Origin of the sequence: Pigmentiphaga sp. GD03639 (assembly GCF_029845405.1) — a bacterium.
Classification (GTDB): Bacteria; Pseudomonadota; Gammaproteobacteria; order Burkholderiales; family Burkholderiaceae_B; genus Pigmentiphaga; species Pigmentiphaga daeguensis.
In genome coordinates this window covers 1-93,229 of sequence record NZ_JAOCLR010000024.1, presented here as the reverse complement: position 1 = coordinate 93,229, position 93,229 = coordinate 1, and the positions used below count along the sequence as shown (strand labels likewise).

General features: G+C 67.5%; 89 protein-coding genes and 1 pseudogene. 42 read left to right on the top strand and 48 right to left on the bottom strand.

All coding sequences use genetic code 11. The features are described from left to right. The 4 genes from flgJ to N5K27_RS21660 form a co-directional block, all read left to right on the top strand. The coding region (gene flgJ / locus N5K27_RS21675; protein WP_279818695.1) for a flagellar assembly peptidoglycan hydrolase FlgJ at window positions 1-469 on the top strand (469 nt) is incomplete at its 5' end. 126 nt (window positions 470-595) lie between these two features. Further along, window positions 596-2,497, top strand: coding sequence for a flagellar hook-associated protein FlgK (flgK, locus tag N5K27_RS21670; RefSeq protein WP_165963219.1), 1,902 nt, complete (start codon window positions 596-598; stop codon window positions 2,495-2,497). Between the two features lie 20 nt (window positions 2,498-2,517). Continuing rightward, the gene (gene flgL / locus N5K27_RS21665; RefSeq protein ID WP_279818692.1) at window positions 2,518-3,732 is read left to right on the top strand and encodes a flagellar hook-associated protein FlgL; all 1,215 of its coding nucleotides are present in this window, start codon (window positions 2,518-2,520) and stop codon (window positions 3,730-3,732) included. A gap of 72 nt (window positions 3,733-3,804) precedes the next feature. After that, a complete protein-coding gene (locus tag N5K27_RS21660; RefSeq protein ID WP_279818689.1) occupies window positions 3,805-4,704 on the top strand; it encodes a response regulator in 900 nt (299 codons plus the stop codon). A gap of 258 nt (window positions 4,705-4,962) precedes the next feature. Here the strand turns inward: N5K27_RS21660 and N5K27_RS21655 are convergent, their stop codons facing one another. Further along, the gene (locus N5K27_RS21655) at window positions 4,963-5,595 is read right to left on the bottom strand and encodes a response regulator transcription factor (protein WP_087841467.1); all 633 of its coding nucleotides are present in this window, start codon (window positions 5,593-5,595) and stop codon (window positions 4,963-4,965) included. After that, window positions 5,592-7,214 carry a response regulator gene (locus N5K27_RS21650; protein WP_087841466.1) on the bottom strand — a complete coding sequence of 541 codons (1,623 nt, stop codon included), beginning with the start codon at window positions 7,212-7,214 and terminating at the stop codon, window positions 5,592-5,594. Before N5K27_RS21650 ends, N5K27_RS21655 begins: the two co-directional genes overlap by 4 nt. A 74-nt stretch (window positions 7,215-7,288) precedes the next feature. On the opposite strand from N5K27_RS21650, the gene N5K27_RS21645 reads away from it, so the two are divergent. Both N5K27_RS21645 and N5K27_RS21640 read left to right on the top strand, forming a co-directional pair. Continuing rightward, window positions 7,289-8,167, top strand: a complete 879-nt coding sequence (locus tag N5K27_RS21645) for a protein-glutamate O-methyltransferase CheR (RefSeq protein WP_243724575.1) — start codon at window positions 7,289-7,291, stop codon at window positions 8,165-8,167. 77 nt (window positions 8,168-8,244) lie between these two features. Further along, window positions 8,245-8,832, top strand: a pseudogene (locus N5K27_RS21640) (CheB methylesterase domain-containing protein); the annotation flags it as partial. 182 nt (window positions 8,833-9,014) lie between these two features. Here the strand turns inward: N5K27_RS21640 and dapB are convergent. Both dapB and N5K27_RS21630 read right to left on the bottom strand, forming a co-directional pair. Continuing rightward, entirely contained in the window at window positions 9,015-9,824 is an 810-nt protein-coding gene (dapB, locus tag N5K27_RS21635) for a 4-hydroxy-tetrahydrodipicolinate reductase (RefSeq protein ID WP_279818706.1), read from the bottom strand. Between the two features lie 5 nt (window positions 9,825-9,829). Then, on the bottom strand, window positions 9,830-10,372 hold the full coding sequence (locus tag N5K27_RS21630) for an outer membrane protein assembly factor BamE (RefSeq protein ID WP_279818705.1): 543 nt from the start codon (window positions 10,370-10,372) through the stop codon (window positions 9,830-9,832). Between the two features lie 354 nt (window positions 10,373-10,726). On the opposite strand from N5K27_RS21630, the gene fur reads away from it, so the two are divergent. Next, window positions 10,727-11,146, top strand: coding sequence for a ferric iron uptake transcriptional regulator (gene fur / locus N5K27_RS21625; RefSeq protein ID WP_087841463.1), 420 nt, complete (start codon window positions 10,727-10,729; stop codon window positions 11,144-11,146). A gap of 30 nt (window positions 11,147-11,176) precedes the next feature. Here the strand turns inward: fur and recN are convergent, their stop codons facing one another. Further along, window positions 11,177-12,820 carry a DNA repair protein RecN gene (gene recN, locus N5K27_RS21620; protein WP_087841462.1) on the bottom strand — a complete coding sequence of 548 codons (1,644 nt, stop codon included), beginning with the start codon at window positions 12,818-12,820 and terminating at the stop codon, window positions 11,177-11,179. Between the two features lie 32 nt (window positions 12,821-12,852). Continuing rightward, window positions 12,853-13,749 (bottom strand): NAD kinase, encoded by an 897-nt coding sequence (locus N5K27_RS21615; protein ID WP_087841461.1) that lies wholly within the window; start codon window positions 13,747-13,749, stop codon window positions 12,853-12,855. Between the two features lie 230 nt (window positions 13,750-13,979). Between N5K27_RS21615 and hrcA the strand changes: the two genes are divergently transcribed. The 6 genes from hrcA to dnaJ all read left to right on the top strand — a co-directional run bounded on the left by hrcA (window position 13,980) and on the right by dnaJ (window position 20,840). Further along, the gene (hrcA, locus tag N5K27_RS21610) at window positions 13,980-14,984 is read left to right on the top strand and encodes a heat-inducible transcriptional repressor HrcA (RefSeq protein WP_087841460.1); all 1,005 of its coding nucleotides are present in this window, start codon (window positions 13,980-13,982) and stop codon (window positions 14,982-14,984) included. 83 nt (window positions 14,985-15,067) lie between these two features. After that, window positions 15,068-16,177, top strand: coding sequence for a ferrochelatase (hemH, locus tag N5K27_RS21605; protein WP_279818679.1), 1,110 nt, complete (start codon window positions 15,068-15,070; stop codon window positions 16,175-16,177). A gap of 4 nt (window positions 16,178-16,181) precedes the next feature. Further along, window positions 16,182-16,562: a S4 domain-containing protein gene (locus N5K27_RS21600; protein WP_087841458.1), complete on the top strand. Its 381-nt coding sequence runs from the start codon at window positions 16,182-16,184 to the stop codon at window positions 16,560-16,562. Window positions 16,563-16,900: 338 nt separating this feature from the next. After that, window positions 16,901-17,467 carry a nucleotide exchange factor GrpE gene (grpE, locus tag N5K27_RS21595; protein WP_087841457.1) on the top strand — a complete coding sequence of 189 codons (567 nt, stop codon included), beginning with the start codon at window positions 16,901-16,903 and terminating at the stop codon, window positions 17,465-17,467. A gap of 105 nt (window positions 17,468-17,572) precedes the next feature. After that, window positions 17,573-19,513: a molecular chaperone DnaK gene (dnaK, locus tag N5K27_RS21590; RefSeq protein WP_087841456.1), complete on the top strand. Its 1,941-nt coding sequence runs from the start codon at window positions 17,573-17,575 to the stop codon at window positions 19,511-19,513. Between the two features lie 205 nt (window positions 19,514-19,718). Beyond that, on the top strand, window positions 19,719-20,840 hold the full coding sequence (dnaJ, locus tag N5K27_RS21585; protein WP_279818674.1) for a molecular chaperone DnaJ: 1,122 nt from the start codon (window positions 19,719-19,721) through the stop codon (window positions 20,838-20,840). A gap of 23 nt (window positions 20,841-20,863) precedes the next feature. Here dnaJ and N5K27_RS21580 read toward each other — a convergent pair whose 3' ends face one another. The 3 genes from N5K27_RS21580 to N5K27_RS21570 form a co-directional block, all read right to left on the bottom strand. Then, window positions 20,864-21,829, bottom strand: a complete 966-nt coding sequence (locus N5K27_RS21580) for a D-2-hydroxyacid dehydrogenase (RefSeq protein WP_279818670.1) — start codon at window positions 21,827-21,829, stop codon at window positions 20,864-20,866. Window positions 21,830-21,833: 4 nt separating this feature from the next. Continuing rightward, entirely contained in the window at window positions 21,834-22,805 is a 972-nt protein-coding gene (locus tag N5K27_RS21575) for a tripartite tricarboxylate transporter substrate binding protein (RefSeq protein ID WP_279818668.1), read from the bottom strand. A 90-nt stretch (window positions 22,806-22,895) separates the two neighbouring features. Then, window positions 22,896-23,687, bottom strand: a complete 792-nt coding sequence (locus N5K27_RS21570) for a class II aldolase/adducin family protein (RefSeq protein ID WP_279818666.1) — start codon at window positions 23,685-23,687, stop codon at window positions 22,896-22,898. 121 nt (window positions 23,688-23,808) lie between these two features. On the opposite strand from N5K27_RS21570, the gene N5K27_RS21565 reads away from it, so the two are divergent. Beyond that, window positions 23,809-24,729, top strand: coding sequence for a LysR family transcriptional regulator (locus tag N5K27_RS21565; protein WP_087841451.1), 921 nt, complete (start codon window positions 23,809-23,811; stop codon window positions 24,727-24,729). A gap of 35 nt (window positions 24,730-24,764) precedes the next feature. Here the strand turns inward: N5K27_RS21565 and N5K27_RS21560 are convergent, their stop codons facing one another. After that, window positions 24,765-25,643, bottom strand: coding sequence for a LysR substrate-binding domain-containing protein (locus tag N5K27_RS21560; protein ID WP_087841450.1), 879 nt, complete (start codon window positions 25,641-25,643; stop codon window positions 24,765-24,767). A 164-nt stretch (window positions 25,644-25,807) separates the two neighbouring features. Here N5K27_RS21560 and N5K27_RS21555 point away from each other — a divergent pair, with 164 nt between their 5' ends. From N5K27_RS21555 to N5K27_RS21535, 5 genes are all read left to right on the top strand, one after another. Then, window positions 25,808-27,391: a rhodanese-like domain-containing protein gene (locus N5K27_RS21555; RefSeq protein ID WP_132980052.1), complete on the top strand. Its 1,584-nt coding sequence runs from the start codon at window positions 25,808-25,810 to the stop codon at window positions 27,389-27,391. Between the two features lie 17 nt (window positions 27,392-27,408). Further along, on the top strand, window positions 27,409-28,413 hold the full coding sequence (locus N5K27_RS21550; RefSeq protein ID WP_087841448.1) for a tripartite tricarboxylate transporter substrate binding protein: 1,005 nt from the start codon (window positions 27,409-27,411) through the stop codon (window positions 28,411-28,413). A 57-nt stretch (window positions 28,414-28,470) separates the two neighbouring features. After that, the gene (locus N5K27_RS21545; protein WP_279818661.1) at window positions 28,471-28,929 is read left to right on the top strand and encodes a tripartite tricarboxylate transporter TctB family protein; all 459 of its coding nucleotides are present in this window, start codon (window positions 28,471-28,473) and stop codon (window positions 28,927-28,929) included. A 10-nt stretch (window positions 28,930-28,939) separates the two neighbouring features. Next, window positions 28,940-30,451, top strand: a complete 1,512-nt coding sequence (locus N5K27_RS21540; protein WP_087841446.1) for a tripartite tricarboxylate transporter permease — start codon at window positions 28,940-28,942, stop codon at window positions 30,449-30,451. A gap of 90 nt (window positions 30,452-30,541) precedes the next feature. Next, the gene (locus N5K27_RS21535) at window positions 30,542-31,135 is read left to right on the top strand and encodes a DUF2889 domain-containing protein (RefSeq protein ID WP_087841445.1); all 594 of its coding nucleotides are present in this window, start codon (window positions 30,542-30,544) and stop codon (window positions 31,133-31,135) included. Here the strand turns inward: N5K27_RS21535 and N5K27_RS21530 are convergent. From N5K27_RS21530 to N5K27_RS21520, 3 genes are all read right to left on the bottom strand, one after another. Beyond that, window positions 31,125-33,908: a pitrilysin family protein gene (locus N5K27_RS21530; RefSeq protein WP_087841444.1), complete on the bottom strand. Its 2,784-nt coding sequence runs from the start codon at window positions 33,906-33,908 to the stop codon at window positions 31,125-31,127. The genes N5K27_RS21535 and N5K27_RS21530 overlap by 11 nt on opposite strands. 76 nt (window positions 33,909-33,984) lie before the next feature. Beyond that, a complete protein-coding gene (locus tag N5K27_RS21525; protein WP_087841443.1) occupies window positions 33,985-35,157 on the bottom strand; it encodes a VWA domain-containing protein in 1,173 nt (390 codons plus the stop codon). Window positions 35,158-35,343: 186 nt separating this feature from the next. After that, the gene (locus N5K27_RS21520) at window positions 35,344-36,219 is read right to left on the bottom strand and encodes a MoxR family ATPase (RefSeq protein ID WP_087841442.1); all 876 of its coding nucleotides are present in this window, start codon (window positions 36,217-36,219) and stop codon (window positions 35,344-35,346) included. Between the two features lie 288 nt (window positions 36,220-36,507). Between N5K27_RS21520 and N5K27_RS21515 the strand changes: the two genes are divergently transcribed. After that, on the top strand, window positions 36,508-36,867 hold the full coding sequence (locus tag N5K27_RS21515; RefSeq protein WP_087841441.1) for a cytochrome c: 360 nt from the start codon (window positions 36,508-36,510) through the stop codon (window positions 36,865-36,867). An 11-nt stretch (window positions 36,868-36,878) separates the two neighbouring features. After that, window positions 36,879-37,247 (top strand): c-type cytochrome, encoded by a 369-nt coding sequence (locus tag N5K27_RS21510; RefSeq protein WP_087841440.1) that lies wholly within the window; start codon window positions 36,879-36,881, stop codon window positions 37,245-37,247. Between the two features lie 188 nt (window positions 37,248-37,435). Here the strand turns inward: N5K27_RS21510 and N5K27_RS21505 are convergent, their stop codons facing one another. The 4 genes from N5K27_RS21505 to N5K27_RS21490 form a co-directional block, all read right to left on the bottom strand. Further along, on the bottom strand, window positions 37,436-38,416 hold the full coding sequence (locus tag N5K27_RS21505) for a tripartite tricarboxylate transporter substrate-binding protein (protein ID WP_087841439.1): 981 nt from the start codon (window positions 38,414-38,416) through the stop codon (window positions 37,436-37,438). A gap of 27 nt (window positions 38,417-38,443) precedes the next feature. Further along, window positions 38,444-40,000, bottom strand: a complete 1,557-nt coding sequence (locus tag N5K27_RS21500) for a sulfatase-like hydrolase/transferase (RefSeq protein WP_087841438.1) — start codon at window positions 39,998-40,000, stop codon at window positions 38,444-38,446. A gap of 111 nt (window positions 40,001-40,111) precedes the next feature. Next, window positions 40,112-40,999 (bottom strand): LysR family transcriptional regulator, encoded by an 888-nt coding sequence (locus N5K27_RS21495; RefSeq protein WP_087841437.1) that lies wholly within the window; start codon window positions 40,997-40,999, stop codon window positions 40,112-40,114. A gap of 46 nt (window positions 41,000-41,045) precedes the next feature. After that, on the bottom strand, window positions 41,046-41,471 hold the full coding sequence (locus tag N5K27_RS21490) for a DUF1841 family protein (protein ID WP_087841529.1): 426 nt from the start codon (window positions 41,469-41,471) through the stop codon (window positions 41,046-41,048). Between the two features lie 137 nt (window positions 41,472-41,608). Here N5K27_RS21490 and icd point away from each other — a divergent pair, with 137 nt between their 5' ends. Continuing rightward, entirely contained in the window at window positions 41,609-42,868 is a 1,260-nt protein-coding gene (gene icd, locus N5K27_RS21485; RefSeq protein ID WP_087841436.1) for an NADP-dependent isocitrate dehydrogenase, read from the top strand. Window positions 42,869-42,917: 49 nt separating this feature from the next. Here icd and N5K27_RS21480 read toward each other — a convergent pair whose 3' ends face one another. From N5K27_RS21480 to N5K27_RS21465, 4 genes are all read right to left on the bottom strand, one after another. Continuing rightward, window positions 42,918-44,054: a PepSY domain-containing protein gene (locus N5K27_RS21480; protein ID WP_087841435.1), complete on the bottom strand. Its 1,137-nt coding sequence runs from the start codon at window positions 44,052-44,054 to the stop codon at window positions 42,918-42,920. Window positions 44,055-44,113: 59 nt separating this feature from the next. Then, window positions 44,114-44,323, bottom strand: a complete 210-nt coding sequence (locus tag N5K27_RS21475; RefSeq protein ID WP_279818651.1) for a hypothetical protein — start codon at window positions 44,321-44,323, stop codon at window positions 44,114-44,116. 148 nt (window positions 44,324-44,471) lie between these two features. Continuing rightward, window positions 44,472-45,446, bottom strand: coding sequence for a tripartite tricarboxylate transporter substrate binding protein (locus N5K27_RS21470; protein WP_279818646.1), 975 nt, complete (start codon window positions 45,444-45,446; stop codon window positions 44,472-44,474). A 100-nt stretch (window positions 45,447-45,546) separates the two neighbouring features. Then, window positions 45,547-46,521, bottom strand: a complete 975-nt coding sequence (locus tag N5K27_RS21465; RefSeq protein ID WP_279818643.1) for a tripartite tricarboxylate transporter substrate binding protein — start codon at window positions 46,519-46,521, stop codon at window positions 45,547-45,549. Between the two features lie 286 nt (window positions 46,522-46,807). Here N5K27_RS21465 and N5K27_RS21460 point away from each other — a divergent pair, with 286 nt between their 5' ends. Genes N5K27_RS21460 through N5K27_RS21425 form a run of 8 tightly spaced genes read left to right on the top strand, consistent with a single transcriptional unit; the run spans window position 46,808 to window position 54,803 of the window. Continuing rightward, the gene (locus tag N5K27_RS21460; RefSeq protein ID WP_279818640.1) at window positions 46,808-48,004 is read left to right on the top strand and encodes an FAD-dependent monooxygenase; all 1,197 of its coding nucleotides are present in this window, start codon (window positions 46,808-46,810) and stop codon (window positions 48,002-48,004) included. Between the two features lie 16 nt (window positions 48,005-48,020). Further along, window positions 48,021-48,635, top strand: coding sequence for an isochorismatase family protein (locus N5K27_RS21455; RefSeq protein WP_087841430.1), 615 nt, complete (start codon window positions 48,021-48,023; stop codon window positions 48,633-48,635). A gap of 10 nt (window positions 48,636-48,645) precedes the next feature. Then, a complete protein-coding gene (locus tag N5K27_RS21450; protein WP_087841429.1) occupies window positions 48,646-49,386 on the top strand; it encodes an arylmalonate decarboxylase in 741 nt (246 codons plus the stop codon). 18 nt (window positions 49,387-49,404) lie between these two features. Then, entirely contained in the window at window positions 49,405-50,727 is a 1,323-nt protein-coding gene (gene hisD / locus N5K27_RS21445) for a histidinol dehydrogenase (protein WP_279818637.1), read from the top strand. Next, window positions 50,724-52,127 carry a 3-isopropylmalate dehydratase large subunit gene (gene leuC / locus N5K27_RS21440; RefSeq protein WP_279818634.1) on the top strand — a complete coding sequence of 468 codons (1,404 nt, stop codon included), beginning with the start codon at window positions 50,724-50,726 and terminating at the stop codon, window positions 52,125-52,127. The genes hisD and leuC overlap by 4 nt, the downstream gene beginning before the upstream one ends. Then, window positions 52,124-52,729 (top strand): 3-isopropylmalate dehydratase small subunit, encoded by a 606-nt coding sequence (gene leuD / locus N5K27_RS21435; RefSeq protein WP_087841426.1) that lies wholly within the window; start codon window positions 52,124-52,126, stop codon window positions 52,727-52,729. The genes leuC and leuD overlap by 4 nt, the downstream gene beginning before the upstream one ends. A 33-nt stretch (window positions 52,730-52,762) precedes the next feature. After that, the gene (locus N5K27_RS21430) at window positions 52,763-53,626 is read left to right on the top strand and encodes an isocitrate lyase/PEP mutase family protein (RefSeq protein WP_279818632.1); all 864 of its coding nucleotides are present in this window, start codon (window positions 52,763-52,765) and stop codon (window positions 53,624-53,626) included. A gap of 19 nt (window positions 53,627-53,645) precedes the next feature. Continuing rightward, window positions 53,646-54,803, top strand: a complete 1,158-nt coding sequence (locus N5K27_RS21425) for an iron-containing alcohol dehydrogenase (protein WP_279818629.1) — start codon at window positions 53,646-53,648, stop codon at window positions 54,801-54,803. Here the strand turns inward: N5K27_RS21425 and N5K27_RS21420 are convergent. The 9 genes from N5K27_RS21420 to N5K27_RS21380 all read right to left on the bottom strand — a co-directional run bounded on the left by N5K27_RS21420 (window position 54,785) and on the right by N5K27_RS21380 (window position 63,747). Further along, the gene (locus N5K27_RS21420) at window positions 54,785-55,531 is read right to left on the bottom strand and encodes a GntR family transcriptional regulator (protein WP_165963221.1); all 747 of its coding nucleotides are present in this window, start codon (window positions 55,529-55,531) and stop codon (window positions 54,785-54,787) included. The two genes, N5K27_RS21425 and N5K27_RS21420, sit on opposite strands and share 19 nt — an antisense overlap. A gap of 86 nt (window positions 55,532-55,617) precedes the next feature. Continuing rightward, window positions 55,618-56,220 carry a class I SAM-dependent methyltransferase gene (locus N5K27_RS21415; RefSeq protein ID WP_132980053.1) on the bottom strand — a complete coding sequence of 201 codons (603 nt, stop codon included), beginning with the start codon at window positions 56,218-56,220 and terminating at the stop codon, window positions 55,618-55,620. A 27-nt stretch (window positions 56,221-56,247) separates the two neighbouring features. Then, complete coding sequence (gene cydX / locus N5K27_RS21410) at window positions 56,248-56,343, bottom strand: cytochrome bd-I oxidase subunit CydX (protein WP_087841421.1); 96 nt, start codon at window positions 56,341-56,343, stop codon at window positions 56,248-56,250. Window positions 56,344-56,363: 20 nt separating this feature from the next. Then, entirely contained in the window at window positions 56,364-57,518 is a 1,155-nt protein-coding gene (cydB, locus tag N5K27_RS21405; RefSeq protein WP_087841420.1) for a cytochrome d ubiquinol oxidase subunit II, read from the bottom strand. Window positions 57,519-57,521: 3 nt separating this feature from the next. Beyond that, the gene (locus N5K27_RS21400) at window positions 57,522-59,111 is read right to left on the bottom strand and encodes a cytochrome ubiquinol oxidase subunit I (protein WP_279818625.1); all 1,590 of its coding nucleotides are present in this window, start codon (window positions 59,109-59,111) and stop codon (window positions 57,522-57,524) included. A gap of 16 nt (window positions 59,112-59,127) precedes the next feature. Further along, window positions 59,128-60,813, bottom strand: a complete 1,686-nt coding sequence (locus N5K27_RS21395; RefSeq protein WP_279818624.1) for an ATP-binding cassette domain-containing protein — start codon at window positions 60,811-60,813, stop codon at window positions 59,128-59,130. Continuing rightward, window positions 60,810-62,471, bottom strand: coding sequence for a thiol reductant ABC exporter subunit CydD (gene cydD / locus N5K27_RS21390; RefSeq protein WP_279818701.1), 1,662 nt, complete (start codon window positions 62,469-62,471; stop codon window positions 60,810-60,812). The genes N5K27_RS21395 and cydD overlap by 4 nt, the downstream gene beginning before the upstream one ends. A 214-nt stretch (window positions 62,472-62,685) precedes the next feature. After that, window positions 62,686-62,997, bottom strand: coding sequence for a hypothetical protein (locus N5K27_RS21385; RefSeq protein WP_087841416.1), 312 nt, complete (start codon window positions 62,995-62,997; stop codon window positions 62,686-62,688). Between the two features lie 138 nt (window positions 62,998-63,135). After that, on the bottom strand, window positions 63,136-63,747 hold the full coding sequence (locus tag N5K27_RS21380) for an NAD(P)-dependent oxidoreductase (RefSeq protein ID WP_087841415.1): 612 nt from the start codon (window positions 63,745-63,747) through the stop codon (window positions 63,136-63,138). A gap of 318 nt (window positions 63,748-64,065) precedes the next feature. Here N5K27_RS21380 and egtD point away from each other — a divergent pair, with 318 nt between their 5' ends. From egtD to N5K27_RS21365, 3 genes are read left to right on the top strand one after another with little or no spacing between them, the layout of a single operon-like run. Continuing rightward, window positions 64,066-65,061, top strand: coding sequence for an L-histidine N(alpha)-methyltransferase (gene egtD / locus N5K27_RS21375; RefSeq protein ID WP_279818622.1), 996 nt, complete (start codon window positions 64,066-64,068; stop codon window positions 65,059-65,061). Beyond that, a complete protein-coding gene (gene egtB / locus N5K27_RS21370; RefSeq protein WP_279818621.1) occupies window positions 65,058-66,329 on the top strand; it encodes an ergothioneine biosynthesis protein EgtB in 1,272 nt (423 codons plus the stop codon). Before egtD ends, egtB begins: the two co-directional genes overlap by 4 nt. Window positions 66,330-66,339: 10 nt before the next feature. After that, entirely contained in the window at window positions 66,340-66,570 is a 231-nt protein-coding gene (locus tag N5K27_RS21365) for a hypothetical protein (RefSeq protein WP_087841412.1), read from the top strand. A gap of 15 nt (window positions 66,571-66,585) precedes the next feature. On the opposite strand, the gene N5K27_RS21360 is transcribed toward N5K27_RS21365, so the two are convergent. Then, complete coding sequence (locus N5K27_RS21360; RefSeq protein WP_279818620.1) at window positions 66,586-68,535, bottom strand: AsmA family protein; 1,950 nt, start codon at window positions 68,533-68,535, stop codon at window positions 66,586-66,588. Window positions 68,536-68,584: 49 nt separating this feature from the next. Beyond that, a complete protein-coding gene (locus N5K27_RS21355) occupies window positions 68,585-70,027 on the bottom strand; it encodes an RNA polymerase factor sigma-54 (RefSeq protein WP_279818619.1) in 1,443 nt (480 codons plus the stop codon). Window positions 70,028-70,244: 217 nt separating this feature from the next. Between N5K27_RS21355 and cls the strand changes: the two genes are divergently transcribed. Beyond that, on the top strand, window positions 70,245-71,636 hold the full coding sequence (gene cls, locus N5K27_RS21350) for a cardiolipin synthase (RefSeq protein ID WP_279818617.1): 1,392 nt from the start codon (window positions 70,245-70,247) through the stop codon (window positions 71,634-71,636). 8 nt (window positions 71,637-71,644) lie between these two features. On the opposite strand, the gene N5K27_RS21345 is transcribed toward cls, so the two are convergent. After that, complete coding sequence (locus tag N5K27_RS21345; protein WP_243724576.1) at window positions 71,645-72,721, bottom strand: sigma-54 dependent transcriptional regulator; 1,077 nt, start codon at window positions 72,719-72,721, stop codon at window positions 71,645-71,647. A 286-nt stretch (window positions 72,722-73,007) separates the two neighbouring features. On the opposite strand from N5K27_RS21345, the gene N5K27_RS21340 reads away from it, so the two are divergent. Genes N5K27_RS21340 through N5K27_RS21320 form a run of 5 tightly spaced genes read left to right on the top strand, consistent with a single transcriptional unit; the run spans window position 73,008 to window position 75,857 of the window. After that, window positions 73,008-73,169 (top strand): DUF1328 domain-containing protein, encoded by a 162-nt coding sequence (locus N5K27_RS21340; protein WP_087781354.1) that lies wholly within the window; start codon window positions 73,008-73,010, stop codon window positions 73,167-73,169. A 32-nt stretch (window positions 73,170-73,201) separates the two neighbouring features. Then, window positions 73,202-73,522, top strand: a complete 321-nt coding sequence (locus N5K27_RS21335) for a DUF883 family protein (protein WP_087841408.1) — start codon at window positions 73,202-73,204, stop codon at window positions 73,520-73,522. Between the two features lie 54 nt (window positions 73,523-73,576). Then, complete coding sequence (locus N5K27_RS21330; RefSeq protein WP_087841407.1) at window positions 73,577-74,962, top strand: sigma-54 dependent transcriptional regulator; 1,386 nt, start codon at window positions 73,577-73,579, stop codon at window positions 74,960-74,962. A 49-nt stretch (window positions 74,963-75,011) separates the two neighbouring features. Further along, window positions 75,012-75,185: a hypothetical protein gene (locus tag N5K27_RS21325; RefSeq protein ID WP_165963223.1), complete on the top strand. Its 174-nt coding sequence runs from the start codon at window positions 75,012-75,014 to the stop codon at window positions 75,183-75,185. A gap of 54 nt (window positions 75,186-75,239) precedes the next feature. Continuing rightward, complete coding sequence (locus tag N5K27_RS21320) at window positions 75,240-75,857, top strand: hypothetical protein (RefSeq protein WP_279818613.1); 618 nt, start codon at window positions 75,240-75,242, stop codon at window positions 75,855-75,857. 21 nt (window positions 75,858-75,878) lie between these two features. Here the strand turns inward: N5K27_RS21320 and N5K27_RS21315 are convergent, their stop codons facing one another. The 6 genes from N5K27_RS21315 to fdxA all read right to left on the bottom strand — a co-directional run bounded on the left by N5K27_RS21315 (window position 75,879) and on the right by fdxA (window position 80,198). Then, complete coding sequence (locus N5K27_RS21315) at window positions 75,879-76,166, bottom strand: hypothetical protein (RefSeq protein ID WP_279818611.1); 288 nt, start codon at window positions 76,164-76,166, stop codon at window positions 75,879-75,881. A gap of 101 nt (window positions 76,167-76,267) precedes the next feature. Beyond that, window positions 76,268-76,909, bottom strand: coding sequence for an endonuclease III (gene nth, locus N5K27_RS21310; RefSeq protein WP_087841406.1), 642 nt, complete (start codon window positions 76,907-76,909; stop codon window positions 76,268-76,270). A gap of 40 nt (window positions 76,910-76,949) precedes the next feature. Beyond that, window positions 76,950-77,594, bottom strand: a complete 645-nt coding sequence (gene rsxB / locus N5K27_RS21305) for an electron transport complex subunit RsxB (RefSeq protein ID WP_087841405.1) — start codon at window positions 77,592-77,594, stop codon at window positions 76,950-76,952. A 13-nt stretch (window positions 77,595-77,607) separates the two neighbouring features. Further along, window positions 77,608-78,861 (bottom strand): polyhydroxyalkanoate depolymerase, encoded by a 1,254-nt coding sequence (gene phaZ / locus N5K27_RS21300; RefSeq protein ID WP_087841404.1) that lies wholly within the window; start codon window positions 78,859-78,861, stop codon window positions 77,608-77,610. A 97-nt stretch (window positions 78,862-78,958) separates the two neighbouring features. Next, window positions 78,959-79,765 (bottom strand): ferredoxin--NADP reductase, encoded by an 807-nt coding sequence (locus N5K27_RS21295; RefSeq protein ID WP_279818608.1) that lies wholly within the window; start codon window positions 79,763-79,765, stop codon window positions 78,959-78,961. Window positions 79,766-79,874: 109 nt separating this feature from the next. Continuing rightward, window positions 79,875-80,198, bottom strand: a complete 324-nt coding sequence (gene fdxA, locus N5K27_RS21290; protein ID WP_087841403.1) for a ferredoxin FdxA — start codon at window positions 80,196-80,198, stop codon at window positions 79,875-79,877. Between the two features lie 191 nt (window positions 80,199-80,389). Between fdxA and panB the strand changes: the two genes are divergently transcribed. Both panB and pncB read left to right on the top strand, forming a co-directional pair. Beyond that, on the top strand, window positions 80,390-81,241 hold the full coding sequence (panB, locus tag N5K27_RS21285; protein WP_087841402.1) for a 3-methyl-2-oxobutanoate hydroxymethyltransferase: 852 nt from the start codon (window positions 80,390-80,392) through the stop codon (window positions 81,239-81,241). 2 nt (window positions 81,242-81,243) lie between these two features. Further along, window positions 81,244-82,443, top strand: a complete 1,200-nt coding sequence (gene pncB / locus N5K27_RS21280) for a nicotinate phosphoribosyltransferase (RefSeq protein ID WP_132980054.1) — start codon at window positions 81,244-81,246, stop codon at window positions 82,441-82,443. A 21-nt stretch (window positions 82,444-82,464) separates the two neighbouring features. On the opposite strand, the gene N5K27_RS21275 is transcribed toward pncB, so the two are convergent. The 9 genes from N5K27_RS21275 to N5K27_RS21235 all read right to left on the bottom strand — a co-directional run bounded on the left by N5K27_RS21275 (window position 82,465) and on the right by N5K27_RS21235 (window position 92,069). Continuing rightward, window positions 82,465-83,175 carry an ABC transporter ATP-binding protein gene (locus N5K27_RS21275; RefSeq protein ID WP_132980055.1) on the bottom strand — a complete coding sequence of 237 codons (711 nt, stop codon included), beginning with the start codon at window positions 83,173-83,175 and terminating at the stop codon, window positions 82,465-82,467. Between the two features lie 28 nt (window positions 83,176-83,203). After that, complete coding sequence (locus N5K27_RS21270) at window positions 83,204-83,950, bottom strand: ABC transporter ATP-binding protein (RefSeq protein ID WP_132980056.1); 747 nt, start codon at window positions 83,948-83,950, stop codon at window positions 83,204-83,206. After that, entirely contained in the window at window positions 83,947-84,993 is a 1,047-nt protein-coding gene (locus N5K27_RS21265; protein ID WP_132980057.1) for a branched-chain amino acid ABC transporter permease, read from the bottom strand. The genes N5K27_RS21270 and N5K27_RS21265 overlap by 4 nt, the downstream gene beginning before the upstream one ends. Window positions 84,994-85,146: 153 nt before the next feature. Further along, on the bottom strand, window positions 85,147-86,016 hold the full coding sequence (locus N5K27_RS21260) for a branched-chain amino acid ABC transporter permease (RefSeq protein WP_087841397.1): 870 nt from the start codon (window positions 86,014-86,016) through the stop codon (window positions 85,147-85,149). A gap of 198 nt (window positions 86,017-86,214) precedes the next feature. Then, a complete protein-coding gene (locus N5K27_RS21255; protein ID WP_243724593.1) occupies window positions 86,215-87,354 on the bottom strand; it encodes an ABC transporter substrate-binding protein in 1,140 nt (379 codons plus the stop codon). A gap of 159 nt (window positions 87,355-87,513) precedes the next feature. Beyond that, complete coding sequence (locus N5K27_RS21250) at window positions 87,514-88,278, bottom strand: alpha/beta hydrolase (protein WP_279818697.1); 765 nt, start codon at window positions 88,276-88,278, stop codon at window positions 87,514-87,516. Window positions 88,279-88,361: 83 nt separating this feature from the next. Beyond that, window positions 88,362-89,951 (bottom strand): benzoate-CoA ligase family protein, encoded by a 1,590-nt coding sequence (locus N5K27_RS21245; protein WP_254914688.1) that lies wholly within the window; start codon window positions 89,949-89,951, stop codon window positions 88,362-88,364. Between the two features lie 79 nt (window positions 89,952-90,030). Then, window positions 90,031-91,608: a 3,4-dehydroadipyl-CoA semialdehyde dehydrogenase gene (locus N5K27_RS21240; protein WP_087841394.1), complete on the bottom strand. Its 1,578-nt coding sequence runs from the start codon at window positions 91,606-91,608 to the stop codon at window positions 90,031-90,033. Further along, entirely contained in the window at window positions 91,605-92,069 is a 465-nt protein-coding gene (locus N5K27_RS21235; RefSeq protein ID WP_279818602.1) for a DUF4863 family protein, read from the bottom strand. The genes N5K27_RS21240 and N5K27_RS21235 overlap by 4 nt, the downstream gene beginning before the upstream one ends. A gap of 171 nt (window positions 92,070-92,240) precedes the next feature. On the opposite strand from N5K27_RS21235, the gene N5K27_RS21230 reads away from it, so the two are divergent. Continuing rightward, window positions 92,241-93,170, top strand: coding sequence for a helix-turn-helix transcriptional regulator (locus tag N5K27_RS21230; RefSeq protein ID WP_087841392.1), 930 nt, complete (start codon window positions 92,241-92,243; stop codon window positions 93,168-93,170). Window positions 93,171-93,229: the final 59 nt, after the last annotated feature.

Here is a 93,229-nt window from a genome sequence, read left to right as displayed (position 1 = left end):
GGCGGAAGAGGTGCGCGCCGAGTTCCTGGGGAAGTTCCTGCCCGCGGCCAGACGCGCGGAAGCGGCGACGGGGATCCCCGCCGCCTACATCCTGGGCCAGGCCGCCCTGGAATCCGGCTGGGGACGGCGGGAGATCCGTGGCGCCCAGGGAGAGGCCAGCCATAACCTGTTCGGCATCAAGGCCACGGGCTGGGACGGCCGCACCGTGCGCACGCGCACGACCGAATACCGCAACGGCACGCCGGAGCGCGTGACGGCGGAGTTCCGCGCCTACGACTCCTACGAGCAGGCGTTCGAGGACTACGCGCGCCTGCTGGCGTCGAATCCCCGCTACGCCAAGGTGCTGCAATCGGCCGGCAGCGCGGAGCAGTTCGCGCAGGGCCTGCAGCGGGCCGGCTACGCGACCGACCCCAGGTATGCCGAAAAGCTGGGCAGCACCATCCGGCGGGCCATGCAGATCGTCGTCTAGCGGCGGATCCGTTCCCGACCGGGCAGAAGGCCGCCGGCATGCTCAAGCTTGGACGCCGGCGTCCGTTAAGAGAGACATCAGCCGTGCATGGCGCCGCCGCGCACGCCAGGCAGCCCGCATGAAACCATGACCACGAACATCGCCAACATCGCATTGACCGGATTGCGCGCCGCCCAGGCCGGGCTGGCCGTGACCGCCAACAACATCTCCAACCAGGGGACGCCCGGGTACTCGCGCCAGCAGGTGATGCTGCAGTCGGCCATGTCGAACTTCAGCGGCGCCGGCTATTTCGGGCAGGGAGTGGACGTCGTCACGGTCCAGCGCGCCTACAGCGATTTCCTGTCCAGCCAGGCCAGCCAGTCGGCATCGACGCTCAGCTATCTCTCCACCTATTCGGACCAGATGAGCGGCCTGATCAACCGGCTCGGGTCGGTGGACACCGGGATCAACCAGAGCCTGAACGCGCTGTATTCGGCCTTGGGCCGCTTCAGCCAGAATCCCGCCGAGACCGCGTCGCGGCAGGCCGCGCTGGCGGCGGCGCAGTCGACGGCGGCGCGTTTTCGCGCCATCAGCGAGGATCTCTCCACCCTGAGCCAGGGCATCGACAACCAGGCCAGCGCCACGGTGGGACAGATCAACCAGCTGGTGCAGAGCATTGCCGCCTACAACGCCAAGATCGGCGACGCCTATGGCACCGGCCAGGGCCAGGCGCCCAACGGCCTCCTGGACCAGCGCGACGTGCTGGTGCGCGAGCTGGGCAGGCTGACGGGCATCACCACCAGCACCCAGGGCACGAGCATCAACGTCTATCTGACCAACGGCCAGCCGCTGGTCATGGAGCAGGTGGCCGCGCAGTTGCGGATCGACACCCGCGACCCGGCGTCGCCCACGGGTACCAGCCTGTCGCTGACCGTCGGCAGCCACACCATGCAGCTCAAGCAGGACGACATCGACGGCGGCCAATTGGGCGCACTGCTGCAATTCCGCGACAACGAGCTGGCCCAGGCCCAGTCCGAACTGGGGCGCCTGGCCATTGCCATGGCGGCGGCCTACAACCAGCAACAGCAATTCGGCATGGACAGCAACGGCCAGCCGGGCCAGGCCCTGTTCCGCATCGGCAACCCCGTTGCCGTGGGACAGCGCGGCAACACCGGCGATGCGCGGCTGGCGGTGGGCATCGCCGACACGCGCTCGCTGACCGGCAGCGACTATCAGCTGACCCGGGTGGGTAGCGAGTACGTCGTGACCCGGCTCGACGACGGTACCGAACTGGGCCCGTTCTCGTCGCTGCCGCAGAACGTGGACGGCCTGAGCATCGGCCTGGCCGACGGCGGCCTGGCCGACGGGGACACCTTCACCATCAAGGTCGCCAGCCAGGCCGCGGCGGGCGTCGAAGTGACCCTGGCCGATCCCGGCAAGCTGGCCGCCGCCGCCCCCATGGGCCTGGTGACGGCGGACACCAATACCGGCACGGCGCAGGCGTCGCGCCTGCGCTCGGTCGAGTCGGGCAGCCCCGACTACGGCACTTCGGTCACCGTCCGCTTCACGTCCGCCACGGGCTACGAGCTGCTGGGCGAGGACGGCAGCGTCCTGTCGACGGGTTCCTTGCAGCCGCCGCAGCAGACCATTTCGTACAACGGCTGGGCCTTCGACGTGTCCGGCATCCCGGCCGCCGGGGACCGGATCACCGTCAAGGCCGACCCGGGGGCCCCCGCGGGCGACAACCGCAACGCGCTGGCCATGGCCGGGCTGGGGACCACCAAGATCGCCGGGGGCAGTACGCTGACCGATTCCTATGCCGGGCTCATCTCCAGCGTCGGCACGCGCGCGGCTTCGCTGAACATCAGCAAGGCCGCGCAGCAGACCGCCTTCGACCAGGCGGTGGCCAGCGAACAGTCGCTGTCGGGCGTGAACCTGGACGAAGAAGGAGCCAACCTGCTGCGCTACCAGCAGGCCTATGCCGCCGCCGGCAAGGTGCTCGGCATGTCTTCCGAGCTCTTCGACCAGTTGCTCGCCGCCATCCATTAACGATACGCCTACGGACCGCCATGAGAGTCAGCACCAACCAGTTCTACGACAACAGCATCCGGGCCATCACCAGCCAGCAGAGCGCACTGCTGCAGGTCTCGCAGCAGCTCTCCGCCCAGCGCAAGCTGCTCAGTCCGTCCGACGATCCGGTCGCGGCCGGCCGCGAAGTGGCGCTGGACGCCACGCTCAAGGCCAACGAACAGATGCTGAAGAACCAGGCGGACGCCAAGGGCCTGCTCGAGGGCACCGAGAACTATCTGGTGGAGGCGGGCGGCACCCTGCAACTGGCGCTGACCCGCGTCGTGCAGGCGGGCGGCGGCGGGCTGAACGAGGAAAACCGGCAATCCATCCTGGCCGATCTCAAAGAATTGCGCGACCAGCTGATGAGCGTGGCCAATACCCAGGACGAGAACGGCAACTACATCTTCGCCGGCTACAAGCGCGACAGCCAGCCTTTCGTGCGCAACGCCTCGGGCGTGGTCTACCAAGGCGATGCCGGCGTGCGCCAGAGCCAGATCGGCCCCAACCGCGTGATCGACGTCAGCTTCAGCGGCAATTACCTGTTCGGCGACATCCCCACCGGCCGCAACGGATTGGATGTCGGCGCCGGCAGCGGCAATACCGGCAGCGCGACGCTGACCGCCAGCACGGTCACCGACTGCCAGGCCTGGTCGGCCGCGGCGGCCTACGGTCCGTACACCATCGAGTTCGGCGCCGACGGCGCCTATACCGTTTCGGACAAGGACGGGGCCGAGGTGGGCACCGGCACCCTGGGCGAGGACGGCCAGGCGATAGATATCGCCGGTGTGCAGATCGGCATCAGCGGCCGGCCGGCCGAAGGCGACACGCTGAGCTTCGGCCCGTCGCGTTCGCAAAGCGTATTCGATACGCTGGACCAGGCCATCGCCGCCCTGAGCCAGCCGGCTTCCGCGACCGAATCCGTCTCGCGGGCCAACGCGCTGTACGAGGTCAACCTGAACCTGAACTCGGCCATGAACCGGCTGCTCGAGGCTCGCTCGTCCATCGGCAGCCGCCTGACCGAGATCGAGGCGGCCACCACCGCGGGCGAAACCCGCGGCGACCAGATCACCGGCGAGATCTCCCGCGTGGTGGGGTCCGACCTGGAGACCATGACGGAACTGACCGGCGAACTGGCCAAACGCACGTACACTGTGCAGGCCGCGCAGCAGACCTATACGCAGATCGCCCGGATGTCCATTTTCAATTTCCTGTAAGCAGGCAGGATCCGGCGGCGGATGGACGCGATGGCGCTGCCGGCGCGTTCACCTGGCCACACCGGATGCTTCATGTCGCAGGAACCGTTCAACATCCTCGTCGTCGACGACGAGCCGCTCAACCTGGAAATCATTTCCGAGCACCTGTCCGATCCTCGCTATCGGCTCCGGTGCGTGCAGGACGGCATCCAGGCCTGGGACGTGCTGCAGGATCCGGGCATCGACCATGACCTGATCGTGCTCGACCGGATGATGCCGGGACTGGACGGCATCGAGCTCCTGACCCGCATACGCGCGGACCGCCGCCTGGCCGATGTCCCGGTCATCATGCAGACCGCGGCCGCGCGCCCCGCCGACGTGCTCGAGGGTATACACCGGGGCGCCTACTACTACCTGACCAAGCCGTACGAGCACGACATGCTGATCGCGGTCGTCAGCGCGGCCATCGAGTTCCGCGCGCGGCAGAAGGGCCTGCGCCGGCGCCTGTCCGACGTGCACGATGTGTTCGCCCACATGCGGCAGGCCAGCTTCGGCTTCGTGTCCCTGGCCGAGGCCCGGCAACTGGCCTTCTTCCTGGCCAAGCTGTGTCCCGCGCCCGAAGTGGCGGTAATAGGCCTGGCCGAACTGATGGTCAATGCGGTCGAACACGGCAACCTGGAAATCGGCTTCGCCGACAAGGGGCGCCTGAGCATGGAAGGCCGCTGGGCGGCGGAGATCCAGCGGCGGCTGTCCCTGGCCCCGTACCGGGACCGCATCGCCAGCGTCAGCTTCGAACGCGAACCCGACCGCATCCGCTTCCGCGTCAGGGACCAGGGCCCCGGCTTCGACTGGCGAACCTACCTGGAAATCTCTCCCGACCGCGCCTTCGACATGCACGGCCGAGGCATCGCCATGGCCCGCGCCCTGACTTTCAAGGACCTGGCCTACACCGACGACGGCCGGGAGGCCATCGGAAGTATAGAGACCCCCTAGGGAAGCCCACCCCCTACCCGCTACGCGGGCCCCCTCAAGGGGGCGATGCGGGTGGACCGGCGGAGCCGGATCCACCGCATCCTGGGTCTAGTGGGGTTGTCTTGGGTTGTTGCACCGGTGCTATCGCTGGCTGCCAGCGATAGCAACTGTGCTTCAGTCCAAGATGGTTTCCCTAGACCCAGGAAACCGCGGATCTGGCTTTGCCAGTCCGCCGGTTTCGCCCCCTGGGGGGCGCCCGAAGGGCGTAGGGGGGGGCCTCTACTCCACCAGTTTGTGTTTCAGCGCGTAGTGGGTCAGCTCGGCGTTGTTCTTGAGCTTCATCTTCTCGAGCAGGCGTGCGCGGTAGACCGAGACGGTCTTGGGCGAGAGGGAGATTTCCTCGGCGATCTGGGTCAGGGTGCGGCCCGAGGCGATCATCACCATGGTCTGGTATTCGCGGTCGGACAACAATTCGTGCGGCGGGCGCTCGTCGCCCTGGCTGAGGTGGGTGGCCAGTTGTTCGGCCAGTTCGGGCGTGATGTATTTCTTGCCGCGCGCGACGGTCCGGATGGCCTCGATCACGGTTTCGGGCGGGGAGTTCTTGTGCAGGTAGCCGGCCGCGCCGGCCTTGACGCTGCGTACCGCGTACTGGTCCTCGGGATACATGCTGAGCATGAGCACGGCGATGCGCGGCCAGCGTTCGCGCACCTGCTTGAGCCCTTCGAGCCCGTTCTTGCCGGGCATGGATATGTCCATCAGCACGACGTCGGCCTCGGTCTTGCGCAGCACGTCGAGCAGGTCGCCGCAATCGGCCGCTTCTCCGACCACCGATATGCCTTCCTCGGCCTGCGCGATCTGCCGCAGGCCGGAGCGCACGATGGCGTGGTCGTCGGCGAGCACCAGACGGATCATTCCTGGTCCTCCGGCTCGTGGTGGGGGGATTTTCCGCCAGGCAGGGAGAGCGTAGGGGGATTCAACGGGATCGAAATCATGAGTGTGGTTCCTCGGAAAGGCGGCGTGCCCGTCTGGGGCGCGCCGCCTATGTCCATCCAGCCGCCCAGGCCGTGGACGCGTTCCATCATGCCGCGCAGGCCGAACGACGTTCCCTTGCGCAGCGCGTCGGACGACAGGCCGATGCCGTTGTCGCGGACTTCCAGGCTGAGGGTGCTGTCGTCGGCGAAGAGGTCGACGTCCACGCGCGTGGCCTGCGCATGCTTGAACACGTTGGTCAGGGCTTCCTGGAAGATGCGGAAGACGGCGATGGATTGCTCCAGTTCGAGCGCCAGGTCGTCCTGGTTGGTGTGGACGTTGACGGTGATGCCCGTATGCTGCGCGAAATCGCGCGCTTGCCACTCGATCGCGGCAACGATGCCGAAGTCGAGCACGGGCGGCCGCATGGCCCGGGCGATACGGGAGATGGCCTCGCCCAGCGAAGCGACCATCTGTTCGGCTTCGTCCAGCAACTGCGCCGTTTCCTTTTCGCGGGAGCGGCGGCGGGCCAGCGCGAGGTCGGCGCGTATCCGGGTGACCAGGGCGCCCAGATCGTCGTGGATCTCGCGCGCGAGTTCGGCCCGTTCGTTCTCCCGCACGCGCTCGGTGTGGCGGGAGAGTTCGCGCAGCTGGCTTTCGGAACGGCTGAGTTCCGCCTGCGCATGGGCCAGGTGAGTGACGTCGGACAGCGCGACCACGCATCCCGAAGGCGGAGAACCGCTGAGCGGACTGGCCGATACCAGCAACTCGCGCTTTTCGCCCCGGGTTTCTATGCTGAACGGCAGGCCGCGTACCTCGGAACCGTCCAGCGCCGGGGCGATCAGGGTCAGCAGCTTCCAGGTGTCGGGCTGCGAGGGCAGGGCGAACGAGCGGGACAGCGTGTCGGCCGAGCCCAGTCCGGTCAGGTCTTCGCAGGCCGGGCTCCACATGGTGACGGTACGCTCGCGCGAGATGGCGAACAGGGCGACCGGCGTGGCCGAGAAGACCGCGTTCAGCTGATCGTGGGCCGAGGCCAGCGCGGTTTCCGCCCGTTGCCGCTGGTCGCGGGTCTGCACTTCGCGCAGGCCGCGTTCCAGCGCGGGAGGGAGCCTGCGCAGGTTGTTCTTCATGACATAGTCGTCGGCGCCGGCCCGCATAGCCTCGACCGCGGTTTCCTCGCCGATGGCGCCGGACACGATGAGGAAGGGGCCGCGGAACCCGACTTCCTTGGCCACCTTCAGCGCGCGCAGGCCGCTGAAGGTCGGCAGGGAATGATCGCTGATGATGGCGTCCCAGGCTCGTTCGGCCAAGGCCTGCCGCATGGTCGTTTCGGTGTCCACGCACTGGGCCGTGACGTTCAGCCCCGCGTCGACCAGCACGGCGCGCATCAGCGTGAAGTCGGCGAGCGAGTCCTCGATGAAGAGGATGGCGAGTTGCGAGGCTTCGCGGGCGTCGGGGCCCAGCGCGGCCGGGGCCTGGCCGGGCGCGGCCGTCATGAAGCGAGGCAGGCCGGCCTGCGGGGGGCTGGCGTTCTGCACGGAGACGGGGCCGCGATTGAACATTGCTTAATGAATCAGTAAGTGTTGCCGATAATCCCGTCAATGATAGCGTGGGGGCTTTTCCTTTAGGGCCAAGCGTGACTTCCAGAACCAGCCTCCTGGCCATGACCGACGCCATGCCGGGCACGGCCGACTCTCTCGTCGGCACCGAATTCGCCTTCAGCGGCCAGGATTTCGACCGGATACGGACCCTGTTGCGGCAGCACACCGGCATTTCGCTGTCGGACGCCAAGCGCAGCATGGTCTACAGCCGGCTGGCCCGGCGGCTGCGCGCGACCGGCCGTCCGTCCTTCAGCGCCTACCTGGAGGGCCTGCGCGCCGGCGCGCCCGAATGGGAATACTTCGTCAACGCGCTGACCACGAATCTCACGTATTTCTACCGCGAGAACCACCATTTCCAGATCCTGGCCGCCTACCTGAAGCGGCTGGCCGCCGAGCGCCCGGGCCAGACCCTGCAACTCTGGTGCGCGGCCGCTTCCACGGGCGAAGAGGCCTGGACCCTGGCCATCACGGCCGCCGAGGTGTTCGGGACCCTGGCGCCGCCGGTGCGCATCCTGGCGACCGACCTGGACACCCATGTGCTGGCCACCGCGCGCCAGGCCGTGTACCGGCGGGATCAACTGGCCAAGGTGCCCGACCAGCAGGCGCGGCGCTACTTCATCGAGGAAGCCGAGGGCTTGTACGCCGTGCGGCCCGAACTGCGCGCGCTGGTGAATTTCCGCCAGTTGAACCTGCTGGATCCCGCCTGGCCGGTGCGCGGGCCGCTCGATGCGGTGTTCTGCCGCAACGTCCTCATCTATTTCGACCGCCCCACGCAATTGCGGGTGGTCGAGCGCATGGCCGGGTTGATGCCGGCCGGAGCCCTGCTGTTCGTCGGGCATTCCGAAAGCTTTTCCCAGGGGCAGCAGCGCTTCGTGCTCCAGGGGCGTACCGTCTACGCCAGGCAGCCGGGCTGAGCGCATCCATGACCGACGAGCACCACCGGCCCGCCGACGGCCGCGCGCCTCCGCCGTCCCAATACGACCGCAGGCTGCTGGTCGCCATCGGCGCCTCGACGGGCGGCACCGAAGCGCTGCGCGACCTGCTGGAAGCGCTGCCCGCCGACCTGCCGCCCATCGTCATCACCCAGCACATGCCGCCCGGGTTCACGCGCAGCTTCGCCGAGCGCCTGGACAAGCACACGCCGCTGCGCGTCAAGGAAGCCGAGCACAACGAACGGCTGCATCCAGGGCACGTCTATGTGGCTCCCGGCCACGCGCACCTGGCGGTGCGGCCGCTGCCGCTGCTGGGCTATCACGCGCAGTTGTCCGAGGGCGAGCCGGTCAATCGCCACCGTCCCTCGGTCGAAGTCCTGTTCCTGTCGGCCGCCCGCGCGGCGGGGGCGTGCACCGTGGCCGTCATGCTGACCGGCATGGGCAAGGACGGCGCGCGGGCCATGCTGACGCTGCGCGAGGCCGGCGCCTACAACCTTGCCCAGGACGAAGCGTCGAGCGTGGTCTTCGGCATGCCTCGCGAAGCCATCGCCCTGGGCGCCGTCCACGAGATCGTCCCGCTGCCCCAGATGGCCCAGCGCCTGGTCATCGCCGTAGAAGCCAAGAACAAGGCCATCAATGGACCCTGAAAAGCAAAACGGCCCCATAAGAGGCCGTTCTAGCCGTTGCCAGGGCACAGCGGATCCGGCTTTGCCGGTCCGCCAGCACCGTTGAGGGGATGCGGCGCTCCGCCCCGAGACGTCCGCACCCAGACCCAGGATGCGGTGGATCCGGCTTTGCCGGACCCGCATCGCCCCCTGGGGGGCGCGCGTCAGCGCGTAGGGGGGGACCTCAGACCCAGGACGTCCTGCATGTCATACAGGCCGGCCGACTTGTCCGCCAGATAGCGGGCGGCGCGCAGGCTGCCTTCGGCGTAGTTGACGCGGCTGCTCGAGCGATGGGTGATCTCGATGCGTTCGCCCGGGCCGCAGAAGAAGACCGTGTGGTCTCCCACCACGTCGCCGCCGCGGGCGGAGGAAAAGCCGATGGTGCCGTGCTTGCGGGCTCCGGTGTCGCCATGGCGGGCCCACTCGGCCACCTCGGACAGCGGCTTGCCCCAGGCCTGCGCCACGGTTTCACCCATTTTCAGCGCCGTGCCGGATGGAGCATCCACCTTGTGCTTGTGGTGGACCTCGAACACTTCCACGTCGTAATCGTCCTTCAGGATGCGGGCGGCGATGTCCAGCAGCTTGAGGGTGACGTTCACGCCCACGCTCATGTTGGGCGCGAAGACCACGCCGACCTTGTCGGCGGCCGCCGCGATCGCGGCCTTGCCGGCTTCGTCGAAGCCCGTGGTGCCGATGACCAGCTTGACGCCGTGGCGGCGGCAGGCTTCCAGGTGGGCCAGCGTGGCCTCGGGTCGGGTGAAGTCGATCAGGCAGTCGGCCTGGGCAAGAGCGTCCAGGTCGTCGGTGATGGTGACCTTGCTTTGTTTGCCCAGGAACTCGGCGGCATCGTGGCCGATGGCGGGGCTGCCTGCGCGGTCCAGCGCGACGGCCAGTTCCAGGTCGGGGGCGGCGAGCACGGCTTCGATCAGCATGTGGCCCATGCGGCCGGTAGCCCCGGCAATGGCGATACGCATCGAGGTCATTCCTTGGTATTCGTGGCGGGTTGAGCGGGGGCCGCGTCGCCGGAGGGCGGTGCGGCGGGAGGCGCGATCGGAGCGACCGGCGTGGCGACGGCGGGCGCGGAACCGGGGTCCAGGCTGGGAGAGGCGGCGTTGCCCTCGACCGTCAGGGGCGCCGCGTTCGGGGCCTGCTGGGCCGGCTGCGTGATGGCGCCCAGGGCCTTGCGCGTGTCCTTCTGCTGGAACGGCTGGCGGGCGGGCTGTTCATCGCCGGTCCAGCGCTCGAGCCGGTCGTTGACGAAATAGACGGTGAAGCGCCGTTCCTCGGTCTGCCCGTGGCCCGGCGTGAACAGGTACGGATAGTCCCAACGGTCGGAATGGAAAATGCTGGTCAGGGTAGGGCTGCCCAGGGCGAAACGCACCTGTTCGCGGGTCATGCCGGGGCGCAGCAGCTCCACTTGTTGCTGGGTCAGCCAGTTGCCCTGCTGGACGTCGGCCCGGTAGGGTTTGACGAAGTTCGGGACGTAGTTGTTGACCGAGCTGCATGCCGCCAGGCCCAGCAGCGCGGCCGGGGCCAGCCGCCGCAAGGTGCCGGCTTGGCCGTGGATGAAGGAAATCAGAGCGTTTGGCACAGATCCGCACTCGTCTTGATTGGGGAAACCGTTATCATAAAGCCCTCGGGGATTGCCTGGGCTTTTCCGGGGCTTTCCCGGCACTTCAGGACGGCTGCCGCGGGACGGGTAACAGGGCGCTTCGTGCGCCGAGCCGGGCCGTCCCGCCGCCTTCCATGCCGGAGCGCCGCGCCATGCGCGTGTCGCGCGCCAGATGGCTGACTGGGCTCGAAGACCCAGCACCCACGCCGGTTCCCGCCGTCCAGCGGGGACCGACACACGAAACCGCTTTCAGAAGGGATCATCATGACAGATCAAAGCGAACTCAAAAGTATAGGCCTGAAAGCGACCTTTCCCCGGCTCAAGATCCTGGATGTCTTCCGCAAGGCCGAAGTGCGCCACATGAGCGCCGAAGACGTCTATCGGGCCCTGATCGGCGAAAGCGTCGAGATCGGGCTGGCCACGGTCTATCGCGTGCTGACGCAGTTCGAGCAGGCCGGGCTGCTGGTCCGCAGCCAGTTCGACAGCGGCAAGGCCGTGTTCGAGCTGAACGAGGGCGACCACCATGACCATCTGGTCTGCACCAATTGCGGCAAGGTCGAGGAGTTCTTCGACGCGGAAATCGAAAAACGCCAGCAGAAGATCGCCAAGGATCACAACTTCGTGCTGACCGGGCACGCGCTGTCGCTCTACGGCATCTGCCAGAACTGCGCCAAGAGCCGCTGAAGGCAGGCAAGGGGCGGGCGCTGGCCCGCCTCAGTTGTTGCCTATCATTTCCCGCGCATGCTTGCGCGTCGTGGCGGTGATCTCTATGCCGCCCAGCATCCGGGCGATCTCGTCCACCCGTCCCCCCCTGTCCAGCCGATTGACCGTGGAGATCGCCGCGCCTTTCTCCTGGCGCTTGTCGACCCGCAGGTGCGTATTGCCGCAAGCGGCGACCTGGGGCAGGTGGGTGACGCACAATACTTGATGCAAACTGCCTAGTTCGCGCAGCAGCCTGCCCACCACCTCGGCCACCGCGCCGCCTATGCCCGTGTCGACTTCGTCGAAGATCAGGGTCGGAACCCGCGCTGCGCGGCTGGCGATGACGGACAGGGCCAGCGAGATCCGCGCCAGTTCGCCCCCGGACGCCACCTTGGCCAGCGGGCGGGGCGTGGTGCCCGCATGTCCGGCGACGCGGAATTCGATGGCCTCCGATCCGTGGATACCGGGGTCGGCCGGCTCGACCGCGACCTCGAAGCGGCCGCCGGTCATGGCCAGCGTCTGCATGGCCTGGGTCACCGCCTTGGACAACGAGCCGGCCGCCTTCTTGCGGGCCCGGCCGAGCTTGGCGGCGGCGGCGTCGTAGGCGGCCTTGGCGGCTTCGGCCCTGGCGCGCAGCGCCTGGACGTCCTCGGCTTCCTTCAGGGTCTCGAGCTGGGCCAGCAGCGTGGCATGCCGTTCGGGCAATTCCTCCGGTTGCAGGCGGAACTTCCTGGCGGTGTCGAACACCGCCTGCAGGCGCGCCTCGACTTCGCCCAGGCGCTGGGGGTCGAGCTCCAGGCGCCCCAGATAGCTGTTCAGGTCGGAGACGGCTTCCTGCAACGCGATACGGGCCGATTCCAGCGCCTCGGACACCGGTGCCAGCGCGGCGTCGTGCACCGCCAGCTGGCCGATGCGCTGGGCCGCGGCGGCCAGGCGGGCATGGGCGGCGTCATCGTCTTCTTCCAGGGCGGCGATGGTCTGGCTGGCGCCGTCGATCAGCGACTGGGCATGGGCCAGCCTGCCGTGCTCGGCCTGCAGGTGCTCCCATTCGCCGTCCTTCAGCGCCAGCCTGTCGAGCTCGTCGGCCTGCCATTGCAGGCGCTCGCGCTCCTGCTGCAGCGAGGCCGCGTCGCGTTCCACGGCTTCGAGCCTGCGCGCCAGCTCGCGCCAGGCCTTCCAGGCCTGGGCCACCTCGCGCCGCAAGGCGCCGTGGTCCCCGTGGTCGTCCAGCATGTCGCGCTGGGAATCGGTCTTGAGCAGGCTCTGGTGCGCGTGCTGGCCATGGATGTCGACCAGGTGCTCGCCCAATTCGCGCAACTGGGTCAGGGTGGCGGGTACGCCGTTGATGTAGCCGCGGCTGCGGCCCTGGGCATCGATGACTCGCCGCAGCACCAGGCTGTCGGTGTCCAGCTCGCGTTCGGCCAGCCAGTCCAGCAGGGCCGGCGGAACGTCGAACACCGCGCTGACCTCGGCCCGACTGGCGCCTTCCCGCAGCACCGACGCATCGGCGCGTTCGCCCAGGGCCAGCGCCAGCGCATCGATCAGGATCGACTTGCCGGCGCCCGTTTCGCCGGAGAAAACGGTGAAGCCGGGGCCGAATTCGACCTCGGTCTGGTCGACGATCACGAAATCGTTGATGTGCAGGGCGCGCAGCATGCGAATGGGGCCGGTGGAAGGGGCGGGAAAGACTAGTCGATCGCGGTGCCGGAAATCTGGTTCCAGTGCAGCTTGCGCCGCAGGGTGGAAAAATAACTGTATCCGGCCGGGTGCAGGAAGCGGATGGTATGTTCGGCGCGTTTCACCAGGACGCGGTCGCCTTCCTGCAGCGACGACCAGCTTTGCATGTCGAAGTGCACGCTGGCGCTTTCGTCGCGGCCCCCCGGAGAGCGGGTGAGGGTGATGTCTATCGTGCAGTCGTCCGGGATCGCGATCGGCCGGTTCGACAGCGCCTGCGGCGCCACCGGCACCAGCACCAGCCCGCGCAGCGACGGATGCAGGATGGGGCCGTTGGCCGACAGCGCGTAGGCCGTCGATCCCGTGGGCGTGGCGATGATCAGGCCGTCGGCGCGTTGCTTGGACATGTACAGGCCATCCACCTGCACCGTGACTTCCAGCATGCCGCCCAGGCCGGCCCGGCTCAGCACCACGTCGTTCAAGGCCAGCGCCGAGACCAGCGTGGTTTCGCCCCGGATGACGCTGCAGGCCAGCAGGGTGCGGGTTTCCGACTCGAACTGGCCGTCGAGGATGCCGGCGATGGCGGTGCCGGCATCCTCGATGGGGACGTCGGTGATGAATCCCAGCCGGCCGTGGTTGATTCCCACCACCGGCACGTCCCAGGGCGCCAGCTGCCGCGCCACCCCCAGCATCGTGCCGTCGCCCCCCATGACGATGGCCAGCGACGCGCGCTGCCCGATCTCCTCGACGGTGGCGGAGGGGTAGTCCAGGACGCCGATATTGGTGGCGGTGTCCTTCTCGAACACGACCTCGCGTCCGGCATCGCGCAGCATCTGCGCGACCGCGCGCAACGGCGCGGCGATGCCGGTATCGTGGTATTTGCCGACGAGGGCGACGATGGGAAAATGCATGCAGGCATTATATGAGGGGAGACCCCCCAACGGGGCCCCATGTGGTCCTTTTTGCCATTCCCAATACTCAATCCGTTCACCCACCTTGAACGCCGTTCCTCTAAAGAACCCCGGCCCCCATCAGCCTGGCAGTTGCCAGGGCACTGCGGATCCGGCTCCGCCGGTCCGCCAGTGCCGCCCCCCCCGGGGGGGGGGCGCGCGTAAGCGCGTAGGGGGGGTACAATCCCTTTATGGACGATCGCGCACGTACATTGTTGAAAGCTCTCATCGAGCGTTACATCACCGACGGACAGCCTGTCGGTTCGCGCACGCTCTCCAAGGTCTTCGACCTGTCGCCGGCCACGATCCGCAACGTCATGGCCGACCTCGAGGACCATGGCCTGATCCACAGCCCCCATACTTCCGCCGGGCGCGTCCCCACTCCCCGGGGCTACCGGATGTTCGTCGACTCGCTGTTGACGGTGCAGCCCTACGAAGTCTCCGAGGCCACCCACATCCAGACCCTGCTGCCTTCGGCCGAACCGCAGCGCGTCATCGCGGCCGCGGCTTCGCTGCTGTCCAAGCTGACCCAGTTCGCCGGCGTGGTGATGTCGCCCAAGCGCAGCCAGATGTTCCGCCAGATCGAGTTCATCCGGCTGTCCGACACCAGGGTGCTCCTGATCATCGTGACGCCCGAGGGCGACGTGCAGAACCGCATGCTGATGGTCCAGCGGGATTATTCCTCGACCGAGCTGACCGAGGCGGCCAATTTCTTCAACCAGCATTTCAGCGGCAAGTCGTTCGAGGACGTGCGCCAGATCCTCCAGCGGGAACTGAGCCAGTTGCGCGAGGACATCTCCCGGCTGATGGAACTGGCGGTGGATGCCAGCGCCGAGGCGGCCACCGAGGACGACAGCGTCGTCATCTCGGGTGAATTGAACCTGTTGGGCGTGTCCGACATCACCGCCGACATGGACAAGCTGCGGAGGATGTTCGAGCTGTTCGAGAAAAAGACCGACCTGATGCAGCTGCTGGACGTCTCGAGCCGGGCGCAGGGCGTCCAGATCTACATCGGCGGCGACTCGCAGCTCGTGCCGATGGAAGAGGTCAGCGTCATCACGGCGCCCTACGGGGTGGACGGCAAGGTCGTGGGGACCCTGGGCGTGATCGGCCCCACCCGGATGTCGTACGAACGGGTGATTCCCATCGTCGACATCACCGCGCGGCTGCTGTCCAACGCGTTGAGCCATCATTGAGCCGGCGTCCGCCGGCAACGGCCGGGGGCATCTCCGCCCCGCGCCGCTCCTCCCGCCATTCCTGAGACCCGCACACGCCACGCATGCGTTTCCTTCCCGAGCCGCCGCCGTCTTCCCTCCATCCCACCCGCACCGGCCTGCTGCTGGTCAACCTGGGCACGCCCGACGCGCCTACTGCCTCCGCGGTCCGCCGCTACCTGGCCGAGTTCCTGTCCGATCCCCGGGTAGTCGAGATTCCGCGCCTGGTCTGGCTGCCCATCCTGTACGGCCTGGTCCTGACCCTGCGGCCGCGCGACGCGGCGGCGCGCTACGCCTCGGTGTGGACGCCCGAGGGTTCCCCGCTCCTGGCCTGGAGCCGCCGCCAGGCCGAGGCGCTGTCGCGCGCGCTGTCCGACCGGGGGCTGGTCGTGGAGGTGGCGCTGGCCATGCGCTACGGCAATCCGTCGCTCGAGGCGGCCATCGCCTCGCTGCGCGAGACCGGCTGCGAGCGCATCCTGGTCCTGCCGCTGTATCCGCAGTACGCGGCCAGCACCACGGCCGCGGTGTCCGACGCCGTGGGCGCGTGCCTGGCCCGGCTGCGCAACGTGCCCGAGGTCCGGTTCGTGCGCGATTTCCACGCCGATCCGGGCTATATCGAGGCGATGGCCATCCGCATCCTGGATTTCTGGCGCAGCAACGGGCGAGGCCAGAAACTGGTGCTGAGTTTCCACGGCCTGCCCAAGCGTTCCATCGCGCTGGGAGACCCCTATCACGAGCAATGCCTGGAGACCGGCCGGCTGCTGGCCGAGCGGCTGGGCCTGTATGCCGAACAGGTCGAGATTACGTTCCAGAGCCGTTTCGGCGCCGCCGAGTGGCTCCAGCCATATACTGAACCCCGGCTGAAGGAACTGGCGAAAAGCGGCGTGTCTGACGTGGACGTGTTCTGCCCGGGCTTCGTCGCCGATTGCATCGAAACCCTGGAAGAGATCGCGATGCAGGGCAAGGAAGCCTTCCTGCTGGCGGGGGGCCGGCAACTACGCTACATCGACGCGTTGAACGACTCGCCGGCGTGGATAGGGGCCTTGGCAGACCTGGCCGGGCGCCACATGCAAGGCTGGACCACCCGCTCCGAGGCCCGCCAGCCCGCCGACGCGGCGCATGCAGCCGTCTTGCTGCAGCGCAAGAACGACAAGACGCCGGCGACGGACCGGTAATGTGATGGAAGAACTACGTATCGACAAATGGCTGTGGGCGGCACGGTTCTACAAGACCCGAACGCTGGCCCAGGAAGCGGTCGAGGCAGGGCAGGTGAAGGTGTCCGGCGAACGGGTCAAGCCCTCGCGCGCCGTGCGTCCCGGCGACATCCTGCAAATCCGCGCCGGAGACCAGGATTGGGAGGTCCTGGTCCGAGCCCTGTCCACCCAGCGCGGCCCGGCGGTCTTCGCGCGCACCCTGTACGACGAGACCCAGCAAGGCATGAAACGCCGCCTGGAAGCCATCGAACTGCGCCGCCAGAACGCCGACCCCGCCGCGACCCTGAAAGGCCGCCCCACCAAGCAAGACCGCCGCAAGATCGAAAGGTTTAGAACCCCCAATTGAGGACCCCCCCTACGCGCTGACGCGCGCCCCCCAGGGGGCGAAACCGGCGGACCGGCAAAGCCGGATCCGCGGTTTCCTGGGTCTAGTACCCGTTTCTTGGATTCAAGCACCGTTGCTACCGCTGGCAGCCAGCGAAGCACGGGTGCCACAACCCAAGAAGCGGGCACTAGACCGAGGATGCGGTGGATCCGGCTCCGCCGGTCCACCCGCATCGCCCCCTGGGGGGCGCGCGTCAGCGCGTAGGGGGGGGATATACTTGAAAGCGCAGATTTCACCCCCATCTCGCGCATAGAGTTCAAGCAAGTCACTGATTTTTCTGGTTTTTCATGGAGGCACCAATGTCGGCTGAGCACAAGCCTGGCGACCAACCCAATCTGGATCCCGAAAACGTGAACCCCGCTCCGGCGGCGGAAACGCCCGAAACCGAGGGCGGCGAGGATCCCATCGTCGCGCTGCAGGCCCAGCTGGCCGCGGCCCAGGCCGAGGCCAAGGACAACTACGATGCCATGCTGCGCGCCCGTGCCGAGGCAGACAATATCCGTCGTCGCGCCCAGGAGGAAGTCTCCAAGGCCCAGAAGTTCGGCATCGAGGCATTCGCGGAAAACCTGTTGCCGGTCAAGGACAGCCTGGAGGCTGCCCTGGCCCAGGAAAACCAGTCCATCGACACCCTGCGCGAGGGCGTGGATGTGACCCTCAAGCAGCTGATCGGCGCCTTCGAGCGCAACAAACTGGTCGAGATCGCCCCGGTGCCCGGGGACAAATTCAATCCGCACCACCATCAGGCCATCGCGTCGGTTCCGTCGGACGAGCCGGCCAACACGGTCCTGCAGACCCTGCAGAAGGGCTACATGATCGTCGATCGAGTACTGCGTCCGGCACTGGTGACGGTCGCGGCCGCCAAATAAGGCCCGCCGCGATCGAAAGAAGCTATCGCAGGCATTGAAATAACGAAATTCCCACCTATTTATTGATCAAGCGAAATTTTCTGATTTCTTTCAGGAACAAGGATTATGGGCAAAATCATAGGCATCGACCTGGGCACCACCAATAGCTGCGTCGCAGTGATGGAAGGCCAGCAGGTCAAGATCATCGAAAACGCCGAAGGCGCCCGCACCACCCCCTCGATCGTCGCCTACATGGAAGACGGCGAGATCCTGGTCGGCGCGCCGGCCAAGCGCCAGGCGGTTACCAACCCCAAGAACACCCTGTACGCCGTCAAGCGCCTGATCGGCCGCAAGTTCGACGAACAGGCGGTGCAGAAGGACATCGACCTGATGCCCTACGCCATCGTCAAGGCCGACAACGGCGACGCCTGGGTGCAGGTGCGCGACAAGAAGCTGGCCCCGCCGCAGGTGTCGGCCGAAGTGCTGCGCAAGATGAAGAAGACCGCCGAGGACTACCTGGGCGAGGAAGTGACCGAGGCCGTGATCACGGTGCCGGCCTACTTCAACGACAGCCAGCGCCAGGCGACCAAGGACGCCGGCCGCATCGCCGGCCTGGACGTCAAGCGCATCATCAACGAGCCCACCGCGGCCGCGCTGGCGTTCGGCCTGGACAAGTCGGAAAAGGGCGACCGCAAGATCGCCGTCTATGACCTGGGCGGCGGCACGTTCGACGTGTCCATCATCGAGATCGCCGACGTCGACGGCGAGAAGCAGTTCGAGGTGCTGTCCACCAACGGCGACACCTTCCTGGGCGGCGAGGACTTCGACCAGGTGCTGATCAACTACATCATCGCCGAGTTCAAGAAGGAACAGGGCGTGGACCTGTCCAAGGACGTCCTGGCCCTGCAGCGCCTGAAGGAAGCCGCTGAAAAGGCCAAGATCGAACTGTCGTCGGCCACGCAGACCGAGATCAACCTGCCGTACATCACGGCCGACGCCTCCGGTCCCAAGCACCTGAACCTGAAGGTCACCCGCGCCAAGCTGGAAGCGCTGGTCGAGGACCTGATCAACCGCACGATCGAGCCCTGCCGCATCGCCATCAAGGATGCCGGCGTCAAGGTCTCGGACATCGACGACGTGATCCTGGTCGGCGGCATGACGCGCATGCCCAAGGTGCAGGAGAAGGTCAAGGAGTTCTTCGGCAAGGATCCGCGCAAGGACGTGAACCCCGACGAGGCCGTCGCCGCCGGCGCCGCGATCCAGGGCTCCGTGCTGTCGGGCGACCGCAAGGACGTGCTGCTGCTGGACGTGACGCCCCTGTCCCTGGGTATCGAGACCCTGGGTGGCGTCATGACCAAGATGATCAAGAAGAACACCACGATTCCGACCAAGTTCTCGCAGGTGTTCTCTACCGCCGACGACAACCAGCCGGCCGTGACCATCAAGGTGTTCCAGGGCGAGCGCGAAATCGCCGCCGGCAACAAGGCGCTGGGCGAATTCAACCTCGAAGGCATCCCGCCCTCGCCGCGCGGCACGCCGCAGATCGAGGTCACCTTCGACATCGACGCCAACGGCATCCTGCACGTGTCGGCCAAGGACAAGGGCACCGGCAAGGAAAACAAGATCACGATCAAGGCCAACTCCGGCCTGACCGAGGATGAAGTCGAACGCATGGTGCGCGACGCCGAGGCGAACGCCGACGAGGACAAGCGCGTGGCCGAGCTGGCGCAGTCGCGCAACCAGGCCGACGCCCTGGTCCACGCCACCCGCAAGTCGCTGGAGGAATACGGCGACAAGCTCGAGGCGTCCGAGAAGGAATCCATCGAGGCCGCCATCAAGGATCTCGAGGACGTCCTGAAGGAAGGCGACAAGGCCACCATCGACGCCAAGGTCGAGGCGCTGTCCAAGGCTTCGCAGAAGCTCGGCGAAAAGATGTACGCCGACATGCAAGCCCAGGCCCAGGCCGCCGGCGCGGGTGCGGCTCCTGGCGGTGACGCCGGCGGAGCCAAGGCCGACGACAACGTGGTCGACGCCGACTTCAAGGAAGTCAAAAGAGACGACAAGTAAGCGGTACCCGCGGAGCGGCCTACAATGTGGGCCGTTCCGCTTTTCGTTTTGACTGCGCTGGTGCAGGCACCGGTGCAGGATTTGGGTAGGCCCCCTGGCTGCCCCGCGACGTCAGGGGGCCTACCCAAATCCGTCAATAGCACGCAACCGCTATTCACCAGAGATATTGCCGGCCTTCTGAAAACGGGCCACCGAAGAAAGAACCATGTCCACCAAACGCGATCTGTATGAAGTCCTCGGCGTTGCCCGCACCGCCACCGAGGAAGAAATCAAGAAGGCCTACCGCAAGCTGGCCATGAAGTACCACCCCGACCGCAACCCCGGCTCCAAGGAAGCGGAAGAGAAGTTCAAAGAGGTCAAGTACGCCTACGAGATCCTCTGCGAAGCCGAGAAGCGCGATGCCTACGACCGCTACGGCCATGCCGGCGTCGATGCGGCGGCCGCGGGCGGCATGGGCGGCGGGGCGGGGGGCTTCGCCGACGCGTTCGGCGACATCTTCGGCGAGATATTCGGCGGCGGCCGCCAGCGCGGTGGCGCCCAGATGTACCGCGGCGCCGACCTGAAATACAGCATGGAAATCACGCTGGAGCAGGCCGCCACCGGCTTCGACACCGAGATCCGCGTCCCCAGCTGGGACAACTGTGACACCTGCCACGGCTCCGGCGCCAAGCCCGGCACCCAGCCCAAGACCTGCCACACCTGCGGCGGTACCGGCGCGGTGCGCATGCAGCAGGGCTTCTTCAGCGTCCAGCAGACCTGCCCGACCTGCCACGGCACGGGCAAGGTCATCCCCGATCCGTGCACGGCCTGCGACGGCGTCGGCAAGGTCCGCCGCAACAAGACCCTGCAGGTCAAGATCCCGGCCGGCATCGACGACGGCATGCGCATCCGCTCCTCCGGCAACGGCGAGCCCGGCGTCAACGGCGGTCCTTCGGGCGACCTCTACGTCGAGATCCACATCAAGCCGCACGGCATCTTCCAGCGCGACGGCGACGACCTGCACTGCGAGCTGACCATTCCGTTCACCACCGCGGCGCTGGGCGGGGACCTGGAAGTGCCCACGCTGGGCGGCCGCGGCGAGATCAGCATCCCGGAAGGCACGCAGTCGGGCAAGGTCTTCCGCCTGCGCGGCAAGGGCATACGCGGCGTGCGCTCCAGCTATCCGGGCGACCTCTATTGCCACGTCGTGCTCGAGACCCCGGTGCGCCTGAACGACAGGCAGAAGCAGATGCTGCGCGACTTCGAGGCTTCGCTGAGCGAAGGCGGCGACAAGCATTCTCCGCAGAGCAAGTCGTGGACGGACAGGGTGAAGGAGTTCTTCAGCTGATATCGGACCGGGCGACCGGACGTTCAGCGCACCCGGTTGCGCAGGCCGGCCCGGTCGCCGCTGGCCCAGGCACGCGCGTTGTGCGCGATGAGCGGCAGCACCTGGTCGGCATAACGGTCCGACTCGCCGCCGATGTGCGGCGTGATCAACAGCCTGGGTACCGACCACAAGGGATCGTCTTCAGGCAGGGGCTCGCGTTCGAATACGTCCAGCGCGGCGCCTGCCAGCCTGTCGCCGCGAAGTGCGTTCACGAGCGCGGCGGTATCGCATAGCGCCGCGCGCGCCAGGTTGATGAGGAAGGCGCCGGGTTTCATCGCCGCCAGCACGGCGGCGTCCACCAATCCCCGCGTTGCCTGGGTCAGGGGGGCCAGGAGCACCAGGAAGTCCGCTTGCGCAGCCACGTCGCGCAGCGTGCCATGGGCGTGCACCCGGTCGAAGCCCGCCACCTGGCGAGGGCTCGCCGATACCGCCAGCGTATGCATGCCCAGCGCCTGGCACTTGATTGCCAGTTCGCTGGCTATCAAGCCCGTTCCCACTACCGCGAGCGTCTTGCCGTGCAGCAGCGGCTGGCGTCGGCGCTGCCAGCGGCGTGCGCGTTGGTCCGCCAGGATGGACGGGAGATCGCGTGCCAGGGCGAGCATCAGCGTCAAGGCCATTTCCGAGACGGCCGGGCCGTGGATGCCGTGTGCCGACGTCAACGCCACGTCCGGCGGCAGGTCCGGATGGTCCGCGATGCCATCCACGCCGGAGGACAAGGCCTGCAGCCACTGCAACCGGGGCAAGGCACGCAGCAAGCCATGGTTCAACGCGCTGGCGAAACACGCCAGTGCCGTGGCCTGCCGAGCCGAATCGGGTATCGGCTGGTTCGGGCCAATCCAGTCGAACGCGAGATCCGGCAGGCGCCGGGTCAGTTCCCGCGCATAGTATTGGCCATCGGCGTTGACGATGAGCAGCCGGAAATCGTCCGTGGATGCAGGGGACGTCCGCATGGCATCAGTCCGTGCTGATCTTCGCCGCCGAGATCAGCGGCCCGTAGGACTGCTGTTCGCTTTCGATGCGGGCCCGTACCGCGCTGGCGGTGGACGGCGCGGCTTCCTGGCCGAGCGCGTTCAGTGCCTGCCGGGCTTCCGGTGTCGCCAGCCACGCCCGGATTTCATCGCCAAGCTTGTCGATGATCGCGCTCGGCGTGCGCGCCGGGGCGTAGAGCGCGAACCACGTTTCCAGCTCATAGCCGGGGAAGCCCAGTTCGGCCAGGGTCGGCACGTCCGGATACATGCTGGAGCGTTGCAGCGACGTGGCAGCCAGAACCTTGATGCGGCCCGACTTGCCGAATCCTCCCAACGCGGCCTGGTCCAGCATGGCGAGCGGCGTGCGTCCCGACACCACGTCGGCGATCGCGGGGGCAAAGCCCTTGTAGGGCACGTGGTTGAGCCGCACGTCGGCCCGCTGGGCAAGCAGTTCCATGCCAAGGTGGGCTGAGCCGCCAATGGCATTGGACGCATACGACAGCGCGCCGGGCTTGGCCCGCGCCATGGCGAGCACCTCGTCCAGCGTATTGGCGCCGAGTTCGGCCGACACGCAAAGAAGGTACGGGCCCTTGGACAGCATGCTGATGGGGGCGAAGTCGGCCCGGACGTCGTAGGGTACCTGCTTGCTGGTGAGCGGGATCAGGGACATGGTCGAACCGCCCGTCATCAACAGCGTGTAGCCATCGGGGGCGGCCCGTGCGACCGCTTGCGCGGCGATCACGGTATTGCCACCGGAGCGCGATTCGACCAGCACGGGCTGGCCCAGGGTTTTTTCCAGGCGCTGCGCAAGCAGGCGGGACAAGCCGTCCGCACCGCCTCCCGGCGCGTACGGAATGATGATGCGTATCGGCCTGTCGGGATAGGCGTGGGCGGGCGCGGCCGCCAGGGCCAGCGCGGCGGCCAGGCCGGCGAACAGATAGCGGCAACGATGGAACATGCCTGTCTCCTTGCGCGCGGCTCTTGCCGCGCTGCGTTCTTGTCGTGAGGCCGGCGCGCGCCGGTGGCGGGCCGGATGCGATGGGGTGAATCAAGTGCGATAGGACGGATCCTTGCGGTCCAGCATGCGCAAGAGCGCGGGCCATTCGAGGTTGCCCAGGGGACTGACGGTTCCGTCCGAGCGGACCGTGCCGGGCGGACGGAAGCCGGCCGCGGAGATCTTGTCGGCCAGGGCGGAGTCGGGAAGGGTCAATTCCTGGCCGCTGGCCAGTGCATCGACCTGGGCCTGCATCGCCATTTCCAGGTGCCACATCATCGCGAAGGCCTGGCCGATGCTTGCTCCGGCCACCAGCGTGCCGTGGTTGCGCAGGATCATGACCGGCTTGTCGCCCAGGTCGGCGGTCAGGCGTTCGCGTTCGGAGATCTGGTTGGCCAGTCCTTCGCTGTCATGGTAGGCAACCTTGCCGTGGAACAGCATGGCGTGCTGGGTCAACGGCAGCAGTCCGCACTTCATCGCCGACACGGCCATGCCGGCCCGGGTATGGGCGTGGATGACGCAGCGCGCATCCGGACGCGCGGCATGGACGGCACTGTGGATGACGAATCCGGCACGATGGACGGGATGCTGCGTGGGTTCGACGACGTTGCCGTCGATGTCGATCTTGACGAGGTTCGAGGCGCAGACCTCGTCGAACATCAGCCCGAAGGGGTTGAGCAGGAAGTGTTCCTCGGCACCCGGCACGCGCGCCGAGATGTGCGTATAGATGAGATCGGTCCACCCGTAGTGGGCATGGAGCCGGTAGCAGGCGGCCAGGTCCACGCGCATCTGCCATTCTTCGGCGTGGGGCGCGGGGCGGGAGGAGGAGGGGGTATCGGTCCGCATGAATTCCTGAGCGTGTTCAATATGGCGAGGCGCTCCGGCCGCGCTTGGGATAGAGTATTGAATCGCCTGGTCGCGCCAAAGCCAATCAAAACATTTTGTTCGAATCTTGAGAAAAATCTGAATGAGCATCGAGACCCAGTTGAGCCTGCGGCAACTGCGGGCTTTCGTCGCCGTCTACAGGTTCGGCAAGCTCGCGACCGCCGCGAGCCGCCTTTCCGTGACCGAGTCGGCGGTCAGCACCATGCTCAGACAGATGGAGTCCACGTTGAACCTGCGGTTGTTCGACCGCACCTCGCGGTCGCTGGTGCCGACCCAGGCCGCGCAGGAGATCATCGCCACCGCCGAACGCATACTGGGCGACGTGGCCTGGCTGGGCACGCGGATGGAAGACCTGGGCGACCGCCGTATCGGCCGCGTCCACGTGGCGGTCACCGCCACCGTGGGCAGCGTCCTTATGCCGGGCGTGGTGCGGCGTTTTCGCGACGCCTATCCCGGCGTGCAACTGGTGCTGGACGATTGCGCGCCGGACCAGTTCCTGGCCAGGGTGCTGTCCGAGCCCGTGGATTTCGGCATCGGCACGCCGGAGCGCGAGGACGCCCTGCTGATATCCCGGGTGCTGCTGCGCGATCACCTGTGCCTGGTATGCGCGACGGACCATCCGTTGGCGGGCCGCCGCCAGGTGCGCTGGCGTGACCTCGCCCGGGAGCCGGTCATAGCCGTGCGGCAGGGGTTGGCCTATGGCATGCGCGGCCGGATGGAGGCGGCCGCGGCCAGTGCCGGCATCGCGCTCAACGTCGTGCACGAGGTCAATTTCCTGTCCTCGGCATTCTGGATGGCGGCCAGCGGGCTGGGGGTGTCGATCTGGGCATCGGCGCTGGCGGGAGGCATGCGCTACGAGAATCTGACGCGCTGCCGGCTGGTGGGCCCGCGGGTACCGATGGATTTTTCGCTGGTGCATAAACGGGGCCGGAGCCTGTCGCCGGCCGCCGAAGCCTTCGTGGAAATCGCGCGCGACGAACTCGCGGGCATGGATACCCTCTAGGGCCTGTGCGAGCCTCCTTTTGGCGTGAACAGGTCCTAGGCAGCGCTTCCGCCGCGCAGGTCCAGCGGCCGCAAGGTGGACTTCAGCCCGTCGTAGACCTGGCGCAGCACCGGGTTCAGCGAGTCCGGGCGCATCCAGAGGTAGTAGCTCACGTCGGGCAGCCGGGGCAGGCCGTCCTTCTCGCCCAGCACCCGCATATCGGGCCCCAGCAGTTCCACCGAGCGGGCGGTCACGCCCAGGCCGGCCCGTATCGCAGCCTTGATGCCTATCATGTGCGGCGCGAGGTAGGCCGTGCGCCATGACATCCTGGCCGCATCGAGCGCGGTCAGCGCGATGCGGCGGTACAGGCTGTGTTCGTCCGCGATGATCAGCGGCACCGGCTTGCCGGGTTCGAAGACGTAGTCCGCCGAGCATAGCCAGACCGTGGGCGAGGTGCGCAGCACCATGCCTTCCAGCGCCGGATCCTCGCGCGTCGAGACCGTCAGGTCCAGTTCGCCCATGCGCAGCGACTCCATCAGGAAAGGGCTGCGGCCCACGTGGATCTCCATCTGCAGCCTGGGGGAGAGCCGCGCGATGTTCGCCAGCAGCGGCGGCAGGATGCTGTCGGCCACATCCTGCGGCGAGCCCACGCGCAGCGAGCCGGTCAGCTCGCGGTCTTTCAGGGCTCGCCACGCTTCGTCGTTGATGGCGATCATGTGCTTGGCGTAGTCCAGCAGCCTGCGCCCGTGCGCCGTCAGGCGCTTGTAGCGTCCGGCCTTCTCGAACAGCGGCACGCCCGCCTGCGCTTCCAGGCGCTGCATCTGCTGGGTCAGCGCCGCCTGCGTGCGGTGCGTCTTCTCGGCGGCCGCGAGGTAGGTCTCGTGTTCCGCGATCGCCACCAGGGTGCGCAACTGCGTCAGGTCGAAATTCTTCATATAAGAAATGCTTATATTTTAGGGTCGATTTCTAAATTGTGCTGGGTGTGCTCGCTGCATAGACTGTGGGTCGGTCAAAAGAAATTATAAGTTTCCAAGATAGTTTTATCGAGGTCACCCAGGCCGGATGCGGGATCGACCGGCTTCATCCACAGATATCTCCCATGAGCAAAACCATCACCGCAGGGCAAGCGAAACAATGGCTGGACGAAGGCGGAGAGATCGCCTTCCTGGACGTGCGCGAGCACGGGCAGTACGGCGAAGAGCATCCTTTCTTCGTCGTGTCGGTTCCCTACAGCAGGCTGGAGCTGGACGTCGAGCGCCTGGTGCCGCGCAAGACCGTTCCCGTCGTGCTGCTGGACGACGGCGATGGCGTGGCCGAACGCGCCGCCGCGCGGCTGGAGGCGGTGGGCTATGGCCACATGCACGTGCTGCGCGGCGGCGCGGCCGCCTGGAAGGCCGCCGGCTACGGGATGTTCCAGGGCGTGCACCTGCCGTCCAAGACCTTCGGCGAACTGGTGGAGCACGCCTATCACACGCCCCGGCTCCAGGCCCCGGAACTGGCCGCCATGCAGGCGCGGGGGGAAGCGGTGGTGGTCCTGGACGGCCGTCCCGTGGACGAATTCCGCAAGATGAACATCCCGGGCGCGGTCTGCTGCCCCAACGGCGAACTGGCGCTGCGCATCCACGCGCTGGTGCCGGATGACCGCACGCCCGTGGTGATCAATTGCGCCGGCCGTACGCGCAGCATCATCGGCGCGCAGACCCTGATCAACATCGGCATTCCCAATCCCGTCTATGCCCTGGAGAACGGTACGCAGGGCTGGTATCTGAACGACCTGGCGCTGGAGCACGGCAACGACAGGCGCTATCCGCAGGTGGACGCGGCGGCGCCGGACTTGAAGGCGCGGCGGGACAGGGCCCGGGAGTTGGCCGGCCGGCACGGCGTCGCCGAGGTCGACGCGGCGACGCTGGCCGGCTGGATGCGCCAGGAGGATCGCACCACGTTCCTGCTGGACGTGCGCACCGGCGAGGAGTTCGCCGCCGGTTCGCTGCCTGGCGCCCAGCACGCGCCGGGCGGCCAGCTCCTGCAGGGCACCGATCTGTACGTGGGAGTCAAGGGCGCCCGGCTGGTGGTGACGGACGACGACGGCATCCGCGCGCGGGTGGTGGCGAGCTGGCTGGCCCAGATGGGGCGTGAAATCCATGTGCTGCCCCCCGAAGAATGGACCCGCGCGGGCGCGGCGCTGCCGCCGCCGGCGCCGGCGGTCGCCGTGCAGGGCCTGCCGCTGGTGGGCCCGGCGGAACTGGCCGCCCTGGTGGCCGCGGGCCAGGTGCAGATCCTGGACGTCCGCGCCAGCATGGCCTACCGCCAGGCGCATATCGCGGGGGCGCGCTGGGCCATCCGTCCGCGCATGGCGGGCCTGGCAGGCACGGGGGCGGGCGCGCTGGTGCTGGTGGCGGCCAGCGCCGAACTGGCCGCGCTGGCCGCGGGCGAGCTGCCCGAAGCGCTCCGCGCCGGGGCGCGCGCGCTGGTCGCGCCGGTTGCGCAGTGGCGGGAGGCGGGGCTGGCGGTCGAGGCCACGCCCGATACGCCGCGCGATGCAGACTGCATCGATTTTCTTTTCTTCGTCCACGACAGGCACGACGGCAACAAGGAGGCCGCCCGGCGCTATCTCGCCTGGGAAACGGGCCTGATCGGACAGCTCGACGCACAAGAGCGGGGCGCATATCGCATCTCGCCATGACACCTGAGGAGGAAAGCATGAAGACCAAGAACACGAAGCGAGGCGGCAGGGCGCCGGCGTCCGGCCTGCTCCTGGTCGCGGCGCTGGCCGTGGCGTGGGCGGGACCGGGGCGGGCGGCCGATCCGGGCGCCTTCCCGGCCAAGACGGTCCGGATGGTGGTGCCGGTATCGGCCGGCGGCAGCACCGACAAGATCGCCCGCCTGCTGGCGGAAAAACTGAATGCCAGGTGGGGCCAGGCGGTGGTGGTGGAGAACGTCACCGGGGCGGGCGGCTCGATCGGGGCGGCGCAGGTGGCCAAGGCGGCGCCCGATGGCTACACCCTGCTGCTGCACAGCGACGCCGTGGTGCTGAACACCGCGCTGCTCAAGAAGCCGCCCTATGCGCTCAAGGATTTCTCGGGGGTGGTGCGGGCCATCGCCAATCCGCAGATCCTGGTGGTCCGGCCCACGCTGGGAGTCAAGACCTTCCAGCAATACCTGGCGCTGGCGAAGAAGTCGCCGGGCCAGGTGACGGTCGGCCTGCCCACCAGCGGTGGAATCGCCCACATCGCTCACGAAATGATCCAGGCGCAGACCGGCATCGACGTCAACTACATCCCGTACCCCGGGGGCGGGCCGGCCGCGGTCGATGTCATGGGCGGGCACATCGACGCCACCATGATCACCATGGCCGCGGTCACCGAATTCATCAAGGCCGGGCGCCTCGTGCCGCTGGCCGTCACGACTTCCTACCGCTCGCCGGCGCTGCCCGACGTGCCGACCGTGGCGGAGTCCGGGGTGCCGGGATTCGACGTCGAGTCCTGGCAGGGCATCCTGGCGCCGGCCAAGACGCCCGCGGCCGTGATCGAGAAGATCAATCGCGACGTGATGGAGATCCTGCGCCAGCCAGACATCAAGGCGCAGGTCGAGAGCATGGGGTATGGCGTCGCGGGCGGCACGCCGGCCGAGTTCGACCAGTCGCTCAGGCAGGACCTGGAGCGCTATTCCAAGGTCATCAAGGCCGCGCGCATTACCTTGCAGTAACCGGGTGCGGGCCATCGCGCCCGCGGCTCCGGCCGACAAGACCAAGAAGAGGGGACCATGTATCCGCGTAGTGAAAAAAGGCTGGCCACGGGCCTGCTGTATCTATTGCTCGGGGCCGGCACGTCGCTGCTCGCCTTGGGCTATCCCATGGGCACGCCCGCGCGCATCGGGCCCGGCTATTTCCCGTTCTGGCTGGGCCTGCTGCTCGCGGCGCTGGGCCTGTCCATCACCGTGCGGGCGTATGTGGCGGGAGCGCCGCGGGAAAAACTGGCGCGCTGGGACTTCCGGTCGCTGTCCTGGATGACCGGATCGGTGGTGCTGTTCGGCGTCATGCTCAAACCCCTCGGGCTGGTGCTCGCGATCGCCACGCTGGTCGTCGTGGCCAGCCGCGCCAGCCACGAATTCACGTGGCGCGGCGCGCTGGCCAACGCGGCCGTCATGGTGGCGCTGATCGTCGGCGCATTCGTCCACGGGTTGGGGCTGCCGTTCAACCTGTGGCCGGCCTTCCTGGACTGAGGAGCCTCGCATGGAATTGCTGGACCATCTGGCGCTGGGCTTCGCCACCGCGCTGTCGTGGCAGAACCTTGCCTATGCCTTCGCCGGCTGCCTGCTGGGCACCCTGATCGGCGTCCTGCCCGGGCTGGGGCCGGTGCCGACCATCGCGATGCTGCTGCCCATCACCTATGCGCTGCCGCCCACGTCGGCGCTCATCATGCTCGCCAGCATCTACTACGGCGCCCAGTACGGCGGGTCGACCACCGCCATCCTGGTGAAGCTGCCGGGCGAGTCCTCGTCGGCAGTCACGCTGATCGATGGACATGCCATGGCCACGCAGGGCAGGGCGGGCCCGGCGCTCGCCACGGCGGCCATCGCCTCCTTCTTCGCCGGCTGCGTCGGCGTGCTGCTGCTGGCGGCGTTCGCCGCGCCGCTGGCCGAGATGGCGTTCAAGTTCGGGCCGGCGGAGTATTTCTCGCTGATGCTGCTGGGGCTGGTCGGCGCCGTGGCGCTGTCTTCCGAGTCGCTGGACGTGTCGCTGGGCATGATCGCCATCGGCATCATCCTCGGCCTGGTCGGGACCGACGTGAACAGCGGCACGGTGCGGCTGGCCTTCGAGATTCCACAGTTGATGGAGGGCATCGAGTTCACCTGCCTCGCCATGGGCCTGTTCGGCGTGGCCGAGATCGTGGCGAACCTGGAAATGCAGAAGGCCTCCGGAACGACAGCCGTGGCGCCCATCGCCAGCCTGATGCCCACCCGGGACGACATCCGGAGGATGGCGCCCTCGATCGTCCGGGGTACCGCGCTCGGGTCGGCCCTCGGCATCCTGCCCGGAGCGGGCGTGACCATTTCCGCCTTCTCGGCCTACACGCTGGAGAAAAAACTGTCGTCCAGGTCGGCGGAAATGGGACATGGCGCCATCGAAGGCGTCGCCGCGCCCGAAGCCGCCAACAACGCCGCCGCGCAGACCAACTTCATCCCGCTGCTGACGCTGGGCGTTCCCGGCAGCGCCGTCATGGCCCTGATGCTGGGCGCGATGACCATCCACAACATCCAGCCGGGACCGCAGGTCATGACCAGCCATCCCGCGCTGTTCTGGGGCCTGATCGCGTCGATGTGGATAGGCAACCTGATCCTGGTGGTCCTGAACCTGCCGCTGATCGGACTGTGGGTGCGGCTGCTCAAGGTGCCGTACCGGCTGCTGTATCCAGCCATCCTGGTGTTCTGCTGCGTCGGGGTCTATTCGATCCAGAATTCGGTGGCGGACGTGTTCCTGGTCGCCTGCTTTGGCGTGGCCGGCTACCTGTTCGGCAAGCTGTCGATATCGCCGGTGCCGTTGCTGCTGGGCTTCGTGCTGGGGCCCATGATGGAGACGAGCTTCCGGCGCACGCTCATGGTGGCGCGCGGCGATTTCTCGGTATTCGTCACGCGGCCCATCTCGCTGGGGCTGCTGATCGCCACGGCGCTGTTGATCGTGCTGGCGCTTGCGCCGGCCATCCGGCGCAAGCGGGCCGTGGTGCTGGCCGAGGCGCAAGCCTAGCGTTGCTGGCATGGAGGCCGGGCCCGCCGATTCGATCGCGCGGGCCGGTGCCTCTACAATGGCTGGGCGCCAGCCAGGAAGCCTGCCATCATGCCTCTACCGGAACCCTCCGCCCGCCGCTCCGTCCATCACCGCGTCATCGACATGCAGACCTACGCCCGCGAAGACGGTCTGTACGACGTGGAAGCCCGGCTGGTCGACCGCAAGCCCTTTCCCTTCCAACTCATGAGTTCGGACGACCCGCTGCCCGCGGGAGAAGCGCTCCACGACCTGTGGATACGCCTGACGGTGGACGACGCGTATGTGATCCGGGACATCGTGGCGGCGTCGGATTCGACGCCCTGGCCGCTATGCAAGGAAGCCACGGACACGCTGCGCGTGCTGGTCGGCGAGCGCATCGCCCGGGGCTGGACGGCCATGGTCAAGGACCGGTTGCGAGGCGCGGCCAGCTGTACCCACTTGATGGAAATGCTGGTGCCGATGGCGACCACGGCCTTGCAAGGCATACGCGGGCTGCAGCGCGACATGCCCCTGCTGATGGGCGAGGAGCGGGCACGGGAGAAGATCGATTCCTGTTTTGCCTTCGGCCGCGACCGGGAAGTGGTGAAGATGCTGTGGCCGCAGCATGCGGCCGGGAGGCCCGACGGCGACGGGCCTCCCGACGGGGGGCGGACTACGGCTTGAAGGTCCCCGCCACCGCGGTGCTGAAGTCTTCGGGCTTGAAGTACTTGCGCAGCGCCGCGTTGACCTGCTCCGCGGTCAGGGCCTTGAGCTTGCGGTCGGATTCCGCCGCGAAGGCGAAGGTGCGGTCCAGGTCCAGGTAGTCCGACCAGGCACCCGCCAGCCGCCGATCCTGCGCGCGGGCCAGGTGGCGCAGGTTCATCAGCGAGTCGATGCCGTCCTTGACCTCTTGCGCGCTGAAGCCTTCGCGCAGGACGCGCTCGGATTCCTCCTTGATGGCCGTCTCCAGCCGCGCCCGGTTGCTGGGCGCGTAGATGGCGTACAGCGTCCACTGGCCCGAGGGTTCGTAGGACGAGGCCGACAGCTGGCTGCGCACGTTGTACGACAGGCCTTCGCGTTCGCGCACCCGCATCCACAGCCGCGAGGTCTCGGAACTGCCCAGCAGGTAGTTCGCCAGCATGGCCGCGGGATAGTCCGGATCGGTGTCCTGCAGCCTGATCGGCATGGTGGACAGGTAGAAGGCGTTGGCCTTGTCGGGCAGCGAGATGTCGAAGCGCTTGGCCGGCACCGCATGGTAGGGATCGTCCACGCGCGTGTAGGCCGGAGCCTTCTTCCATCCTTGCAGGCCCTTGGTCAGCGACTGCTCGACCGCCGCCGGGTCGAAGTCGCCCACGGCGGCCAGCCGCACGCGGCCCGCGCCGTAGAAGCGGTCATGGAACTGCACCAGCGCATCGCGGGTCAGCGCCTTGTAGGCGGCCTCTTGCTCGTCGAAGCTGGGGGTGTAGCGCAGGTCGTCGGCAGGCCATGGGTTGTCGTGCCGCGCCAAGGCCTGTTGCGCGACGGCCGTGGGCTCCTGGCGGGCGCTTTCCACCGAGGCCAGGCCGCGGCGGCGGTACTCGTCCAACTGGTCCTCGGGGAAGTTGGCGTTGCGCAGCACGTCCAGCACCAGTTCCAGCGTGGCGGGCAGGTTGTCGCGGGTGGTCGAGATGTCGACCGCCGCGCTGGTGCCGCCCCCGGCGAAGCCGACGTCCGCCCGCAGCGCGTCGAAACGGTCCTCGATCTGCTGCCGCGTCATCGTGGCCGTGCCGTTGTCGAGCAGGGCGCCCACGGCGCGCGAGATCTCGCGCTGGCCGCGCAGCGTCTCGGCGTCGCCGAACTGCACCACCAGGCGGGCATTGACCAGGTGGCCGCGCGTCGACTTGGGCAGCAGCGCCAGCTTGACCGGCCCGTTGGGCAGGTCCAGCGTCTTGCGCTGGGTGCGGGCGTCGATATTGGCCGGCGTGGCGTCGAAGGCCTCGGCCTGCACGAAGTCGGTGTCGCCCTTGTAGCCTTTCAGCTCGGCCTGCAGGTCCAGGGGCTGCGGCGCGGGAGCGCGCTGGGGACCGTCGGTCGGGATGTAGGTGCCCAGCGTGCGGTTCGATTGCAGCAGGTAGCTTTCCGCCACGCGCTGCACGTCGGCCAGCTTCAGGTCGCGGATACGGTCCCGGGTCACGAAGAACAGTCGCCAGTCGCCCTGGGCGATGCTCTCGGACAGCGACACGCCCACCTTCTGCGGATCGCTGTAGGCCATGTCCCAGTCCTTGAGCCAGCGGGTGCGCGCGCGCTCCAGCTCTTCGCTGGTGATCGGCTGCGCCTTGATGGACTCGATGGTCTCCAGCATCTTGTCGCGCGCGGCATCCAGGCTGGCGCCGGGCTGCAGCTGGGCGCCCATCATGATCATGCCCGGATCGTACATGCCGAAGGTGAAGCCGAAGGTGGAGGCGGCCAGCTTGGTTTCCACCAGCGACTTGTACAACCGGCCCGAGGGCGCGTCGCCCAGGATGCCGGCCAGCATTTCCATGGCCGCGGAATCGGCCGCGCCGCCCTGCGGCGTGTGGTACATGGCCGCGACCATGGGCGAGCCGCCGGCGCGGCGCAGCGTGACGCTACGCTCGCCGTCCTGGACCGGTTCCTCGGTGTACAGGCGCGGCAGGGTGCGCTTGGGCTTGGGTATCTTGCCGAAGGTGCGGGCGATGACGGCCAGCGTCTTGGCCTCGTCGAACTGGCCCGAGACGATCAGCACGGCGTTGTCCGGCTGGTAGTAGGTACGGTAGAAGGCCTGCAGGCGGCCGATGTCGACGTTCTCGACGTCCGAGCGCGCGCCTATCGTGGTCTTGCCGTAGTTGTGCCACTGATAGGCCGCGGCCATCATCTTGCTCATCAGCACACGGAACGGATTGTTCTCGCCGCTTTCCATCTCGTTGCGCACGACGGTCATTTCCGAGTCCAGGTCCTTGCGCGCGATCAGCGAGTTGACCATGGCGTCGGCCTGCCAGCCCAGGTACCAGTCCAGGTTGGCCTCGTTGGCGGCGAAGCTGGCGAAATAGTTCGTGCGGTCGGTCCAGGTGCTGCCGTTGGCCTGCAGGCCGCGGCGCGAAAACTCGGCCAGCGCGTTGCGCATCGTGGGCGTACCCTTGAACAGCATGTGTTCCAGCAGGTGCGCCATGCCGGTTTCGCCGTAGTTTTCCTGGCGGGAACCCACGAGATAGGTCATGTTGACCGTAGTGGTCGGCTTGGACTGGTCGGGTGCCAGCAGGATGCGCAACCCGTTGTTCAGCCGGTATTCGTTGATGCCTTCGACCGAGGTGACCTTCTGTACGCCGGCAGGGACGGCTGCCTGCGTCCGGGCCTGGGCGGCGTGGGTAGCCGGCGGCAGCAGGGCGGCCGCGGACAGGGCCACGCAGGCGAAGGCCCGGCCCAGGAGACCGGAGCGGTTGGCGGTGAGCGATGATGGCATAGGCGGACTCGAACCGTTCAGGAAGTGGATTGGAGTGCCGGGCCGCGACAACGTTCCCGCCGCGCGGCCCGGAATGCTACTTGGACAGCAGCCGCATGGCCTGTTCCAGGCCGCTCAGCGTGACGGGATACATGCGGCCCTGCATCAGTTTCCGGATGATGTCGGTGGATTGGCGGTAGGGCCACAGGCCCTCCGGCTCGGGATTGAGCCAGACGAAACGGGGATAGGCCGCGGCCATGCGCTGCAGCCAGACCGCGCCGGCCTCGGTGTTGTGGTATTCCACCGAACCGCCCGGCTGCAGGATCTCGTACGGGCTCATGGTGGCGTCGCCGACGAAGATCAGGCGCCAGTCCGGGTTGTACTTGCGCAGCACGTCCCAGGTGTGGGCGCGCTCGGCGTGGCGCCGGCGGTTGCTTTGCCAGACCCAGTCGTACAGGCAGTTGTGGAAATAATAGACTTCCAGGTGCTTGAACTCGCTGCGCGCGGCCGAGAACAGTTCCTCGATCCGCTGGATGTGGCTGTCCATCGTGCCGCCCACGTCCAGCATCATCAGCACCTTCACCGTATTGTGCCGCTCGGGCACCATGCGGATGTCCAGGTGCCCGGCATTGCGCGCCGTGCTGCGTATGGTGTCGTCCAGGTCCAGTTCCAGGTCGGCGCCTTCGCGGGCGAAGCGGCGCAGCCGCCGCAGGGCCACCTTGATGTTGCGCGTGCCCAGTTCCACCTGGTCGTCGTAGTCGCGGAAGCTGCGCATGTCCCAGGCCTTGACCGCGCTGTGGTTGCCGGCGCTGTCCTGGCCGATGCGGATGCCCTCGGGGTGGTAGCCGCCGCTGCCGAAGGGCGAAGTGCCGCCGGTACCTATCCACTTGCTGCCGCCCTCGTGGCGTTCCTTCTGCTCCTCCAGCCGCTGGCGGAACAGTTCCATCAGCTTGTCCCAGCCCAGCTTCTCGATCGCGGCCTTGTCCTCGGGCGACAGCTCGCGCATGAAGCGCTGCACCAGCCATTCGGCCGGGATCTCCTTGCCCGGCGGGAAGGCCGCCTCGATGCCCTTGTAGTAGCTGGCGAAGGCCCGGTCATAGCGGTCGAACTGGCTTTCGTCCTTGACCAGCGTCATCCGGGCCAGCAGATAGAACTCGTCCACCGACGGCGCGATCACCCGGCGCGACAGCGCTTCCAGCAGCGTCAGGTACTCGTTGATGGAGACCGGCAACTGGTGCTTGCGCAGATGGTAAAAAAAATCAATGAGCATGAGGCCCCCCCTACGCGCTTCGCGCGCCCCGAACGGTGAGCCCCCCGCCGCTGCGCGGCAGCCCCCCGAGGGAGCCTGGGCCCGCCTTGGGGCGGCCCGGCGCCGGGCCCAGGGGGCGGCGCTGGCGGACCGGCGAAGCCGGATCCGCGGCACCCTGAATGACGCGCGGGGTGGATCGATGCGATTTCATGCCCGTCTGCCGCTTCTAGCCATGAGGATCAGGCGTTCGAACAGGTGGACGTCTTGTTCGTTTTTCAGCAGCGCGCCATGCAGCGGAGGCACGGCGGCTTCGCGGTCGGTGCTTTTCAAGGCTTCAGGCGGGATGTCCTCGGCCAGCAGGACCTTGAGCCAGTCCAGCAGTTCGGACGTGGACGGTTTCTTCTTCAGGCCCGGGGTCTCGCGCAGCTGGAAGAAGCTGTCCAGCGCCGCCGACAACAGTTCCTTCTTCAGGCCGGGGTAGTGGACTTCGACGATGCGTTCCATGGTCTCCTTCTCGGGAAACCGGATGTAGTGGAAGAAGCAGCGCCGCAGGAAGGCGTCCGGCAGGTCCTTCTCGTTGTTGGAGGTGATGATGACCAGCGGCCGGTGCACGGCACGCACGGTTTCACGCGTTTCGTACACGTGGAATTCCATGCGGTCCAGCTCGCGCAGCAGGTCGTTGGGGAATTCGATGTCGGCCTTGTCGATCTCGTCGATCAGCAGCACCACCGGCTCGGGCGAGGCGAAGGCCTGCCACAGCACCCCGCGCACGATGTAGTTCGTGATGTCGCGCACCTTCTCGTCGCCCAACTGCGAATCGCGCAGGCGCGAGACCGCGTCGTATTCGTACAGCCCCTGGTGCGCCTTGGTGGTGGACTTGATGTGCCATTGCAGCAGCGGCCGCCCCAGCGCCCGGGCCACTTCCTCGGCCAGCATGGTCTTGCCAGTGCCGGGTTCGCCCTTGATCAGGAGCGGGCGCTCGAGCGTGAGCGCGGCATTGACGGCCAGCGTCAGGTCGTCGGTGGCGACGTAGGTGTCGGTGCCCTGGAAGCGGGCGGCGGACGGCGAGACGGACTGGGGCATGGTCGGGCTGGCGGTAGGGCCCCGCGGGGGCGAAGCACCCAGTATAAGAAAACTCCGGACGGGCAGGGTGAACCGGCGCCCGTCCCGCAAAAGGGGCGGCGGACGGAGGTTGTTCCTGATGTATCATTAGGGGTTAAATAAAGACGGAAACCGGACCTGAGTACAACAATACGGTTTCTCGATGGAATAAAACGGAGACGCTTCGTTGGCCTGTGGGGGCCGGGCGTTGCCGCTCAGTCGTTTCGCCGCCCGGTATCGGGATTTCCTTGATTCTGATAGAGCGTTCTAATGAAGTTGAGCATAACGAAGCGGGCGCTGCCCGCGTTGGCCGCCCTGGCCGCCTGTGCGGTCGTCGGCTCGGCCGTGGCCCAATCGGCCCCGCCGGCTACCATCACCGGCAACGCCGATGCCGCCCGTGACAAGAATTCCATGTGCATAGGCTGCCATGGCATCCCGGGCTACAAAGCCAGCTTTCCCGAGGTCTATCACGTTCCGATGATTGCTGGGCAGAACGCCAAGTACATCGAGGCGGCGCTGAAGGAGTACGCCAGCGGCGCGCGGACGCATCCTTCCATGGTTGGCATCGCCAAGAGCCTGTCCGAGCAGGACATCGCCGATCTGGCCGCCTATTACTCCAGCCTGAAGTGAGCCGTCCGACCATGAAGACCATCCAGCGCCTTTCCTTCCTCGTCGGCAGCGCCTTGCTCTCGCTGTCGGCCGCCCAGGCCGCCGGCGACATCGCCGCCGGCAAGGCGGTGTTCGATCGCATCAACTGTGCCTCCTGCCACGGTGCCGATGCCAAGACCTCCATCGATCCCAGCTATCCCCAACTGGCGGGCCAGCATCCCGACTACCTCGCGCATGCGCTGAAGGCGTATCGCCGGGGCCAGTCCAATGCCGCGCCGTCGGCCAACATCCGCAAGAACGCCATCATGGGTGCGTTCGCCGTCCAACTGTCCGACAAGGACATCGAGGATGTGGCGGCGTACCTGTCCAGCCTGCCTGGCAACCTGGCCGTACGTAAGTAGTAGGGTCCTCCTACGCGCTGACGCGCGCCCAGAATGGTGGGCCCCAGCCGCTATGCGGCAGCCCCAAGGGGCCGGGACCCGCCTTGGGGCGGCCCGGCGCCGGGTCCCGAGGGGCGATGCGGATGGACCGGCAAAGCCGGATCCACCGCATCCTCAGTCTTCCATTTCGCTCCTGTGTGGAGCCTTGCTTATTCGGGGAGCAGGCCGGTCTGCCGGGTGATGCGTTGCCAGGTGGCGTGTTCCTGTTGCAGGAACCGGCGGTTCTGGTCGGCGGTGGACAGGGCCGGATCGGTGTCCAGGCCCAGGGAGGCCAGGTGTCGGGCGATTTCCGGCTTGGCCAGCAGCGTGTCGAGTTCCCGGTTCAGGCGCGCCACGACGGAAGCGGGCGTGCCGGCGGGGGCCGCGAGCATGTGCCAACCGGCCAGTCCGAAGCCGGGAAAAGTTTCTCCCAGGGCCGGAACGTCCGGCATCGACGGCAGCCGCGATGCGGTGCTGACCGCCAGGGCCTTCAGCCGGCCTTGCCCGACATGATTCATCACCACGATGGCAGGCAGGACGACGAGGTCGGTCCGGCCGGCTATGGTGTCCTGCAGCGCTTCCGAGGACTTCGAATAAGGCACCGTGGTCCAGCGGGCTCCTGACATCGATTCCAATGTGTTGGCCAGTATGCCCGAGAAGGTCTTGGCGCCTTCGGTCGCGACGCGAGGGCCCGTGCCGTCCTTGCCGGGGGCCGACAAGGCCTCCTTCAGCGTGGATGCCTTCAGCCCCGCGGTGGCTGCGATCATGAACGGGCTGTAGCCGATGAACCGGATGGGGACGAAGTCCTTGACGGGATCGTAGGGCAGTCCCTTGATCGTATAAAGATTACTGACCAGGGCGCTGGTGGTGCCGTAGAACAGCGTGTAGCCATCAGGCGAGGCGCGGGTGACGGCCTGGGCGCCGATGATGTTTTGCCCGCCGGGCTTGTTTTCTATCACGATCGGCTGGGCCCAGCCGCGGGCAAGCTGGGTTGCGATGTATCGCGCCACGATGTCGGTGCTCGAGCCGGGCGCGTGCGAGACGACCAGCTTGACCGGCCGCGTCGGCCAGTCGTCGCCCAGGGCGGGTGATTGCCAGGCGAGCGGGGCAAGGCCTGCGCAAAGCAGCCAGGATGTTGCGAAGCGGGGCATGTTGTCTCCTTGTGAGTATCTTTTCCGTCACGCAACGGCCAGCGGCGACAGGGCGGTGTCCGGGTGCGCCATGGCCTGGCGCAGCAACTGCTGGATCAGGGCGTCGCGGATGCCGCGGTGGGCGGCGCTGTCCCAGAGGTTGGCGCACTCGAGCGGATCGTCCAGGCGGTCGTACAGTTCGCCCCATTCCACGCCGTCATACACGCTGAGCCGGTAGCGGGGATGGACCAGGGTTCGCATCCGGACGGGGGCGTCGAAGCCGAAATAGGTCCGTTGGCCTTCCTCTTCGATCAGTACCGCGTCGCGGGCCTGGAACGGCCGCGCCTGGATCGAGGGCAGGAAGGACATGCCTTGCATGCCGTTGCAGGCTTCGACGCCGGCAGCTTCCAGAATCGTGGGCGCGATGTCGATGGTCGAAAGCAGGCCGTTTTCCCGCACGCGCCGGGCGTCCGGCGCGGCCCATATGAGCGGTGTACGTATCAGGCTGCGGTAATGCAGGGAGCCCTTGAACAGCAACTGATGATCGCCGCCGTATTCTCCATGATCGGCCGTGAAGATCACGATCGTGTTGTCGGCCAGCCCGCATTCTTCCAGGGTTTGCAGTACACGGCCGATGTTTGCGTCGATGAAGCTGATGGCCCCGTAGTTGAGCGCGATTGCCTCTCGTACTTCTCGTTCCGTGGCGGCAAAGCAGGCCATGGAGGTCTTGTGGGCGCGCCCCGCGTCGCGCTGGCGGCGCAGCCACGCCAGGTGGGGCGGCGGGGTGTCCGAGCGGTAGGACGCGGGCAGCGCCATGTCCTCCGGACGGTACATGTCCCAGTATCGGCCCGGCGGCGTATAGGGATGGTGCGGGTCCGGAAACGAGGCATACAGGAAGAACGGCGCATCGTTCCGCGCATAGGCGCGCAGACGGTCGCAGGTCCGCTCGGCTACCCACGCGCTGGGGTGCAAGGCTTCGGGTACGCGCGTGCGCCAGGCCTGGCCGACCGCCGCCAGCTCGTAGTCGCTGGGCAGGGCATTGGACCGGCCGATCCATGTTTCCGCGTCGGCGCACTTGCCGCGCAGCCATTGCCGGTAGTGGCCGTTGATGTCGTCGCCATGTTCGATGCCGATCTCCGCATGGCCGAAGCCGTAGTAGGGCAGGCTCATGGGGTATTCGTGGCCGCGCCAGCTGGCGACGCTTTCCTGCAGGTAGTCCCCGGGGTAATGCCGGGCGCCGTCGCGGGCCCGGCGGGGTGTCCTGGGATCGGGAAGCGGCGCATGGTCCGTCATGGTCTGGAGATGCGACTTGCCTATCAGTGCCGTGGCGTAGCCCGCCTCGCGCAGCAGCTCCGGGAAGGTCACGGCTTCCAGCCCCAGCGGCAGGCCGTTGTGGCGGACGCCGTGGGCCGACGGCATGCGGCCGGTCATCAGGCTGGAGCGGTTGGGCATGCAGATCGGCGTGGCGACGTAGGTGTTCGAGCTGGTCCAGCCCCGCTCGGCGAGCCGGTCGATATTCGGGGTCCGCACCGTGGTGTTGCCGTAGCAGCCGAGGTGATCGGCGCACAGCTGGTCGACGATGAACATCAGGAAATTGGGCCGCATGCTTTGCTTCGTGGAAGGAAGGGTCTCGGAGCCGAGATCCTAGCGGCTGGGGCCGGCTGACCGGTAATAGGAAGTTTTGAGAGCGCCATCACCCCGCGTGATGGCGGGCAGTCAAACCTGGCTTGCCAGCGTGGCCTTCATGATGCGCTCGGCCGCGATGACGGCATGGGACTTGGGCAGGTCGGGGCAGGCGCGTACGACCACGCGGCGGGAAAAGGCGGGGTGGGCGATGCGTCGGACGACCAGCGACGTGCCTCGCGTCAGCGTGCCCGCCAGTCCTTCGGGCAGCAGGGTGGAGAATTGGCCAGTCTCGCACAAGAGGAGGAGCGAGGAAATGTCCTCCACGCCGCCCATGATGTTCAGCCGGAGCTTCTGCGCCTGGGCCAGGGCAAGCAGCGACTGGTGCAGGGGCTGTGCCATGGACAGCAGCAGGGGAAAGTCCTGGAGGCTCGGCAGTTCCACCGGCGGCGTTCCGCCGGCATGGCTGGCCGGCGTCACCAGGCAGATGTTTTCCTCGTATAGATGCGCGTCGGATTCCCCCCGCTCGTCACTGGCCAGCACCAGCATGGCCAGGTCCAGTTCGCCGCGGCGCAGCCGCTGCGCCAGGGCGTCGGAATAGCCCACCACCAACTGGGGCTGGATGCCGGGGGCCTCCTGGCGCAGGCGGGTGAACAGCGGGGCGCAGGCGACCGGCGCGGCGCTGTGCAGGATGCCTATGCGCACCGGGCCGCTGGCGGTGTCCAGGGTGGACTGGATGGCGGCCCTGGCCCGGTCGATCTGCCTGAGGATGGCCAGCGCATGGTGCAGCAGTTCCGTCCCCGACGTGGTCGGGACCACGCCCGTGGGGCCGCGGGTGAATAAAGGCGTGCCGAGTTCGGTTTCCAGGGCGGCCAGGGCCTGGCTCAAGGCCGGTTGGACCACGTGCAGGCGCCGCGCCGCCGCGGAAAGGCTGCCCTGCTGGGCAATGGCGACGAAGTATCGGAGCTGCTTGACGTCCATGTCGTGGCCGGCCTGCTGAAGGACCGCGTGGCGGGAATGCGGCGGCCTACGAGCCGGCGCGCTGGCGGATCAGCTCGATATAGGCATCGGTATCGAGCGGGGTGCCCAGGCGCTGGGCTTCCCATACGACGCGGCCCAGGCATTCCATGATTTCGTGCGCCGCTTCGTGGGCGCCCTTGCGCTGGGCCAGCCGCTGGTAGGCGTCGCGGATGCCGGGCGGGTGGTCGATCGAGAGCTGTTCGGCGATCGCCAGGTGCATGGACAGGTGCAGGAAGGGGTTGGTGCGGCCGGCCTCGACGCTGTAGTCGGCCTGGGCGGCCTCGGGGTTCTCGAGGTCGCCGTGGTATTCGGGGTGTTCCAGGATCCAGTCCAGCGCGGTGGCTTCCAGCGGCGTCAGGACTTCGCCGGCGCGATGCTTGCGCCAGGTCTCGGTGAAGAACTGGCGGACCTGGTCTCGGGTAGGATTGAACATCATCCGGGCATTGTACCCGCCGCGCCGGGCCCGCCCCGCCGCCGGCCGCGTGCGCCGCCCGGCCGAATACGGGATAATCCACGGGATGTGACAGGGCCGCGCCGCGGCTTGCTTCAACGATCGTTCGGAAACGCCGCATGTCTTCCTACAAGCATATCCAGGTGCCCGCCCAGGGCAGCCGCATCACCGTCAACGCGGATTTCTCCCTCAACGTGCCCGACCAGCCCATCGTCGCCTACATCGAGGGCGACGGCACCGGGCGCGACATCACGCCGGTGGCGCTGAAGGTGATCGATGCGGCCGTGGCCAGGGCCTATGGCGAGGCCCGCCGCATCCACTGGATGGAAATCTACGCCGGTCGCAAGGCGACCACGCTGTATGGCGAGGGGGGCTGGCTGCCCGACGAGACCGTGGCCGCATTGCGCGAGTTCGTCGTCGCGATCAAGGGCCCGCTGGGCACGCCGCCGGGCGGCGGTTTCCGTTCGCTGAACGTGATGATGCGGCAGGCGCTGGACCTGTACGTCTGCTTGCGGCCCATCCAGTACCTGCGCGGGGTGCCGTCGCCGCTGAAGCAGCCGGAGAAGACCAACATGGTCATCTTCCGCGAGAACTCCGAGGACATCTACGCCGGGATCGAGTACGCCGCGGGTTCGCCCGAGGCCGTGGAGCTGATCACCGTGCTGGAGGAGAAACTCGGGGCCAAGCACCTGCGCTTCCCGGCCACCTCCGGCATCGGCATCAAGCCGGTCTCGCGCGAGGGCACCGAGCGCCTGGTGCGCAAGGCCATCCAGTATGCCCTGGACCACGACCGCCGCTCGGTCACGCTGGTGCACAAGGGCAACATCATGAAGTACACCGAGGGCGCGTTCCGGGACTGGGGCTACGAGATCGCCCGCCGCGAATTCGCCGCCGAGACCATAGACGCGGGGCCGTTCTGCCGCATCCGCAACCCGCGCACCGGCCGGGACGTCCTGATCAAGGACTGCCTGATCGACACGTTCTCGCAGACCATGCTGCTGCGCCCGGTCGAGTTCGACGTGATCGCCACGCCCAACCTGAATGGCGACTATCTTTCATCGGCGCTGGCCGCGCAGGTCGGGGGCGCCGGCATCGCCCCGGGCGCGAACATGAGCGATTCGGTGGCCGTGTTCGAAGCCACCCACGGGACGTCCGCCAAGTACGCCGGCAAGGATTACGTCAATCCCAGTTCCGAGATCCTGTCGGGCCGCATGATGCTGCAGCACATGGGCTGGCACGAGGCGGCCGACCTGATCCTGCCGGCCATGGAGCGAACCATCCAGTCCAAGCGCGTGACCTACGATTTCGCGCGCCAGATGGAGGGCGCGACCCAGGTGTCGTGCTCGGGATTCGGGGAATCGGTCATCGCCAACATGTAGGCTGCGAGTCCGCGCCCCCCGCGCCGCGCCCCCAAGGGGGGCGGCGCGGTCACGCGGACGCCGTGGCCTGCTTGCGCCGCGCCGCCGTGGCGGGTTGCCGCTTCCTGAGCCAGAGGTACAGGCCGCTGCCAAGCACAATGATGGTCGCGATGTCCAGCAGCGCCCAGATGATCTGCATGGGCAGGCCGCCGTAGTCGCCGAAGTGCAAGGGCTGAGAGACCAGGAGCGCCGTCAGGTACCAGGGCAGCCTGGGCGCCGCGGTGACCTCGGCGGTCTTGGCGTCGACCAGCACCGGCTGCAGCAGCTTGGAGGTGAGCGGTTCGTTGCCGGCCAGGAAGAAGGTGTTGTGGTGGGGGCTGGAGAACGCCGTGCCGGGGAAGGCGATGAACGACAGGCGGGTGCCGGGGGCGGCCGCCTTGGCTGCTTCCATGGACCGCTGCAGCGAGGCCCGCTCGGGCGCCGGCGTGAGGGGCTGGCCCTGATAGGGCGCGAGCAGGGTGCTGAGCTGATCGTACTGCCAATACTTGATCATCAGGTCGGCCCAGGTATTGATCATGCCCGTGCCACCGACGACGAAGGCCCAGACCAGGGTCACGATGCCCAGCAGATTGTGCAGGTCCAGCCATTTCACGCGCTTGGTGCGATGGCGCCGGACCTCGCCGAAGTCCAGCTTCTTCGTGAAGGGACCGTACAGGACGGTGCCGCTGACGATGGCGATGAGCAGCAGCAGCCCCATGAAACCCAGGAACAGCTTGCCGGCCAGGCCCGCGAACAGGTCGACGTGCAGCTTGAGCATCACGTACATGAAGCCTTCGTCGAAGCGCGGCTCGGCCAGGATCTCGCCGGTGCGCGCATCCACCGCCACGGAACGGAAATCGTCGGTGGGGGCGGGCGTGGGGGTAAGCGTGACGAACCAGATGCGCTCGTCATCCTCGTCTTGCGAGGCGAACTGGATGACCCGTTCGGGGTAGCGCGCATGCGCGACTTCCAGGATGCGGTCCAGGCTGACCCGGGCACTGTCGTCCTGCATCGCGGGCGCTTCGACCTCGGTTCCCAGCAGGTGGCCGATTTCATGGTGGAAGATCAGCGGCAGGCCCGTCAGGCACAGCAGCAGCATGAACACCGTGCAGACCAGGCTGCTCCATTTGTGCAGCCAGGCCCAGGTCTTGAGCGAGCGGGCGGACATGCGTCAGTCCTTCGTGAAGGTGGTGGGGCCGCGGGTGCCGGCGGAGTGGGTCGAGACGTTCATGAGCGGTGGGGCGATCCATGGGCGCGGGCCCGGACGGGACGGCGGCGCAAGCCGAACCAGAGCATGACTGCGACCGGGGTGCCCAGGCCGACCCAGGACCAGGCGTCGCCCCAGGTATCGGACACGAGGGCGCTGAGCAGTCCGGTGATGGTGAGGATGCCAAGCGCGAGCGGCCAGGCCCAGATGCGAAGCGTCAGGGTCGACATCGGTCCTCCATGGGAACCGAGAAAAAGAAGAATAATAATGATTTTTATTTAAAAAATAAACCGTGCGCGTGGGGCGCAATGGCGGTCCGGGGGAGGGGGAGGCAGGGGCGGAGGGCGGCGCGCGACCGCTCTCCGGTCGGCGGGGCCGCTACTTGCTGCGCTTGTCCAGCAGCGGGTCGATCTTGTTCCGTTCCTCCGTGAGGAACTTGGCGAAGCTGGCCGCACCGGGCTCCATGGCGCTGGCGCCGGCATCGACGAAGATCTTGTCCACTTTGGGGTCGGCCAGCGCCTTGCCGGCGGCTTGTTCGAGGCGGGCGATGATCGCGGGTGGCGTTCCCCTGGGCGCGAACAGGCCGAACCAGCCGTTGAAGTCGAAGTCCGGCAGGTTCAGGGCTTCGGCCACGGTCGGCACGTCAGGCAGTAGCGGCGATCGGGTCTTTGACGTAACGGCCAGCGCGCGCAGGCGGCCTTCCTTAAGGAAGGGGGCGGCCACGGGCGTGTTGACGAATCCCATCTGCAGCGTGCCACCCAGCAGGTCGGTCATGGCTTGGGCGTTGCCGCGATAGGGCGTGTGGGTGAATCGGGCGCCGGTCCGGGCGGACAGCATTTCGCCCGCGATGTGGCTGGAGGTGCCTTCGCCGGGCGAGCCGTACACGAACCGGTCCGGCGATTTCCTGGCCTCGGCTACCAGTTCGGGCAGCGACTTGACCGGAACCGACGCGTTGACGGTGATGACGTTGGTCATCTTGGCGACTCCCGAGATCGGCACCAGGTCGGTCGCGGGGTTGAAGCCCAGGTTGGAGAAAAGATGGGGGTTGGCCACGATGGGCAAGCCGTTGATGAGGATGGTGTAGCCGTCCGGCTTGGCGCGTACGACGTATTCGGTGCCGATGTTCGTACCTGCTCCGGGCTTGTATTCGACGATGACGGGTTGTCCGAGCGTCGATGCCATGTGGTCGCCGATGGCGCGCGCAAAGACATCCGAGGATCCTCCCGCCGCGCCGCCGATGATCATCCTGATCGGCCGGGTGGGGTAGGCGTCCTCCGGTTGAGCCGCGTGGGCGCCACCCGAGATGGCAACCATGAGTGCGAAGCAGCTGGCCTTGAGTCGCGTGTTACGCATGGTACGTGCTCCCTGCGTTGTCGGTCGGTCCATCGTCGAGGTCCGGGCACGAGGCGTGCCACGGACCCCTGCTCGAGCATCCTGGCTTTCCCGGGACGGGCTATTTGTTGACGGAGGCGCCCGATTGCTTGACCAGCTCCGTCAGGCGCTCGGTGTCCACGCGCAGTGTGCGCGCGAAGTCGGCGCTCGATCCGCCAACCACTTCGGCGCCCGCGTTCATGATCGTCTCGCGCGAGGAGGGGTCGGCCAGGGCCTGGGCCGAGGCCTTGTGCAGCTTGGCGATGATGTCGCCGGGCGTGCCGGCCGGGGCCAGCAGGCCGAACCAGCCCGTGAGTTCATAGTCGATGTTCAGGGCCTCGGCCACCGTGGGCACGTCGGGCAACAGCGACGAACGGGTCGAGGATGTGACCGCCAGCGGTCTCAGCTTGCCGGATTTCACGAACGGCAATGCCACGGGCAGGTTGACGAAGCCGACCTCCAGCAGCCCCGCGAGGTGATCGTTCGTCGCCTGGGCGTTGCCCTGGTAGGCCACGTGCGTCAGCTTGGCGCCCGTCTTCATCTCGAGCAGTTGGCCGGACAGGCTGGCGGAGCTGCCGAAACCGGGCGAGCCGTAGTTGTACTTGCCGGGGTTCTTCTTCGCCAGCGCGATGAGTTCCTTCAGGTTGTGGACCGGCAACTGGGGATTGACCGTGATCACGTTGGACATGGCGGCGGCTTCGATGATCGGTGTCAGGTCTTTCAGCGGGTTATACGGCAGGTCGGGATATAGCACCTGGCTCGTCGCCATCGAGATGCCATTGAGCAGCAGCGTGTAGCCGTCCGGTGCCGCCTTGGCCACGTAGTCGCTGCCGAGGTTGGTGCCGGCACCGGCCTTGTATTCCACGATGAAAGGCTTGCCCATGGACTCTTGCAGCTTCATCGCAAGCAGCCGGGCAACGATGTCCGAAGTGCCGCCCGCGGCTGCGGGGACGATGATCCGTACCGGCTTGCTGGGGTAGGACTGTGCGTTGGCCGTTGCGGGAAGGATCGCGACGGCGGCCGCGATGTGCAGGGAGGCTAGAAGCGGTCGAAGCATGGTGGTTCCTCGGTTGTGTTCGGGAGGGGCGGCGACTGCCACGATGGCATCCTGAGGATGTCTTGTTTTGTACACAATCCAATCCTAATCCTTATTTGCTCGATTGGTTCGATGTTTTGGTGAAAACCCCGAGAAAATTTTCGAATTCACCATTTTGGCGTTTGTTTTCGCCAGTTTGCGCTTGATTGGTGCATGGGCGGGAAAGTTTGAAAAGGAACTAAGCGCTGGACTGGCGGTTTTCTTTGGCTCATAATTTTTCTCAGATTGTGTACAAAGCGAGAAAGAGATGCCCAAAGCAAGAGTTCTGGTGGCCGGGGCCGGCCCGGTGGGCCTGGTCAGTGCCATGGTGCTGGCCGATGCCGGGATCGAAGTCGAGTTGTTCGAGCGCAATGCCAGCGTGATGGAGGACCTGCGTGCCTCGACCTTTCATCCGCCCACGCTCGATATGCTCGATCGCTACGGTATTGCCGACCCCCTGGTCGAGGCCGGCCTGAAGGCGCGCTATACCCAGCAGCGGGACCGTCGCAAGGGACTGATCGCCGAGTTCGATCTGGCTCGGCTGGCCGGCAGCACCAAGTATCCCTTCCGGTTGCAATGCGAGCAGTGGAAGCTCAACGACGAGCTGGTCAAGAAACTGGCCAGTTATCCGAATGCCAGAGTGCGGTTCGGCTGCGCGGTCGAGTCGGTGCAGCAGGACGAAGGCGGCGTCACGGTGCAATTGCGCACGGCCGACGGCATCGAGACCGCCCGCGGCGACTTTCTCATCGGCGCGGATGGCGCCTGGAGCGCGGTGCGCAACAGCGTCGGCATCGAATTCGAGGGCTACACCTATCCCGAGCGTTTCCTGGTGGTGTCGACGCAGTTCCCGTTCGAGCAGCACTTCGAGAACCTGTCGCTGGTGAACTACATCTCGGATCCGGAGGAATGGTGCGTGCTGCTCAAGGTGCCGTCGCTGTGGCGCGTGCTGTTTCCCACGCCCGAGCACGAGTCCGACGAGCGGGTCCTCTCGGATGCCGTCATCGAGCGACGCCTGCAAGGCCTGCTGCCCCAGCCGCGGCCCTACCAGATCGTTCATCGCACGCTGTACAAGGTGCACCAGCGCGTGGCCGCGCAGTTTCGCAAGGGCCGGGTACTGCTGGCGGGAGACTCCGCGCACATCAACAACCCGCTGGGCGGCATGGGCATGAATGGCGGCGTGCATGACGCCTTCAACCTGACCGGCAAGCTGATCGAGGTCCTGGCCGGACGCGCGCCCATCGAACTGCTCGACCTGTATGAACGCCAGCGCCGCACCGTCGCCATCGAATACATCAACGCCAACACCGCGCGCAACAAGAAGATGATCGAAGAACGCGACGAGGCCGTGCGCTCCCGCATCCACGATGAGCTGCGCGCCACCGCGACCGACCCGGTCGCGTCGCTGGACTATATCCGCAAGACCTCGATGTTCGACGCGCTGGAGCGCGCGGCGGAAATTGCGTGACCTGAAGGGGAAGGACATGGATGAACTGGATGTCTACCAGCGCCAGGGCCTGGGACATGCAAGCGGCGTGGGACGCCAGTGCGGGCTGGTGCTGGTCGATTTCATCAATGGTTTCGTCGATCCGGCGCTGTTGGGAGGCGCGCATGTGAGCGAGGCGGCGCAACGCACGCAAGGCCTGCTGCATGCCTTCCGTCAGCGCAACTGGCCAATCGCGCATGCGCGCATGGTGTATGCCGAGGATGGCAGCGATCACAACGTTTTCTGCCGCAAGACACCGAGCCTGACCCGATTCACCGAAACAGCCGAGTGTTCGCAGATCGTCCCGGGGCTCGCGCCAACCGCCGGCGAGTACATCGTGCGCAAGCAGGGCGCCTCGGCTTTCTTCGCGACAGGCCTGGCCGACTGGCTGCGCGGCAAGGGCGTGGACACCGCGGTGGTGGTGGGTTGCACCACCAGCGGCTGCGTACGCGCAACTGCGCTTGACGCCATGCAGCACAACTTCCTGACCGTGGTGGTGGCCGATTGCGTGGGCGACCGCGCGATGGGCCCGCACCAAGCCAGCCTGTTCGACATGGGGCAGAAGTATGCGGACGTGATGGATCGCGACGAACTGATTTCACTTTTTTCTTGAGGAGCAAGCCATGGATCACCTGGGTTATCGGATGAAGTTCGGCGTGATTGGACCGTCGACCAATACCATCGTGCAACCGGATTTCGACGACATGCGCCCGGTAGGCGTCACCAACCACTACAGCCGCATCGAGATTCCCGACTTCAAGGTCGATAGTGACGAGAGCTTCGTGCACATGATGGAGTCGATTTCGGGCAACACCATGCAGGCGGCCAGTGTGCTCAAGACCTGCGAGATGCAATACCTGATCATGGGCATGTCGGCGGTAATGTTCTGGGGGGGCAAGAAAGGGGCTCAGGCGTATCTGGAAAAGATGCGCGAGCACGTGGGCGTGGATGTGAGCTGCGGTTCGTTCGCGCTGGAGGCAGCGTTGAATGCCTACGGCGCGCGCAGGATTGCCTTTCTTTCTCCCTACTACCCCGTGGCGAATGCGGAAGCGCGGCAGTTTTTCGAGGACTGCGGCTTCACGGTCGTGCGCGACATCTGCCTGCGCCGCCCGAGCCCGGTCCAGATCGCGCATACCACCGACCAGATGTGCCGCGACGCGATAAACGAGCTCAATGGCGATGACGTCGACGCCATCGTGCAACTCGGTACCAATCTCTCCATGGTCCGGCTGGCCGCCGCCGCCGAACTCTTCCTGGACAAGCCCGTCATCGCGATCAACACGGCCACGTACTGGCACGCGCTGCGCCAGTGCGGCATCCAGGACAAGGTCCAGGGGCTGGGGCGCCTGTTGTCGCACTACTGAACACGATCAGGAGACGCCATGATTCGCTATCTCAAGCGCGGCCGTGATGTCCAGGCCCGTGCCAACGACGACGTCGCCGTCCGCAACACCGTCGAGGGCATCATCCGCGACATCGAGGCTCGCGGCGACGAGGCCGTCCGCGAGTACAGCAGGAAATTCGACAACTGGGATCCGCAGGACTTCCGCCTGTCGCGGCCGGCCATCGAGCGGGCGATGAAGAGCCTCTCGTCCGGCGAACTGGACGACATTCGCTTCGCCCAGGCGCAGGTGCGCAACTTCGCCCGGATCCAGCGCGAATCCATGCTGGACGTGGAGGTCGAGACTCGTCCCGGCGTTTTCCTGGGGCACCGCCATATTCCCCTCAACGCGGTCGGCTGCTACATCCCCGGGGGCAAGTATCCGCTGCTGGCGTCGGCGCACATGAGCGTGCTGACCGCGAAGGTGGCGGGCGTGAAGCGGGTGGTGGCTACCGCGCCTCCTTTCCACGGGGAACCCCACCCGGCCATCGTCGCCGCGATGCACATGGCGGGCGCGGACGAGATCCTGGTCCTGGGCGGCGTGCAGGCCGTGGTGGCGATGGCGGTCGGCACGTCTTCGATCGCACCGGTGGACATGCTGGTCGGTCCGGGCAACATGTTCGTGGCGGAAGCCAAGCGCCAGCTGTTCGGCCGCGTGGGAATCGACCTGTTTGCCGGCCCTACCGAAACGCTGGTCATCGCGGACGAGTCGGTGGATGGCGAAATCTGCGCGGTCGACCTGCTTGGACAGGCGGAACATGGGCCGACTTCGCCGGCCGTGCTGCTGACCGACAGCGAAGCGCTGGCGCACGCCACCATGGCCGAAGTGGAACGGCAGCTCAAGATCCTGCCCACCGCCGAGATCGCGGCTCGTTCGTGGGCGGAGTTCGGCGAGGTCATCGTCTGCGATACGCGGGAAGAAATGCTGCAGAAGGCGGATGAGCTGGCCTCGGAGCACGTGCAGGTGATGACCCGCGATCCGGACTGGTTCCTGCAAAACATGACCAACTACGGCGCGCTGTTCCTGGGGCCGCGCACGAACGTCGCCTTCGGCGACAAGGTGATCGGCACCAACCACACGTTGCCCACCAACAAGGCGGCGCGCTACACCGGCGGCTTGTGGGTCGGCAAGTTCCTGAAGACCTGCACCTTCCAGCACGTGACGACCGACGCGGCCAGTGCCGAGATCGGCGAATACTGCTCGCGCCTGTGCCATATGGAGAATTTCGCGGGGCATGGCGAGCAGGCCAACATCCGCGTGCGTCGCTACGGCAACCGGCCGGAACTGCCGTGGTACGAGCCAGTGGCGGCCTCGCAGCCATGACCACGCTATTCGACAAGATCTGGGCGGAACACTCGGTCGCCCGCAATGATTCCGGCGAAGACCTGATCTATATCGACCGGCATCTGGTGCAGGAGGTATCCAGCCCGCAAGCCTTCGCCAGCATGGCCGAGGCCGGCCGCTCGCTGCGTTCGCCGCGGCGGCACATCGCGGTGCAGGACCACAATGTACCCACCACGGCCGACCGGCTGTCGAACATTCCCAATGCGGAAAGCCGGGAGCAGATCGCCACGCTGCGGCGCAATACCCGGCGCACGGGCATGCGCCTGTTCGACCTCGACCATCCGCTGCAAGGCATCGTGCACGTCATCGCGCCGGAGCTGGGCTACGTGCTGCCGGGCAGCACCGTGGTCTGCGGCGATTCGCACAGTGCCACGCTGGGCGCGCTGGGGGCGCTGGCCTGGGGCATAGGCACCTCGGAAGTGGGCCATGTGATGAGCACCCAGAGCCTCTGGATGCGCAAGCCGAAGACGATGGGTGTCCGGATCTCGGGGCAGTTGTCCGCGGGAGTCTATGCCAAGGATCTCGCGCTGGCCCTGATCCACCACATCGGCACCAGCGGCGGGACCGGCCATGGCATCGAATACCTGGGCCCGCTGGTGCAGGCGCTCTCGATGGAGGCGCGGCTCACGCTGTGCAACATGACCATCGAGGCCGGCTCGCGCTTCGGCCTGATTGCGCCCGACGCCATCACGCTGGCCTACCTGCGCGAACGGGTCCAGGGGGCGGCGCGCGAACATTTCGAACAGGCGGCACAGGCCTGGGCCGCGCTGCGCACCGACGAGACGGCCGACTATGACCGTTACGTCGAGTTCGACGCCGACGGGATCATGCCGCTCGTGACCTGGGGCACGACGCCGGCCGACAGCGCCCCGTTCTCGGGCCGCGTGGGCGACGGGATCGTGCCCAGGGACGACGCCGACCGCGACCGCCTGCGGGAGAGCCTGGCCTATATGGGTCTCGAACACGGCCAGCCGCTCGCTTCGGTGCCCATCGACGTGGCTTTCATCGGCTCGTGCACCAACGGCCGCCTGGAAGACCTGCGCGCCGCCGCGCAAGTGGTGCGCGGCCGTCGTGTCGCCGCGGGCGTGCGCGCGCTGGTGGTGCCGGGCTCGACCAGCGTCAAGCGCGCGGCCGAGACCGAAGGCCTGGCGCAGGTTTTCGTCGACGCCGGCTTCGAGTGGCGAGAGTCCGGCTGTTCCATGTGCATAGGCATGAACGGCGACAGCCTGATGCCGGGCCAGCGCTGCGCATCCACCTCCAACCGCAATTTCGAGAACCGGCAGGGGCAGGGGGGGCGGACCCACCTGATGAGTCCCGCCGCGGTGGCGGCATCCGCCCTTCGGGGCCGCCTGGCCGATCCCCGGGAGTACCTGGCATGAAAGCAGTCATTGCGGAAGTCCACGGCCGCGCCGTCCTGCTGCCGCGCGACGATATCGATACCGACGCCCTGTTTCCCGGCCGCTTCCTGCGCGCGGTGCACCGCACGGGCCTGGGGGCGCACCTTTTCGCCGACTGGCGGGCCGAAGGCCGGCCCGAGGTGGCCTTCATGGAACAGGCCGAGCCGCCCAGCGTGCTGGTGGCGCTTTCCAACTTCGGCTGCGGATCGTCGCGCGAACATGCGGTGTGGGCGTTGGCGGACTATGGCGTGCGGGCGGTCGTGGCCCTTTCCTTCGGCGATATCTTCCGCAACAACTGCGTGAAGAACGGCCTGGTGCCTGCCACGGTGACGCCGGCCGACCACGAACGCCTGGTACGGGCATGGGCGGGGCCGGCCCAGCCCATGCTGCGCCTGCGGGTGGCGCAGCGGACTCTCACGCTCCCGGATGGCGGCGCCATCCCGATCACACTGGCCGACGGCCATGCGGAACAACTGCTTTCGGCCGAGGACGAGATAGACCGCACATTGCGTCACGACGCGGCGCTGCGCGCCTATGAAGGGCGTATCCAGCGCGACCGGCCCTGGCTGGCGTCCATGGACTGAATGGTTCCCTTTTCTTCGCTTAGTGGAGGCCGCATGGCCAATCCGATTCTCAGACAAAAACTCTCCAGCGGCGAATTCATCGTCATCCCGGGCGTGCAGGACATGATCGCCACCATCATGACCACCAAGGTCGGTTTCGACATCGTCTACGGTTCGGGCTATTGGCTCACGGCCTCCAACCTGGGGTTGCCGGACGCCGGCATCGCCACCTATACCCAGATGGTGGATCGCATGCGCACCATCACGCGCACGACCTCGGCGGCACTGATCGCCGACGCGGATACGGGCTATGGCGGCTTGCTCAATGTGCACCACACCGTACGCGGCTACGAGGAAGCCGGCGTCACCGCCATCCAGCTGGAAGACCAGGAGTTTCCCAAGAAGTGCGGCCATACGCCCAACAAGCGTTGCGTACCGATCGAGGACATGGTCGACAAGATCAAGGTTGCCTGCGATGCCCGGCAAGACAAGGAAAACTTCCTCATCATCGCCCGCACCGATGCGCGCGCCAGCCTGGGCGTGGATGACGCCATGCGCCGCATGGAAGCCTATGCGAAAGCCGGCGCCGATATCCTGTTCTTCGAGGCCCCCCAGAGCGAAGAGGAAATGCGCCGCGTTTGCGAGGCCTTCGACCTGCCCATGATCGCCAACATGGCCGACGGCGGCAAGACCCCGATCCTGCCGGCTCATGTGCTCAAGGAAATTGGTTTCTCGCTCGCGATCTTTCCGGCCATGACCAGCCTGGTCGCGGCCGCGGCGATGGAAAAGGCGCTGCGCCACCTCAAGGAGACGGGCACCAGTCTGTCGCCCGACATTCCCATGGCCGATTTCAGGGAGTTCTGCGAACTGATCGGCTTCGGGGAGGTGTGGGATTTCGAGAAGCGCTGGGCGCGTTGACGTATTCGGGAGCCCGAACGTGGACAGGTTCGAATTTTCCACCGTACCGCAGCTGATCGTGGAGCGGGGCGCCGCGCGTCGCTTGGGCCGGCTGCTGCGGGACCGTCATTCCGCCATGCGCCTGTGCCTGGTCACGGACCGGTTCCTGCATGCCAGCGGACTGCTGGCGCCCGCGCTGGCCGATTTGCGGGACCACGGCTGGGAGGTCACCGTCATCGACGACGTGGTGGCGGATCCACCCGATCATGTGGTGGCGAAAGCGGCCGATCGCGCGCGCGATGCCAGGGCGCAAGTCGTGCTGGGCATGGGCGGCGGGTCTTCGATGGACGTGGCCAAGCTCATCGCCGTGCTTTGCGGCTCGGCCCAGCCTCTGGCCGAGATGTATGGCATAGGCAAGGTCGCCGGTCCGCGCCTGCCGTTGATCCTGATGCCCACCACGGCGGGCACGGGTTCCGAGGTGACGGCGATCTCGATCGTGACGACGGGCGAGACCAGCAAGAGCGGGGTCGTCTCGCCGTTGCTGATGGCAGACCTGGCCATCCTGGATGCCGAACTGACCGTGGCACTTCCGGCCGCCGCCACGGCAGCGACGGGCATAGACGCCATGGTCCATGCGATCGAGGCCTATACGTCGGCGCGATTGAAGAACCCCTTGTCCGACATGCTGGCCCGGCGCGCCATGCAATGGCTGTCGAGGAATCTGCTGCTGGCCTGCCGCGAACCCTCGAATCTGGATGCGCGCGAGGCCATGCTGCTCGGGGCCATGCTGGCCGGGCAGGCGTTTTCCAATGCGCCCGTCGCGGCGGTTCATGCATTGGCCTATCCCCTGGGTGGGCATTTTCACGTGCCGCATGGACTGTCCAATGCCCTGGTCCTGAACCACGTGCTGCGTTTCAATCTCCCTGCCGCGCGGCCGCTGTACGCCGACTTGGCACGCGTGGTGCAGGCAGAGTATGCCGGCGCCGATGATCTGGCGGCGGCGGATGGCTTCATCCGCTACATGGAAGAGCTGGTGCGCGCAACCGGCATTCCCCGTTCGTTGCGCGAAGTGGGCGTGGCGCAGGCCGATCTTCCCATGCTCGCGCGCGATGCCATGATGCAGCAGCGATTGTTGGTCAACAATCCGCGGCCGGTGTCGGAAGAGGACGCGTTGGCGATCTATCGAGCGGCGTTCTGATCCACGGGGGACGAGGCGCGTTCGAGCAGCGCGAACTGGGCCGACCGCAGGTGGCCATGCATGACCGCGCGTGCCCATTCGGGGTCGCGCGCGGTGAATGCATCGATCAGTTCACGATGATGCTGGAAAGTACGCGCCAGGCGCGAGCGGTCGTAGCTGCGCCGCGTCAGCAGGATGATCTTGATGTCCACGCCCTTGGTGCGCATGGCCAGCAGCCGCGGGTTGCCGGCGGATTCGGAGATGCGCGCGTGGAAGTTCCGGTTCAGCGGGGCGATGCGGTCGAGGTTGGCGGGACTGATGTCCGGGCCGCGTGATTCCATCTCGTCCTGGATCTCGTGCAGCTCGGCCAGCGTGGCCGGGCTCATGCGGGTCGCGGCCAGGGCGGCCAGTTCCGATTCGATCAGGATGCGCACCGCGTAGAGATCCCGGATTTCCTGGGTGGTCCAGGTTCGCACGGTGGCCCCCGCGTTGGCGCGCAAGATCAGCAGGCCATCGGCCACGAGCAGCCTGAGCCCTTCGCGTACCGGCGTGCGCGATAACCCCAGTGCTTCCGAAACTTCCTTTTCCGTGATGCGCGCGCCCTCGGGAAACCGGCCCGAGATGATGCCGTCCCGCACGTAAGCGTAGGCTTGCTGGACGGACGGGGCCCGCGTGGTCAGATCGGAGGACAGCGAATACGTATCGGACGAGAGCGTCGGTACGGACGAAGATTTCGAAGTAGGGGACATGCGCGCGGCAGCCAGGCTTGGTGCAACAACTATAGCGGATATGCCGCCAGGCATGGGGCGGCTGGCATGGGCCGGCGTGCCGCAGATTAGGCCGCGCGCCGGCCCACGTAGCGGGTAACGAAGGCCGGCCCGCGGTGCCCGTCTCCTTCGTCCAGTTCCACCTCGCCTTCCCAGCCGTGCACTTCCTCGAGCAGGCCGGCGAAGTCCGCGCGTATCGTGGCCAGGTCGCTCAGCATGTCGACGTCACGGGGACCGCCGCTCCGGTAGGCCAGCTGGCGCGGGTGGAAGGATTCCAGGACCAGCCAGCCGCCGGGAGCCAGCGCGCCCGCCAGGCGACGGTGGGCGTCGGCCCGGAAGCCGCTGGGCAGGTGGACATAGATCAGCACGACCGCTGCACAGGTGGCCGGCGGCGGTGTCCAGGCGGCCAGGTCCGCGTTCAGCGTGGTGATGGTGACGCCGCGGTTCGACGCCAGGGCCAGCGCCTTGTCCAGTCCGACCTGCGAATTGTCGACCGCCAGCACCTGGTGTCCGCGCTCGGCCAGCCACACGCTGTTGCGGCCCTCGCCATCGCCGGGCAGCAGCACCCGGCTACCGGCCGGCAGGCGGGGTTCCTGCTCGGCCAGGAAGCGGTTGGGCGCGGTTCCGTACTTGTAGCCAGGTTCGGAAAAGCGTTGATCCCAAGTCTTCATACCGCTCGATATCTCCGATAGGGGGACTTACTCGTCTTGTTCCCTGAGTTCGTACCACATGGCGTTCAGGACGGCGAAGGTCGCCGCCAGGCCCAACCCCAGTATCCAGGAAAAGTACCACATGCTCGTTCCTCCCAGGTGTGTCAGTAGGCGTGGTTGCCGGGTTCTTTCAGGGACGCTTCGTCGACCTTGCCCCACAGGACCCGGTAGACCCAGGACGTGTAGGCGACGATGATCGGGACGAAGATGGCCGATGCCACCAGCATGATGAACAGCGTCAGGTGGCTGGACGAGGCATCCCAGACGGTCAGGCTGGCCCGCGGGTCGGCGGACGACGGCAGCAGGAACGGGAAGATCGAGACGCCCACGGTCAGGATGATGCCCAGTATGGCCAGCGAGCTGGCCAGCAGCGCACCGACCTCGCTGCGCACCCGGAGCAGCAGCAGGGCCAGCGCGGAGCCGGCCAGGCCGGCGGCCGGTGCGAGCATCAGCCACGGATGGGCCGCATAGTTGTCGAACCAGGCGCCCGTCGCGGTTTCCGCCGTCTTGCGCAGCGGATTGGAGGCGCCCAGGGGATCGATGGCGCTCGTGATCCGGTACCCGTCCACCCATGCCCACAGCGCGATGCCGCCCAGCGCGAACAGCAGCAGCGTCAGGAACGCCGCCGCGCTGCCGTAGCGGCGCGCGCGCTCGGCCACCTCGCCGCTGGTCTTCAGGACCAGCCAGCACGCGCCTTGCGTGGCCAGCATGGCCACCGATACCAGGCCGCACAGCAGGGCGAAGGGCGACAGCAGTCCGAAAAAGCTGCCGTCGTAGAAGATGCGCAGATCGCCGTCGAGCCTGAAGGGCACGCCCAGCAGCACGTTGCCCACCGCCACGCCCAGGATCAGCGAGGGCACCAGGCCGCCGGCGAACAGCGCCCAGTCCCAGACCGCGCGCCAGCGCGTGCCTTCGCGCTTGCTGCGGTACTTGAAGCCCACCGGCCGCAGGATCAGCGCGAACAGGATGGCGAACATCGCGAGATAGAAGCTCGAGAAGGACACCGCATACAGCGGCGGCCAGGCGGCGAAGATGGCGCCGCCTCCCAGGATCAGCCACACCTGGTTGCCTTCCCACACGGGGCCGATGGTATTGATGACCACGCGGCGCTCGATGTCGGTGCGGCCAACGAAGGGCAGCAGCATGCCCGTGCCCAGGTCGAAGCCGTCGGTCAGCGCGAATGCGATCAGCAGGATGCCCAGCAGCGCCCACCAGATCAGGCGCAGCACGTCGTAGTCGATGAGTGTGTGCAGAATCATGGCTTACTCCTGGGCGGTAAGGCGTTGGGACAGGTGCGGGGCCACGAGCCGGACTTCCGGATCGGGGTCGGGTTCCACGCCCTTGCGAATGGCGCGCAGCATCAGGCTCATCTCGACGATGAACAGCACGGTGTAGAGCGCGGTGAAACCCAGGATGGTCAGCAGTACCGTCTCCACGCCCAGGTCGGAGACGGCGGCGGCGGTGGGCAGCACGCCTTCGATGACCCACGGCTGGCGGCCGAACTCGGCCACGATCCAGCCCATCTCGGCGGCGATCCAGGGCAGCGGGATCGAGAACACCGCGACCTTGAGCAGCCAGCGGTGCGCGTCGAGCCGGCGGCGGGCCGACATGATGAAGAACGTGGCCGTCAGCAGGATGAAGAAGAAACCCAGGCCGACCATGATGCGGAAGGACCAGAACAGCGGCAGGACCATGGGCACGGTGTCCCAGGCGGCCTGGTCGATCTGCGCGGCCGTGGCCTGGCGCGGGTCGTCCAGGTAGCGCTTGAGCAGCAGGGCGTAGCCGAGGTCGCGGCCGTGCTCCTCGAACGCGTCGCGGTCGGCAGGCGCGATGGCGGCGGAGCTTCCCGCCGCGCGTATGCGCTGCAAGGCGTCGAAGGCCACGATGCCGCTGCGTATGCGGTCCCGTGCGTGGTCGACCAGCGTGGTGATGCCGGGGATCTCGGTGGTGAGCGAGCGCGTGCCGATCAGGCCCATGACGGCCGGGATGCGGATGGCGTAGTGGGTCTCGCGCGCCTGCTGGTCGGGGATGCCGACGATGGTGAAGGGAGCGGGCGCGGGCTCGGTTTCCCACATGCCTTCGATGGCGGCCAGCTTCATCTTCTGGTGCTCGGTCGACAGGTAGCCGCTTTCGTCGCCCAGGACCACCACCGACAGCGCCGAGGCCAGCCCGAACGAGGCGGCCACCGTCATCGAGCGCTTGGCCACGTCGATGTGCCGGCCCTTCAGCAGGTACCAGGCCGATACGCCCAGCACGAACACCGAGGCGGTCACGTAGCCGGCCGATACCGTGTGGACGAACTTGGCCTGTGCCACCGGGTTCGTCAGGACGGCGAAGAAGTCGCTGACTTCCATGCGCATGGTCTCGGGATTGAAGGCCGAGCCGACGGGGTTCTGCATCCACCCGTTGGCGATCAGGATCCACAGCGCCGAGAAGTTCGATCCCAGCGCCACGCACCAGGTCGCCACCAGGTGGCCGACGCGCGACAGCTTGTTCCAGCCGAAGAAGAACAGGCCGACGAAGGTCGCTTCCAGGAAGAAGGCCATCAGGCCTTCCAGCGCCAGCGGCGCGCCGAAGATGTCGCCGACGTAGTGGCTGTAGTAGCTCCAGTTCATGCCGAACTGGAACTCCATCACCAGGCCGGTGGCCACGCCCAGCACGAAGTTGATGCCGAACAGCGTGCCCCAGAATTTGGTCATCTGCCGCCAGATCTTGCGCCCGGTCATGACGTAGACCGTCTCCATGATGGCGATGACGACCGACAGGCCCAGCGTGAGCGGGACGAAAAGGAAGTGGTAGAGCGCCGTCAATGCGAACTGCAGGCGCGAGAGTGAAACGATGTCGAGGTCCATGGTGCCAGCTTCCTCCTCAGTCCGGGCGCAGGGTGTGAAGTTGATGATCGAAGGCGGGAGTGCCGCGGCGCAGGTCGGCGGCCACGATGCCGGCGGCCAGCACGACGATGCGGTCCGCCAGGGCGGCCTCCCGCCTGATATGGGTGGCGATGAGAAGGGTCCGGCCATGGGCCTGTCCGGCCAATCGGTCGACCACGTCGCGCGCGGTCGGCGCGTCCAGCCCTTCCGTGGGTTCGTCCAGCAGCCACAGCCGCGTGGGGCGCAGGAACAGCCGCGCCAGCGCGAGCCGGCGTGCCTGTCCGGCGGACAGCCCCAGGCCGCCTTCGCCCAGCCGCGTATCCAGGCCGGCGGGCAGGGCGGCGATGGCCTGGTCCAGGCCCGCGGCCCGCAGCGCGGCCCACAGCTCGTCGTCGCTGGCATCGGGGCGGGCCAGGCGCAGGTTGTCGCGCACGCTGTCCTGGAACAGCTCGGTGCGCTGGGTCAGCAGACAGGAGGCGGGGGCCTGGACCCGCCCGCCGGAGGGCAGCCGTTCGCCCGCCACCAGGGCCAGCAGCGTCGACTTGCCCGCGCCGCTGGGGCCGACCACCGCGACTCGCTCGCCGGGCCGGACCACGAGCGTGACATCCGCCAGTGCCAGGCCGGCGGGCAGGCCGGGCCGGCTTTCGTGGCCCAGGCTGGCGTGTTCGAGCCGGATGTCGCCGGAGGCGGCGCGGGGCGGGGGCGCGGCGGGTGCGTCCAGTCTTGGCGCCAGGCGGCGGATGGCCAAGAGGGTGCGGCCCAGCTCCAGGATTCCCCGCCGCAGCGGCGTGAGCGGTTCGGCGCTTGCCAGCACGAGCAGCAGCGCCAGCGCCGCCACGGGGGCGCCGATGGCCGAGCCGGCCACCAGCAGGACACAGGCCGCCAGCGTGGCGCCCATGGCAAGCGTGCCCGCCATGGCCTGCAGGAACCCGCCTTGCGTGTCGGCGCGGTTGATGGTGTCGTCGGCGGCGGCCAGCCGGTGTTCGGTCCGTGCCAGCAGCCGGCATCGCTGCGCCAATTGGCCGGCCATGGCCAGTTCGGTCTGGCCGGAGACGAGGTCGATGGCCTGCGCACGCAGGGCTTCGAGCGCATGGGCGCGGCGGCAGGCGGCGCGGCGGCTGCGGCGCATGGTCCAGGCCAGTATGCCGGCGCCGGCGGCCAGCAGCCAGCCGGCCATTGCCAGGCCCAGCGGCAGGCTGATCACGCCCAGCGTGACGCCGGCCAGCGCGATGGCGGCACAGGCGGCCCCGGCGGGAACCAGCACGCGCAGGTACAGCGCGTCCAGCGCGTCGGCGTCGGCGGTCAGGCGGAACAGCAGCCGGGCCGGCCGGGCGAGCAGCTTGCGCGCGGCCTCGGGCCGGGCCCAGCCCGCGAACAGCCGGGGACGCAGCGCGGCGATGACCGCCAGCGCCGCATCGTGGGTGACGACCCGCTCGCCATAGCGGGCCGCCGTGCGGACCAGGGCCAGCAGCCGTATGCCGGCGCCGGGAGTGAACACGTCGAACGCCAGGGCGGTGCCGGCGGCCAGTCCTGCCAGCGCGGTGGCGGTGATGAACCATCCGGACAGGCCCAGCAGCCCCATGCCGGCGAAGACCGTCAGCGCGGCCAGCGCGATGCCGCTCCACAACAGGCGCCGCCGGCCGGCGAAGAACAGCCGCAAGACGGCGCCAATGGAGGCCTTCATGACGCGGCCTCCATGACGTCCAGCGCGGCCAGGTCCATGCCGGCCGGCGCCGCGCGCGGGGGGGCCAGGTCGATCACCCGGTCCATGCGCGAGGCCAGTTCGGGGTCGTGCGTGGCGACGATCAGGGTCTTGCCCGCGGACTGCGCCAGCAGCCGGCGGGTCAGCTCCCGGGCCGTGGCGGCGTCCAGGTGGGCGGTGGGTTCGTCGGCCAGCCACAGGTCGCTGCCGGGCGCGGCGACTGCCCTGGCCATTGCCAGGCGCAGGCATTCTCCGCCGGACAGGCCGGTGCCGGCTTCGCCCAGCGGGCGTCCAGCTTCGCGTCCCGCGAGCAGCTCCAGGGTCGCGGCCCGCAGGGCGCGGTCCACCGCCCGCGGGTCCACGTCCGGGCGGCCCAGGGCGACGTTGGCGGCCAGCGTACCGGCAAAGACATGCGGCTTCTGCCCTATCCAGGCCATGCGTGCCCGCAGACGCGGCGCGTTCTGGTCATCCAGCGCCACGCCGTCGATGAGGACGGCGCCGGACTGGGCCGGCACGAGGCCGGCGATCAACGCCAGCAGCGTCGACTTGCCCGCGCCGCTCGGTCCGACGATGGCTACCCGCTCGCCCGGGGCCACGCGCAGGTCCAGGCCGTCGATGACCGGTGGCGCCGAATCGGCGTGCGCGAAGCGCAATTGGACGAGTTCGACGGCGGGGGGAGGGCGACGGGCGGGCGCGTCGTCCGGCGAGGGCAAGGGGAGGATGCCGCCCACCAGCTTCGTGGGCGCGGCGGCGAGCGCCCGCAGCGCCTCCAGCGCCGCCCGGCCCGCGGCCCGGTCATGCCAGGCCGTGGAAAGGTCGCGCAGCGGTTCGAAGAAACTGGGGGCCAGCAGCAGGACGAAGAGCCCCTGGCCGAGGGAGAGCGGACTGCCCCAGGTGCCGAAGGGCAAGGTGCCCAGCAGGTGGAATCCTACGTAGACCGCGACCATGGCGACCCCGATGGCGGAAAACAATTCCAGCACCGCCGAGGACAGGAAGGCGATGCGCAGTACCGCCATGGTACGCGTATGCAGTGTTTGTGCAACGTATGCCAGCCGTCCGGTGGTGGCGTCGACGGCGTCCAGCGCACGCAGCGTGGCCAGCCCGCGCAGGCGATCCAGCAGGAAGGCGTTCAGCGTGCCCATCTCCGCCAGGTGGGCCTGGCTGGCGCGCTGGGCGCGCCAGCCCACCAGCGCCATGAAGACCGGGATCAGCGGGGCCGAGGCCAGCAGGACCAGCGCCGCGACCCACGACAGCGGCGCGACGGCCGCCAGGATGGCCAGCGGCACGACCAGTATCTTCAACTGGATGGCGGGATAGCGGGCCAGGTAGGGCAGCGCGGCATCGGCCTGTTCGGCCAGCACGCTGGCCGCGTGGCCGGCGGCGGGGCGGCGCTTGTCCAGCGGGGAACCGCTTGCCAGCGCGTCGACCGCGGCGGCACGCAGCGCCGACAGGCGGCTCCTTGCGACCTGGAAGCTCAGGCGCGTTCCCCACGCATCGCACGCCGCGCGCAGGGCGCCGGCAAGCAGGAAGGCCGCGGCGGACACCAGGCCTGCGGCCACGTCGCCGGGATCCGCCGCCATGCGCTGCACCGCCGCGGCCAGGATGCCGGCCTGGGCCAGCCACGTCAGCGATCCGGCCAGTTGCAGCCAGTCGCCGGGGGAGGGGCGAAGCGCGTCGCCGGAGCGCGCGCAGGCGGGGCGGGACAGGGGCGTACTCCCGTTGTACGTTGGGCTACGCCTAAGGTATCAGTGCTCGGCCGTACGTGACAATGATCTACGTCAAGTCGCGACATTCGGTCGCGCCTTCGGGGGCGGCCGGCGGCAAAAAGAAACGGCCCCGTCTAGGGGCCGTCGTTCAATCGCGGTAGCCGTGGCGCCGGTAGTGGCGCTCTTCGCGGTAGCGCTCGCGCTCCCAGCGCCGCTCCTGTTCCCAGCGCCTTTCCCGCCAGTACGGGTCGTAGGGCACGTAGCCGACCGGCCCGGGGATCACCATGACGGGGGGAGGCGGGGGCACGTAGACCGGCGCGGGGGCCACGTAGACCGGTGGCGGGCCATAGACGATACCTGGTATACCGATGCCTATGGATACGCTCACGCGGGCCTGGGCCGTCGCGCTGACGGCCAAGAGGGCCGCGGCCATCAGCCCTGCCATTGCCAGCCGTTTCATACAGATTCTCCGAAACTGCGATAGTCCGACTGTAGGGGCGATTTCCGGCCGGCGGTTTGTGCGGGCTGTTGCAATCGTCGCTACATGTAACGGCCCCGGGGCGGGCGTCGCGGTTCGCGTTGCCCCGCCGCGACGCCATCAGTATCCGACGGTGAAGCGCCGCCCCGTATGCGCGGGCTTTTCCACTTCGTCCAGCATCGCGATGGCGAAGTCTTCCATGGAGATCCAGCTGCGGCCGTCCGCCGCGGTCAGCAGCGTATCGCCGCCCAGGCGGAACGTGCCCGTGCGCTCGCCCGGCGTGAACAGCGCCGAGGGCGACAGGAACGTCCAATCCAGGTCCTTCTCGGTCCGCAGGGCGTTCAGCCAGTCACGCCCGGCCAGCGCCTCGGGCTTGTACTCGGCCGGGAACGTCGGCGTGTCCACCAGCGCGATTCCGGGAGCCACCTCCAGGCTGCCGGCGCCGCCCACTACCAGCAGTCGCCGCACGCCGGCCTGCCTGACGGGGCCGAGGACGGCGGCCAGAGGCGAGGTGGCGAAGCGCACACTGCTGATGACCGCGTCCTTGCCGCGCAGGGCGTCGGCCAGCTTCGCGCCGTCGGCCAGGTCGACGTCCAGGGTCTCCAGGCCGGGGCGTGCGGCGAGCTTCGAGGCGTGGCGGGCGAGGGCGGTGACGTGGTGGCCGCGGGCCAGGGCTTCGTTGACGAGGCGGCTGCCGACGTTGCCGGTGGCGCCGAGGATGGCGATGTTCATGGAAACTCCTTGATAGTGAGGGGACGGAGGGAAACCGTCGCGACAGCCATCAGCTTAGGGGCTGTCCCATGAGGGAAAAACAGGGGTGGCCGCCATAGTTTGTTTCGGTTTACGGTCAAATGCGGGCTCCTTTCGCAGCGTCGTAGGCAAGGGTTACATCCCATTCCTGTTCCCCGGGAAGCGACAAGCGTATAGATAGGGCCCATGTCCGACGGCCGCGGCCGGGCATTGCGCTTGCTACGGCCCGGGGCGGACACTCTGCCGCTGTCCCCCAAGGAGCCCATATTGACCACCATGCTTCGAGGTCCCGCGCACAGAATGGCCGGGAACGACACCGCCTTTTCGATGGAAGGCGCGCCGTCCCCCGGGCGGCGCGCCGATACGGCGCCGCTTGACAATCGCGCGGCGGAACTGGCCGCCGGCCTGCGGGATGCGCAGGCCCATATCGATCCGAAGTTTCTTTACGACGCGCAAGGGTGCGTCCTGTTCAACGCCATCTGCGAACTCGAGGAGTACTACCCGACCCGCACCGAGCGGGCCATCTTCGAGGCCCATCGTCCGGCCATCGCCCGGTCCCTGCCGCGCCGCATCCAGTGGGTGGACCTGGGCTGCGGAGATTGCGCGAAGTCCCGTTCCTGGCTGGCCCACGTGGACGCCTGCCGATATCTGGGCGTGGACATCGCCGCCGACTGCCTGCGGCACGAGGTGGCGGCGCTGGGGCGCAAATTCCCCCAGATCGCCTGCGTGGCCGTGGAGGCGGACTTCTCGGGCGACCTGGACCTGCGCCGCCACCTGGTCGATATCGAGGAGCATCCGCCGGTGTTTTTCTACCCCGGATCGTCCATCGGCAACTTCGATCCGGAGCGAGCCGTCGCGCTGATGGCCGCGATCTGCCGCCAGGCCGGTCCGCGCGGCAGTCTGTTGATCAGCGCCGACCTGCGCAAGGACAGGCGCGTGATGGAGCGCGCCTATGCCGACGACCTGGGCGTGACGGCGGCATTCAACCGCAACGTGCTGCGCGTATGCAACCGGGTGCTGGGCAGCGACTTCCAGCCGGCCGAGTTCGACCATGAGTCGCGCTTCGACGATGGCCACGGCCGTATCGAGATGCGGCTGCGGGCCCGGCAGCGGCAGCGCGTACGCTGGGGGACGTCGGAGCGGATATTCGAGGCAGGCGAGGAGATCGTGACCGAGCATTCCTACAAGTACACGCCGGCGCAGTTCGATGCCATGCTGGCGCAGGCGGGTTTTTCGGTGCGCAACATGTGGACCGATCCCCGTTCGTGGTTCGGCGTTTTCCTGGCCCAGCGATGAACGCGCGCGACGATGTGTTCGTTCCCGAGTTGCTGGCCCGCCGCGTGGCGGCCGTGCGCGAGGCGACGCTGGCCCTCCTGGACGGGTTGACGCCCGAGGACTGCATGCTGCAGTCCATGCCCGAGGCCAGTCCGGTCAAGTGGCACGTCGGCCACGTCGCGTGGTTCTTCGAGACCTTCGTGCTCGAACCGTGGCAGCCGGGCTTCAGGCCCTTCGATCCCGCCTTCCGCGAGCTGTTCAACTCCTACTACGTGGGCGTGGGCGAGCGGCATCCGCGCGGCCAGCGGGGGCTGCTCTCGCGTCCGTCGCTGGACCGGGTCATGGCCTACCAGCAGTCGGTGCTGGAACGCCTGCTGGCCTGGATGGACGATGACGCGCCGCCGCGGGCGCTGGCGCTGGTCGAGCTCGGCCTGCATCACGAACAGCAGCACCAGGAACTGATCGCGACCGACCTGAAGCACCACTTCTGGCACAACCCTCTGCTGCCCGCGTGGCGGCCGGCCCGGGCCAAGGAACCGCCGTCGGAACCCGGGCCGGCGGCATTCCTGCGCTATGACGAGGGACTGGCGGACGTGGGGCATGCGGGCGAAGGCTTTGCCTTCGACAACGAGGCGCCGCGGCACCGCGTGTGGGTCGATGCGTTCGAACTGGCGCAGCGCCCGGTCTCGAATGCGGAATACCTGGCCTTCATCGAGGACGACGGCTATGGCCGGCCGGACTTGTGGTTGTCCGACGGCTGGGATGCGCGCGTGCGCGGTGGATGGGACATGCCGCTGTACTGGATGCGGCGCGACGGCCGATGGATGTGCCATACGGTGGCCGGGCCGCTCCCCATGGACCCGGCCGAGCCCGTCTGCCACTTGAGCTATTACGAGGCCGATGCCTATGCCCGGTGGGCGGGCGCCCGGCTGCCGACGGAACAGGAATGGGAAATCGCGGCCGCGCGGGCCATGGCCGAAGGCGCCGGCCTGCCGGCCGATGGGGACTTCGCCGAGTCGGGGCTGCTGCATCCAGCGCGGCTGCGCGCCGATGCGCCCGGTTTCCTGGGCGGTGTCTGGCAGTGGACGCAAAGCGCCTACCTGCCGTATCCGGGTTTTCGTCCCGCCGCCGGCGCGGTGGGGGAATACAACGGCAAGTTCATGATCAACCAGATGGTGCTGCGGGGCGGGTCCTGCGCCACGCCTCGCAGTCACATCCGTGTCACGTACCGCAATTTCTTTGCGCCTGGCTCGCGCTGGCAGTACGCCGGCCTGCGGCTGGCGCGATAAGGAGCCGAGCATGAAGGAACCCGAGAAGCGGCGGCCGGAACGGACCCGGGCCCAGGACGACATGGGCCGGGGCGAGCCGCGGCTGCCCCACGAGCACGACGAATCGCACGACAGCCAGGAAAGCGCGCCGCGCAAGGTGATCGAGCAGGCCTACGAGGATGTGCAATCGGGCCAGGAAGACACCGACCTGCGCTCCAGCGGAGGCCGGCGCGAGCCGAGCGTGCCGCGCAACGAACGCTGAAGCGGGCGGGGCCGTTTAGCGCGCCTTGCCCTTGGGGGCGGCGGTATCGGCGTTGCGGCGGGCCTCGCGCAGGTTGGCCAGCAGGCCCTGGCAGTCGGCGTCGGTGCCAGGGCCGGTCTCGATCAGCGGGATCAGCGCGGCCAGCGGATTGATGAATGCCAGCGCGACGGAAGCGCCCGCGCGCGCGAACAGCGAGGCTTTGTCGATCTTGAAGTCGGGGGCGCCGAAAGTGCCGACGATGTCGATGGGCGAGCGGGCCACCAGTATGCTCTTGTCCTTGGGCCGGGGTTCGAAGCGCAGCCCCAGGCGTTCGTTGCGCAGGTCTATGGTCCCATGGCCGTCGATGCGCGTGTCGTCGGTGTCGACGACCAGGGCCTGCGAAGTGGCGATGCCGTCCTTGACCCCGAAGGTGGCGACCGCGCAGCGCAGCCGCGTGTCCTTGTCTCCGCCGATCAGGAATCCCAGCGCCTGGGAGGCGTCCAGGCCGATGGCCTCGACCAGCAGGTTGGAGATCTCGCCGCCGGTCACGGCCACGCCCACGGTGCCGTCGGCACGCCCCAGCATGGCCCGTATCGAGTTGCCGGCGGTCTTGAGCTTCACGTCGGCGCCCAGCGTACCCTCGCTTTTCTGCATCAGTTTCACGTCGGGGAACAGCCGGTTCAGCCGGGCCCGCCGCACGCCGATATGGGCGTCGGTGCGTATCACCGGCTGGCGTGCGTCCAGCGTGATGTCCGAGCGCAGCTCGCCGCCCGCATAGCCGAAATTCAGCGGCACCAGCTTGAGCACGCCGTCCTGCAGCACGAGGTGGGCCGAGAAATCGTCGAAGGCCCAGGGGCCTCGCACGCGCACGTCGCCCGCGTCCAGCGTGACGTCGGCGTCGATGGCGTTGAGCCGCTCCAGCCTGAACTCGGCGTCGGGCAGGATGCGGCGGTCGGCCGCCGGCCGGGGCGCGGCCTGCTCCTTCTGCGCCGTGGCATCGTCGCGCACGCCGATCAGGGGGCCGAGATCCTTCATGTCCAGCACGCGGCTCTTGAGCTTGGCGCGCAGCATGGGCTTGTCGCGGCGCATCTCGTAGCTGGCGTCGCCGGAGATGTCGGTCGAGCCTATCCTGCCGTCCATGCCCGTCAGGCCGAAGTTCATGCCGTCGCGCTTCAATCGGCCCTTGATGCGGTAGGGCGGGGTGGTGGGCAGGGGCAGGTTGATGTACGGATACAGCGTGGACAGGGTCGGCCCGGCGATGTCCAGCGCCACGTCCACGGAGGCATCGCCGAACGGATCGCCCACCTGGCCCTCGGCCCGGATGCGGGTGGGGCCGCCCTTGGCATCGATGAAGAACGGAAAGGGCGTACCCGAATCGCGCAGCGTCAGGATGCCGCCGGTGCGCGCCACGCCGCCGAAGGCGGCGTCATGGTAGTGGCCGCCGAATTCCAGCTTCATCCCGTAGGCCGGCCCGGAGGCGGGCGTCTCCATGCTGTCGGCCTGCAAGTAGGCATCGGCCTTCAGCACGCGGTCGTCGTAGTTCACCTTCACGCGGTTCAAGGACAGCGCGCGCACCACCACGTCGGGGGGCGGTCCGCCATCGTCCTGCCGGGCCAGGGTCCAGTTGTTGGCGCCCGACGCATCGCGGGCCAGATGGGCCTGGGCGCCGTCCACCGACAGCAGGTCCAGCACGACGGCGTGCCGCAGCAGGGGCAGCAGCCGGACCTGGACCTCGATGGATTCGGCCTGCAGCATGCGCTCGGGCTTGGCGCCGGGAATGTTGTCCACGGCCAGCCCGTGCAGGCGGATGCGGGTGACGGGCCGCAGCCGCATGCGGAAGTCCTCGAGCACCACTTGCCGCCCCAGCCTTTCGGTGGCCAGTCTTTCCACCGGCCCCCGCAGGAAGCGCCAGTCGGTCAGCAAGGCGGCGACAACCAGAAGGACGACGACTCCAGCAACGGCGGCAAGGATTCCTTTTGTTCGCATCGGCAGGTTCCGCGAGTGGGGGATACCCCTGTCCCCGCGTTTTAACGGCTCACGGCTGTTTGCGCAATTCCGCGGGCGGCAGCTTCATCAGGTCGCGGTACTTGGTTACGGTGCGCCGTGCCACCACCACGCCCTGTTCGGCCAGCATCCTGGTCAACGAGACGTCGGACAGGGGGTCGCGGCGATCCTCGGCGGCGATCATGTCGCGGATCAGCGCCCGCACGGCGGCGGCCGAACATCGGCCGCCGGTTTCGGTGGCCAGTTCGCGCGAGAAGAAATGCTTGAACTCGAACACGCCGCGCGGCGTGGCCATGTACTTGTTGTTCGTCGCCCGCGACACCGTGGATTCATGCAGGTCCAGTTCTTCGGCCACCTTGCGCAGCACCAGCGGCTTGAGCGCGATCTCGCCATAATCGAAGAAGGTGCGCTGGTGCGCGACGATGGCCTCGGCCACGCGCTGGATGGTGGTGAAGCGCTGTTCGACGTTGCGTATCAGCCAGCGTGCTTCCTGCAGTTCCTGCGCGAGCGGGGCGCGGTCGTCGCAGCGCGCCTTGCGGAACAGGTTGGCATAGGCGTGGTGCAGGCGAGCCTTGGGCATGACCGCGGGATTGGTGGAGATCACCCATTTGTTCCGGACCTTGCGCACGATCACGTCCGGCACGATATGGTCGGTGCCTTCTTCCGAGAACGCCAGGCCCGGCCGGGGCGTCAGGCTGCGAATAAGGCGGCAGGCCACCGCCAGGTCTTCGTCGTTGCATCCCAGCCGGCGGCGCAGTTCGGCCGTCTCGCGGCGCGCCATCAGGTCCAGGTAGCGGTCGGCGATCGCCATCGCCAGCGCGCGCCCCGGCGTCGTCTCGGCCAGCGCTGCCAGCTGCAGGCGCAGGCATTCTCCCAGGTTGCGCGCGGCAAGCCCCGGAGCGTCCAGGTGCTGGACCAGGGTCAGGGCGACCATCCATTCGTCGTGCGTGGGGGCGGGTTGTACGGCGAGCGTGGCCGCCAGATCGTCGAAGTCCTGGCGCAGATAGCCGTCCTCGTCCAGCGCCTCGATGATGATCTCGGCCAGCAGCCGGTCGCGGTCCCCGAGCCGGTAGCCGCACAACTGCTGGTGCAGGTGGTCGTGCAGCCCCATGGAACTGTGCGTCCACTGCCCGATGTCGGGACGATCCTCGCCATCGTCGTCGCGCGTCCGGGTGCCGGCGTAGCTGCCGCCATAGGGTTCCGGGTCGAACGCGGGCGGTGGGGGTTCCTGGGCATCGTCGGCCTCGGCGGAGCCGGTGGTGTTGCGGTCCACGGAAAGGATCGAATCGCCGGCTTGCGCCCCCGAAGAGGCTTCCTGGTCGTCTTCCTCCAGGAAGGGATTGTTCGCGATGGCTTGCTGCAGCTCCTGTGTGAACTCGAGCGCGGACATCTGCAACAACTTGACGGACTGCTGGAGCCTGGGCGTCAAGGAGAGTTGCTGCCGCACACGCATGTCGTAAGTAGCTTGAACCAATGCTGTCTCCCATGCTTGGCCGGAGGGTCGGCCGTTGATGTCGCAATCCCCCTACTTGCAAGCTTCGTGCCAATGCGAAGACGTAGGCACGGCGCGCCGGACGGTGGAAAATAGCGTGCAGCTCTTGCCGGTCCGGTAAGTTTTACCGGTGCGGTCGCCGGCGGCCAGGGTCCATGCTCGACGAAACGGGTCTGTCTCGTAACAGAATGAGAAGAACATGCGAAGCTTCCTGCGCGTCCTCCTGTACGGCCTGTGCGCGGCGCTGTTGTGCCACTGCGCCAGTCCGCTTCCCGATCCGGCCAGCGGCGTGGAGCCGCGCCGCAAGGTACGCATCTCCAGCGACGCGGGGCTGCTGACCTACCGCGAGAGCCGCCGCATCATCCAGCAACTGGACGCGCGGGCCAAGGCGGGTGATTTCCTGGCGCGGCACCTGCAGGTCGAGGAAGCCGTGGCCGATGCGCCGCTGGTCGTCGGCAACGAAGTGCGGCTCTTCGGCGACGGGCCCAGCACCTACCGCGCCATGGAAGAGGCCATAGGCGCCGCTCGCCGCTTCATACACCTGGAAAGCTACATCTTCGAGGACGACCAGATCGGCAACCGCATCGCCGAGATGCTCATCGCCAAGCGTGCGCAGGGGGTCGCCGTGGCCGTCATGGTCGATGACATCGGCACCTTGTCCGTGCCGCCCGATCTTTTCGACCGCATGCGGCAGGCCGGCGTCCAGGTGGTCTTCTTCAATCCCGTCAACCCGCTCAAGAGCCGGGGCGGATGGTCCATCAACGAGCGCAGCCATCGCAAGATCCTGGTGGTCGATGGCGAGATCGCCTTCGTGGGCGGCATCAATCTGAGCGACGTGTACGCGTCCCGGCCGGTGGCCGGTTCGGCCCGGGCCCACGACGCCGGCAGCCGGGAGGACGCGCCCTGGCGGGACACGCACATCAGCATCCGCGGTCCCGCCGTGCCCGACGTGGAGCGGGTATTCCTGGAGGGGTGGCGCAGCCAGGGCGGGCCGCCGCTGGGCGATCTCGATTTCCTGCCGCAGCAGCCCCGGCGCGGGCCGCACGTGGTCCGCATCCTGGTCAACCGCCCGGGTTCGGCGGACAACCACGCCATCTACCTGACGCTGCTGTCCGCCATCAACAGCTCGCAACGGTCCGTGCACATCACCATGGCCTATTTCGTGCCCGATCCGGGCTTCATCGAGGCCCTGGCCGATGCCGCGCGCCGTGGTGTCGACGTGACGCTGCTGCTGCCGGGATTCAGCGATTTCTCGATCGTGCTGCATGCCGGCAGATCCCACTACGAAGAACTGCTCGAGGCCGGCGTGAAGATCTACGAGCGCAAGGATGCGCTGCTGCACGCCAAGACCGCCGTGGTGGACGGCGTCTGGTCCACGGCCGGATCCAGCAATCTCGATTGGCGCAGCTTCACCTTGAACCACGAGATCAACGCGGTGATCCTGGGCGCCGATTTCGGCGCCCAGATGGAAGCCCTGTTCGAGCGCGACAGGCAGGCGTCCGAACCGGTGTCGCTGGAGCAGTGGAAGCGGCGGCCGCTGACGGACAGGCTCAAGGAATTCATGTCGCGCCTGCTGGAGCGGTGGCTGTAGCGGCGGTTCTAGGCGTCGCCGCCGTGCTTGTAGGTGTCCAGCCGGTTGTAGAGCGTCTTGAGGCTGATGCCCAGCGTGCTGGCAGCCTGGCGCTTGTCGCCGCCGAAGTGGGCCAGCGTCGCGAGGATCAGCTCCCGCTGCGCGTCGGGCAGCGGTATCCCCACCGCCAGTTCCAGGCTGCCCTCGCGCCGGACCACCCGGCGATTGCGCGGAGCGGGTTCGGGATTCTGCACCTCGACCTCGTCGTCGGCCAGAATGAACGCCCGGTGCACGGCGTTCTTCAGTTCCCGGACGTTGCCCGGCCAGTGGTACTGGCGCAGGCCGTCCAGGGTGCCGCGGGCGAAACGCTTGCGGGTCTTCTCGGTTGCGTTGAGCTGGTCGAGGAAGCGCTGGGCCAGCAGTTCGATGTCGGCGGGACGCTCGCGCAGCGGCGGGACCCGCAGCGGGAACACCGCCAGCCGATAGAGCAGGTCTTCGCGGAAGCGTCCTTCCCGCACCGCCACCTGGGGGTCGCGGTTGGTCGCGGCGATGACCCGGACGTCCGCGGAAATCTGTTCCGTTCCGCCGACACGGTGGAAGGCCGAGGTCTCCAGCACGCGCAGCAGCTTGATCTGCATCTCCGGGGCCATTTCCGTGATCTCGTCCAGGAAGATGGTGCCGCCGGCCGCACGTTCGAAATATCCCACGTGCTGCTGGATGGCGCCGGTGAAGCTGCCTTTCTCGTGTCCGAACAGTTCTCCCTCGATCAGCGTCGAGGGGATGGCACCGCAGTTGACCGGGATGAAGGGGCCGGTATCGCGCGGGCTCTTCTCGTGCAGGGTGCGCGCGACCAATTCCTTGCCCGTGCCGCTTTCGCCCACGATAAGCACCGTCAGCGCGGTGGGCGCCACTTTGTCGATCTGCTGGTACAGCTCCCGCATGGGTATCGAGGCGCCGTACAGCAGCCCGTAGTGCTGGGGCGGCGGAGCCGGGCGCACGGGTTCGGCCGCGATCGGGGCGGCGGGGCCGGACGCCTCGTAGGGCGTATCGGTGTCCAGGATCGGTGCCAAGGCTTCGTCAGGGCGCATCGCCTGTTCCTTCCGCATGAGTCTCCAGGGTGGGGCCGGGGCGGGAGTGCCCACGGCAGGGCGGGAGTCCCATTCTAAGCAAGGCGTCCCCCGCCCAGGAAGCCGGTCGCGGGGGGTATGGTAACGGGCTGTCGCAAGCCCCGCGCGGGTCGGGGGAATTTACAAGTTTTCATGTAATTCTTACCTATTGCTTGCACTTGGGCCAGGAGAGCGCGGGCCGGAACGGAAACTGCGGCGGCATGGGGCCGAACACCGCGCCGGATCCGTCCCCGGCCCCTGGGGCAGTCTATACAAGGAGTAAGCAATGTTGCGATGGGCAGCCATTTTCTTCGTAATTGCCTTGATTGCCGCATTATTCGGGTTTGGCGGGATCGCCTCCGGAGCGGCGGAGATCGCGAAGATCCTGTTTTATATTTTCGTCATCGTCTTCGTGGTCACGCTCCTGCTTGGAGCGTTCCGACGATAGGGATGGCGTCTGGAACGTCAAAAGGAGCGAATATGGGCAAGTATCGGGTTGCGGGACTGCGCGACGTGGAGGGCGCCATCGGCCAGGTTCGGAGCCTGGTCGAGGATGCCGAGGCGCTCCTGCGGAACACCGCCGGCCACGCGGGCGGCGAACTCGAGGCGGCGCGGGCGCGGCTGCGCGACCAGCTGGACCGGGCCCAGGACCTGTTCCAGGACGCGCGCCGCAGCGCCGCCGAGTCCTACCGGCAGGCGTCCGCCCAGACCGATGCCTATGTCCATGACAATCCCTGGCGGGCGGTGGGCATCGCCATCGCGGTGGGCGTCGTCATAGGCCTGCTCGCGCCCAGGCGCTAGCCGCCGTTTCCGTCCCCCCGTTTCCAACCTCATCGTATCGAGGAGCCTGACTGCATGCCGCATGTCCTGATCGTGGACGACGAACCGAATACCCGGGCAGCCCTGGCGGAAATCGTCAGCGCCGAGGGGTTCACCAACGCCGTTGCGGGCGACCTCCGGGAGGCCCGCATTCAGATCGTGCGCCAGAGTCCCGACGTCGTGCTGACCGACCTGAAGCTGCCGGACGGCAGCGGGATGGACCTGTTCAAGGAGCTGGACCCGTCCATCCCCGTGGAGGTCATCCTGATCACCGGCCACGCCAGCGTGGAGAGCGCGGTCGACGCTCTTCGCCTGGGCGCGGCCGACTATCTCATCAAGCCGATCAACATGCAGCGCCTCAAGGCCATCCTGGACCGCATTCCGCGGGCGGGCGACCTGAAGGCCGAGATCGGTTCGCTGCGCGGCGAGCTGCGCCGCTTCGGCCGCTTCGGCCGCATGCTGGGCGGTTCTCCCGCCATGCAGGACCTGTACGACCAGATCGGCAAGGTCGCGCCCACCGAGGCGACCGTGCTGCTGATCGGCGAAAGCGGCACGGGCAAGGAGCTGGCGGCCCAGACGCTGCACGACCTGAGCCTGAGGCGCAAGCGCCCGTTCCTGGCGGTGAACTGCGGCGCGATTTCGCCCAACCTGATCGAGAGCGAGATGTTCGGCCACGAGCGCGGCAGCTTCACCGGCGCCGAGCGCCAGCACAAGGGCTATTTCGAACGTTCGCACGGCGGCACGCTGTTCCTGGACGAGATCACGGAGATGCCCATCGAGCTCCAGGTCAAGCTGCTGCGCGTGCTCGAGACCGGATTGTTCATGCGCGTCGGTACCAACCAGGAAACCGAATGCGACGTGCGCATCATTGCCGCCACCAACCGCAACCCGCAGGAAGCGGTGGCCGACGGCAAGCTGCGGGAAGATCTCTATCACCGCCTGAACGTCTTTCCCATCCATCTTCCGCCCTTGCGCGAGCGGGCCAAGGACGTCGAACTCCTGGCCCAGAGTTTCCTCGACATGCTCAACGAGACGCACAAGTCGGCCAAGGCCTTCTCGCCCGCCATGCTGGCCGACATGGCCTCGCATGCCTGGCCCGGCAACGTGCGCGAACTGAAGAACTACGTGCATCGTGCCTTCATCATGACCGATGGCGGCCTGATCGACACGGTGGCGGCGCCCATTCAACTGGCGCCTGCCGGCAAGACGGAAAGCGAGCCCATCGTCACCATACCCGTGGGTACATCGCTTGCTGAGGCGGACCGGCGGCTGATCTTCGCCACCCTGCAGCACTGCGGGGGAGTCAAGAAGCACGCGGCCGAAGTGTTGGGCATCAGCCTGAAGACGCTCTACAACCGGCTGGAGGATTACGCCGCAGACGACGCCCGCGAGGCGGACATGCAGGACGTGCCGGTTTCCTGAGCGCGCCTGCTGCCGTCGCGAAAGGCGCCAAGCGCCATGGAGCCCTGATATGTCCCCGTCGTACGCGCATTCCGTTCCCCCGGATCCTCCCGTCAAGGATCCGCCACCGGTCGGCGATCCCCCCAACCAGCCGGTGGGGGATCCGCCGGTGCCGCCGGCCCAGCAGCCCGATCCCATCGATCCCGAGCTGCCTCCTCCGCCTCCCGCGCCGCCGGGCGAATAAGGCGCGGCACGCTACGTGCTGGCAACTCCTCATCCGTGATTCGAGGAGATTGCCGTGTCGCTCATCGTCGCTGCCCGTTTCGACTCCTTTCCCGAGGCCGAGGAGGCCGGCCGCAAACTGTTCGTCGCCGGCTTTGCCCATGAGGACGTCTCCATCTTCTTCGTCAATCCCGCCGGCCAGCATGACCGCTATCCCCTGGGCGGAGACCAGGCCGCCGACCCGGGCGCGCGCAAGACCCGGCGCGGCGCCGTGGCGGGCGCTGCCCTGCTGGGCCTGCTCGGAGCCGTCATCGGCTCCATCGTCTGGCTGTATGCCGCCGGCTCCGTGCTCGCGCTGATCATCGCGGTGGGTGTCGGCGCCTACATCGGCTCGCTGGGCGGCGCACTGGTGGCCACCCGCAGCGCCTCGCGCGCCTACCGGGCCGGCCACAGCACGGGAATGCGGCGCGCCGGCGTCCTGACGGCCGTCCACGTCACCGTTGCCACCGAAGCCGCCGCCGCGCAGGTGCTCAGGGACTGCGGCGGCAAGGACGTGGAGCAGGCCGAGGGCCGGTGGCGCGACGGCGACTGGGTGGACTTCGACCCCGTGGCCGCTCCCGTCCTGAGCGACAAGGTGCAGGCCAGGCCGTCCGATGCCATGGATTCCCGGGAATCCCGCGCCATGCAGCACTGACCCCGAGCGCTACCCGGGATGTCAACGGCCGCGGGTCGCGTCGTCTTCGTCGTCGCCGGGGTGCGAGCGGGCCAGGCGTTCCTCGTCCACCACCTCGTCGGGCAGCACGTCGGCGCCGGTACGTTCTTCCTCGTCGGGGTCGACGGAGAGCCGTTCTCCCGTCCTGCTCGAATCCGTGCCGGCCTCGTCCTCGGGCAGCCCGGCCAGATCGCTGCCGGAGTCGGAGGTATCGCTGGGACCGAGTTTGCCGTTCTTGCTGCTGTCTTCCGGCAGGCTTTCGCCCGTGCCTAGCAAGGTACTGTTGGACATGGCGTGCTCCTTTTCACAAGCTTGGCAGGGGAATTGTCGCGCCGCGCGACATCCCCGCTCAAGCCTGCCGACGCAAACCGCGTACCCGGCCGCGAGCCGCCCTAGGCGGTGGCCGGCGTCTTGTCCTTGTATTCGCACAGGTCGGCGATGCCGCATTGCGGACATTTGGGCTTGCGCGCGACGCAGATGTAGCGTCCATGCAGGATCAGCCAGTGGTGGGCGTCCAGCAGGAACTCCTTGGGCACGACCTTGAGCAGCTTGTCCTCGACCTGGCGCACGGTCTTGCCCGGCGCGATGCCGGTGCGGTTGGAGACCCGGAAGATGTGCGTATCGACCGCCATGGCCACCTGCCGGAAGGCGGTGTTGAGCACCACGTTGGCGGTCTTGCGGCCCACGCCCGGCAGGGCCTCCAGCGCGTCGCGGTCGGCGGGTACTTCCCCGCCGTGCTGTTCCAGCAGGATGCGACAGGTGGCGATCACGTTCTTGGCCTTGGTCTTGTACAGGCCTATGGTGCGTATGTACTGGCTCAGCCCCTCTTCGCCCAGGGCCAGCAGCCGCTCGGGCGTGCCGTGTTCGGGGAAGAAGCGCCGCGTGGCCAGGTTGACCGACTTGTCCGTGGCCTGCGCCGACAGCATGACGGCGATCAGCAACTGGAAGGTCGACCCGTATTCGAGTTCGGTCTGGGGGGAGGGATTGGCGGCGCGCAGGCGCTCGAAGATCGCTAGTCGTTTGGCGGTGTTCATTCGGACACGGCTTGGGCCGTTGTTGTGATGAAGGACGAGGTCAGTGCGCGCGCCGGGAACGGGCCCGGGCGAGAGCGGCCTCCAGTATGGCACGCTTGCGCTCGGCCGCCTGATCGCCGGCCTGCGCTTCGGCCGGCAGGGCGGGGGACGCAGGCTCTGCCACGGCCGAACGGGCGCGCAGCCGCTCCTGGTCCTCGCGGCTCTCGCGGTCCAGCCGCGCCTGGCGACGCTGGTGGCGGGCGCGGGCCGCGGCGGCGTCGCCGTCGGTCCAGGCGCGCGCCGGTTCGACGGGCTCCATGCTGATGCAATCGACGGGACAGGGGGCCACGCACAAGTCGCAGCCCGTGCACAGGGCCGCCAGCACGGTATGCATGGCCTTGTTGGCGCCCACGATGGCATCCACCGGGCAGGCCTGGATGCACAGCGTGCAGCCTATGCAATGCTGCTCGTCGATACGGGCTACCTGCAGGGGAAGATGCCGGCCCCGCGTCTCGTCCAGGGGCAGGATGGGCTTGCCGAGCACCGCCGCCAGCCTGGCGATGCCGACATCGCCTCCGGGCGGACAGCGGTTGATGGGTACCTCGTCATCGACCAGCGCCTGCGCATAGGGCCGGCAGCCGTCATAGCCGCACTTGGTGCACTGGGTCTGCGGCAGTTGCGCATCGACGAGATCGACCCGATTCACGGCTGGCTTCCGGTCAAGCCGCGTCCCGGTGCTGGCGGATGAACTCGGCGATCTGGGGACAGATGACTTCGCGCCAGCGCCGGCCCGAGAAAATGCCGTAGTGCCCGCAGCGCGGGGCGGTGAAATGGCGCTTGCGATCCGCCGGGATGCCGCTGCACAGGTCCTGCGCGGCCTGGGTCTGGCCCGACCCCGAGATGTCGTCCAGCTCGCCTTCGATCGTGAACAGCGCCACCGAGCGGATGTCGGAAGGCTTGACCAGGTGGCCGTTCACCTTCCAGACGCCGCGCGGCAGCTCGAAGTCCTGGAACACGGTGCGTATCGTGTCCAGGTAGTATTCGGCGGGCATGTCCAGGACCGCGTTGTACTCGTCGTAGAAGCGGCGGTGGGCCTCGGCATCGTCATCGTCGCCGCGCACCAGGTCCAGATAGAAGTCGTAGTGCGACTTGAGGTGGCGGTCGGGATTCATGCTGACGAAGCCCGCGTGCTGCAGGAAGCCGGGATAGACCTTGCGCCCCGAGCCGGGGAAGCGCGGCGGCACTCGGTGGATGAGGGTGTTCTCGAACCAGGAGTAAGGCTTGGTCTTGGCGAGGTTGTTGACCTGCGTGGGGGACTTGCGCGGGTCGATGGGGCCGCCCATCATGATCATGCTGCGCGGCAGCTTGGGGTCGTTGTCCGAAGCCATCAGCGATACCGCCGCCAGCACCGGCACCGTAGGCTGGCACACCGAGATGACATGGACGTCCGGGCCCAGCTGGCCGATGAAGTCGCGGATGTAGTCGACGTAGTCGGCCAGGTGGAAGGGGCCGGCCGACTGCGGCACCATGCGGGCGTCGATCCAGTCGGTGACGTAGACGTCGTGTTCGGGCAGCAGGGCGCGCACGGTATCGCGCAGCAGCGTGGCGTGGTGGCCGGACAGCGGCGCCACCAGCAGCACCGTGGGGTCGGGCTTGCGCCGGGCCGCGGCCTTGCGGGGCGACACCGGGGTGCGCACGAAATGCACCAGGTTACAGAAGGGCCGGGCCGCCGCGATCTGTTCCGTGACGGTGGCCTCGGCGCCGTCGAGCGTGGTGGTGGGCAGGTCCCAGGCCGGTTTCTCGTAGTCCTTGCCCAGCCGGTACAGCAGCTCGTAGCCGGCCGCCAGCCGCCGCGACAGCGGGGTGTAGGCAAGCGGGCTATAGGGATTCGAGAACAACTGGGCCGACGCATCGGCGAAGTGGGCAAAGGGCGTCAACAGGGCGCGCTGCCATTCATGTAATTGGTACAGCATCTTTGCTCCAGACCACGGGATGGGCAATCGATTCACCAGTAAACCGATTATATTGCATTGCACAATCGGTGTGTCACGCCGGCCGCGCAACTCGGTGTCACCAATAGTTTTCCACGGCCAGATTGCCTGGTTTACCCCGCCGGGAGGCCCCGAAACCGCGTTCCGCCAGCAATTTGCGCAAATCAGACACCATTTCGGGGTTGCCGCACAACATGATGCGCGAACGCGACGGATCCAGCGTGACGCCGGCCCGGCGTTCCAGCTCGCCGCTGGCGATCAGCGTCGTGATGCGGGCATCCATGGCGCCCTCGACCCGCTCGCGCGTGACCGAGGGCAGGTAGATCAGCTTGCCCGGCTGTTCCCGGCAGAATTCGCCGAAGACCTCGTGGTCGCGCAGCCCTTCTATGGTGTCCCGGTAGACCAGTTCCTCGGCCGTGCGCACGCTGTGGACCACGATCAGATGATCGTAGGTCTCCCACACCTCCAGGTCCTGCAGGACGGAAACGAACGGGGCGAGCCCCGTGCCGGAGGCCAGCATCCACAGATCCTTGCCGCTGGGGAACGCGGCGGTGGTCAGGAAGCCGAAATTGGTCTTGTCGACGTAAAGCTTGTCGCCTTCGCGCAGGTGCTCGAGCGCGCTGGTGAACTCGCCGTCGGGCACGACGATGGAGAAGAACTCCAGGAAATCGTCGTAGGGCGCCGACACGATCGAATAGGCCCGCCAGACGATGCGGCGGCCCGACCCGTCCTCGGCGTCCGGATCCGGGCGCTCGATGCCCAGCCGCGCGAACTGTCCCGGCACGAACCGGAAGCCGGGCGAGCGCGTGGTGCGGAACGAGAAGAGCTTGTGCGGCACCCAGGTCTTGACCCAGGTAACCGTCTCGACGGTGTACTTGTCCGACATCAATCCATTAATTCCGGGCGGCGGGTTACCCCAGGGCACAGCGGATCCGGCTCCGCCGGTCCGCCAGTGCCGCCCCCTGGGGGGCGCGCGTCAGCGCGTAGGGGGGGGCCTACCTCTCGAGAAGATCCAGCTTGCCTTCCTTGTCCTTCCACTCGTCGGCGTCGGGCAGGGGCGGCTTGGTGCGCGTGATGCTGGGCCAGCTTTGCGACAGGTCGGCGTTGATCTGGATGAAATGCATCTGGTTGGCGGGGACGTCTTCCTCGGCCAGGATGGCATTGGCCGGGCATTCGGGGATACAGACGGCGCAGTCGATGCACTCGTCGGGATCGATCACCAGGAAGTTCGGGCCTTCGCGAAAGCAGTCGACCGGGCAGACATCCACGCAATCGGTGTATTTGCACTTGATGCAGTTCTCGGTCACGACGTGAGTCATAGGCGGCTCCAGGACGATGCTGGATAAAAGTTCAGGTCAGCCCATGATTTTACCGGACTCGGGCGGTTCGGCCGGCCATTCCCCTTGAAGGGCCATGGGAGTGGGCGGTGGAGGGCGGCCTTGGGCGGGGGTAAGTCCTCTCTTGTGCTATTTTCTTCGGTTACACAACAGGCATCCCTGGAGACCGTACGATGCGATCCACCCTGAACGTCCTGCGCAAGAAGCTTGCCGCGGGGCGGAAGATTTCCATGCTGACGTGCTACGACGCCGGTTTCGCCAAAGTCATGGAGGACGCGGAGGTCGATTGCATCCTGGTGGGCGACACGCTGGGCATGCTCGTGCAGGGCAGGGATTCGACGCTGCCGGTCCTGTTGCAGGACATCGCCTATCACGTCTCCTGCGTCGCGCGTGGCACCCGGCGTCCGTTCCTGCTGGCGGACATGCCTTTCGGCACCTACCAGGAAAGCCCGCAGCAGGCCCTGCGCAACGCCGTGACGCTGATGCAGGCCGGCGCGCAGATGGTCAAGATCGAGGGCGGGGCCGAACTGGCGCCCACCATCGAACTGCTGACCCGCAGCGGCATCCCCGTCTGCGGCCACATCGGCCTCCTGCCGTCCCACGTGCATGCCCTGGGCGGCTACCGCGTGCAGGGCAAGGAAGACGCCGAGGCGCGCCGCATCGTGGCCGATGCCCGCGCGGTCGAGGCGGCCGGCGCGGCCATGATGGTGATCGAGGCGGTTCCCGACCCCGTCGCCCGCCAGGTGTGCGAGGCGGTGCAACTGATCACCATCGGCATCGGCGCCTCGGTGGCGTGTTCCGGCCAGGTGCTCGTCCTGCACGACATGCTGGGCCTCACGGCCACGCCCGCCAAGTTCGTCAAGAACTACATGGTGGGGGCGCCCGCCGGCGGCGATGCGGTCCTGCAGGCTTTCCGGCGCTATGCCCAGGAAGTGGAGACCGGCGCGTTTCCCGGCGTGGAGCACGTCTACGGCATGACCGCCGGCAACATCGGTACCCCCTACGGCAACCAGAGCGGTTCTTAGCCATGATCATCACGTCTTTGCTGGATACCGACCTCTACAAGTTCACGATGATGCAGGTCGTCCTGCATCAGTTCCCCGCGGCGCAGGTCGAGTACAAGTACAAGTGCCGTACCCCGGGGATAGACTTGCATCCCTATGTGGACGAGATCCGCGAAGAAATCGAGGCGCTGTGCGAGCTGCGCTTCACCCAGGAGGAACTGGACTACCTTGGCGGCATGCGCTTCATCAAGAGCGATTTCGTCGACTTCCTGAGGCTGTTCCACCTGCCCCGGCGGTGCATCTCGGTGTCCAAGTCGCAGTCGCCGGGTGAGCTCGACATCATCGTGCAGGGGCCCTGGCTCCACACCATCCTGTTCGAGATCCCGGTGCTGGCCATCGTCAACGAGGTCTATTTCCGCAACAACCACCTGGTGCCGGCCTATGCCGAAGGCCGCCAGCGCCTGATGAGCAAGGTGGAACTGGTGCGCGGCGACCCCGCCCTGCGCGACTTCCATATCGCCGACTACGGCACGCGCCGCCGCTTCTCCAAGGCCTGGCACGAGGAAGTCATCATCACGCTCAAGGACCAGATGCGCGAGCATTTCGCGGGCACCAGCAACGTGTATTTCGCGATGAAGCACGGGTTGACGCCGCTGGGCACCATGGCGCACGAATACCTGCAGGCTTGCCAGGGCCTGGGGCCGCGCCTGCGCGACTCGCAGATCTACGGCTTCGAAGTGTGGGCGCGCGAATACCGCGGCGACCTGGGCATCGCGCTGTCCGACGTCTACGGCATGAGCGCCTTCCTGCGCGATTTCGACATGTATTTCTGCAAGCTGTTCGACGGCGCGCGGCACGACTCGGGCGATCCCTTCAACTGGGGCGAGCGGCTGCTGGAGCACTACAAGCAGAACCGGGTGGATCCCCGCACCAAGACGCTGGTGTTCTCGGACGGCCTGACTTTCCCGCTGGCGATCAGCCTGGCCAAGCACTTCGCGGGGCGTTGCATCACCGCCTTCGGCATCGGCACCAACCTGACCAACGACCTGAGCTACCAGCCCCTGCAGGTGGTGATGAAGATGGTCAAGTGCAATGGCCAGCCGGTGGCCAAGGTGTCCGACACGCCCGAGAAGACCATGTGCGAGGACAAGGCCTACCTGGCCTACCTGCGCCAAGTGTTCGAGATCCCGCCGGAGCAGGTGGGCGAGACCGCCGACGATTGAGCGGGGCGGCTGGCCCCGGGGCTACACCCCCAGGTAGCGGCTGAGCGCCTCGGGCCGGTGCGCGAGGTCCTGCGCCTGGCCTTCCAGCACCATGCGGCCCTTCTCCATCACGACCAGCCGGTCGGAATTGGCCATGACCATCCGGTAGTTGCGGTCCACCACCAGGGTGGCCAGGCCGCTGCGCCGGATGTCGCCGATCACCCGCCAGATCTCGGCCACGATCAGCGGCGCCAGTCCTTCGGTGGCTTCGTCCAGGATGACGGCGCTGGGATTGGTCATCAGCGCGCGGCCGATGGACAGCATCTGCTGTTCGCCGCCCGAGAGCTGCCAGCCCAGGTTGCCCATGCGTTCGGTCAGCCGGGGAAAGGTGGCCAGCACGCGTTCCAATGTCCAGTCGGCCTGGCCGTCGACGCCGCGGCGCGCAGCCATGACGAGGTTTTCCTTCACGGTCAGGTTGGGGAAGATGCCCCGGCCCTCGGGCACGTAGGCGATGCCGGCCTTGGCGGCTTCGTAGGGCTTGCCGCGCGACAGGTCGCGGCCGGCTATCGAAATGCGTCCGTCGCGTTGCTTGACGTGGCCCAGCAGGGTGCGGATCAGGGTGGATTTCCCCATGCCGTTGCGGCCCAGCAGGCCGACGGTTTCCCCGCGCCCCAGGCGGAAATCCACCCCGTGCAGGATATGGCTGCTGCCGTACCAGGCGTGCACCTGGCTGGCGTCGATGAGCGCTTCCATCTGTCTTCCTTTTCTCCGGCCGCCGGGGTCAGTGGGCCGCGCCCAGGTAGGCTTCCTGGACGTCCGGGTTGTTGCGCACGTCGGCCGGCAGCCCGCTGGCGATGGGGCTGCCGTTGACCATCACGGTAATGTCGTCCGCCACCGCGAATACCGCGTCCATGTCGTGCTCGACCAGCAGGATGGCATGGCCCTGCCGCAGCCGCCGCAGCAGCTCCAGCATGCGTTCGGATTCTTCCGCGCCCATGCCGGCCAGCGGCTCGTCCAGCAACAGCACCGTGGGCGAGGTCGCCAGGCACATCGCCACTTCCAACTGGCGCTTCTGGCCGTGCGACAGGCTGGCGGCGGTCTTGCCCGCCACCGCGGCCAGCCCGGCGCGCTCCATGACTTCATCGGCGCGGTCCAGACTGGCGCGGCAGGCTTGGGCCGATTGCCAGAAATGCCAGGGACGCTGCGTCCGCGCCTGCGCGGCCAGCCGGCAGTTCTCGCGCACCGTCAGCGGCAGGAAGATCGTGTTGCGCTGGTAGCTGCGCCCGATGCCTGCCTGCGCGCGGCGGGGTTGCGACCAGTTGGTGATTTCCCGCCCATGCAGGCGGACGTGGCCGGCCGTGGGGGGCAGCTCGCCGGACAGCAGGTGGATGAGGGTCGACTTGCCCGCGCCGTTGGTGCCGATCACGGCATGGATGCGGTCTGGGGCGAGCGACAGCGAGACGTTGTCGATGGCCCTGAGCGCGCCGAAGTGGCGGCTCAGGCCCTGGGCTTGGAGCACTGCCGTCATGTCGTCTGTTCCGTAGCGGGGGTCGGGGTGGGGGAGGCCTCGTCGCCGGCTGCCGTGGCGGCGGGAGGCAGGGCGCGGGGCCGTCCGCGGCGCGGCATGCGCAGGCGCGAGAAACCTCCCGCCAGGCCCTGCGGCATCCAGGCGACGGCAAGGATGATGAAGCCGCCCATGAGCAACTGCCAGTGCTTGGTCAGATCCTGGAACCACTCCGCCAGCAGGACGAAGGCGAAGGCGCCGATCACCGCGCCCGCCAGGCTGCCCAGCCCGCCCAGGATGATCATCAGCAGCGCGTTGCCGGACTGGTGCCAGGACACCAGTTCGGGGTTGACGTAGCCGTGCTGGGTGGCATACAGGAAGCCCGCCAGCCCCGCCAGCGCGCCGCCCAGGGTGAAGCTGGCGAGCTTGTAGGCAAGGGTGTTGTAGCCGGCCGCCCGCATGCGCGGCTCGTTGTGCTTGATGCCCACCAGCGCGTGGCCCAGGCGCGACCGCAGCACCAGCCCCAGCACGGCCAGTGTCAGGGCCAGCCCGGCCAGCGTGAACCAGTAGAACTGCGGCGCCTGGTCCAGGTCCACCAGGGCGCGCCCGGCCAGCGTGAAGGCCGGCTTGTTGTAGATGTAGGTGCCGTCGCTGCCGCCGAAGGCCTCGACGTCGTGGAACACGAAGTACACCAGTTGTCCGAAGGCCAGCGTGACCATGATGAAATAGATGCCGCGCGTGCGCATCACCAGCAGGCCGATCAGGAGCGCCAGCAAGGCGGCGCATCCGACGGCGGCCAGGAGCAGCAGCCAGCCGTTGCCCGCCTCGTAGCGCGGCGTCAACATCGCGACCGCATACGCCGCGGCGCCGAAGTAGGCCGCGTGCCCCAGGCTGACCAGTCCCGTGTAGCCCACCAGCAGCTGCAGGCTCAGCGCGAAGATCGCCATGATCAGCACCTTGGCGCCCAGCTCGACGTGGAACGGCGTGCCGACCGGCTCGGGCAGCACCGGCAGCAAGGCCAGCACCGCCAGCGCCACGATCCAGGCAAGAAGAGAAGAAGCTTTCATTCCATATCCACCGTTGCTCCCGTTGGCAGCCAGCGAAGCGCCGCTGCCACAACCCAAAATAAAAGCACTAGACCCAGGATGCGGAGGATCCGGCTCTGCCGGTCCTCTCGCATCGCCCCCTGGGGGGCGCGCGAAGCGCGTAGGGGGGGGCCTCTAAGTCCCTTGTTTGAAGAGGCCTTCCGGTTTCCACAGCAGGATGGCGGCCATCAGCACGTAGATCAGCGCGCCGGCGGCCTGCTGCCAGAACACCTTGCCGAAGGTGTCGACGAAGCCGATCAGCAGCGAGGCCACCAGCGCGCCCTTGATCGAGCCGATGCCGCCGATGACCACGACGACGAAACAGATGATCAGCACCGATCCCCCCATGCCCGGATACACCGAGGACACCGGCGCCGCGATCATGCCGGCCAGCACCGCGATGGCCACGCCCACGGCGAAGACGATGCGATACAGCAGCGAGATGTTGATGCCGAGCGACTGCACCATTTCGCGGTTGGTCGCCCCAGCGCGCACCATCATGCCGAGCCGTGTCTTCTTGAGCGCGGCATACATGGCCACGGCCAGCAGCACGCACACGCCGGAAATGAACAGCCGGTAGATCGGGTACGTCATGTCGTTGCCGATGGCAATGCCGCCGGCCAGCCAGTCGGGCACCGGCACCCCGTGGACGTCGTCGCCCACCAGGATGCTGCGCATTTCCTCGAACACCAGGATCAGCCCGTAGGTCATCAATACCTGCTGCAGGTGCTCGCGTTCATACAGGAAGCTGAAGAAGCACCACTCCAGCACATACCCGAACGCCACCGCCAGCACCACGCCCAGCACCAGCGCCGCCACGAAATTGCCCGTCAGCGACGACAGCGAGAACGCCATGTAGGCGCCGATCATGTAGAAACTGCCATGCGCCAGATTGATCACGCCCATGATCCCGAAGATCAGCGTCAGCCCGCTGGCGATCAGGAACAGCAGCAATCCATACTGCACGCTGTTCAAACACTGAATAAGAAACGTCGTCAAATCCATCCCACACTCCGCCATCTAGATACGACAACCAGGCCAGCGTCGAACGGCATGCTCGGCTTTCCCACATGGAACCAAAACACGCCCCCCCCCCGCTAGCCTGGTTTTTCCCCAGGGCACAGCGGATCCGGCTCCGCCGGTCCGCCAGTGCCGCCCCCTGGGGGGCGCGCGTAAGCGCGTAGGGGGGGGCATTCCCTTGGGTTACATCCTGCAGCCCCGCGCCGGATCGGCCAGCGCCTTCACCGCCACGCCCACCAGCTGGTTGGTCTTGTTCTCGACCTTGCGCAGGTAGATGTCCTGGATGGGGTTGTGGGCCTTGGACATCGTGAACGGGCCGCGCGGGCTGTCGATCTTGGCCTGCTCCATGCCCTTGACGACGGCGTCGCGCTTGCTGATGTCGCCGCCCGCGGCCTTCAGCCCGGCGTCCAGCAACTGGGCGGCGTCATAGCCCTGCACGGCGTAGACGTCCGGCTGCAGCTTGTAGGTCTTGGCGTAGTCCGTGCGGAAGGCCTTGTCCTTGGGCAGGGTCAGGCCGTCGGCGTAGTGCAGCGTGGTCAGCAGGCCGTCGGCCGCCGCGCCCTGGGCCTCCAGCGTGCCGTCGGTCAGGAAGCCGGCGCCGTACAGGGGGATCTTGTCCTTCAGGCCCGCCGCGGCGTAGTCCTTGACGAACTTGACCGCGCCGCCGCCGGCGAAGAACACGTAGACCGCGTCGGGCTTGAGCGCGGCGATCTCGGTCAGCAGCGCCTGGAATTCCACGTTGGGGAAGGGCAGGTTCAATTGCTTGATGACCTTGCCCCCCTTGGATTCGAACCCCTCCTTGAAACCGTTGGTGGATTCGTCGCCGGCCGCGTATTTCCAGCTGAGCGTGACGGCGGTCTTGTGCTTGAGCTGGGTGGCGGCGACCAGGCCCATGGCGTAGGCCGGCTGCCAGTTGCTGAAAGACGAGCGGAAGATGTTGGGCGCGCACAGCGGGCCGGTGACGTCGTCGGCGCCGGCGTTCGGGATGATGAGCAGCGTCTTGTTGTCCTTGGCGACCTTGGCCATGGCCATCGCGACGCCGGAGTGGACGGTGCCCACCAGCACGTCGACCTGGTCGCGCTTGACCAGCTTGTTGGCGTTGTCCGAGCCCTTGGCCGGATCGGATTCGTCGTCCACCTTGAAGTACTCGATCTCGCGCCCGGCCAGTTTGCCGCCCTGTTCCTGCACGTACAGCCGGAAGCCGTTCTCGATGGCGGTGCCCAGGGCGGAATAGGTGCCGGTGTAGGGCAGCATGAGGCCGACCTTGACCTTGCCGGGCGCCTGGGCGCCGGCGGGCACCGCCAGGCACGAGGCAGCCATCATGGCGGCGGCGAGGACGGTGAATTTGCGTTTGGAAGCGTTCATCGCGAGTCTCCTGGTGGGCGGCCATGCTGCGTGGTCGGCTGCCCTGTTCTTGGTGGAAAAGGCCGATGCGCCATGCGGATGCGCATCGTTGCGGCGTCCGGCAAGCCGGACAGGGTGCTACGTGCGGTGGCGCCGCATGAACGCCACGCTTGCCTCGATCAATCGGGCGGGCTGGTCGCGGTGCGGCGAGTGGCCGCAGTCGTCCAGCTTGAGCAGTTCGGCATGGGGAACCTCCTGGGCGATGCCGTCTATCTGGGCCATGGAGCCGTATTCGTCGTCATGGCCCTGCACCGCCAGTACGGGACAGCGTATGGCGGACAGCAGCGCCTGGATGTTCCAGTGCTTGAATTCCGGGTTCAGCCAGACGTCGTTCCAGCCCCAGAAGGCCGAGTCCGGGTCGGCGTGGTAGCGCGCGAGCTTGCTGCGCAGGTCCGTCGTGACGTAACCGTCGCGTGCCTGCTGGATGCTGGCCAGCGTGACGGGTTCGACGAACAGGTGGGGCGCGGCCACGATCAATCCGCCCACGCGGCCGGGCCAGGCCGCCGCGTGCAGCAGCGCGATCGATCCGCCGTCGCTGTGCCCGTACAGCCAGGGCGGATCGGCCCGGGTGTCGTGGCCGACGGCCTCGAAGAAGGCCGGCAGGAAGTCGCGCGCCTGGCGGTGCATGAAATCGACCGGCCATTTTTCGTGCGCGGGACGCGGGCTGGACTGGCCGTAGCCCCAGCGCGACAGGACCAGTCCGCGGCAGCCGGCGGCCTCGCACAGCGCATAGGGGAAGTCCTTCCACATCGTGACCGATCCCAGGCCTTCGTGCAGGAACACGAGCAGGGGCTGCCGGGTCCGCTGGGGGGCGATGAGCACGTACTCGATGTCGTGCCGCATGCCGTCCCAGGAGACGTCGGCGAACCGTACGGGCAGATCCTCGGCGATGCCCGAGACGGCGGCGTTCAACGGGGCGCGCGAGTTCATGCGTGGACTCCCTGCGACGCGGCCTCTTGTTCGCGCAGGCGGAAGCGCTGGATCTTGCCGGTGGCGGTCTTGGGCAGGTCGCCGACGAATTCGATCTGGCGGGGATACTTGTGCGGCGCCAGCCGCGACTTCACGAACGCCTTCAGGTCGGCGGCCAGCGCATCGCTCGCCTGCTGGCCGGGCTTGAGCACCACGTAGGCCTTGGTCTTGGTCAGGCCTTCGGCGTCGGCCACGCCGATGACGGCGGCCTCCAGCACGGCCGGATGCTGCACCAGCGTGGCCTCGACCTCGAAGGGCGAGACGTACTGGCCGCTGACCTTGAGCATGTCGTCGCTGCGGCCCGCGTAGGTGTAGTAGCCGTCGGCATCGCAGCTGTACTTGTCGCCGCTCCTGGTCCAGGCGCCCAGGAAGGTCTCGCGGCTCTTGTCGCGATTGTTCCAGTACATCAGCGCCGAACTCGGACCGCGTATGTAGAGGTCGCCGATCTCGCCGACCGCCACCGGCTTGCCGTCCTCGCCCCGCAGCTCGACCTCGTAGCCGTCGACCGGCTTGCCCGTGGTGCCGTAGCGCACGTCGCCCACGCGGTTGGAAATGAAGATGTGCAGCATTTCGGTCGAGCCGATGCCGTCGATGATCTCGCAGCCGAAATGCGAGGTGAAGCGTTCGCCGATGTCCTGGGGCAGGGCTTCGCCGGCAGACGAGCACAGGCGCAGGGCGACCTGGTCGCGCGGCGGCAGCGCGGGACTGGCGAGCATGCCGGCATAGCCGGTGGGCGCGCCGCAGAAGATGGTGGGCCGCAGGCGGGTGAGACGCTCGAAACAGGCTTCGGGGGTGGGGCGTTCGGCCATCAGGACCACCGTGGCGCCCACGCTGAGCGGAAAGGTCAAGGCATTGCCCAGGCCGTAGGCGAAGAACAGCTTGGCGGCCGAGAACACGGTATCGTCTTCGCGCATGCCCAGCACGGGCTTGGCGTAGAGCTCGGCCGTCCAGTAGGGGTTGCCGTGGGTGTGCACCGTGCCCTTGGGCTTGCCGGTGGACCCGGACGAATACAGCCAGAACGCGGGTTCGTCGGCAAGCGTGGGGGCAGGCGCCGCGAGCGGCTCATGCCCGGCCAGCAGGTCGTCGAAGTCCAGCGTGCCGCCCGCTTCGCCGTCTGAGCCATCGCGCGAGACGACGATATGGCGCACGCCGTGCCGGCACGCGCCTAGCGCGGCGGAAAGCTTGGGCAACAGGGCGCGGGAGACCAGCGCGGCGCGGGCGCGGCTGTGTTCCAGCATGTAGGCGTAGTCGGCCGGAGTGAGCAGCGTGTTGACCGCCACCGGCACGATGCCGGCATAGAGCGCGCCCAGGAAGGTGACGGGCCAGTCCGTGCAGTCGTTCATCAGCAGCAGGACGCGGTCCTCGGGCCGGATGCCCAGGCCAAGCAAGGCGCCGGCCGCGCGGCGCACTTTTTCGTCCAGTTCGCCGTATGTCAGCCGGCCGCGATCGTCGATGTAGGCGGTCTTGGCGGCGCGCTCGGCATTGATCGCCAGCAGGTGGCCGGCGAAATTGAATTCCGGCGGTGGGGCGGAGCAATCGGCAGGCATGATGGTCTCCTCGTTCATGCAATAAGGCGCGAAATCGCCGGCGGCCTCTGGTCGGGCCTGGCGCCGGCGGGCTCTCGTGTCAATGTCCTGGGACGCCCTCCGGCGCGGTGCCGTCCAGAAGGTCCGTCACGGCGGCGGCGGCCTGGACGGCGGCGCGGCGGTGATAGAAGCCGAGGGCCCGCAAGCCGCCCAGTTCCTCGCCGCCGCCGGCCCGGCCGGGGCCGCCGTGCAGCGACATGGGCATGACGTTGCCGTGGCCGGTATGGACGGCTGCCACCTCGGGAGTCACGACGTGCACGCGTCCATGGCTGTCGGCCAGCGCCAGCGCCGCATCGGCGGCCCGCGCGGTATCGGCCGTGTAGAGGGAGGCCACCAGCGATCCCTGCCCCAGGCGTATCTGGGCCAGCGCGTCGGACCATCCGTCATAAGGCAGCAGCGTGGCGACCGGACCGAACACCTCGGTGTCGTGCACGATGCAGGCGGCCTCGCGGCGGCCGGCGCCCAGCAGCGTCGGGCCGACACAGGCGGCCACGGCCGGGTCGGCATCCACCAGCGGGGCCGCCGAACCGTCGTGCAGGACGTCCGCGTGCCGGCGCAGGGCCGCGGTGCCAGCCCGCACGCTCTCCCATTGCTGGCGGCTGGCCAGCGCGCCCATGCGGACCGTTTCGTTGCGCGGATTGCCCACGGTGATGCGCGACAGTTTCGCGGCGATGGCCTCGCCCGCTGCCGCGTAACAGGACGCGGGAACGAAGATGCGCCGGATGGCCGTGCATTTCTGCCCCGACTTGACCGTCATTTCACGCACCACTTCGCGTACCAGCAGATCGAAGGCCTCGGAGCCGGGCTGCGCGTCGGGCAGCAGCAGGGCGCTGTTCAGGCTGTCGGCCTCGATGTTGACTCGCACCGAGCGGCGCACGACGGCATCGTGCGAGCGTATCGCCGAGGCGGTCTCGGCCGAGCCGGTGAACGACACCACGTCGAACGGCTGCAGGGGCGACAGCAGCCCTTGCGCGCTGCCGCAGACGACGGACAAGGCGCCGGCCGGCAGAATGCCCGCGGCGATCACGTCGGCGACCATCGCCTGCGTCAGCCACGCGGTGGCGGTGGCCGGCTTGGCGACGACAGGTACTCCCGAGAGCAGCGCCGGCGCGGCTTTCTCCCACAGGCCCCAGGCGGGGAAATTGAAGGCGTTGATGAACAGGGCGAGGCCGCGCGTCGGCACCTGCACGTGGCGGCTGCGGAACGCGCCGTCCTTGGCCAGGGGAACGGTCTCGCCATCCGGCAACCAGTGCGTGCCGCCCAGCGACGCGCCCCAGCGGGCGTATTGGCCCAGCGTGAAGATGGCGCCGTCGATGTCGACGGCGGAGTCCTGCCTCGTGGTGCCGGAGTTGGCCAGCGCGATGTCGAAGTAGCGATCGCGGTTGGCCTTGAGCACGTCCACGATGCCGGACAGCAGGCCCGCGCGCTGCGCATAGGTCAGGGCGCGCAGCGCGGCGCCGCCTTCGTCGCGGGCGTAGGCATAGGCTGCTTCCAGGTCCAGTCCGGCGTTCGAGACGCGGACCAGCTCGGTGCCCAGCACCGGGTCGAAGAGCGGTGTGCCGGGGCCGCCGCCGGTCTGCCAGCGGCCCGCCAGGTGGTTGGGAAGAAGTTCGCTCATGATTGGGTGAATTCGATGGCGCCGTCGGGCAGCAGATACAGGACCAGCGCGCGGCCGCCCGCGACGGTGGGGCGATGGGCGCTGCCGGGCGGATAGACCTTCCAGCCCGCCGGCGTGCCGTCGAAGCGGGCGCCGGCCGTCTGGGGCATGACCATGTCTATTTCGCCGTTGGGATGGACGTGGTGGGGGCCGGCCAGGTCGGTCATGTCGACCACGTCCACCGAGAAGCCGGCGGAGCCGGGCCCGGGCTTGACCACCCGGCCGTAGCGCACGCCGCCGGCTTCCCGGTTGCACAGCCAGCCCTCGTCCACGCCGGCTTCACAGGCGCGGGTCATGTCGCGGAACCAGTCCGAGCCGGGGCCGTGCTGGCGGTTGAGGTAGGCCTCGAGCGCGGCGTCCACGGGGCGGCCGGCAATGGACTGGGTTATCGTCTTTACCAGGGATTCAAATGAATCGCGCATGAACTCGTCTCCTCAGGCATACTGAACTTCATGTCGCCGCATTCTTGATCATGAAGTATCGTGCATGTTCATGTGTCGAGACAATACGCGGCATGCTTGGGTCGTGTCAAAAAGAATCTGCATCCTGCGGGTAAATCCCAGGGGTGCGCATCATCTTGCGGGTGAGGTCCGATGAAAGAAGAGGCAGTTTCCGAAGCGGGGCAGGCCGCGGCCAACGACGCGCCGGCCAAGGAGCCTTTTCTGGTGACGCTGGGAGAACGAATACGGACGCTGCGGGCCAGGCGAGGCCTGACCCGCAAGGCCACGGCCTCGGCAGCCGGGATTTCCGAGAGGCATCTCGCCAACCTGGAGCTGGGCACGGGCAACGCCTCCATCCTGATCCTGCTGCAGGTTTCCCAGGCCTTGCAGTGCTCGCTGGCCGAAATCCTGGGCGATGTCACCACCACCAGTCCGGAATGGCTGTTGATCCGCGAGTTGCTGGAAGGCCGCTCCGAGGCGGACCTGCATCGCGCCCGCAATACCTTGACGGAAATGTTCGGCTCGCGCGGGGACAATCATTCCCGCCTGTCCCGCATCGCCCTGGTCGGCCTGCGGGGGGCGGGCAAGTCCACGCTGGGGCGGATGCTGGCCGAGGACCTGGGCTACACCTTCATCGAGCTGAGCCGGGAAATCGAGAAAGTGGCCGGCTGCAGCATCGTCGAGATCCATTCGCTGTACGGCGCCAACGCCTATCGCCGCTACGAGCGGCGGGCGCTGGAGGAGACCGTGCAGATCCATCCCGAGGTCGTGATCGCCACGCCGGGCGGCCTGGTGTCGGACGTCTCGACCTTCAATCTGCTGCTGTCGCACTGCTATACGGTCTGGCTGCAGGCCGACCCCGAGGACCACATGCGCCGGGTCGTGGCGCAGGGCGATTTCCGCCCGATGTCGGGCAGCCGCGAGGCCATGGACGACCTCAAGCGCATCCTGGCGGGGCGGGCGGCGTTCTATGCCAAGGCCGACGCCCGCTACAACACCAGCGGCCATTCGCTTGAAGAGGCTTTTGCCGGCCTGCGTTCGCTGGTGCGCAATGCGGCGGGCATGGTGGACTGGAGTATGTAGTAGAGCCCCCCCCTACGCGCTGACGCGCGCCCGGCATGGTGAGCCCCCAGCCGCTACGC

Bases quoted from the DNA above. Each gene is read 5' to 3' on its own strand.
- grpE (WP_087841457.1), top strand. From the start codon at position 16,901: ATGTCGGCTGAGCACAAGCCTGGCGACCAACCCAATCTGGATCCCGAA.
- N5K27_RS21255 (WP_243724593.1), bottom strand. From the start codon at position 87,354: ATGATGGCTGCCTCGTGCCTGGCGGTGCCCGCCGGCGCCCAGGCGCCC.
- N5K27_RS21260 (WP_087841397.1), bottom strand. From the start codon at position 86,016: ATGGATTTGACGACGTTTCTTATTCAGTGTTTGAACAGCGTGCAGTAT.
- N5K27_RS21525 (WP_087841443.1), bottom strand. From the start codon at position 35,157: ATGCTCATTGATTTTTTTTACCATCTGCGCAAGCACCAGTTGCCGGTC.
- flgK (WP_165963219.1), top strand. From the start codon at position 596: ATGACCACGAACATCGCCAACATCGCATTGACCGGATTGCGCGCCGCC.
- N5K27_RS21330 (WP_087841407.1), top strand. From the start codon at position 73,577: ATGCCGCATGTCCTGATCGTGGACGACGAACCGAATACCCGGGCAGCC.
- phaZ (WP_087841404.1), bottom strand. From the start codon at position 78,861: ATGCTGTACCAATTACATGAATGGCAGCGCGCCCTGTTGACGCCCTTT.
- N5K27_RS21495 (WP_087841437.1), bottom strand. From the start codon at position 40,999: ATGGACGTCAAGCAGCTCCGATACTTCGTCGCCATTGCCCAGCAGGGC.
- N5K27_RS21385 (WP_087841416.1), bottom strand. From the start codon at position 62,997: ATGAAACGGCTGGCAATGGCAGGGCTGATGGCCGCGGCCCTCTTGGCC.
- N5K27_RS21570 (WP_279818666.1), bottom strand. From the start codon at position 23,687: ATGCGGACCGATACCCCCTCCTCCTCCCGCCCCGCGCCCCACGCCGAA.
- cydX (WP_087841421.1), bottom strand. From the start codon at position 56,343: ATGTGGTACTTTTCCTGGATACTGGGGTTGGGCCTGGCGGCGACCTTC.
- N5K27_RS21235 (WP_279818602.1), bottom strand. From the start codon at position 92,069: ATGCGCGATTCATTTGAATCCCTGGTAAAGACGATAACCCAGTCCATT.
- N5K27_RS21250 (WP_279818697.1), bottom strand. From the start codon at position 88,278: ATGCGGCACGACATCGAGTACGTGCTCATCGCCCCCCAGCGGACCCGG.
- N5K27_RS21490 (WP_087841529.1), bottom strand. From the start codon at position 41,471: ATGTTCAATCCTACCCGAGACCAGGTCCGCCAGTTCTTCACCGAGACC.
- N5K27_RS21455 (WP_087841430.1), top strand. From the start codon at position 48,021: ATGGATGAACTGGATGTCTACCAGCGCCAGGGCCTGGGACATGCAAGC.
- N5K27_RS21475 (WP_279818651.1), bottom strand. From the start codon at position 44,323: ATGTCGACCCTGACGCTTCGCATCTGGGCCTGGCCGCTCGCGCTTGGC.
- N5K27_RS21295 (WP_279818608.1), bottom strand. From the start codon at position 79,765: ATGTCGGACAAGTACACCGTCGAGACGGTTACCTGGGTCAAGACCTGG.
- N5K27_RS21580 (WP_279818670.1), bottom strand. From the start codon at position 21,829: ATGCGGACGTCCCCTGCATCCACGGACGATTTCCGGCTGCTCATCGTC.
- dapB (WP_279818706.1), bottom strand. From the start codon at position 9,824: ATGCGTATCGCCATTGCCGGGGCTACCGGCCGCATGGGCCACATGCTG.
- pncB (WP_132980054.1), top strand. From the start codon at position 81,244: ATGATCATCACGTCTTTGCTGGATACCGACCTCTACAAGTTCACGATG.
- N5K27_RS21465 (WP_279818643.1), bottom strand. From the start codon at position 46,521: ATGCTTCGACCGCTTCTAGCCTCCCTGCACATCGCGGCCGCCGTCGCG.
- N5K27_RS21335 (WP_087841408.1), top strand. From the start codon at position 73,202: ATGGGCAAGTATCGGGTTGCGGGACTGCGCGACGTGGAGGGCGCCATC.
- N5K27_RS21345 (WP_243724576.1), bottom strand. From the start codon at position 72,721: ATGCGGAAGGAACAGGCGATGCGCCCTGACGAAGCCTTGGCACCGATC.
- N5K27_RS21470 (WP_279818646.1), bottom strand. From the start codon at position 45,446: ATGCGTAACACGCGACTCAAGGCCAGCTGCTTCGCACTCATGGTTGCC.
- N5K27_RS21655 (WP_087841467.1), bottom strand. From the start codon at position 5,595: ATGATCCGTCTGGTGCTCGCCGACGACCACGCCATCGTGCGCTCCGGC.
- N5K27_RS21505 (WP_087841439.1), bottom strand. From the start codon at position 38,416: ATGCCCCGCTTCGCAACATCCTGGCTGCTTTGCGCAGGCCTTGCCCCG.
- leuC (WP_279818634.1), top strand. From the start codon at position 50,724: ATGACCACGCTATTCGACAAGATCTGGGCGGAACACTCGGTCGCCCGC.
- N5K27_RS21615 (WP_087841461.1), bottom strand. From the start codon at position 13,749: ATGCATTTTCCCATCGTCGCCCTCGTCGGCAAATACCACGATACCGGC.
- egtB (WP_279818621.1), top strand. From the start codon at position 65,058: ATGAACGCGCGCGACGATGTGTTCGTTCCCGAGTTGCTGGCCCGCCGC.
- N5K27_RS21420 (WP_165963221.1), bottom strand. From the start codon at position 55,531: ATGTCCCCTACTTCGAAATCTTCGTCCGTACCGACGCTCTCGTCCGAT.
- hemH (WP_279818679.1), top strand. From the start codon at position 15,068: ATGCGTTTCCTTCCCGAGCCGCCGCCGTCTTCCCTCCATCCCACCCGC.
- N5K27_RS21315 (WP_279818611.1), bottom strand. From the start codon at position 76,166: ATGTCCAACAGTACCTTGCTAGGCACGGGCGAAAGCCTGCCGGAAGAC.
- N5K27_RS21460 (WP_279818640.1), top strand. From the start codon at position 46,808: ATGCCCAAAGCAAGAGTTCTGGTGGCCGGGGCCGGCCCGGTGGGCCTG.
- N5K27_RS21265 (WP_132980057.1), bottom strand. From the start codon at position 84,993: ATGAAAGCTTCTTCTCTTCTTGCCTGGATCGTGGCGCTGGCGGTGCTG.
- N5K27_RS21240 (WP_087841394.1), bottom strand. From the start codon at position 91,608: ATGAGCGAACTTCTTCCCAACCACCTGGCGGGCCGCTGGCAGACCGGC.
- N5K27_RS21270 (WP_132980056.1), bottom strand. From the start codon at position 83,950: ATGACGGCAGTGCTCCAAGCCCAGGGCCTGAGCCGCCACTTCGGCGCG.
- N5K27_RS21245 (WP_254914688.1), bottom strand. From the start codon at position 89,951: ATGCCTGCCGATTGCTCCGCCCCACCGCCGGAATTCAATTTCGCCGGC.
- N5K27_RS21565 (WP_087841451.1), top strand. From the start codon at position 23,809: ATGAGCATCGAGACCCAGTTGAGCCTGCGGCAACTGCGGGCTTTCGTC.
- N5K27_RS21550 (WP_087841448.1), top strand. From the start codon at position 27,409: ATGAAGACCAAGAACACGAAGCGAGGCGGCAGGGCGCCGGCGTCCGGC.
- N5K27_RS21325 (WP_165963223.1), top strand. From the start codon at position 75,012: ATGTCCCCGTCGTACGCGCATTCCGTTCCCCCGGATCCTCCCGTCAAG.
- N5K27_RS21540 (WP_087841446.1), top strand. From the start codon at position 28,940: ATGGAATTGCTGGACCATCTGGCGCTGGGCTTCGCCACCGCGCTGTCG.
- N5K27_RS21515 (WP_087841441.1), top strand. From the start codon at position 36,508: ATGAAGTTGAGCATAACGAAGCGGGCGCTGCCCGCGTTGGCCGCCCTG.
- N5K27_RS21510 (WP_087841440.1), top strand. From the start codon at position 36,879: ATGAAGACCATCCAGCGCCTTTCCTTCCTCGTCGGCAGCGCCTTGCTC.
- cydB (WP_087841420.1), bottom strand. From the start codon at position 57,518: ATGATTCTGCACACACTCATCGACTACGACGTGCTGCGCCTGATCTGG.
- N5K27_RS21230 (WP_087841392.1), top strand. From the start codon at position 92,241: ATGAAAGAAGAGGCAGTTTCCGAAGCGGGGCAGGCCGCGGCCAACGAC.
- N5K27_RS21575 (WP_279818668.1), bottom strand. From the start codon at position 22,805: ATGTTCCATCGTTGCCGCTATCTGTTCGCCGGCCTGGCCGCCGCGCTG.
- N5K27_RS21650 (WP_087841466.1), bottom strand. From the start codon at position 7,214: ATGTTCAATCGCGGCCCCGTCTCCGTGCAGAACGCCAGCCCCCCGCAG.
- N5K27_RS21530 (WP_087841444.1), bottom strand. From the start codon at position 33,908: ATGCCATCATCGCTCACCGCCAACCGCTCCGGTCTCCTGGGCCGGGCC.
- hrcA (WP_087841460.1), top strand. From the start codon at position 13,980: ATGGACGATCGCGCACGTACATTGTTGAAAGCTCTCATCGAGCGTTAC.
- panB (WP_087841402.1), top strand. From the start codon at position 80,390: ATGCGATCCACCCTGAACGTCCTGCGCAAGAAGCTTGCCGCGGGGCGG.
- N5K27_RS21545 (WP_279818661.1), top strand. From the start codon at position 28,471: ATGTATCCGCGTAGTGAAAAAAGGCTGGCCACGGGCCTGCTGTATCTA.
- hisD (WP_279818637.1), top strand. From the start codon at position 49,405: ATGATTCGCTATCTCAAGCGCGGCCGTGATGTCCAGGCCCGTGCCAAC.
- N5K27_RS21660 (WP_279818689.1), top strand. From the start codon at position 3,805: ATGTCGCAGGAACCGTTCAACATCCTCGTCGTCGACGACGAGCCGCTC.
- fdxA (WP_087841403.1), bottom strand. From the start codon at position 80,198: ATGACTCACGTCGTGACCGAGAACTGCATCAAGTGCAAATACACCGAT.
- fur (WP_087841463.1), top strand. From the start codon at position 10,727: ATGACAGATCAAAGCGAACTCAAAAGTATAGGCCTGAAAGCGACCTTT.
- N5K27_RS21415 (WP_132980053.1), bottom strand. From the start codon at position 56,220: ATGAAGACTTGGGATCAACGCTTTTCCGAACCTGGCTACAAGTACGGA.
- nth (WP_087841406.1), bottom strand. From the start codon at position 76,909: ATGAACACCGCCAAACGACTAGCGATCTTCGAGCGCCTGCGCGCCGCC.
- dnaJ (WP_279818674.1), top strand. From the start codon at position 19,719: ATGTCCACCAAACGCGATCTGTATGAAGTCCTCGGCGTTGCCCGCACC.
- egtD (WP_279818622.1), top strand. From the start codon at position 64,066: ATGGCCGGGAACGACACCGCCTTTTCGATGGAAGGCGCGCCGTCCCCC.
- N5K27_RS21275 (WP_132980055.1), bottom strand. From the start codon at position 83,175: ATGGAAGCGCTCATCGACGCCAGCCAGGTGCACGCCTGGTACGGCAGC.
- N5K27_RS21480 (WP_087841435.1), bottom strand. From the start codon at position 44,054: ATGTCCGCCCGCTCGCTCAAGACCTGGGCCTGGCTGCACAAATGGAGC.
- N5K27_RS21450 (WP_087841429.1), top strand. From the start codon at position 48,646: ATGGATCACCTGGGTTATCGGATGAAGTTCGGCGTGATTGGACCGTCG.
- dnaK (WP_087841456.1), top strand. From the start codon at position 17,573: ATGGGCAAAATCATAGGCATCGACCTGGGCACCACCAATAGCTGCGTC.
- flgL (WP_279818692.1), top strand. From the start codon at position 2,518: ATGAGAGTCAGCACCAACCAGTTCTACGACAACAGCATCCGGGCCATC.
- N5K27_RS21380 (WP_087841415.1), bottom strand. From the start codon at position 63,747: ATGAACATCGCCATCCTCGGCGCCACCGGCAACGTCGGCAGCCGCCTC.
- N5K27_RS21535 (WP_087841445.1), top strand. From the start codon at position 30,542: ATGCCTCTACCGGAACCCTCCGCCCGCCGCTCCGTCCATCACCGCGTC.
- leuD (WP_087841426.1), top strand. From the start codon at position 52,124: ATGAAAGCAGTCATTGCGGAAGTCCACGGCCGCGCCGTCCTGCTGCCG.
- N5K27_RS21340 (WP_087781354.1), top strand. From the start codon at position 73,008: ATGTTGCGATGGGCAGCCATTTTCTTCGTAATTGCCTTGATTGCCGCA.
- N5K27_RS21430 (WP_279818632.1), top strand. From the start codon at position 52,763: ATGGCCAATCCGATTCTCAGACAAAAACTCTCCAGCGGCGAATTCATC.
- N5K27_RS21560 (WP_087841450.1), bottom strand. From the start codon at position 25,643: ATGAAGAATTTCGACCTGACGCAGTTGCGCACCCTGGTGGCGATCGCG.
- N5K27_RS21360 (WP_279818620.1), bottom strand. From the start codon at position 68,535: ATGCGAACAAAAGGAATCCTTGCCGCCGTTGCTGGAGTCGTCGTCCTT.
- cls (WP_279818617.1), top strand. From the start codon at position 70,245: ATGCGAAGCTTCCTGCGCGTCCTCCTGTACGGCCTGTGCGCGGCGCTG.
- N5K27_RS21400 (WP_279818625.1), bottom strand. From the start codon at position 59,111: ATGGACCTCGACATCGTTTCACTCTCGCGCCTGCAGTTCGCATTGACG.
- N5K27_RS21600 (WP_087841458.1), top strand. From the start codon at position 16,182: ATGGAAGAACTACGTATCGACAAATGGCTGTGGGCGGCACGGTTCTAC.
- N5K27_RS21500 (WP_087841438.1), bottom strand. From the start codon at position 40,000: ATGCGGCCCAATTTCCTGATGTTCATCGTCGACCAGCTGTGCGCCGAT.
- icd (WP_087841436.1), top strand. From the start codon at position 41,609: ATGTCTTCCTACAAGCATATCCAGGTGCCCGCCCAGGGCAGCCGCATC.
- recN (WP_087841462.1), bottom strand. From the start codon at position 12,820: ATGCTGCGCGCCCTGCACATCAACGATTTCGTGATCGTCGACCAGACC.
- N5K27_RS21365 (WP_087841412.1), top strand. From the start codon at position 66,340: ATGAAGGAACCCGAGAAGCGGCGGCCGGAACGGACCCGGGCCCAGGAC.
- N5K27_RS21555 (WP_132980052.1), top strand. From the start codon at position 25,808: ATGAGCAAAACCATCACCGCAGGGCAAGCGAAACAATGGCTGGACGAA.
- N5K27_RS21520 (WP_087841442.1), bottom strand. From the start codon at position 36,219: ATGCCCCAGTCCGTCTCGCCGTCCGCCGCCCGCTTCCAGGGCACCGAC.
- N5K27_RS21395 (WP_279818624.1), bottom strand. From the start codon at position 60,813: ATGAAGGCCTCCATTGGCGCCGTCTTGCGGCTGTTCTTCGCCGGCCGG.